The following is a 114,295-nucleotide window of genomic DNA, read 5'->3' as shown; positions in this document are numbered from 1 at the left end:
ATTTTCATTTCCTTCCCCCGCTGCTTAGAGCGCGTCATCATTGGTTTCGCCGGTGCGCACGCGCAGGGCTTGGGATACGTCCAGCACAAAGATTTTGCCGTCGCCGATTTTTCCGGTTTTAGCGGTCGTGGCGATGGTTTCCACGGCGGCATCGGCAAGACTGTCGGGCACCACAATTTCAAGCCGCATTTTCGGCACGAAATTCACGGCATATTCTGCGCCGCGATAGATTTCGGTATGGCCGGACTGTGACCCGAAGCCTTTGATTTCAGTGACCATCATTCCGCGAACGCCCAAGGTGGTCAGCGCCTCGCGGACCTCCTCAAGTTTGAATGGTTTTATTGCTGCGATAATCAGTTTCACGACTTTCCCCTTTTGATTGCCTCATCCGGGACGAGGCCCGACCGTATGGGGATAGAAGGGGTTTGTTTGCAGGTGCAGCACAAGTTCGGATGGGGGCAGATGTGGGTGAAAACCGGAAAATTGCACAATTTTTGCACTTATTAGGCTATTCGATTAAAAATTAATCATATATCCCCCGGAGCGACGCTGCGTTAAGGCTCTACAATCGGAACAAGCCGCGCTATTCTGCGCGCAATAAAACGTGAAAACACGGGACCAGTAACGAATGAGCAGATCAGGCAACAGACCCCCACCTTTGGTGGCGGATCGCCGCTATAAAACGCCTGCGACGGCGAAGAAGGCCGCGCCCCCCCCAAAGCGCAAGCCGCAGAAAAAGCGGGCGCCGCGCAGGCGTGGGATTTCGGGGTGGATTGCGGCGTTCGTGGGGCTGATCTGGCGGGTTGTCTGGGGATTTACCTGGCGGATCGGGGCGGTGTTTGGCCTGATTTTGGCGGCGGTGACGTTTTACTTTTACGCGCAGCTGCCACCCGTGGACGATATGCTGGATGCGCGGGCGCGGGGGTCGGTGACGTTGCTGGACCGCGAGGAAAAGGTGTTTGCGTGGCGCGGCGAGACGTTTGGCGGGCAAAGCACGGCGGAAACCGTGTCGAAATACCTGCATGACGCTGTGGTTGCGACCGAGGACAAGCGTTTCTATTGGCACTACGGGATTTCACCGCGTGGCATCGCGAGCGCCGTGCGGATCAACATGCGCGAAGGGCGCGGGCCATTGTCGGGGAACGGCGGGTCGACGATTACGCAGCAGGTGGCGAAATTGCTGTGTCTGGGCGTGCCCTATGACGCGGCCACATGGAAATCCGAAGCGGATTATGAGGCCGACTGCCGCCAAGGCGGTTTGGTGCGCAAAATTCGCGAAGTGCCGTTCGCGCTGGCGCTGGAGACGAAATACACCAAGGAAGAAATCCTGACGATTTACTTTAACCGTGCCTATTTGGGTGCGGGCGCGCGAGGGTTTGAAGCGGCGTCACAACGCTATTTCGGCAAGTCTGCACGCAATGTGGACGCAGCAGAGGCGGCGATGTTGGCGGGGTTGCTGAAGGCACCGTCGACCTTTGCGCCGACCAACAACCTGAAACGCGCGCAGGACCGCGCGGCAGTGGTGTTGGGCCTGATGCAGGAACAAGGCTACATTACGTTGGCCGAGCATGAGGCCGCGCTGCGCAACCCTGCCACGCTGTCCAAGGCGGCCGAGGCGCGCGCGGGTGGCTATTTCGCCGATTGGGTGATGGGCGAAGGCCCAAGCTTCCTGACCAAAGACACGACCGAAGACGTGATAATGCGAACCACGCTGGACCAGCGTCTGCAAAAGGCAGCGGAATCGGCGTTAGCGGCGGTGCTGGATGCCAAGCTGCGCGCGGGGTCGAAAACCGAGGCCGCAGTGATTGTCATGTCAGCGGATGGGGCGGTGCGGGCGATGGTTGGCGGGCGGCATGCAGCCCCCCCCGGCAGTTTTAACCGCGCTACAATGGCGAAACGGCAAACTGGGTCAGCGTTCAAGCCGTTCGTCTATGCGGCAGCGATGGATTTGGGCTATACCCCTGCGGATTATGTTGAAGACACGCCGCTGACGATCAATGTGCGCGGATCGGGGCCGTATTCGCCGCGTAATTATACCAACAAATATCTGGGCTTGATTACCCTGACCAAGGCGCTGGAGGAATCGGTAAACACCGCCGCTGTGCGCATATCCGAGGCAGTGGGCCGTGATGTCGTGCGCAAAGTGGCCGAAGATTTCGGCATCCGCAGCGATTTGGCAGCGGGGCCTGCGCTGGCGCTGGGGGCATCGGAATCGAGCCTGTTGGAAATGACCGGCGCCTATGCAGGGATTTTGAACGGCGGGTCATCGGTGCGGCCTTATGGGCTGATCGACCTGCGGCTGAAGGGCGACAATACGCCGTTGCTGGGCCAAGATGGCGGGATCGGTGAGCGGGTGATCTCACAGCAAGCGGCCGAATACCTGACCTATATGATGTATATGGTGGTGCAGGAAGGGACTGGCGCGCGTGCCAAGCTGGGCCAGCGGCAGGCGGCAGGGAAAACCGGCACGACATCGGCGGCGCGGGATGCGTGGTTCATTGGGTTTACGGCTGATTATGTGGCCGGTGTCTGGATGGGCTATGATGACAACACGCCGCTGTCGGGTGTGACAGGAGGCGGATTACCTGCCGAGATTTGGAATGAGGTGATGGTTCGCGTGCATGAAGGCATGCCCGAGCGGCCCTTGCCTATGCTGATACCAGAGCAGCGCCTGCCGCCAACCGCCAAGAACCAGCAGTATGAACAGGCGCCACAGCCGCAGTATCAGCCACAGACCCAGCAAGCGCCAGCACCGCAAGACACCCTTGCAGACCAGATTTTGAAAGAGGTGCTGGGGATTTTGGGCGGAAACTAGGCTGATTTGCGGCGTTTGATTACGGGGTCTTAAGGTTTTGACGCGATGCTGGGGCCAACCCTGCATTGGACTGCCAAACCCATGACACACGAAACATCTGCCGGAGCGAGAGAGTTATCCGATGCGCGCCGCAGCGGGCGGGCGCTGTATAGTGTGCTGTTTGTGTTCAGCTTTTTCGTGAATTTGCTGATGCTGACAGGGCCTTTGTATATGTTGCAGGTTTATGACCGCGTGCTTGGCAGCCGGTCAGAGGCGACGTTGATGGCGCTGTCTTTGCTGATGCTTGCGATGTTTGTGGCAATGGGTGTTTTGGACCATGCGCGTAACCAGATCGTCGCGCGGGTTGGCGCACGGTTTCAGGATGCGCTGGACAAACGGGTTTTTCAGGCGGCGGTGCGGCGGTTGACGGTGGCCCCGCAGGATGCAAGTGCGATGGTGGCCCAGCGTGATCTGGACTCGGTGCAGCGGTATCTGTCATCGCCCGTGCATCTGGCAGTGTTCGATTTGCCGTGGACACCGCTGTTTTTCGCGGCAATTTTTGTTTTTCATTCCGCCTTGGGTTGGTTGGCAATTGGCGGCGCTGTGTGCCTGATTGGCCTGACCGTTTTGAACCGCCGGCTGACGCACGCACCCTTGATGCAGGCCAATCGCACCGCGGGTTTTGCGGATCGGTTGGGCGAGAACCTGAAAGCGGAAAGCGAAACCGTGCAGGCGCTGGGGATGGCGGGGGCGGGGTTTGCACGCTGGCAGGCTGCACGTGACGCGGCACTGACGGCCGCTATTGGGGCGACGGATGTGGGCGGCGCGTTCACCGTGGCATCGAAAACTTTTCGGCTGTTTTTACAATCGGCGATGCTGGGGGTTGGGGCCTATCTGGTGTTGCAAGGACAGCTGAGCGGAGGGGCGATGATCGCGGGGTCCATCCTTTTGGGACGCGCCCTTGCCCCGATAGAGGTGCTTGTGGCGCAATGGGCGCTGGTACAGCGGGCGCAAGAGACGCGGGTGCGGTTAGCAGTGGTGTTGACGCTGCAACCGCCCGAGCGCGCGCAGACGGCATTGCCACGCCCGCGTGCGGTGCTGGATGTGGCGGGTTTAACGGTGGTCCCCCCAAGTGCGGGGCAAGCTGTGCTGCGGATGGTATCCTTCGCCCTGCAACCGGGGCAGGCGCTTGGCGTTATTGGTGCATCGGGATCCGGCAAATCCAGCCTTGCCCGCGCGTTGGCGGGAGTTTGGCAGCCTGCCAGTGGCAAGATCCGGCTGGGAGGGGCATCCTTGGGCCAATATGACCCCGATGTTTTGGGGGCATTGATCGGCTATTTGCCGCAGCGGGTGGCGCTGTTTGATGGCACGATTGCGGAGAATATCGCACGGTTAGCGCTGGTGCCCGATGCGGCACAGGTTGTCGATGCGGCCCGACGCGCGGCGGCACATGAGATGATTTTAAGCCTACCCAATGGTTATGACACGCAAGTATCTGCTATCGGCGCGCGGTTGTCGGGTGGGCAAATCCAGCGGATCGGTTTGGCGCGAGCGCTGTTTGGTGATCCTGTTTTGCTGGTGTTGGACGAGCCGAATTCCAACCTTGATAGTGACGGGTCGAACGCGCTGAACCACGCAATCAAGGCCATGAAAGCGGCAGGGAATGCGGTGCTGATCATGGCCCACAGGCCTGCGGCGATTCAGGAATGCGATCTGCTTTTGGTGTTGGAAGACGGGGTGCGCCGCGCCTTTGGTCCGCGTGATCAGGTGCTGCGCGAGATGGTGCGAAACCATACCGACATTGCGCATAGCGCTGCGTGGGACGGTGCCGCGTGATCGATTTGAACCACCGTTTGCAGGTTGATTGGTCGGTTGGCAGGCCCGTTCTGGTTGGGTGTGTCACGCTGTTCCTACTGGTCGGGTGCTTCGGGTCTTGGGCCGTGATGTCACGAATTGCCGGCGCGGTTGTGGCCTCTGGCCGGATTGAAGTGGCCCAGAGCCGGCAAGTTGTGCAGCATCCGGACGGCGGGCTTGTCGCATCGATCCATGTGATTGAGGGGCAAGCGGTTGCGGCGGGAGCCCTGCTTTTGCGGCTTGACGGGGCGGCGGTGAAATCTGAATTGGCGATTGTGGAGGGACAGTTTTACGAGCTGCTGACCCGTCAAGGGCGGCTGGAGGCAGAGCGCGATGATTTGGCCGAAATCCGGATTCTGCCCGAAGTGACCGACGCGGCACGGCATAAGGCCGATATCGCGGGTTTGATTGAGGGGCAGCGCAGATTGTTTCTGGCCCGCAAGGACAGCATGGCCCAGCAAGTAGCACAGCTGGCAAAACGCCGTGGGCAAATTGACAGCCAAGTTATCGGTATTGCCGCACAATTGCAGGCGCTCACGGCGCAGCTTGGGCTGATCGAACTGGAACTGACAGTCCAACAGGGTTTGCTGGCCAAAGGCTTGGCGCAATCCAGCCGCGTGCTTGCCCTTCAGCGCGAAATGGCGCGACTTGAGGGGCAAGTTGGCGAATTGTCCGCAAGCCGTGCGCAGTCGGAAGGGCGTATCACCGAAATCGAGATTGAAGTGCTGAAGCTTGCCGCCGCCCAGCACGAGGAGGCGAATCTGCACTTGCGCGACATCGGTTACCGCATTCTGGAACTGGCCGAACGCCGCCGTGCTTTGTCCGAACGGGTCGCAAGGCTGGACATTTTAGCCCCTGTGTCGGGCATTATTCTGGGGTTGCAAGTCACCACACCCCGCGCGGTTGCACAGCCCGCAGAGCCGCTTATGTACCTTATTCCACAAGATCGCCCGTTGGTTATTTCCGTACAAGTGCAACCATTCCATGTGGATCAAATCAAGGTGGGGCAGACGGTAAAGTTGGTGTTTTCGGCCTTTCCCGCGCGAACCACACCAGACCTTAGCGGGCATATAACCGTTATTTCCGCCGATGCGCTGATGGATCCACAGAGCCAAATGCCCTATTATCGCGCCGAAATTATGCCCGATGCAGGAGAGGTTGAAAAGCTGGAGGGTTTGACGTTGATCCCCGGCATGCCGGTTGAGGCATTTATCGGCACCGGCGAACGCAGCCCCCTAGCCTTTCTTATCAAACCGTTCACTGATTATTTTGCACGCGCGTTTCGGGAAACCTAAGCCAATTTCGTTGGGCAGCGACAAGATAGGCCATAACCGTTCCCCGCCGGCTTTGGTCCATACTGCACCCTATCGCCCCAACCGCTTTGGTCGCAGGCGTTCAAAACAGGGGCGTTTGCATTTTGCATTTCAAACTGTGCCTAAAACCGGATAGGTTCGCGAAAACACCCGAAAGGACCAGTCATGACCATTGCATCCCGCCTTGCCGAACGCGGCATCACGCTGCCCAATGCCCCTGCCCCGGCCGCCAATTATGTGCCATTTGTGCAGGACGGCAGCACACTTTACGTTTCGGGGCAAATCAGCCAAGGCCCTGATGGCCTGATCAAGGGCCGCCTTGGCGACACGATGAGCGTGGAAGACGGCGCCGCGGCGGCGCTGCGCTGTGCAATCTCGCTTCTGGCGCAAGTCAACGCGGCCTGTGGCGGAGATCTGTCGCGGCTGAAACGGGTGATCAAGCTGACCGGATTTGTGAATTCCACCGCCGATTTTGTTGACCAGCCAAAGGTCATCAATGGCGCATCGGATTTCTTGGTGGACATCTTGGGTGACGCAGGCCGTCATGCGCGTTCAGCGGTTTCGGCTGCGTCCTTGCCATTGGGCGTTGCGGTGGAAATCGAAGGTATCTTTGAAATCGCCCCGTAACGCGCCCGCCCCATAACCTGCTTTCATCTATTCATATCCCTCGGGGAAAATCGGTTTTGGCAGCGCCAAAGCCGGATCGGGGGGCAAAAAGCCCCCCTCCCCTACCAGCAGAAAAGCGAAACAACGTGGCCACAGACCTGCACCCCGATTTTCTGACCAAGCCCATCGCACATCGCGCCTTGCATGATGTCACAGATGGCCGCCCCGAAAATTCGCGCGCGGCGATCCGTGCGGCGATCAAAGCAGGCTATGCGATTGAAATTGATCTGCAATTGTCGCGCGATGGCAAGGCGATGGTGTTCCATGACGAAACGCTGGACCGGCTGACAATGGAAACCGGCCCCGTCAACCAACGCTCGGCCACCGAACTGTCGCATATCCCTTTGCGCGGCGGGCGCGAAAACATCCCCAGCCTGAAACAGGTGCTGAAACTGGTGGCGGGCCGCGTGCCTTTGTTGATCGAATTGAAAGACCAACAAGGCGGGCTGGGCCCTACCGATGGCAAGTTGGAGGCGGCAACCGCACAAGCGCTGGCAGATTATGAAGGGCCCGTGGCTGTGATGTCGTTTAATCCCTATTCGGTGATTGTGATGGCGCGGCTGTTGCCGAATGTGCCGCGCGGCATCACCACCTCATCCTTTGACCCTGCCGATTGGCAACCGATTGCGCCTGCAATCTGTGACCGGTTGCGCGAAATTCCTGATTATGACCATGCCAAGGCTTGCTTTATCTCGCATGAGGCAAGTGATCTTGACCGCGCCCGCGTGACCGAGTTGCGCCATGCTGGGGCGGTGGTTTTCTGTTGGACCATCACGTCGCCCGAGGGCGAAGCAACGGCGCGCAAGGTGGCGCATAATGTTACCTTTGAACGCTATCTTGCGCCTATTCCGGCTTGACCTTGCACCATGCGGCCCCAGCTTGGCAGGACAGTGTTGCCTTACAAAGAATGTCCGATGGCCGAAATTGAAATCACGCTGCACAGCAGCTTTGCCGATATTTCGGCGCAAGATTGGGACAGTTTGGCCTGCCCCGAGGCGGCAGATGGCCGCCCCGTTGATCCATTCACGACGCATCGGTTTTTGCTGGCGCTAGAGCGGTCGGGGTCGATCGGCGGGCGCAGCGGTTGGCAAACCCGCCCGATGGTCGCGCACAGGGCGGGCGTGGCGATTGCCGCCATGCCGATGTTTGCCAAAAGCCACAGTCAGGGGGAGTATATCTTTGACCACAACTGGGCGCAGGCGTTTGAAAACGCGGGTGGGCGCTATTACCCCAAGCTGCAAGTCGCTGTGCCCTTTACACCTGCCACGGGCCGCCGCTTTCTGACCCTGCCAGATGAGGAGGCCGAGGGCACCGCCGCCTTGATAGCGGGCGCCACGCAGGTCGCAAACCAACATGGTCTGTCATCCCTACACATCACCTTTTGCACCGAAGATGAGGCGGCGCGCGGGGCGGCGCTTGGGTTGATGCAGCGTATCACCCAGCAGTATCATTGGCATAATGATGGTTATACCGATTTTGACGCGTTCCTTGCGCAGCTCTCGTCTCGCAAACGCAAGGCCATCCGCAAAGAACGCCAAACCGCCAATAGCGCGGGCTTGGACATTCGGTCGCTGACGGGCGATGCCATCGAACCCACCCATTGGGATGCGTTTTGGCAGTTTTACCAAGATACCGGCGCGCGCAAATGGGGCACGCCTTATCTGACCCGCGCGGCGTTCGATGAATTTCATGCCACGATGCGCGATGACATTTTGTTGGTTCTGGCCTTTGACGGCGACCGCGCGGTTGCAGGTGCGCTTAACTTTATCGGGCGTGATACATTGTATGGCCGCTATTGGGGCTGCACCGAAGACTACCCCTGCCTGCATTTTGAACTGTGCTATTACCGCGCGATTGATTGGGCGATCGCGCATGGCTTGCAGCGGGTCGAGGCGGGCGCGCAAGGGGACCACAAACTTGCACGCGGCTATCTGCCCGTGCCGGTGTATTCCTTGCACTGGATCGCGAATGACGGTTTTGCCAGCGCCGTTGCCGATTATCTTGATGCCGAACGCAATGCCGTGACCGAGGATATTGAGGTCACCACCGCCTTTGGCCCATTTCGCCGCATCGCCTCGGATGACCCCGACCAAACCTGACCGCACAAGGATCCCATGATGAAAGCCGAACCTTTGACAGACCGCACAGCCCTTGCCCCCTTGCTGGCCAACGGCTGGGCGATGGACCCCGCCCGCGATGCGATGACCAAAACCTTTGTCTTTCGCAATTTCATCGAGGCCTTCGGCTTTATGACCCGCACAGCCCTTTGGGCCGAAAAATGGGATCATCACCCCGAATGGTCAAATGTCTATAAAACCGTGACCGTTACCCTGATCACCCATGACACCAACGGGCTAACCGAGCGTGACATCAAACTGGCCACAAAAATGGACAGCCTTGCCAAGGCCTGAACCGCCCTGCCATTTCATCTTTGCAAAAATACTCATTCAGCCCGTGGGTTACAGGCGAATAACCTTGATACTGCTCCCTTTGGCCGACAGCGCGATTTCGCCGCGGCACAGGCGCAAGGCATCTTCGCCAAACGCCTCATTGCGCCAGCCCGACAAAGCCGCAATTTTGCGTTGCCCGCCCGCGATCAGGTCAAGGTCCGACGCCGAGGCGATCAGTTTGGCGGCAACGCCCAACTCTTCGGACTTGGCTTTTAGCAGCACACGCAGCAGGTCGGCCAATGCAGGATTGACTTGCACCTGATCTTTGGACGTGTCGGCTTTGGGCTGGTCCTCAGGCTTGGCCTCGTTCCCTGCCTTCACCGCTGCCAGCAGGCCATCCGCGATATCCCCGCGCCGCGCCTCGCGCAGCAGCAGGCGCGAGCGACCCAATTCTTCGACATTGGTCGGTTTGGTCGAGGCGAGTTCCAGCAACGCGTCATCCTTGATCACGCGGCTGCGCGGCACATTGTTGCCTTGGGCATATTCTTCGCGAAACTTTGCCAGTTCTTTGACGATTGCCAGGAAACGGCCCGAATTGGTGCGGGTTTTGATCCGCAGCCACGCCTCATGCGGGCGCACGGTATAGGTTTCGGGGTCGGTCAACACGGCCAACTCCTCCTCAACCCATTTTTGGCGGCCACTTTCGGCGATTTGTTTGGCCAGCGCCTCATAAATCACGCGCAGGTGGGTCACATCGGCCAAAGCATAGGTTTTTTGCGCGTCACTGAGCGGGCGGCGCGACCAATCGGTAAAGCGGCTGGTTTTATCCAAGGGTTCGTGGGCGATTTTGCGCACAAGGGTTTCATAGCCCACCTGTTCGCCAAACCCGCAGACCATCGCCGCGACTTGGGTATCGAACAGCGGCTTTGGAAAGGAATTGCCTTCGACAAAGAAAATCTCAAGATCCTGACGGGCGGCGTGGAACACTTTGACCGTCGCCTCATGGCGAAACAGATCATACAGGGGTTCCAGCGACATATCGGCGCCGTCGATCGGGTCAACCAGAACGGCATCCCCTTTGGCCCCCGGCAGGGCCATCTGGATCAGGCACAGCTTGGACCAATAGGTCCGTTCGCGCAGGAATTCGGTGTCGATGGTGACATAGGCCTCGCGCTTGGCAGCGTCACAAAAGGCGGCAAGGTCTTCGGTCGTGGTAATTGTACGCATCGTATTCCTGCAAAAGCTGATCGCACGGGGTCATCCCGCAGGTTCCCTATAGGGATGCAATACGGCAAAAGAAAGCCCTGCTACGCGACGTAGCAGGGCCTTTTGTTCAGCATTCAGTTGTTTTGCAGTCAGATCGCAGCCAGCAACGCCTCACCACCCGAAATTTCGCAGGTGCCTGGGCTTTCCTCTTCGTGCAGCACGGTGACGACACCGTTTTCGGCCAGCAGCGCGTAACGCTTGGACCGCGCCATCAGGCCAACCGGGGGCGCATCGAACGTCATGCCCATCGCGGCGGTAAAGGCGCTGGTGCCATCTGCCAAAAGGCTGATACCTGCGTCGGCAGCACCCGTAGCCTCACCCCATGCTTTCATCACAAAGGGATCGTTGACCGACACGCAGACGATTTCGTCCACGCCCTTGGCGGTAAAGGCATCTTTGGTGCGCATAAAGCTGGGCACATGGGCGGAATGGCAGGTGGGGGTAAAGGCACCCGGCACGGCAAAGATCACCACTTTGCGGCCTTTGGTCAGGTCCGAAACGCTGACTTGCTCGGGGCCGCCTTCGCCCAAACGGACCAGATTTGCCTCGGGCAGTGTGTCGCCTACAGAAATTGTCATATCATTCATCCCAGTGCGTTGCGTTTCCATTGCAGCCAGATATAGGCTGCGGGCGGGTCCCCTGCCAGTCACGATTTGACAAAAACCTGTCGCGGGGGCGGTTAAAGGGGCCAAGGATGAAGCATACAGTTGTTATCGGGGCTGGGCAGGCCGGGGCATCGCTTGTCGCCAAATTGCGGGCTTTGGGCGATACGGGGGCGATTACCCTGATCGGGGCCGAGGCCGTGCCGCCCTATCAGCGCCCGCCCCTGTCCAAAGCGTATTTGATGGGCGATCTGCCTGCCGAGCGGTTGTTTTTGCGGCCCGAAGCCTATTACGCCGAGCAAAACATTGACCTGCGCTTGGGGCAGGTTGTGACGGCGATTGATGTGGCCGCGCAGACCGTGACGGTGGGCGGTGACGTGTTGGCCTATGATGATTTGGTGCTGACCACGGGGTCGGTGCCGCGCCGGTTGCCCAGCGCCATTGGGGGTGATTTGGGCGGGGTGTTTACCTTGCGCGATTTGGCCGATGTGGATGCGATGCAGCCGTATTTTACGGCGGGCAAACGGGTGGCGATTGTTGGCGGCGGCTATATTGGCCTTGAAGGCGCGGCGGTGGCGGCCAAACTGGGGCTGGATGTGACGGTGGTGGAAATGGCGCCACGGATTTTGCAGCGGGTGGCCGCGCCGGAAACGTCTGATTTTTTCCGTGATTTGCATGGGGCGCATGGGGTTAAAATTATCGAGGCCACGGGGTTGGAACGCTTGATCGGTGACGGCCATGTGACGGCCGCACGGCTTACCGACGGGCGCGAGATTGCGGCGGATTTTGTGATGGTTGGCGTGGGGATCATGCCTGCAACGGCGCTGGCCGAAGCGGCGGGGATTGCGCTGGACAACGGGATTGCGACCGATGCTTTGGGGCGGACGAACGTGCCGCATGTTTGGGCGGCGGGCGATTGTGCCAGCTTTCCCACGGCTGCGGGCCGGATGCGGTTGGAATCGGTGCCCAATGCGATTGACCAAGCCGAATGCGTGGCCGCCAATATCTTGGGCGCGGACAAGCCCTATGTGGCCGAGCCTTGGTTTTGGTCGGATCAATATGACATAAAGCTGCAAATCGCGGGGCTGAATACGGGCTATGACCATATCGTCACGCGGCGCGGTGAGGACGCTGTGTCGTTTTGGTATTATCGCGGCACGCAGCTGTTGGCCGTGGATGCGATGAACGATCCGCGCGCGTTTATGGTAGCCAAGCGGTTGTTGGCGGCGGGGAAATCGCCTGATGCGGCGCTGGCCAGCGACCCCGCGACCGACCTGAAAGCGTTGTTGAAATAATGCGGATTATTGGTGGCACCAACCGTGGCACGCATTTGGCCGATATTGGCAAAGGCGATGCGGCGGCACATTTACGCCCTACGTCTGATCGCGTGCGCGAGGCTGTGTTTAACCTGCTTATCAACGGGCGGTTGGACGGTGGCCCGAACCCTGTGGCAGGCGCGCGGGTGTTGGATTTGTTTGCAGGCACGGGCGCGCTGGCGCTGGAGGCGTTGAGCCGTGGGGCGGCGGCGGCCACGCTGGTGGATGATGGCAAGGTGGCGCTGGCGTTGATTAAGCGCAACCTTGAGATTACGCGGCTGGCGGCAGTGGTTTTGCGCCAGAACGCGGCGCAGTTGCCGCCGAATACCGCCGCGCCGTTTGATCTGATTTTTATGGACCCGCCCTATGGCAAGGGTTTGGGCGAAGCGGCGCTGGCATCGGCCATCAAGGGCGGCTGGGTTGCGCCAAGTGCTGTGGTGGTCTGGGAGGAAAGCGTGGCTGTGTCCCCGCCTGTCGGGTTCACCAAGCTGGACGCCCGCAAATACGGCGACACATTCATTACAATTTTAAGGGCACCTGCATGATACCCACCATGACCCCAAGGGCGATTTTGTTTGATTGTGACGGCGTGCTGGTGGACAGCGAGGCGATTGCCTTTGACCTGCTGGCCGAGGATTTGGCGGCGCATGGGTTGCACCTGACGCGCGCTGAAATGGAGCTGCGGTTTTTGGGCGGCACGATTGGCGGGCTGTTTACCACGGCGCGGGGCCTTGGGGCCAATTTGCCCGATGACTGGGTCGATGTGTTTTACGCCCGCATGTATGCGCGATTGGCGCAAGGGACAGGGCTGATTGACGGGGTGATGGACGTTCTGGATGCGTTGGACCGCGCGGGCATTGTCTATGGCGTGGGGTCCAACGGGTCGGACCAAAAGATGCAGATTACCTTGGGCCAGCACCCTGCCGTTATGGCGCGATTGGGCGGGCATTTGTATTCGGGGCAAACCTTGGGCTGCCCGAAACCCGAACCGGGGTTGTGGCTGCATGCGGCGCGCGCCTTGGGCGTGGACCCCGCCGACTGTGTGGTGATTGATGACAGTCCCACGGGTTGCATCGGGGCCGCGCGGGCGGGGATGCGCTGTTTGGGGTTGGCCGAACATGACGATGGCGCGCGGCTGGCGGCCACGGGGGCCGAGGTGATTGCATCGTTGCGCGACATTCCGGGCAAGATCGGGTTATAGGGCCAGCGCGCGCACGGCTGCCATCGCGGCGGTTACGTCGTGGGCGCGGGTGCGGTGGTTGGTGATTGCGGCGCGCAGGCAGGTTATGCCATTGATATTTGTGGTGGAAAATACGGCCACCCCTTGCAGTTGCAGCGTTTGCGCGATGCGGGTGTTAAGATCACTTTGCGCCTGTGGCGACAGACCCGCGTTGGCGGTAAAGACGCAGAGGTTTGACACAACGGGGGCCATCAGGCGCATCGGCGCTTGGCCTGCAAGGTCGCCCATCAGCGCGGCCATGCGGCAATTATCGCTGATCGCGGCGCCCAGCCGCGCGGTGCCATAGGTTTCTATCGCGGACCAGACCTTGAGCGCGCGATTGCCGCGCGAGAGGTCGGTGCCATAGTCGCAAAACCACGGCTCGCCCCCGCCAAGCCCTGCGGTTTGCGCGGCAAGATAGGCAGGGCGCGAGGCAAAGGCGGCGCGGTGTTCGGCCTGATCGCGGATCAGGACCATGCCGCAATCATAGGGCACATACATCCATTTGTGGAAATCACAAGCAAGCGAATCTGCGCGACCGATACCATCCGTTAGCGCGCGCCACGGGGCATCGGCCAGACGGGTCCATGCGCCGAATGCGCCGTCGACATGCAGCCAAAGCGATTGGGCGGCGGCCAGATCGGCCAGCGCGCCCAAGTCATCAAACCGGCCCAGATCGACCGAACCTGCGGTGCCGATGATGGCAAAGGGGGTGGCCCCTGCGGCGCGGTCAGCGGCAATCGCATGGGTCAAAAGGGACAGGTCGATGCCATGTGCGGCATCGGGGATAAGGCGCAGGTTATCGGACCCGAGGCCAAGCAATTCCAAGGCCTTGCGCGCGGCATTATGAACGCCTGCACCCGCATAGGCAGTCAGGTGAACGCCGCCATTCCCTTGGGCACGAACCTTTGGTCCAAAGACGCGAACACGGGCGGCGGCAAGGGCGATGATGGTGGCCTGCGAGGTGCCCGTCACCAGCAGGCCGCTGGCGGCTGGCGGGAAGTCAAAGACGCCTTTGGCCCAGTCAATCACCGCGCGTTCCAGATAGATCGCACCATGGTCACGCCCGCCCGTGTTGGCGTTGATCGTGGCTGCCGCCATTTCCGACAGGATGCCACTGGCCAACCCCGTGCCATGCACCCAGCCGAAAAAGCCGGGATGGGTGTTGCCGGTGCCGTAAGGCAAAATATCGCGGGCTATGCGGGTGGCGAGCGCGCTTTCACCGCTACCCGTGCCTGTCAGGGTGTAAGCTGCCTGCACCGCATCGGGCACGGGTTGCCACGGATGGTTGCGGGCTGTGGCAAGCTGGTCGATGCATTGGTCCAGCAGGCGGTGGGCGGTGGGCGGCGGCGCGGTAGGCATCCCAATCTGCGGGGTCGAGGCCGTTGTTTTCCACCTGCCGCCCCCTTTGGTTTTACCTAAGCCTCAAACGCCGATTTATAGAGGCCAGCGGGCGAGAGTGTGAAAATCTCGGCCCCTTTGGCCGTTACCCCGATAGAATGTTCGTATTGCGCAGAAAGTTTGCGGTCACGGGTGACGGCGGTCCAGTCATCGGCCAACACTTCGGATTCGGGGCGGCCCAAGTTTACCATCGGCTCAATGGTAAAGAACATGCCTTCTTCCAGCACGGCTGTGCGATCCTCGACCGTGCGTCGCATGTTTGCAGTTTTGTTACCTTGGGCATCTTTGCGGAAATTGGCATAATGCAGCACGTTGGGCGGGGAATGAAAGACGCGGCCAAGCCCGTGACCGCAGAAATCACGCACAACGGACAGGCCTTGTTTTTCAACGTAGGTCTGGATCGCATAGCCGATGTCGCCAAAGGTATTGCCAGGCTTTACCGCCTCAATCCCCTTCATCAAAGCATCATGCGTGACCTTGATCAGCCCCTTGGCCCGATCGTGCAGCTTGCCTGCAACATACATGCGGCTGGTGTCGCCGAACCAACCATCAACGACGACCGTTACGTCGATATTCAGGATATCGCCGTCCAGCAGCACATCATCCTTGCGCCGTTTTTCCAAGTCTTTTGAAATGGTTTCCGACTTTTGCATCGGGATCGGGGACCCAGGGATGCCGTGGCAGACCACATGATTGACCGAGATACAGGACGCATGTTTATAGCCGCGATAGCCGATGGTGGCGGAGGTCACGCCACGGCGGTTCACCTCGGCTGTGATGAAATCATCCAAGGCACCTGTCGTCACGCCCGGCACAACCAAAGGGCCGACCAGATCCAAAATCTCGGCTGCGACGCGGCCTGCGGCGTGCATGCCTGCGAAATCGGCAGCGTCATAAATGCGAATGCCGTCGCGTGTAATCCGTCCGCGTGTATCGTCCAAACCCTTGGCCTCGCTTGTTTGCCTTTGTTCTTAAATAATCCTCTTGCGGCAAAATGGCCAGACCTTGCAGTAATCTGGGTTTGAAACCCTGCGGGCGCGGCCCTATACCCATAAAGACCCTAAGGATATGGAGGCCGCGATGCCAAACCCCACCGCCGCGATGCTGGTTATCGGAGACGAGATTTTGTCGGGGCGCACCCGTGACAGCAATATGCATTTTCTGGCGGGCGAGCTGACCAAGCATGGCATTTCGTTGATGGAAGTGCGGGTTGTGTCGGATGATCGCACGGCGATTATCGCGAGCGTGGTCGCGCTGGACGCAGCCTATGACCATGTGTTCACATCCGGCGGGATTGGGCCAACCCATGATGATATTACCGCCGAGGCAATTGCAGCGGCCTTTGGTGTGCCGATCAGCCAGCGGGCCGATGCGATGGCACTGCTGGCCGCGCATTACGAACGGTCGGGGATGCCGTTCAACGAGGCGCGGCAACGGATGGCACGGATACCGGATGGGGCGGCGTTGATTGACAACCCGATTTCCACCGCGCCGGGGTTTTCGCTTGGGTCGGTGCATGTGATGGCGGGGGTGCCGAATGTGTTTCAGGCGATGGTGGCCAGTGTGTTGCCAACGCTGACTGGCGGCGCGCCTTTGTTAAGCCAATCCTTGCGCGTAGATCGGGGCGAGGGTGAGGTGGCCGAACCGTTTGGCGCATTGGCGGCGGAATTTCCCGACCTGTCGATGGGGTCGTATCCGTTTACGCGCAATGGGGCGCATGGCACGAATTTGGTTATTCGTGGCACCGATGCCGCCCAGATTGACGCGGCGATGACACGGCTTGCCGCGATGTTTCCCGCATGACGCCTGACCTGATTTACGAGGTGTTGGAACAGACATGGCCCGCCGCCAGTTATGCGGATGTTGTGCCGTGGCTGATCCGCGCGGGGGCAGGTGGCGGGCAACGGGTTTCGGCGGCAACGGTTGAGGGCGCGTTTGAAGACGCGGATATTCCACAAGCCGAGGCGGCGATGGCGGCGTTGGGGCAATCACCCTTGTTCATGATCCGCCACAGTGATGGGCGCTTGGATGATATGCTGGCCGCGCGCGGGTATGCGCGGCACGACCCCGTGGTGGTTTACGCGGCGGCGGTTGCGGATTTGGCCACGCCCGAACCTTCGGCTATGTCGGCCTTTCCCACTTGGCCGCCCCTAAGCATCGCGGTGCAATTGTGGGACGAGGCGGGGATTGGGCCGGGGCGCTTGGCGGTGATGGACCGTGTGACGGGGCCAAAGACAAGCATTTTGGGGCGGGTGAATGACCGCGCATCGGGTGTTGCCTTTGTGGCCTGTCATGGCCGCACGGCGATGGTGCATGGGTTAGAGGTGTCGCCCACACAACGCAGGCAGGGGTCGGGGCAAAACATTATGCGGATGGCCGCGGTTTGGGCCGGCGCCCAAGGGGCCGACACGGTTTGTCTGGCTGTGACCGAGGCGAATGTGGCGGCGCGGGCCTTGTATCAGGCGTTGGGGATGACAGTTGTAGGAGCGTATCATTATCGTAAAAAATAGCCCCTCTTTGGTTGGTTTGGTGCTGGCGTGCTGGTGTTTCGGCACGACCGTAAACGCCCTGACGCTGGAGTTTCCCGGCCCCGCCACACCCACGGCCAGCCCTGCGATGGCGCGGGGCAGTTATGCCTTGCCCAATGCCGCTTGGGCCAATGGCGCGCTTTCGGTGACGGTGATTGACGGCATGGTCGAACGCAGTGCGTGGCAGGTCGATGCACCGGGGCTAAGCAGTCTGGATTTGATGCAACCCTTGCGCGCGCAGCTGCTGGCGATGGGTTTCGAGGTGGTGTTTGACTGCGAGACAAAGGGGTGCGGTGGGTTTGATTTCCGCTTTGCGGTGGATGTGCTGCCGGAACCGCAAATGCATGTAGACCTTGGGGATTTCCGGTTTCTGTCAGTAGAGCGCAAAGTGGGTGCTGGGCGCGAAGTGGTGGGGCTGATGGTCAGCCGGTCGGCCAGCAAAGGGTTCGTGCAGATGACGCGCGCGGTGGCCGATGCGGGGCCTGCGCTGTTTGCGGCGACAAACAAGGCATCTGGCGGGATTGAACAGATTGCGGGGGCTGAGGGCACGGCGCTTGTCGCACCCAACGCGGCTGCGATCAATTCCGATATGGGGCGTTTGGTGACAGGCGGCGCTGTGGTGCTGGAGGGGTTGGATTTTGGCACGGGGGCGGCCGATTTGACCGAAGGGCGCTATGCGTCACTGGCGGCCTTGGCCGAGTGGTTGAAGCAAAACCCCGATAAAACCGTGGCGCTGGTGGGCCATACCGATGCGTCGGGGGGGCTGGAAGGCAATATCGTGATTTCCAAACGGCGGGCCGCATCTGTTCGGGCGCGGTTGATTGACGCTTATGGCGTGCCAACGGCACAGATTGAGGCGCAAGGCGTGGGTTATCTGTCCCCGATTGCGTCGAATTTGACCGAAGAGGGGCGGCAGAAAAACCGAAGGGTCGAGGCCATTTTGACCTCGACCCAGTAGTCTTGGGGGACTTTTCGGAGGGATTACCAGATATCCGGCCCTTTTTCGGCATAACGCCGCGCCAGAAAGTCGATAAAGGCGCGCACTTTGGGCTGTGTAAACCGGCCTGGTGGATACACGGCATAGACGCCAAGGGTCTCAACGGGAAGGCCTGGGATCGCCTCCTCCACTTGCCCGTTTTTCAACGCATCGGCGTAGAGGAACGAAGGTAGATAAGCGATACCAAGGCCCGAAATCGCGGCGTTCAGCAGGGACTGCCCGTCATTCACGGTCAGCCAACCTGCGGTGCGCACTTGGCGTTTTTCACCCGACGGGGCCGGAATTTTCCACACGTTGCCATTGGCTTGGTTGGAATAATGCAGCAGTTTATGATCATTCAGATCGTCGATCTTCATCGGGCGTCCGAACTTTTGGAAATAGCTGGGCGACGCGATCATCCGTTTGGATGTTTCGGTCAATTTGCGGGCGCGCAGGCTGCTATCCTCTAGGTCACCGATACGGACAGCCATATCAAAGCCTTCGGAAATCAGTTCAACATAGCGGTTGTTCAGCACCATATTGACGGTGATATCGGGATATTCCAACAGGAAGTCGCCCAGAATTGGCGAGAGCAGGTTGACCCCGAAATCCGTCGCCACCGAAATCCGCAACAGGCCTGACGGCGCGGATTGCATGGAGGTGACAAGCGCATCCGCTTCACCCGCATCATTCAGAACGCGGCGGGCACGGTCGTAATAGGCAAGGCCTATTTCCGTCGGGCTGACGCGGCGTGTGGTGCGGTTCAAAAGGCGTGCGCCCAAACGGGCCTCAAGTGCCGAGACATGCTTGGAGACAGCGGATTTGGAAATCCCCATCTTTTTGGCTGCATCGGTAAAGCCCCCTTGATCCACCACAGTGGCGAAAGCTTCCATTTCGGTTAGTCGATCCATTGTTTTCCCCATGCGGTAAGTGCAGGTCTATGCCCCCTTACTGTTCCCCAAATCAGGCAAGATCGGGGCGCTGGCGCGGCCAGTCCGAGGTATTTGCAAGGATCGTTAATGGCATGGAAACAACGGGGCATCGGCAAAAGGGCGCGGATCCGGTGATTGCGGCGGGCGGGAAAAGGAGCATCCGTCAGCGGTTGGCGGAAAAATGTTCCTCTATTTCATCCAAACAGGCGCCGATATGTCGGGGGTTTCCGCCTATGCGTGTAGGTTATGGAAAACAATTTCGAGGCGGCCTAGGTCTGCTGGCAAGCGGCGGCATGGTGCCCCCGCGGACAACCCTGAAAAGGAAACGATATGAACCGTTTTATGATTGCCCTTGGCCTGATCGCTGGCCTGACGACTGTTCCCGCCTTGGCCCAAGACGCCCCCGTTGATGCGGATGGCAACGGCACATGGTCGATGGAAGAGCTGAAAGCCACCTACCCAAACCTGAGCGAAGAAACCTTTGCCGCGATGGATACCTCGGCCGACGGTCAGATTGATGCGGCGGAATACGAGGTCGCGATGGGGGCCAATCTGCTGATGCAGTAAGGCACCCTTGGCCGGGGCACTCCCCACCCTGGCGCAGGCTTTGCAGCATAGTCTCCGCCGCTGCAAGGCCTGCAATTCTTTATGCTTCAGAAAGCCGCTGCCAAACGGGCACCTTGGTCGATGGCACGTTTGGCGTCCAGCTCTGCCGCGACGTCGGCACCGCCAATGACATGGTGCACGATCCCCGCCGCATCCAGCGCATCGGCCAGCGCACGGTTCGGCACCTGGCCCGCGCACATCACGATCGTATCCACGGCCAGCAGTTCGGGGCCATCAGCGGTGCTGATCTGCATCCCGTCTGGCACGACCGCATCATAGGAAATACCGCCCCGCATCTGCACGTTTTTCATCTGAAGCGCGGCACGGTGAATCCAGCCTGTGGTTTTGCCCAAACGGCGTCCCGGCTTTTCCGCCTTGCGTTGCAGCAGCGTGACCGCGCGGGCCGGCGCATGGGGCTGCGGGCCAGCAGCGGCCAAACCGCCCGCCACATCTGCCGGATCACCGACACCCCATTCGCGTTTCCACAGCGCCAGATCCTCGGTGGGTGAGGTGCCCTGATGCACCAGATATTCGGCGACATCAAACCCGATGCCCCCCGCGCCGACAATCGCCACGCGCTTGCCCACAGGTGCGCCAGTCAAAACCGCCTCATACCCCAAAACAATCGCACCATCTTGGCCCGCAATCTCCGGATCGCGCGGGGTCACACCCGTGGCCACGACCACCTCATCAAACCCGACCAAGTCTTCGGCGGTAGCGCGCGTGTTCAAATGCAGGCGCACGCCCGCCTCAAACAGCATGGTGTCGAACCAATCGACCAAACCGCGAAATTCTTCTTTCCCCGGTATCACTTTGGCAAGGTTAAGCAGGCCGCCCACATGGCCAGAGGCCTCGAACAGATCAACCTGGTGGCCGCGTTGGCTGGCGACGATGGCGCACATCATCCCCGCCGCACCTGCCCCCACAATCGCCACGCGTTTCGGGCTGGTGGTGGGAGCATAGGTCAATTCCGTTTCCGCACAGGCGCGCGGGTTGACCAAACAAGAGGTCAGCTTGCCGCTGAACGTGTGGTCAAGGCAGGCCTGATTGCAGGCGATACACGGCGCGATCTGCGCCGCCCGTCCCGAGGCGGCTTTGGCCACAAAATCGGGATCGGCAAGGAAGGGCCGCGCCATTGATACCATATCGGCTTGGCCACCTGCCAAAATGCCTTCGGCCACATCGGGGGTATTGATGCGGTTCGACGTGATGACAGGAATGGACACTTCGGGCCGCAAACGGGCCGTCAGCCACGCAAAGGCCGCGCGGGGCACCGATGTGGCGATTGTGGGCACGCGCGCCTCATGCCAGCCGATGCCGGTGTTCAGCATCGTGGCACCTGCAGCCTCAACCGCTTTCGCCAGCAGCACCACCTCATCCCACGTGGACCCATCGGGGATCAGGTCAATCAGGCTGATCCGATAGATCAGAATGAAATTCGGGCCAACGGCGTCGCGCACCCTCCGCACCACCTCAACCGGAAGGCGCATGCGGTTGGCATAGTCGCCGCCCCAACGATCGGTGCGCTTGTTCACGTGGCGGGCCAGAAACTGGTTCAGGAAATACCCCTCGGACCCCATGATCTCTACACCGTCATAGCCCGCTTCTTGCGCGCGGGTGGCAGCGATCACGATGTCACCGATTTGCTTTTCAATCCCCGCCTCGTCCAATTCGGCGGGCGCAAAGGGCGAGATCGGCGATTTCACCGCACTCGCTGACACGCAATCCTTGCTATAGGCATAGCGGCCGGCGTGCAGGATTTGCATGGCGATCCGGCCACCTGCGGTATGGACCGCATCTGTCACGCCGCGATGGTTGGTAATATCCTTGTCCGAAAACAATCCTGCCGCCCCCGGAAACACGCCCCCTTCGGCATTGGGCGCCATGCCGCCTGTCACGATCAACGCCACACCGCCCCGCGCGCGCGTGGCATAAAACGCGGCCACGCGGCCCCAATCGCCTGTCTCCTCTAACCCTGTGTGCATCGATCCCATCAAAACCCTGTTGGGCAAAGTGATGTGGCCAAGGTCCAAAGGGGCAAGAAGATGGGGATAGAACGACATGGGAAAACCTTTCGGAAACTGCTCGGCCCACCATGCCGCGAAGCCGTTAGCCTGTCACCCCCAACGCGGCGTCACCCCGCAGCTCCAACGATTTCATCTTTGCAAAAATACTCAAACAAAAAATGGTGCAAAGAAAGCCGGTCAAGGCTTAATGGAAAACCCGTGCTGTAGATCCCGCATGACCGCCGCCGGGGGGAATGGCCTTAAGGCCAGGGGGGCAGCGCCCCCGCCACCGTTTCCCGTTAGCCCATCGTTTCCAGACAGTGCCGCCGGAAGGCGCGTTTCAGCATGTCCAACTCGGCGCGCAGCAGGTCCAACTCGCCACGGATATCGTCTTCCATCGCCACGCCGGTAATTATGGTGAAATGCCCCAGCTTGTCGCCTGACACTGCGTCGCGGATCAAAAAGGTCTGCACCCCTTCTGACAGCGCCTCAACCGGAATCGGAACCCGCACGGCCCAATCTCCGGGGCGATCGGGGATTTCTGTGACGCTGGTGCCCGGCACCTGCGCTTCAAGGTGCATCACCTCTAGCAGCGGTTGGCCCGACGCTCCGCTCAACACACCTTCCCAAACACCCGACCGCAGCCGCGTTTTGACCAGCTTGGCTTCAGCCATAGTGTCGCCCCATCCTTGTTTGCATCACAGTTCCGCCCTTGGTCTGCGAGAAAAGGTCACATCTCGCAGGGTGATCTGGTTCATTTCCGGCCCTTCAAAGATCAGATCAACCCAAATCCGTTCAACCCGCTTTTCATTCAGCTTGGTATAGGCAAGGTCAAATTCCACCTTCACCTCTTCCTCGTTCAAGGGCATTTCACGCACCACTTGCTCGACGTTGGGGCCGTGCTTGATGTTCAGCCGCGCAAAAATCTCCAGCGGTTTTTCCATCTCTACAATGGCGTCCAGACGGATCAGGTGGCTCAGTTTCAAATCTTCAACTGCCTCGGGTGGCAATTCCAGCACCAAGGACAGGAACGACCCGTCAAAGCGAAACACGTCCATGCGCACGCCAAAAGGCGCCAAATCGGATTCGCGGGTGTTGCGAACCTGACGAACGGTCAATTCGCTGCGACGGCAATCATGAAACACGGTCGTCCCGTCACAGATCATCGCTTTGTTCAAAACCGACGAAAACCCCGGCACCGGAATAGGGCCTTTCCACATCATCGGCCGCCATGCCCAATCGGTGCCAGGCTGTTTGCGGATCGCGTTCGATCCGATCACAGGCAGCGCCAATTGATGTTCAGCCAAATGGATCACACGGTCCAGGTTGCGCCGCAAGGCCAGCGCCTGCCCGCGGTAGCGCCGCAAGCTGTCAAGATCGAGCCCGCCTGCAAAATCGGCAAGCCTGCGCCAGCGCCGCAGAACACTGCGGTGCATCAACTTGTCAATCAGATGGTCGCGTTGTTTTGCCATGCCCTGCCCGTATCTTGCCCCGCACCCGCCCGTGGCGCCTAAGTTCCGAGTCGATTGTTGACCATATGGAAACGATTCTCTTATTTACGCAAAAGCGTTAAGACTCCACCCTCTCCTGCAGCAACGGAAAAAAAATTAACTGTTACGCTGGAAAAGGGTCACGCCCTGTTCGCCCCCTGAATTGCATCGACAAAGTGCGTGATCAGGCGCTTTCCATCCCGCACGGGGACAGTCTGTCCTTGGCGCGGACGCACTGTCAGCGTCACCAACTGCCCATCCATCTGCATCAGCGCCCGCCACGACTCGATCGCTTTCCCTTCTGCAATGCGGGTCAGCTGCAAGATCACTGCGCCTTTGTAATCGGCAACATCATGCACGCTTATATCATCCTTGCGCCCTGCCCCACGCAGCGCGATCAGGCCCTCTTCGGTTCTGAAATAGGGTCCCAGAATTTCGCTTTTGATCGTTAGACCTGCCGCGCTGTTTTCGCCCCCGACGGTTGCCGCCAAAATAGCGCCGGCGTCACCGCTGCACGGCGCCAAGGCAACAAATTCTGCGCCAGCCAGACGTTGCTGTGTGGCCTGTAGCGGGCAAAACCCTGCCGGCCCCGCCAGCTTTAACCCTCCTACCCGCAGGGTTTCGCGCAAATCGCTTTGCGCGCCGTTGCTGGACTGTGACACCCCTGCGGTGGCATCGGGCAAAACGCAGCCCGATGCCAACACAGAGACGACGACAGGAAATATCAGAGCTTTACTGATCCATGTAGACATGGCGTTCGGCCTGTGCGCCGGGGTGGGTGACCGCGCCAAGCCGTGCGCCGCCCACAAGCTGCGCATATTTCCAAAGCGCACCGCTGTCATATTCGGTTTGGCGCGGGCCTTTCCAATTGGCTTTGCGGGTCGCAAGCTCTGCGTCGGTCAGTGCAACCGAGAGTTCGCCCGTGATCGCGTTCAGTGTAATCATGTCACCGTTTTGCAGCAAAGCAATCGGGCCGCCATGCGCCGCCTCTGGGCCCACATGCCCCACGCAGAACCCACGGGTCGCACCCGAAAAACGGCCATCGGTGATCAGTGCGACTTTCTTGCCCATGCCTTGGCCAGACAGCGCCGCCGTGGTCGACAGCATTTCGCGCATACCCGGGCCGCCTGCGGGGCCTTCGTTGCGGATGACGATCACTTCGCCTTCTTTATAGCCACGGGCCTTGACCGCCTCGAACGCGTCTTCTTCGCATTCAAACACGCGGGCGGGGCCGGTAAAGACCTGCTCGGCCACGCTCATCCCCGCCACTTTGACAATCGCGCCTTCGGGGGCAAGGTTGCCACTTAGGCCCACAACGCCGCCAGTTTTGGTGATCGGGGTCGCAACAGCGTGGATCACGCGGCCATCAGCCTCGCCCTGAATACGGTCCAACTCTTCGCCCATGGAACGGCCCGAGGCGGTCATGCAATCTTCGTGCATCAGGCCCGCTTTGCGCAGTTCCTTCATCACGACAGGCACGCCACCGGCCTCGTACAGATCTTTGGACACAAACTGGCCACCTGGCTTCAGGTCAACAAAATACGGCGTGTCGCGGAAAATTTCGGCCACGTCGAACAGGTCGAACTTGATCCCAGCCTCATGCGCGATGGCGGGCAGGTGCAGGGCGGCGTTGGTGGAACCACCTGTACAGGCCACAATCCGCGCGGCGTTTTGCAAGGATTTCAGCGTCACGATATCGCGGGCACGGATGTTCTTTTCAATCAGGTTCATCACGGCGACGCCCGAAGCCTCACCATACATGTCGCGGCTCTCATATGGTGCTGGCGCACCAGAGGAGTTCATCAGCGCCAAACCGATTGCTTCAGACACACAGGCCATTGTGTTGGCGGTGAACTGGCCACCGCAGGCCCCTGCCGATGGGCAAGCGATACGTTCCAGAATTTCCAGCTCTGCGTCCGACATGTTGCCGGCTTGGTGCTGGCCCACGGCCTCGAACACGTCTTGCACGGTTACATCTTTGCCGTTCAACCGGCCCGGTAGGATCGACCCGCCATAGATAAACACGGACGGCGTGTTCAACCGAACCATCGCCATCATCATACCGGGCAGGGATTTGTCGCAACCTGCAAGGCCCACAATCGCGTCATAGCAATGGCCGCGCATGGTCAGTTCCACGGTGTCGGCAATCGCATCACGGCTGGCAAGAGACGAGCGCATGCCTTCGTGGCCCATCGCAATACCATCGGTCACGGTGATGGTGGTAAATTCGCGCGGGGTGCCGCCGCCCTTTTTCACGCCGCCTTTAACAGCCTGCGCCTGACGGTTCAGCGAGATGTTGCAAGGTGCCGCTTCGTTCCAGCAGGTCGCCACGCCAACCCATGGCTGGTGAATCTCTTCCTCGGAAATGCCCATCGAATAGAAGTACGACCGATGCGGCGCGCGCGATGGCCCCTCGGTGACATGGCGCGAAGGAAGTTTGGATTTATCAAAACGACTGTTGGTCATGGCTGATCCTTTGGCAAAACGCTTGGGCAAAGAGATAAAGCGGCCGTGCCCAAGGGGCAAGACGTGATTGCAAGGTCGGGGGCCAGCACTTAGGGTTTGCGGGCAGAAAGGGGCGCTATGCGGGCTGTGACATCGTTGGATTTGCTGGAACGGCTGGGAAAGACGCGGTTGTCGCGGCATTTCTTCGCACGTGACTTTTTCTATTCCGAAATCGGCAGCTTTCACGCGATTCCGAACCTGCCCGTTGACGTGGATTTGTTTTTGGCGTCGGGGCGGGCGTTTTGTACCGCGCTGCTGGACCCGTTGGTCGAAACCTTTGGCCCTGTGGCGGTGCGGTCGGCGTATCGCAGCCCTGCGGTCAATAAGTTCGGCAATGACCATGACCTGAAATGCGCACGCAACGCGGCCAATTATGCAGGCCATATTTGGGATATGCGTGATGGTGCGGGGCGAATGGGGGCGTGTGTTTCTATCGTGGTGCCGTGGTTTGCGGATCAGTATAATGCGGGGCGTGATTGGCGCGATCTGGCCTACTGGGTGCATGACCATTTACCGTATCACGAGATGTGGTTTTTCCCCACCAATGCTGCGTTTAACCTGACATGGCGCGAAGCGCCTGCGCGGGTGATTTCATCCTATGTTGCCCCGCGCGGTAAACTGCTTGCAGCGGGGGCGGAACCAGAGGAGGATTTGGCCAAGCGCAGTGCCCGCTATGCCGATTTTCCGGCCTTTCGGGGCATCGCCTATCCTGCAATTCCCGCCAAATGGGCCGCTTCAAAGGACTGAACCATGACCGACTACCCCGCTATCGCTGCAACCCTGACGGACCAACCAGACCTCTATGCCGCGCTGTATCTTGCCGCAGGCAAGGGGCCGCTGGACCTGCCTGCCTTGCTTGCAGCCTGTGATGCGGACGTGGCGGCGCGACTGGCTTCGGTTGATCAAGGTTTGCTGCGGGCGATCTTGCGGGTCGGCGCAGGGCAAGAGGCGGTTGCGGGGGCGGGCGATATTCTGACGCATCTGCATGCCGCCACCCCTGCCCCGCTGTTTTTGCCGGAAATCGGCGCAGGTCCCAGCATCGCCTTGCCAACCGCAGGCCAGCGCGCGGGTATGCCCGCGTTTTCGGACCGCGCCTTTGATGCGTGGTTTGCGTCGCAAGCGGTGCCGTATGGCATGGGACTTTATGGCGAAAACCGCACAGTTTACGCGACTGACCAATTCGCCGATCGCGCCAGCCATGAACGCCGCACGGTGCATCTGGGGATAGATGTATTCGCCCCCGCAGGCACGCCCGTTTATGCGCCTTTTGCGGCCAAGGTGCGGCATGTGACCTATAACGCTGACCCGCTGGATTACGGCAATACGTTGATTTTGGAACATGCGGGGCCGGTGCCGTTTTACACTTTGCTTGGCCATTTGGGTGGCAGCTTGCCCCAGCTTTTGCAGGTGGGTGACAGCGTTGATGCAGGCCAACTGATTGCGCATCTGGGGGATTGGCACGAAAACGGCGGTTGGGCGCCGCATCTTCATTTTCAGATCATGACTTCGATGCTGGAACAAACCGGCGGCAATTTCTTTGGCGTGGGTCATGCAGGGCTGTGGAATGTTTGGTCACAGATCTGCCCCGACCCGAACCTGATTATACGGCTGGACCCCGCGCGGTTTGTGGTGTGAGCCTGAATCCCAATTGATTAGCGTTGCACCCGTTGCAAAGGACAGGTTTTAGGTATTTGGGCCAAGATGAAATGGCAACAACCCGCTAATCCATCACCTCGACACACAAAACTGTTGGCAAATGCCAAGCGATTTCATCCCATGTTTTGCCTGCATCCTCGGTGGCAAAAACGCCCGCCGCCGAAATACCCACCCACATTTTGGCGGGATCAGCACGGTCGGCAACAATCGGGTGCAAGGTCAGCCCCGCGCCACCCGGTTGCCAACTGTCGCCCGAGGGGTGATCGCTTAGCCCTTGGACCCGCGCCCACGTGTCGCCACGGTCATGCCTGGCAAACAAGGCCGCCGGTTTGGCCCCTGCAAACAGCGTGCCGCCCACAAGGCACAAGGACCACAGCGCATCTATCTGCCCCTTGAACGGCGCATCAGGGACGGGGCCGTCGCCAACATAGGCCGCCATTTCCGGGTCGTTCGCCAACATCTCGTCAAACTTGCCATTGGCCAGCAAGGCCAGCGCCCAGTTTTCCCCGTTGTCATCCGACCGCCACACCCCTGCCCCCCGGAAAATCGCCACCACCAGCGGCCCAAAGCGTGCCCGTCGCCGGATCGCCAACACTATGATTAATCGGCCAACCGTCACAAAACGGCCCTGCGATCTACCACGTGGTACGACCAGCATTTTGGCGCAGCAAAAACGCACCCTTTGTGGTGGCAACGAGAAGCTTGGGGGTCATGGTTATCCTCCGTTAGACGGCAGAGTATCCTATTTCACCCAAGCAGCGCTAACAATTTTCAGGGCAATAGCGGGCCAAAAACATCGCCACGGCCCCGTTGATAACACGATCTTTTTCGGCTTGTGTCGGTTTGGCGGCTATCCCGAGCAGCATTTTGGTGAACATATCTGCACGACACATTTCAGCAAAAAAGTCGGCCGCGAGCAGCTTGTCTTCAATCTTGATCGCGCCTCTCTCCTCGGCCTCGATCAAGTACCTGACCATTCGGTAACGCCCTTGCAACGGGCCTGTTTCATAAAACTGGCGGCCAAGTTCGGGGAAGCGTTCGCTCTCGGCCACTACAAGGCGGTACATTCGCACATAGAAATCAGAGGTGTAGACGTCGACCAGCGTTACTGCGGCAATCCGCAAGGCATCTTTAAGTTTGACTTGCGGCGAGATTTTGCTTTCGGCGCCTTGCAGCTGTAGGTTGCATTCGACCCGTATCACCTCAAGAAACATCAGGCGTTTATCGGGGAAATAACTGTAAAGCGTGGCTTTGGAGACGCCAGCCTTGCGGGCAATGTCATCGACGCTTGCACCGTCAAAGCCTTGGGTCAAAAACACCTCACGCGCGCCGGCCAGCACGTCGTCATATTTGCGACCCTTGCGGGCGGCCTGCGGTGCCGTGTCCATCTGGTTGCCCTCCAAAGCGAAGACAATCATAGCCCAGACCGTTCGGGGCAAGCAACCGCTGCGTTATTGGCCCGCGCAGGTGGTTGTTGCTGTTTGAGTGGGATCGTTGCAGCCTTGGCTTGTTGGGGCGGCGGTTTCCGTTGGCCACGTCAGGCGCGGCAAGTCAATGCTTTGCGCAAAGGTAGGGGTGGCAAGAAGACCAAGGATCAAGGCAATGTGGTGGATTTTCATTTCGGACTCCATATATAAACTGAACCGTTCAGTTCAGATATATTTGCGTCGATTCGCACGGCAATTCAAGAATAAACTAAACAGTTTAGTTTATTTCTTTTTGCACGATGGGATTGCACTCTTCCCAAGGCAGGTCTAAATTAGAACTATTCTAAAATGGAGCATCACATGATCCCCGGTTTTTCCAATCGCCGCCGCTTTTCCGATCTGACCGAGCAAGAGATTTTGGCGCTCGCCATTTCATCCGAGGAAGATGATGCGCGCATCTATCGCAGTTATGCGGAACGGTTGCGCGCCGATTTCCCCGCTTCTGCCGCGGTGTTTGATGGCATGGCCGAGGAAGAAGACGGCCACCGCCAGCGCCTGATTGATTTGCATGTGGTGCGGTTCGGCAAGGTTATCCCCTTGATCCGGCGTGAACATGTGGCAGGGTTTTACGCCCGCCGACCTGTGTGGTTGACCGAGAATTTGGGGATCGAGAAAATTCGTGGTGAAGCGGCGACGATGGAAAAGGACGCGCATGATTTTTATCTGCGCGCTGCGGCCAAAACCACCGACGCGGCTACCCGCAAATTGTTGGGCGATCTGGCTGCTGCCGAGGCCGCGCATGAAACCCGCGCCGAAGGGTTGGAGGCCGAGCATTTGGGCGATGATGCCCGCAATGAGGAAGACCGCACCGCGCACCGCCAGTTTGTGCTGACATGGGTGCAGCCGGGGTTAGCGGGATTGATGGATGGGTCTGTGTCCACCCTTGCGCCGATTTTTGCCGTGGCCTTTGCCACGCAAAACACCCACACGACCTTGCTGGTGGGTTTGGCGGCCGCGATCGGCGCGGGGATCTCTATGGGCTTTACCGAGGCGGCATCGGATGACGGGCAATTGTCGGGGCGCGGGTCGCCTTGGAAGCGCGGGATTGCGGCGGGGGTGATGACCACGTTGGGCGGCCTTGGCCACGCCCTGCCCTATCTGATCCCTGATTTCTGGACCGCGACAGCGATTGCGATTGCAGTGGTGTTTGTGGAATTGTGGGCGATTGTCTGGATCCAGAACCGCTATATGGAAACGCCGTTTTTGCGGGCGACATTTCAGGTGGTTCTGGGTGGCGGGCTGGTTTTGGCCGCGGGCATGTTAATCGGCGCTGGTTAGGGGGCACGGCAGGCGCCAACCCCGTCTACCATTGACCTGAACCACCGGCAGAGCGGGGGCCAGCCCCCGCACCCCCGGGATATTTGGACCGAAAAGAAAGCGATCAGTCGGTTTTTGGCCAGCCGTCGATAACGGCAATCGCCTCTTCTGCGGTTTCAACGAAATGGATCAGATCAAGGTCTTCGGCGGCGATGGTGCCTGCGTCGGCCAGTGCTTCCCAGTTGATGATCTTTTCCCAGAACGCACGGCCAAACAGCAGGAACGGCACACGTTTCATGCGGCCTGTCTGAATTAACGTCAGGCTTTCAAACATCTCATCCAGTGTGCCGAACCCGCCCGGAAAAACACAGATCGCGGCGGCGCGCATCAGAAAGTGCATTTTGCGGATCGCGAAATAGTGGAAGTTGAAGCACAGATCAGGCGTGACATATTCGTTCGGGGCCTGTTCATGTGGGAGCACGATGTTCAGGCCGATGCTTTGGCCGCCCGCCTCATGCGCCCCACGATTGCCGGCCTCCATGACACCGGGGCCGCCGCCTGTGACGATCACGTTTTCACGGCCATAGGTGGCCATCGACCGTTCGGTCATGATGAAAGCGAATTTCTGCGCCTCGGCGTAATAGACGCTGAGATCGGCGAGGGTTTTGGTGCGGGCCGTGTCTTTTTTTGCAGGCTCGGGGATGCGGGCGCCACCGAACAGGACAATCGTGCTTTCGATTCCGCGTTCATCCATCACCAGCTGAGGTTTAAGCAGTTCCAGTTGCAGGCGGACGGGGCGCAATTCCTCGCGGCACATGAAATCATTGTCATTAAAGGCAAGGCGGTAGGCGGGCGCGCGGGTTTGCGGGGTATCGGGAATATCACGGGCGGCGCGGACGTCTTGCTGGCTGTCGCGAAACGGGTGTTTGCGGGCGTCGTCTTTCATCGGAATTCCTTGGTCTGCAATTGCGTGACTTCCCCTCAACGTCTATAGGCTTGGGGCAAGCGTGACCACCGGAAAGGAATACACCATGAGCAATGCCGCCCTTGAGACAGCTATTGAGACCGCATGGGAGGCCCGTGACAGCATCACGACCGCCACCAAAGGCGAGGCCCGCGATGCGATTGAAGCGACCCTGACCGCGCTGGACAGCGGGTCCTTGCGGGTTGCGGAAAAGCGGGGGGCGGATTGGCATGTCAATCAGTGGGCCAAAAAGGCCGTGCTGCTGTCGTTCCGGCTGACGGATATGTATGAGATTTCTGGGTCCAATGGCGGCACGAATTGGTGGGACAAGGTACCGTCCAAGTTTCAAGGCTGGAGTGAGGCCGATTGGCGCGAGGCGGGCTTTCGGGCCGTGCCGGGGTCGATTGTACGGCGGTCGGCCTATATCGCCAAGGGCGTGGTTTTGATGCCGTCCTTCGTGAATATCGGCGCCTATGTGGATGAAGGGTCGATGGTCGATGGTTGGGCCACGGTGGGGTCTTGTGCCCAGATTGGCAAGAATGTGCATCTTTCGGGCGGCGTGGGGATTGGCGGCGTTTTAGAACCGATGCAGGCGGGGCCGACGATTATCGAGGATAACTGCTTTATCGGCGCGCGGTCCGAGGTGGTTGAGGGCTGTATCATCCGCGAAGGTTCGGTTTTGGGGATGGGTGTTTTCATCGGCCAATCCACCAAAATTGTGGACCGTGAAACCGGAGCCGTGATGTATGGCGAGGTGCCTGCGGGGTCGGTTGTGGTGGCGGGGTCGATGCCATCCAAGAATGGAATCAACCTGTATTGCGCGGTGATTGTGAAAAAAGTAGACGCGAAAACGCGGTCCAAAACCTCGATCAACGAGCTGCTGCGGGATTAAGATTAGGGTGTCCGCGTGCGAGAATGACCGCGCGCGGACATTTTTATAAACCGTTGATTTTGCTTGGTTTTCGGGTTTTTGTTAACTGAATTTTAATGCGTACACAGGGTGTTACGGACGGGTGCTGGTTTTGGGTGAGGTTTGATCTTGGAGATTGTTTTCCTTGTTGTCGTCGGGATTGGCATTGTCATTTTTCTGCTGCTGTACGGCAGCAAAGGTGACGAGAAGGCCCAGCGCCAAAAGCGTGCAAACCGGTTTGAGCCCTTTGACGCAAAAACAGCGCAACCGCTGCCCGAACAGACCGTCATTTTCGGCGCACCCTATGTGGTGGATGGCGACAGCCTTGTTATCAAGAAAACACAAATCCGGCTGTTTGGCGTCGATGCGCCGGAAATGAACCACCCTTACGGCATTCGGGCGAAACAGAAACTTTGGGCCTTGTGTAAAAACCACAGCCTGCGCGCCGAAGTTGTGGCGATTGATGCGCATGGCCGAACGGTTGCCAAGGTTTATTTGCCTGACGGGCGCGACCTTTCGGCGGAAATGGTCAAGGCAGGATTGGCGATTGACTGGGCCAAGTTTTCGGGCGGGATTTACCGCGATTTGGAAGTGCCGGATGCCCGCCGCAAGATGTGGCTGGCCGATGCCCGCCAAAAGGGGCACATGCATGTTTGGGCGGAGTTTGACGCCAAGCAAAATGCGGTGCGCACGGGGGAATAAGCAGCCTGTTACCCGTCACCAAGGTTTCGATACGGCATTATCATCGGCGGTGATTGGGGGTAGCTGGCGCCGTGTTCAAGCGCGGCAAGCGCTGTGACCCAATCGGGTTTTGCTGGATAATCGCTATGCACATTGTCCAGCGCCGCGCGGATTTGGGCGATCATCGCATCGGGGCGGTTGCCCTTTTCCCAGTCAATGCAGGCATAGGCGAACAACAATTCAATATCATTCATGAAAAACCCAACCGAACCGCGCAGGGTCTTGCGCTGTTTTTCCATCGCATCGGGCGTGGATTTCGCCAAGTGTTCCGGCAATGGCACGGCATGAAACCTGCGCATGGGTTCAGTGCAGGCCCAATGTGACAAAATCGCGTCCAGCCGCACATCCAACACCTTGGCCGATTGGGTGAGTTTGAAATTCCACCCGCCAAAGGCATCATAAAGCGCATCGGCCTGCAACGCATCGTCATGGATCAGGTGAATATAGTTCAAGCGGAAATGCGTGGCCGCGATTTGGTCGGGGGTGGTTGTGCCTTGCCATGCCAGTAGCGCGCCAGACTGGACACGGACCTCGCAGGACAGAAAGTTAATATTGGCGTTGTGTTCGATCACAAAGAACAGGCGATAGCCGGTAGGCGCAGGGGCCAGAGCGGTGGTCGCAAAGACAAACCTGCGGTAGTGGCGTTTGTGTTCCATCCCCAGATAGACAAGATCGGTGCGCGCCTGCACCCGTTCGGGCAGGGTGAACAGGGGCAGATCTGCCAAGGCGGCGATTTGGGCCATTTCTTTGGCATGGGCGGCCAGCAGGGTTTCGGGCGTGGTTTTTGGGTCGCTGAAAAACCGCAGGATCAGCCGCAGGTCCAGCGTTTCGGCATCCAAGGCGCTGTATCCGTTTTTCAGCCAGGCCCAGGTTTGCAACTGCATCAGCGCAGCGCGGGGGCGTTTTTTCAAGGTATCGCAACGGTCGGCCACAGCGCGGATTTGAGGGCCAGACCCACCGGCCAGCATTGCGTCAAAGGTAGGCGGCATGTCGGGGCCAAGGCCAAAACTGTCCAGCGCGTCGACCGTCAGGGCCAGCCAGTCATAGACAAGGTCGGGCCTGCTGGCCGTTTCGGCAACCTGCATCACCTGTGCTGCCAGTGGCAACAATGCGGGACTTGGCCGAGGCGGGGCAGTGAAATAGCCCAGTTCCTGCAATTCGGCCTGAAGGCGGCCCGTGGTTTCCGAGGTGTCGAACCATGACTGAAGCGCGTATAAGTCACCGATCCAAGCGCATTTTTCAGCGCGGCTTTGATCTGTGGTCAAGATGAGGCGGGCGGTTTCCTCGATCAGGTCTTCGATTTCATGCTGTGACATGGGGGGTCTTTACGCTTTGGGTGGAGGGGGGTCCTGTTCCCCGCCCCGTTCCCCACCCCGTTCCCACTGCGCGGTCATTTTGCGGTTGAGCCAAGCAAGGCCGACCAGCGACAGGCCGAGGCCCATGAAGGACATCACGCGGATCAGGCCGGAGAGGCCGGACATATCGACCAAGAAGACCTTGGCCACGGTCAGGGCCACGCCAGCCATGGCCACCTTGCGCAAGATATCCGAGCGGCGGGAGAAGGCGAACATCAGCAAGCCGACCGAGGCGATAAGCATGGCAAGGGTGTAGGTGTAAAGTTCAGGGTCGGAAAAACCGGACACGGCAAGGTTGGTGCCACGCCAGAGCCGCCGGATTTCCATGCCGATGTAGAGGGTGGCAAAGAAGGTTGAGGCGAGGATGAAGCCGATTTGCACCTTGCGGCCGAAATGCCTGATCTTCCATGCGGCCACGGCAAACACGGCGGCCAGCGGCAGGAAGGCGAGGGCGAGGCTGTCGAAAACGGGTGGGCCGACCACACGCTCGCTGTAGGTCAGGAGCGGGTTGGACATCGTCATCAGCAAGCCAAGGGTGCCGAGCGCGGTGAGGCCATAGGCGGCGGCGACCAGCGTGCGGACGATGGTCATGAACTTGCCGCCCGCTTGCATGCGGTAGATTTGGTTCAGAGCCAGCGCGATCCAGATGGTTGACATCAGGCCCAGCACCCAATGGCTTGCCGCGTCCTCACGCGGGGCCATGCGCAGCAGGGTCACGGCAAGGAACACGCCAAGGATGGTCCAGCAGGCGCTTTCCAGCACCAGCGCGGTTTTGGTGCGGCGGTCGCGGGACAGCCACCATGCAGCAGCCAGCAGGCCAAGGGTGGCGAGGAAGGCGAAGGCAAGTTCGAAATACCCGATGCCATAGGTGTTGTTGGCGTAATCCCAGCCCAGCGCCCAGTCGAACCCCGGCCAGACGACAAGGCGGAAGGTGATGATGGCAACGGCGATTTGGATGAAATAGGTGAGCGGCGGTAGCGCGTGGCGGCGATCCAGGGCTGCGGTGCCAAGGACCATGACCGCCAGCGCAACGGTCAGCGCCGATTTGGTCAGGATCAGGAACACGGCGAGGGTGATCAGCGTCAGCGCGCCCACGGCAAACAGGCCGGTGCGCAGGGGGGTGTCATCGTCGGTTGCCTTGGCGGTCAGGGTGGCGAGGGCTGTCATGAGGGCTGCCATGACGATGGCGACCAGTGCCCAAGGATAGGGGCCAAGCACCGTACCAGGGGCCCATAGGAATTCGAGGATAAGCAAGGTGGCGGGGGCGAAAACGGTGGCGGAAAAGGCCCAGAAGGTCGGGGCGATTTTGGGGCCATCCTCACGCAGCGCCCATTGCATGCGGGCGAACATCAAGATGGTGCCCAGCGCGCCCAAGGCTGACAGCACCCAGACCGTGGCGGGGATCGGGGTTTCGATGGGCGTTGCCTCGCCCACGGGAACGGGGATGCTGGCATCCCAAAAGGCGTTGGCCAGTGGGCCGAAGCGCGTGGCCTCGAGTGCTATGGTGATCAGCAGGGCTGCGCCGGGGATCAGGGCGTGGTCGTATAATGCGGGGGCGTCGCGGGTCCAAAGCGTGGTGGCGAGCAGGAGGATGGTAAGAGCGTAGAGGCCGAGCCAGACGGTATCACCGGTGTTGGCATTCAGCGCCACGGCCATTGCGGCAAGGGTGGCCACGATTGTCATGGCGAAGGTCAGGCGGGTGGGGAATTCGGGCAGGCGTTTGCCGCGGGTGAGGGCTGCGTCAAGAAAGGCCGCGCCGGATTGGCGGGGGAACAGGCCGCGTTCGGGGATGGCAAAGGCGGCAAAGGTGGTGATCAGCACGCCGCCAAGAAAATGCAGATCGGCGCCTTTGACAAACCACAGCAGGGTAGAGCCTGCCAGCGTGGCGATCAGGCCAAGCGCCGAAATCCATGCCCAGCGTTTAACCGTGTCGATGCCAAGGGCGACCACGGCGACCATCGCGAGGTAGTAATGCACCATCCAGGAATTATCGGAATTGCTGCCGGTGATGAACGGGGCAAGGGACGCGCCAAGAATGCCGACGGCGGCAAGGACGGGGCCGTAAAACCAGCCCAAGACCAGCGCGATGGTGGACACAAGGCCAAGGCCCAAGAACGTGGTCATCGGGCCGATCAGCCCATAAAGCGAACGCGCCCCAAAGACCGCGACATAGAGCACAACGATGCCCGCGCCTGACAGGATTGAGGGTAAAAACTCGGTGGCGCCTGCCCCGTCTTGGGACCCGTCATCGCTTGTTTTGCGGCGAATAAACTCGCCTCCGGCAATAAGTGCTGCGCCAAATGTCAGCGCCCCCATAACGCGCCAGAACGGGGTCAGAAGCCCGTTTTCGATGCCGTATTGGACCATGAAAACGCCCGCCAGCGCCAGAGATGCGGCAGCAATGGCCAGCACCCAGTTATCACGCAACCAGCCTGTGAGGTTGTCGATCAGGTCGGGTTTGAACACAAAAGCTGTGGGCGTTTGACTGTCGTCAGCAGCGAGGCTGAAGGCGGTTTTGGCGGGTGGCTCGACTGGATTTGTAGGGGCTGCGGGCCATGGGTTGGGTTCAGAGACTTGCGCATCGGGTAAAGTTGCGGCGGCTTTCGCTGTTGTTTTTGGCACCGTTCTGGGCGCGGCTTCTGGTTCGCCCCCCTGTTTTGCCAATCGGGTCAGATCGCTTTGCAACCGGCGTACAAGCGCGTCGAGGTCACGGACTTTGGATTTCAGGCCAAGATGCGAGAAAAAGAGGTAGGGGACGAGGACCACGATCAACAAAAACGCAATGATCGCCAGACCAGCCATCAAGAAAAATTCGTCCATACCATGCCCCACCTTATACCACGCCGCCCAATGCTAACGCGGCTGGCCCCGTCGGGCAATCACCCTTAACCGATTAGCGGCGCGGTCGTCAATCTCATCAATCGTGTCGCCGATGCTGTCCAGCGCGGGGTCGATGGTGCGTTCACGAAACTGCGCCCACATGCGCCACAAAAGGCCAAGCACCCCCGCCAGAACGACAAAGAAAATCAGATTGAACCATGGAAAAAATGACACGTCCGGCCCAGCGACGGGACGCATGCTGATAGCGTTCGGGAAAATTGTGAAAAATTCATTCCGCCATCCATAATGCGTGACCCCCACCCAGTTGGGGTTTTCCGCGCTGGAAATCAGACTTTGCGCCTGCGCTTGCAAATTGGACCCGTCCAGCTTGAAATATGGCGGCCAACCCCAGCCGGTGTCTTCGTTGCGGTAAACCATAGGCTTGCCGTTGACACGGATGGTCTGGATGAAAAACACATCGCGGTTCTTATCCACCGCCGTGCCCACATCAGGGCTGGCCCAAAAGAACGAGTTTTCGCCGAAATCAATGCGGCGGTTTTCGGTGCCTACCACGCGCACGATGTCATGCTGCGGCAGCGTGTAGTGAAAGAACGAAAACAGCAGCACAGCGATGATCGTGAAAAAGGTCCATTTTACAATGCGCATTGGCGTTCCCTCTCAGGCGAAATTCAACAGATACACGGCTGCTATCACGGCCAGCGTCGGGATAACATAGACCAGCCAGATCAGTTTCTTGCGCAGACCTTTTTCATAGACGGCCATGCCTGCCGTGATGAAATCTTCGCGGTCGCCGGGTCCCTGTGCCGCATCCCATTCCTTTTCCAATTCCTCGCGCTGGGTGGACCGCGAATAGATGCTGACCAGAAAATACATAATGGTCAGGCCAATGAACCCAAAGACAGCAAGGCGGATCATACCAATCATCGGCGGGCCTTTCGGACAGAGCCCCAAGGACCGACAAGGTCGGTCATGGAGCGCGCGGGTTTCGGCGCAGGTCTTGGGTCGGGGCGTTCCACCGCGTCCATGCCCGGCTCGGGGCCAAACAGGGCGGCGCGGGCACCTGCCTTATCCACTTGATACTCGCGTTCCAGAAAATCGGCAACATAACCGCGTTTGCGGTCGGACCAGCGGGCATAGTTTGTATAGAACAATTCCTTATGCGTGATGAACATCTGGCGCACATCCAAGGGGGCAAGTTGGGCCAAAAGCATGTTCACCAAATCGCGATCGGCATGGGGCCGCGCGCGCAAGGTATAGAAATAGGCAGGGTGTTCGGATGTGATACGCGGCCAGTCGCCGCCGCCTTCGACCCAAGCAAGCAGACGGGCAAGGCCACGGAATTCTTCGGGCAGGTCAGCGCCCAGACGCTGGGCGATTTTGCGCAGGTCGTTGCGGGTGGCGTTGCCTAAATCTAGGTTCAGCGCATCGGCGGCATCGACCAGAATGAAATCCATTTTCTGGCGCAGCACGGCGGCGCAATCCATGCCGCGCGCCTTGACGATAGGTTCGACCAGCCCGTTTTTTTCCAGCCAATCGGCGATTTGATTGCGGTTGGTGATGTCCATCACCTGCCCGATTGGCACATCACCCAGCGATTCCTTGGGCAGCACGGAAATCACTGCAGGCACTTTGTTATCGCGAAACACATACAGCCCGCCGAAATGCGCGGTCCAGAAATTTGCCTGTTCAAACGCCATTTTCGGCAAAGCAATCGGCACGCGGGTTACATCGCCTGTGCGTTTGGCCAGCCCGATCATTTCGGCAATCAGCACATCATCGCGCCAGCCATTCGGCTGGGTGCGGAAACGGTCAATCATTTGGCCCAGTTTAGCCGCATCGGCAACATGGCCACCAATCGTATCCGCCTCAATCGTGATGCGGCGAATATCCAGCAAGCGGGCGGGGTTGGACACCTCATAAACGCTATTGGCAAGTTCCCCCGCCACGGCATCGCGGGCCGTCAGGGCGAACAATTGCGCCTCATTCGCGTCGATAAACTGCCGCAGAACGCCACGCGAGGTGGAGAAGGTGACGTTGAGCAAAGGTGCGGTTTTCTGCGCCGTGGTCAGCAGGATAAACTGACGGTTGCAGCCATTGGGGTTGAGGTAACGATCATCACCCAACTCATCCCCGATTTCGGGAGAATAGCCGGAGATATCGATGTGAAAATCGGTAAGCTTGGTTTGCTTACCGCACAGATGGTCCAACGCGCGGTTATAGCGTTCGATCAGGGCGGGCGAAGACACCTCGACCAAGTTCCCGAACATCAGACCTTTTTCTATGAGGCGCTTCATGATGGATCCCTCGGGGTGGTGGCTTTGACAATTTTGGCGCGGCGGGTGAAGGCGTAAAGATACCACGGAAGCCAGAATATGGCGGAAAATCCGGCAAGGGCCGTGGCCTCCCACGCGCGGGGTTTCAGGTCGGTGAGATGGTCGGGGTTTAGCAAGAAAAGCACAATAATCGCCGTGATGGCACAGATGAGGATGCCCATGATGCGGGCATGTGCGGGGCCTTTGTCAAACAGCATGGCGGGGCGGGTGACGAAGGGGACCACGAGGAAGGTGATGAAGGCGAAGGCGGCGAGGGTTAGGGTGGTGAGGATTAGAATCTCCATGACTCTCTCCCCAAACCCCAAACGCTTTCTTTTCGGCCCAAATATCCTCGGGGGGTCCGGGGGGCAGACAGCCCCTCGGCGCTTGCCAAAGTGACCATCCTACCCCTTCCCCTCCAAGTACCGCCGCTTGGCCTCTTCCTGTCGCCCGAAATCGCGGACCATGTTCGAAATCGCCACCTCATCCGACTTATCGGCATAGCGGAATTCTGAATCGGCGTAGCGGTTGATTTCCTGCACCACCATATCGACGGTAATCTTTTGGGTCATGCCACGGATCATCGCTAGTTTCTCATCATAGCCTTTGAACAGGAACAGGTCCGGCTGTTCCATCCACGCATCCGGCAATTCAAAATCCATCGCGCGGACCTTGACGGCGTCGGTGATGTTTTTGATCGCGCGGCCGGTAAAGCGGGGGTCGGCCTCTTGGATGGCTTTCAGGTAGGCGCCCAGCTTGGCGATGGTATCCAAGCGACCGATATCACGCCCGACCTGATCCCAGACGCGCAGCAACCCGTCTTCATGCGGGCGGGCGTGACCTTCAAAGCTGGCGGCGACGGCGCGTTTCATTTCTTGGGCGGCGAACAGGTCATGCTGGCCCACGGGGATGTCGTGGTTTTTGCCCATCAGCAGGGCAAGGATGTCGATGTAATCATCGCGGGTTTGCGGGCCGTCGACGAGGAAGCGGGCACCAGCCCGTTGGCGCAGGGCATCATCGACGTTTTCAGGATAATTCGAAAACATCCCAAAGGTACAGTTACCGCGCACGACCGTATTGGCACCGGCAAAGGCCTCCATGAACACGGCTGTCACCTCTTGCTGACCCGCGCTCGATTGCTTGTCGCCGCGTTTGCCTGCGATTTGGTCGATGTCATCAATGGTGCCAAAACCGATCACGGCGGGGTCCAAAACATTGGTGATAAAGGCCTTGGCGTTTTGGCCGGATTTGCCTTGATAGCTGTCGATTTGGTCGATGGAAAAATTCTGATAGCGGAAGGGGTAACCCGCCGCCTTGCAGTAATCATTCAGCAATCCCGCCATCATCTGGATCAGCGTGGTTTTACCCGTACCCGGCGCGCCATCACCCATGAAGGTGAAAATAAACCCGCCCATTTCGGCAAAGGGGTTCAGTTTGCGGTCAAAATCATAGGCCATCAGCATTTTCGCCAGCCGCAAGGATTGGTATTTGGCGATGTGGTTGCCGACCACCTCGTTCGGTTTTTTGAACGTCATCGTCAGGGCGGTGCCACGGGCGGCCAGCGCGGGTTTGAACCCTGCGATGGTCAGCTTGTCCGCCTCCACCCGCCAACTGGCTGCGGTAAATCCGGCAATACGCGGGGCATCCTGACCGCGCAGGGCGACCTTTGCCATCAGCTGTTCGGCATAGGCCAACACGGTAGCAACCAGCGAAGCGTCATCACTGGCATGGGCGGCGATGGCCTGATCCAATTCCCACAGCGCGCCATGCAGCGCGAGGGGGGCGTTGTCGGTAAGCACCTCAACCACGGGGTCAATCTCGGCTGTGCGTTCGCTTGCTTGGGATGCCAGCAAAAAGGCAGTGGCGTTGCCGAAGGTATAGAGGACGGCCAAGGCCTCAGCCGCCAGAAGTTCGGTAAATTCGGGCTTTCGGTCAACGGGCAAGCGCCCTTCGAGGTTGGCTTTTTTCAACTCCACAAGTGGCGTCTGGCGGGCATATTCCTGCCCCACGGCCAAGGCGATAGACAGCGCGCGGCGCAACCCTTGGGCCACCGTGGCCTGAATGGGCGAGGTGAGGGGATCATCATCATCCTTTTCGGCGATCCGGTCCAGCAGGCGCACCCCTGTCGCTTGCGCGGTGCTGCGCGTCACCAAACCGGGCGTGGTGGACCGGAACCTGCGCGTCATCGAGGCCACCCCTGGCGAGGCTTCGGGTGCTATCACTGAAAAGCGCGCCGTTCCAATGCGGGGGGTATGGTCAACCCCCATCAGCATTTCGGTCGCCGCAAGGTAATGCGACGTGATATCGTCTTCGCGCAATTCCATCGTGTCACGGGTGGTCATAACAAATCCTTAATTTTAACGCTGCGGAATGACGCGGCCACCCGCGCCCACCACAAATTTACGAACATCGGCAAAGCCTGCGGGGCGCTTTTCGGCCAAGGCCTGAAACGGGCGTTCGGGCATAATCAGCATCCGGTCCATGCTGGTGGCGCCAATATCGGCCAGCGTCTTGCCCGCAAAAGGGCTAGAGGCGAAAATCTGGCGCTCGGACGAGGAAAACCAGCCAGTTTTCACGGTTTCTTCGCGCTCGGCCAGCAAATCCTCGACTGTCCAGACCAGCGCCCAATCCTGCCCCGGCTCGGGCTTGGCATCGGCCAAAACATCCGAAATCGGTCCCGATTGCAGGGTGAAGCTGCTGGAATACATCGGGCCAAGGTGGATGCGGCGCAGGCGTTTGGGGTGAAGATCGTCGAAATCTGTATCAAACCCCTTGGCGATTGTGACCAGTTTCAGCCCGTCAAAACTTTGCGCCATCAGATGCGCCTGCACCTGCGGCCAGCGCCTGTCATCGCGGGGCAATGGGGTTTTGCCGCTGTCCTCAAGGTTCATCAGATAGATCACGGGCAGGTTGGTTTGGGTGTCATAAACAGCCCAATGCACCAGCCAGGATCGCCGATCCTTGGTTTCGCCCAGCCATTGCACATCGGCATCATTGCGCGCCCAAAATTGCAAGCCCGATCGCAGGCTTTCATAATACAGGCGCTGTGACATGGTGAATTGCAGGCGGGTGGGAATGGCCAGTTCACCGACGATTTGCCGGATCATCGCATCCTTGATCTCGGATTCAGATGGCAATTGCGCGAGGTGTTTTTCGGCCTGCTGCGCGTCATTTGCCATGACCAGCAGTTCCTGCGCGATGGGGAAACCGGATTCGTGGCGATCAAAGGTCAGCTTGCCCGGTAACGGCCCATCAATCCGGCCTGTCATCAGGTATTTATAGCCCAAAGATTGGAACGTCAGGTTCAGCCGCTGTATATAAGCTCCGATCACCCGCGCATCGAGCTTGGTCAACGCGCCTTCGCCCTCCAATTCAGCAGCGACACGGCCCAGATGGCCGGTGATTTTGTCAAACTTGTCGAAATAGCGCCGGACGATGGCGGTATCGTAAAGCTCTGCGTGATCGTCGGTCAGCGTGTTCACGGCTCATCTTTCCTGTTGCGGCGAATATAGACACCGATGGCGCTGATGGCGACAAACACCACCAGAAACCCGACTTGGCCCATATTGGGGGGCACGGCAAAACCATCCGTGACCGCCCCAAGGTACAAAGCGCCCAAGCAGGCCATGACCACGGCCCAAACCGACCAGCGGTCGCCTTCGCCAAAGAACATGATGTAAAACACGTTCAGCGCGCGCAATGTCGCCCGCCACAGCCGCATCTCAGCCGCCGTATTGGTTTTTGTCGTGCTTTTCGACAATGCTGGCAAATCGGCGGGCAAAGCGTTCATCGGCCTTGGCCTTTTGCTCCAATATCTTGCGGGCAAAGACCATGTGATCCTCGTGCGCCTCCATCATATCGGCCATGCGGTTGTTGGTGGCGGTGCCGATGGCAGCCATCGCGGCCTGCGCTTCTTGGTCGGTTTTCACACCGATTTCATTGATGCGGTGGGCCACATCCTGCTGTTGCGCGGTTTTCAAGGATGACGTCAGGGCGTCATACAAAACCACCCGCTGCTTGGTATCGGTTTGCAGCTTGTTGATCAGGACCATTTGGGTGGCGGCTTGGTTTTGCAAGCTGTCCATCCAGGTTTTGCCCTTTTCGATATAGCGTTCAAGGGTTTGCGACTTGGCCAGATCGACCTGTTCTTGCTGCACAAGCGCGTTGTAGCGGGTGTTCAACCCCGCCAATTCGCTTTCCAGCTTGGTACGCTTGGCAGCATCTTGTTCAACGCTGATTTTGTTTTCCAGCTCGATGATCTTGGGGTCCATGCCCGAGATTTCAGCGCGCACACCCTCAAGGCTGCCCACGGTCGCTTCGCGTTCATCCAAGGTTGCGGTCAGATTGGTTTCCACACTGGTTTTCTGCGTGTTCAGCATGTCCAGCTGGCCCTGAAGCAGTTTGACGATGATGTCGGATTTGCCAATCAAATCCTGCAACTTGTCGTCAATCGACGCGCTGCGCATCCGTTCCTGGCGCAAGGATTCGGCTTTGGCGTTGGAAAAAATGCCGATGAAACTTTCCATGCCCGTCTTATTGCGCATCTCATCAAAATCGCGCGAAAATCCGGCGGTCACATCATCCAAGCCCATAATCAGGTCTGCGATATTGGCGTTCATCAGATCGGTATGCTGATGCACATCATCCAGCGTGGCATTTTCCACGTCGATCGCGGCCTCGCCTGCCTCAATTTTGGCGCGGGCCACTTCGATCCGGCTGGTAATTTCGGAAATCTTGGTCTGGGCCTTAGCCACCTGATCCTGACTTTCGCGGATCTTGCTGTCGAAATCTGCCATGCTGGCCTCCGATGTAAATACACATAACATATGGGGAGCACTTAGGATCATTCCATCCCTCACTCCGGAAAAATATCTCCGCAGGGCGCTCCCCCCCCGTCGATTGCAGGTAAATTGCGACACAGGCGCGAGAAATGCAATTTCTAACTGCCCAACACGCCTGATTTCATCTTTGCAAAAAATACTCCGGGGGGTGAATGGCCCCAAAGGGCCAGAGGGGGGCAGCGCCCCCCTGCCACCCTCACACTGCTATATTGTCGATCATCCGCACGCCATCTATCCGCGCCGCCGCCAACATCCGCGCAGGTGCGTCCAGCGTGGACACACGCTCCAGCATCGCGGCTGATCGCAGCTCGATATATTCCACCTCTTCAAACCCCGCCACCAAAAGCTCGGCCCGCGCGGCTTTCATCGCCTTGGAAACAACCATCCCGCCCCGAATGGCCGCCGCCGCCGCTTGCATCGCGGCATAAAGCGCCGGCGCTTTGGCCCGCCCGTCTGCCGTCAGCCGCACATTGCGCGATGACATGGCCAACCCGTCCGCCTCGCGGATCGTCTCGCACCCGACAACCGTGACGGCCAAATTCAGATCGGCGGCCATGCGGCGCACAACCTGCAACTGCTGCCAGTCCTTTTGCCCGAAATAGCCGCGGTCGGCTTGGGTAATCCCGAATAATTTTGCCACGACGGTTGCCACCCCGTCAAAATGGCCGGGGCGGTGCGCGCCCTCTAACGGGCCGGACACACCTTTGACCGAAACTTTGGTCGCAAACCCGTCGGGGTACATTTCGGTCGGGGGCGGCACAAAGACCACATCCACACCCAAAGGCGCCAGCAATGCAGTATCGGCCATTTCGGTGCGGGGGTATTTCGCCAGATCCTCAAGGTTGTTAAACTGCTTGGGGTTCACAAAAATCGTGACAATCACCCGTTGGCATTCCACTTGCGCGGCCCGCACAAGGCTGAGATGCCCGTCATGCAGCGCGCCCATGGTTGGGACCACACCCACCACATCGCCAGCCTTTTTCCAGCTTGCCACCTGCGCGCGCAACTCTGCGATGTCGCGCAAAACCAGCGGCGTCACGCTTTGCCACCTTTGGGCGGCAGTTCGTCGGGGAACGTGTGTTCGGGGGCCGGAAAGCTGCGGGCGCGCACCTCAGATGCGTAATCTGCAATGGCGTCCGATGCCGCCTGCCCCAGCGTGGCATAGCGTTTCACAAATTTGGGGCGGAAATCGGTGAACAGGCCCAGCATATCATCAATCACCAAAATCTGCCCATCACAGCCGACGCCAGCGCCAATCCCGATGGTTGGGATGGTCAGCGCTTGGGTAATCCGGCGCGACAAGCCTTCGGGGGTTTTTTCCAGCACCACCGAAAACGCCCCCGCCGCTTGCACAGCTTCTGCATCCGCCATCACGCGCGCGGCCTCATCCGCGCGTCCCACCACCTTATAGCCGCCCAGCGTGTTCACCGATTGCGGCGTCAGCCCGATATGCGCCATCACGGGAATGCCCCGCGCAGTCAGAAAGGCAATGGTTTCCGCCATATGCTGCCCGCCTTCCAGCTTTACCGCAGGCATTCCGGTTTCCATCATCAAGCGGCTGGCATTACGGAATGCCTGCTGCGGGCTTTCCTCGTAACTGCCAAAGGGCATGTCAATCACCGGCATCGCCTTGGTGATCCCGCGCATCACGGCTTTGCCATGCAGGATCATCATCTCCATCGTCACGCCGATGGTCGAAAGCAACCCGTGCAGTACCATGCCCAAACTGTCGCCCACCAAAACCACATCGCAATGCGGGTCGGCCAGCCGCGCCACAGGCGTGGTATAGGCGGTCAGGCACACCAGCGGCGCGCCCCCTTTGCGGGCCAGAATGTCAACCGGAAGGGTTGGGCGAACGGGGCTCGATGCGCTCATGTCTCTCTTGCTCTCCTTCAAGAGGAATAGTTTGCCCCCTTATATCGCCGCACCCCCCACCGTACCAGCAAGAATGTTGCGCGGCGGTGCGGCATGTCTGCTTTGCGCTTGACCTATGCCCCCGCGCGCGGTGACATCGGGCAAAGTGAACCAAGGATGGACCCCGATGATGCCCCTGCTTTTGCCCCTGCTTTTGCCCCTGTCGCGCGATGCCGTACCCCCCGAAATTGAACGCCCCGATGCGGATAAGCTGTTGGCAGGCGATCCAGTGCATACCACATGGAACCATGAGGATGCAGAGGGGCTTTATTGCGGGATCTGGCAATCCACGCCGGGCAAATGGAAAGTATCTTACAGTGAATGGGAATATATCCGCATGCTGGAAGGGGTATCCGTGCTGACCGATGCACAAGGCGTAGCCACGACATTGCGCAAAGGCGATAGCTGGATCATCCGGCCAGGGTTTGAAGGCACTTGGGAAGTGCTGGAAACCACGGTCAAGGACTATGTGATCCGGTTGTAAGTTGAGGGCAGTGGGATTTATGAGGCTGACCGATCTAAACGCAATTACAGGCGGCTTGGCCGCGCTTTGCCTCGGCGCGGGCGCGGCCCTGTCCGACCCCGCAACCCTGACCGCAGCAGACCCCCAAGCCATTGCTGTTGCCATGCTTAAACTTGGCTATCGCGCCGAATTGACCAAAGACAACACTGGCGACCCGATGATCCGTTCGGGTGCAAGCGGTTAGAAATACGGCATCTATTTCTATGGCTGCGAGGATGGCGCGAATTGCACGTCGATCCAGTTCTATATGGGGATAGAGCTGGACCACACCGTCAGCCTTGAACGGATAAATGATTGGAACCGCGACAAACGCTTTGGCACAGCGGTGTTTGATACCGATGGCTATCCCTATCTCAAGATGGACCTTAACCTTGATTTCGGCGGCATCACAGCCCCCGCGTTTGAGGACAATCTTGACCTGTGGGAACGCCTTGTTGCCGAATTTTCAGACTATGTTACAGCCGACAAAACCGATGCCCCGCAAATGGAAACGGCCCCGAAACCGGGACCACTACAAGAGCTTTGACAGCCGCGCAGCCTTACAGCGGCACGTTGCCCGATGAGTCGACCGCGTCGAAATCGGGCAGCGGATCATTGGCAATTGCCTCATCGCTGTAAATCGTTGCCGGATCGGTGCGGTGCGCCGGAAGTTCGATGCCGCGGTTAAAGTTTTCGGGGTCAACGCGCTGCGATTCTGCCTCGGACCGGACATGCACGCGGGTGCCAATCGGCACCATTTCATACAGCGCGATAATGTCGTGGTTGAACATGCGAATACAGCCCGCCGAACCGGAATTACCGATGGAATCCAGCGCGTTGGTGCCGTGGATGCGGTAATATGTGTCGCGCCCGCCACGGTACAGATACAAGGCGCGCGCGCCCAAGGGGCTGCGCAACCCGCCACGGATACCGCGCGCAAAGGGGCCGTAAACCTCGGGCTCGGTGCGCAGCATGTTTTTTGTGGGCGTCCAACCCGGCCATTTCTTTTTGACCTGAATCGTACCACCGCCCGAAAAGCTGCGGCCTGCGCGGCCTGCACCAATGGGGAAACGCACCGAATTGGCCCCTTCGCGCACGAAATACAGAAATTTAGCATAGGGATCGACATCGACCGTGCCCACAGGCTGTTCGCCCAGATAGGTGCCGGTGATGCGGCGGTTCACGCCTTGCAGATATTCGACCGGCACACCGGGCAAGGTATAGCCACTGTCAAACAACGGGCCGTACCCTTCGATAAACCCTACATTCGGGTTCGGGGCGTTGGGCGGTGTGGCGCAACCTGCAAGCAGGGCAGAACCGGACAGCGACATAAAGGTACGGCGGTTAAGGGATGCTTTGATCACGGGGGCGCTCGCTTGGTTAAAATGACGTATCGCAGAAGCGCCATTAATGCGGCCCAAGGTCAAGAGTTTCAACGATCACAAAAGAGAAAAGCCCCCAAGCGTTGCACTTGGGGGCCAGTTTAAAGCGGTTTTGGCAAGGCTTTGCCGATGGAAGGGCGCGCGTCAGCCCACCACGTTGAAATCGGGGCCATAGGGATAGGCGGTGATGTTTTCATTGCCGTCTTCGGTAATGACCAGAATGTCATGCTCGCGGTAGCCGCCCGCGCCCGGCTTGCCATCGGCCAGCGTCAGCATCGGTTCCATCGAAATCACCATGCCGGGTTCCAATACGGTGTCGATATCCTCGCGCAGCTCCAACCCTGCCTCGCGCCCATAGAAATGCGACAGGATGCCAAAGCTATGCCCATAGCCAAAGGTACGGTATTGCAGCAAGTCACGTTCTGCCAAAAAGTCGTTGATCTGCGCAGTCACGCCCGAACAGGTCGCCCCCGGTTGTAGCAAGGTCATGCCGTATTCATGGGCGGCCACGTTCGCCTCCCAGATTTTCAGGGATGCATCATCGACCGACCCCAAAAACATCGTGCGTTCCAGCGCGGTGTAATAGCCCGAAATCATCGGGAAACAGTTCAGGCTCAGGATATCACCCTGCTGCAAAACGCGGCCCGTCACAGGGTTATGCGCGCCATCGGTGTTCAGCCCCGATTGGAACCAAACCCAAGTATCGCGGTATTCGGCATCGGGGAACCGCTTGGCAATCTCCATCTCCATCGCGTCACGGCCCGCCATCGCCACGTCAATCTCGCGCAGGGTCTTGCCCTTACCCGCGATCAAACAATCACGAATGGCATAGCCGCCCACATCAGCCACATTCGCCCCGTGGCGGATCAAGGCAATCTCGGCCTCCGATTTCATCATCCGCTGCGCCATTGTCGCGGGGGCAATGTCCATCCCACGGGTAGGCTTCAGGAAATGGTTCAGCTTTTCCGATTGCACCAGCGTCAGGTGATCGCCTTCACAGCCAACGGCCTTGCCATTCCCGACAACGCCCGCCACCACGCGCCAAAAGTTGTCGCGCTGCCAGTCGGTATAAGTGATGTTGTCGCCAATGCTGCGCCGCCACGGCTGGCCCGCATCAATCCCTGCGCTGACCGTCACGCATTGGTTGGCCGTCACCACACAGGCATAAGGCCGCCCAAAGGAACAGTACAAAAACCCCGAATAATAGGCGACATTGTGCATCGAGGTCAGGACAATCGCGTCCAACCCGTGCAGTTCCATAATATCGCGCAAACCTTCCAGCCGCGCCTCATATTCGGCATCGGCAAAGGGCAGCGCCCCCTTGGTGCCATTGTGAAAGCGGTAGTTTTCAGGACGGGCCAGCAAAGTTGGGGCAAGCGTCATGGTCAGACCTCATATATCAAGGGGGTGGCGTGCAGCCAGAACCCCGAAAGGCCCCGGCGTACAGGACGGAACTTCGGGCCCGCGCAAACCGCCGCCCCGCAACGACGCCATCGCTGCTGCCTTGTGTTTTGCCGCGTTTGGGGCCACGGCGCAAGCCGCCTGATTTCATCTTTGCAAAAATACTCACTCCGCCGCCTGCCGCACAAACAGCCCTAGGGGTTCGTATCCTTCACCACGCGGCCCTCTTCCAGCGTGATAATCCGGTCGGCAAGGTCCATGATCCGGTTGTCATGGGTTACCATCACGGTCGTCGTGCCACGGGTTTGGCCCAGCGTTTTCAACATGTCCACCACCACACGGCCCGACTCCTTATCCAACGCCGCCGTGGGTTCATCGGCAAAGATCACCTCGGGGTTCGATACCAGCGCGCGAGCCACGGCGACCCGCTGCTTTTGCCCGCCAGACAGGTTGGCGGGCAAATAGTCCATTCGGTCTGCCAACCCCAAAAGCCCCAGCATATGCGCCGCAGCGTGGCGTTGTTTGACCGCATCACCCGCCCCGTGCACCTGCAAACCCATCAACACATTTTGTGCGGCGGTCAGGCTTTCATGCAGGTTATGCGCCTGAAAGATGAACCCCAAGCGGCGGCGCAACTGCACCAACTCCGCCTCGGTCGCCCCGCGCAACGGATGGCCCAGCAGGTCAACGCGCCCCTCTTGCACATCGCGCAAACAGCCCATCAAGGTCAGCACCGTAGTTTTGCCCGACCCCGACGGCCCCATCAAAATCGTCAGCGTCCCGCGCTTAATGGTCAGATTCAGATCCCAGATCGCCTGTTTGCGCGCCTCGCCCAGCCCGAAATAATGGTTTAGGCCTTGGGCGACAATCGGGGCCGCGCCGCCCATCAAAACAGATCCGCCGGGTCAGCGGCCGCAAGACGGCGGGTCGCAATCGCACCCGATGCCGAACAGGCCGCAAGCGTGCCAACAAACACCAATGCCGCGCGCGCGCTGTCCATCACCACAGGCAAGCCGGTCACAACGTTCAACCCCGCATACAGCCCCATCGACACAATCAACCCCGGAATAAACCCGAACACCGCCAGAATAAGCGCCTCTTCAAACACAATCCCAAGGAAAAACGGCTGGTCATAGCCCATCGCCTTGAACGTCGCATATTCGCGCAAATGGTCGGCGACATCGGTCGACAGCACCTGATAGACAATCACCAACCCCACCAAAATCCCCATAAACACCCCAAAGCCAAAGATGATCCCCGTGGGTCGTTCCGTTGCCATAAAGGCAAGATCGGCGGCGCGGGCCTCTGGCATCGTCTGCACCTTTACAATACCTGCCGGCAATTCCGCGCGCAGGCGGTCCACCACCGTAGCGGAGGATACCCCGTCCACCACGCGCAACAAAATATGATCTGGCGCGCCAGACCTGCGCGAGCCGAAAAACCGCAAAAAGGTTTGGTCCGATGTCACCATCATGCCATCGGCCAGAAAGCCGCCACCCACAGCCATTGACCCGACCGCCGTTAGGGTCTTGCCATTCGCCTCAAAGGTAAAGCTGCTGCCTGTGGCCAAACTGGCCAATGCCTCGGCAGGCATGCTGCGGGTGTCTTTGTCCAACAGCACGGTATTTTCCAGCGCCAACCCAGCCAGCGCGGGGGCGATCACGGGGGCCACAAACTGCGTTTGGGAAATATCCACACCAAAGCTGAGCAATGAGATAGAGCTGCCATCCGCCAGCGTTAGGGGCAGGTTCCCGATATACAAAGGTATGCCCGATGCCACCCCCGCAACCCCCAGCGCCTGAAACATATAGGCCCGCGCGATATTGCCGCTGTCCGTTAGGGTGTTGCCTTCGGATGACGACAAGATGATATCGCCATCAATCAACGCATAGGGGGCCACGGTGGAATTGTTCAGCGCCCCCATGATGCCAAGCTGCATGAACACCAACAGATTGGCAAAGGCCACGCCCGCCACCGCCGCAATCAGGCGCGTGCGGCTGTGCGACAGTTGCAACCAACCAATCGGCAAGCGCCCGAACAGCCATGTCAGCAAACGGTTCATTCGACACGGCCCGCATCTATCCGCACGATGGTATCCAGATTGGTGAACCCGCGCGCCAGTTCGGATGACGCTGAATCCAGCGTCACAATCACATCCACCACCCGCGCATCGGTGTTGGCGGCAGGGTCGTCGGATGTGATGGACTGGCGGCCAATTTCAAGCCCAATCGCGGTGACGGTGCCCGTCAAATCCAGCGCCAAAGCCTCGGCCGAAACGGTCACAGGGTCGCCGATGGTCACACGCCCGATCAGGGTTTGATAAACCTCGGCCTCAACCGTCATCTGGCTGGTATCGCCCAGATCAATGATCCCTGCGGTGCCAGACCGTTCGCCCGCCCGCGCGTTGATGTCCAGCACGGTCCCTGCACTTGGAGCGCGCACATAGGCTGCATCCAGGTTCTGCTCGGCGCGGGTCAGATCGACACGGGCGGCGGCAAGGTTGGCCTCGGCCACGGCAATATCGGCTTGGGTCGCGTCAACGGCCTGATAGCGCGACAAGGTGGCAATGGCGCGTTCGACATCGCGCCCCGCCTCGGCTGCGCGAGCAATGGCCTTGTCCAGCTCGGCACGGGTGGTGACACCGCGTTCAAACAGCGATGTCACCCGCTCCATATCCGACTGCGCATTCTTGGCAGTGGCCTGCGCGCGGTCCAGTGCCGCCTGCGCCTCATCCCGACTGGCGCGGATGGTGGCGGTGGTTTGCGCCAAGGTGGCCTGCCGCACGGCAATCGTGGCCCGCGCCGTGGCCACGCCGTTTTCCAGCGTCGGCAGATTGTCCAGCACGGCCAGCACGGCACCCGCCGCCACCGTATCGCCCAAAGCGACCCGCACCTCGGCTATCCGCGCATCGCCGGCACCAGATGGCGTGGCAACACTCACCACATCTCCACGCGGAATAATGCGGCCCAGTGCTACAACATCACCTTCGCTCACCACGGCCACCGCCTCTTGCGCTTTGACCTTTTGGATCGCCACGGCGATGGGCGTGTTTGTCCCCGCGCCCGGTTGCAGGCCGGTGATCCCGAAAAACGCGCGCAGGCCGGGGGGCTGAAAATACAGCCCCGCCACGCCACCACTGAAAAAGATCAGCATCACCAGTGGCACAAACCGCAGCTTTGACCACAGGTTTGATCGCGGCTTGTTGGCAGGCGTGGGCGTTTTCTTGGCCAAGCCATTGTCCACCAAGGGCAGATCTGTTTGCGGATCTTCGGGCATCGGGCTTCCTTGCGCCATAGACATTTACTGACATATATGTCATTAATATAGAAAAACACAAGAGACGATTATGCCAGACACCAAACACCAACGCCGCAAAGACGCCCGCCCTGATGAAATTATCAGCGCAGCGCTGGCCGAATTTGGCGACAAGGGCTTTGCCAGCACCAGCATGGGCAGCATCGCGGCGCGTGCGGGTATCGCGCGGCCCACGGTCTACCTGTATTACCCCACCAAAGACGCGATATTTGAGGCGGCCGTGACAGACCGTATGGGCGGCATGGTGTCACGCGCACAGGATATTCTGGCGGTGGACGCGCGGTTTGACCTGATGCTGGAACAGGTTTTGCGCAGTTATTACGACCGGATTGTTGGCACCGATGCCTCGGCCCTGATCCGTGTGCTGATCGCCGAAGGCGGGCGGTTTCCAGCGCTGACCAGCTTTTTCCGCACCACCATGCTTGGCACGATGGAAGGGCTGCTGTCCGCCCTTGTCGCCAAAGGCATCGCGCAGGGCGAGCTGCGCGCCGCAGTGCAGGACATGGACCTAAAGGTCATCATTGCCCCTGCCGTATTCACGTTGGTGTTCGGCCTGATATTCGGCCCGATGGACGATACGGCAAAAGAGCGGTTTATCCGCTCTCACCTCTCGATCATCCTGAACGGGCTGCGCGCCTAACCCAGCCGCCGCCGCGCAATCACCTCGGCACCCGTGCTTTCGCGAATACGCGCAATCGCCTCATCCACTGGCTCTATCACGGTGGCCATGAACGCGCCTGTGGCATGGATCATCAGCGTGTCATCGACCATCATCGCGACATGGCCTTTCCAAAACAACAAATCGCCCCGCTGCAACGGCGTACCGTCTGGCACCTCATAGCCCAGTGCCTGTTGCAAATCACTGTCACCAGGGCAGCGCTGCCCGCAGGCCAGCAGTGACAATTGCACCAAACCCGAACAATCCACCCCCGCATGCCCGTTGCCGCCCCACAAATAGGGCACGCCCAAAAATAGCCCCGCCACCTCAACCGGATCACCGTACCAATAGCCCAGTTTTTGCAAATGCCCCGTGGGCACAAACCCGTGCGGGGTTTCGGAAAACGCGCCATCCTCGCCCAGCACCGACAAGCGGCTGCCAAAGCTGATGCCAACCGATTGCGGGGCCTGCGCGCGCGGTTCGGAATAGAGATGGCTTGCGGGCGCGGCCAGCCAATGCGTTGGCTTGGTGGGTTCGCACAGCGCGTTTTCGGGCAAATACCCGCAATAGCCATCCTTGACGCTGCGACCAAAGGCGAAACCGTCCAGCACCTCGATCACGTCAAACCCGTCGCCCAGCAGCAGTTGGCGTTCGCGTTTGCCGTTGGGCGCGTTCAGCAAATCGGCAACCGGCACCGCAATTTCAAACGGGGTGGCATCGGCAAAGGTCGGCGCATCGACCACCCCTTGCAGTGAAATATGCGCGACACGGGCGTTGGCAAAGGTCAGGCGGCGGTCGGTGTGTGCGGTGGCTGCAGGAATATCGTTCATAGCTTTGCCCCCAACATCTGCGGCAAGGCCGCCAGAATGGCGCGCGCGCCTTGGCCAACGCCGCCTTTGGGCCGCGCAGGGGCCGATGCGGGTTGGTGGCCGTAAATGTCAAAATGTACATAGGCGGGGTTGGCGACAAAGCGGCGCAAGAACAGCGCGGCGGTGGTAGACCCCGCAAACCCGCCCGATGGCGCATTGTCCAGATCGGCAATGCCAGGTTCGATCATCGCCTCATATCCCGGCCATAAGGGCAAGCGCCACACGGGGTCGCGCACCTGCATGCCCGCCTGCGACAGCGCGGTCGCAAACCCTTCGTCATCGGTGAAAAACGGCGCAAGATCGGGGCCAACAGCCACCCGCGCGGCCCCCGTCAGCGTCGCCATCGAAATCACCAGATCGGCCTTATCCGCGCCTGTCCCTTCATCCGCCAGCGCCAGCGCATCGGCCAGTACCAACCGCCCTTCGGCATCGGTATTGTTCACCTCGACCGTCAACCCCTTGCGCGATGTCAAAATATCGCGCGGTCGCATCGCATTACCGGAAATGGCGTTTTCCACGGCAGGCACCAGCACCCGCAACCGCAGCTTTAGCCGCAGCGCCATAATCATATGCGCAAGGCCAAGCACAGTCGCCGCCCCGCCCATATCCTTTTTCATAAGCAACATTCCGGCGGATGGTTTTATATCCAGCCCGCCTGTGTCAAAGCAAACGCCCTTGCCCACCAACACCAGCTGCGGGCCTTCGGTCCCCCAGCGCATATCCAACAAGCGCGGCGCACGGGTCGACGCGCGGCCAACGGCATGGATCATCGGGAAATTCTGGGTCAGCAAATCATCGCCGCGCACAGCCGAGACGCTTGCGCCATGCCGATCGGCCAGTTTCCGAAAAGCCATTTCCAATTCGTCCGGCCCCATATCGGATGCAGGGGTGTTGATCAGATCACGGGTCAAACACTCGCCTTCGACCATCGCCAAAACCCGCGCTGTATCAACTCCTTTGGGGGCCTTAAGGCGCGGCAACGCAGTGGCGGACTTGCTGGGGCGATAGGTGTCAAACCGGTACTGGCCCAAAAACCACGCCAGCACGGCCTCATCCAACGCCTCACCCGTCAAATCGGTTTCAAAATGCCAATCGCCAGCGGGCAAGGCTGTCGCCGCAGGGGCCAAGCCAAAGCGGTTGCGGACACGGGCGGTAGGCGTGCCATAACCCACAATCGCCGCCGTAATCTGCCCCGCCGCATCGGGCAAAGGCAACACCGCCCCCAGCCCCGCCGTAAACCCGTTCGCCGCCACCCAAGCTGCAACAGGGGCAGGTTGCGTGCCAAGCCACGCCTGCAAATCCGCCTCGGCCAGAATATACAACGGCTTGGACGGGCTGGCAGCAGGTACAAATTCGGGCATAGCGCTCACTCCACTAAATCGCGTTTCCTCAGACCCTAAGCCGTTTTGCGCCGTGGCTTAATCCCCTAAATCACGCGCAGCACAGGAATTTTCATCCACACCCCCCTTATCAACGCCCCTCACCCTAGATCTGCTGGTCCAATGCACCAATTTCTGTGGCCAACGACACCTCGGCCACACGCACCAACCGCGCCCAAACAGCCGAAAATGCCGTGAAATCGCCGCTGTCCAAACAGGCCTGCGCGTCACTGGCCACGCCGCCAAGGCTGACCAACCCCAATTGCACCGCCATCCGGTCCAGCCTGCGCAACTGGCGCGCAAGGTCGGACATATTGCGCGCCTTTACCAGCTGCGCGATGCCCGACATGGTCAGCGCCAATTCACCCAGCGCGCGGTTCACCACCTCTTCGGCGGCATGCGTCCCCATCGAGCGGTAAATCAACGCAATCGGTTCCGCATCCTGCTGGATCCTGTCTTTTGGCCTAAAGGCCATTATCATAGCTGTCATGTCACCCTCACCTTCCATTCACACCCACGGCCAGAATGGCCCTAGGTGCTAAAGAAAAGGTTGCCGCCCAAACAGGAAACCCCTCGAATTTTCCGAAAACACTGGCTACTAGGCAAGGACGCCATGCAGGAGCATACCGATGGACCACGCCAAATTGCTGCCCTCTTACCTGATCCAGCGCTATCACGGCTGGAAGGCCACGGCCTACGCCGAAAACCGCGCATGGTATCGGCGCTTGGCAGAATCGGGTCAGCACCCCCGCGCGATGATCATTTCCTGCTGTGACAGCCGCGTACATGTAACGTCGATTTTCGGCGCGGATGAGGGCGAATTTTTCATCCACCGCAATATCGCCAACCTTGTGCCGCCCTATACGCCCGATGGCAAGAATCACGGCACCTCGGCGGCGGTCGAATATGCCGTGACCGCGCTCAAGGTCGCGCATGTGGTGGTGCTGGGCCATTCCAACTGCGGCGGCGTGCAGGGCTGTCATGATATGTGTTCCGGCCACGCGCCGGAATTGTTGGAGGCGTCAAGCTTTGTGGGCCGCTGGATGGATATCCTGCGCCCGGGCTATGAACGCGTGGCGCATATCGAGGAAAGCCTGCGCGCGCGGGCGTTGGAAAAAGAGGCGGTTGTGGTCAGCCTTGAAAACCTGATGACGTTTCCGTTTGTGCGCGCAGCTGTGGAAGACGACCGCCTGACCCTGCACGGATTGTGGACCGATGTCGGCGAAGGTGGCTTGGAACAATATGATCCGGTCAAAGGTGGGTTTGTGGGCGTCTAACGGCGGGTTCAAACGGTGGGTGATAACCCACCCTACGACATGAGGGTAGGGTGGGTGATAACCCACCACCCGTCAAAACTGCCGCAGGTCCCCGGTGCGCCAAAGCACAGCCAACGCAGGCCATCCGCAGAGTGCGGTTTTACCCCACCATCATCAATCCTTTCAATACCGCCCGCCATTCAGCTCTTTCCCGTCCGGCCAGCTTTCGCGGGTAGTCAGGGTGATCGTTTGCGTCTTGCCCGCTGGCACTGAAACATCCCACGCCAGCACGCCGCGCTGCCCGTCTACATCTGTCTCGGTCACTGGCAGATCGGCGGTATAGGTGATGACCAGGTCCTCTTGCTCGGAATAGGGGATCCCCTCCATCACACGCACATCCCACGCCTGGTCGGTCAGGTTTTCCACCGACAAAACAGCCGTCTCCTCGATCTGGTTGGATTTGCTGAAAATCCCGCGGTCGCCTTCGGCCCGCGCGGGCACAATCCGCTTGAGCCGCAGCCCTTCGATCGCACCAAAGCCCATCACCGCCGTTGCCCCAGGCGCGATGGATGCCAGTTGCGTCTGCCCCATCAACGCCCCGTCACGGGTAAGGGTGGCGGGCCCGGGCAGCAGGATCTGGCCGCTGTCATTGGTAAATTCGGCCATCATGAACGCCGTCGCATCGGCGCGCGGAACGGCGCGGGCCTGCGCCGATGCGGGCAAGCTGACACGGTCCAGCACCAGCCGCAAATTCTGCGCCCCGTCCACAATGTCCACGGGCTGCGGATAGGCATAGCTTACAATATCACCTTGAAACGCCACGCCGACCGCCACATCTGCCAAGGTTTCCATCATCGCGCCCATTTCTGCCTCGTTTATCGGGGCTGGGGCGGCCGCTCGGCTTTCCAGCTTGGCCATCTCCATCGGATCATCAATCCGGTGCAACTGCGGCCAGATGCGTGACGGGTCAGGCGAATTTCCTGGCTGCGCAGTCGACAGGGTCAGCGCAATACCGGTCCAATCCTCGCCCGTCGCTTGCGATACCAACAGCGACCGGTCCAGCACCACCTGCCCCGCCGCGCGGTCCAGCGCCATGTCATAGATCGGCGCCCAAGTGGCATTGTCCATAAATTGCGTCACCTCGACCAAACTTGGCCCCACCTGCGTCACCGAAACAGCCAGCGACAGCGCCGCATAGTCTTTGGTAGGCTTGCTGAGCGCATCCAACGCCGCCTGTGCCTTGACCTGCGCTTCTACCGCCGCCTCATACACTTTTTGCACCGCAGGCAAATCCGCCCGCGCTGCCAACGCCGCCTGCGACGCGGCCAAAACCTCGGCACCGATCATCCGCGCGGTGGCTTGCAGGGTTTCCGTATCGGCCTTGGCATCGGTTGCGCCCAAACGTCCCAAATAGGCAATCTGCGCCTGCGCCGCCTCAATCCGCGCAGCCACACCATCCACCGCCAGTTGCGCCGTCGTCACGCCACCCTTCGCCGCCTCCAACGCCGCCTCGGCCGCCACTTGCGCTTCCGGCTTTACCGGATCAACCACCGGCAAACGCCCCGTGCGCAAGGAATAGGCCCCAATCTCTACCCCCTCCGATGGTTTCAGGCGCAAGGACTGCGGGTCGGTGTCTTGCGGCAAATCGGTGATCAGAACGTCATGCAGCCCCGGCTGCGCCTCAAACGCCACCACCCGCGTCAGCATCGCCCCTTGCGGATAGACCGTCACCGCGGTGATCTTGCTGCTGGCCAGAATGGTTTCGGCCTGCAACGGCGTGGCGAGCAATAGCGAGGACAGTAAAATAACGCGGCGCATGGAAAAACCCCTTTAATATGACACCCCCAACTTAGCGGGCACCACGTGGCACACAAGCCACCCAATCACGCGGCGGCGGGACTTGGCCCATAAATGCAAAACGCCCCGCCCGTTTTGGGGGCGAGGCGTTGAGATCCTCTTGCAACATACGTGCCATGCGGCGCGGTGCAGTGGCTCCGCGCGTTCGGCGCTCAAAACGGTCCACCAGACCGTTTTGCGGGCGCGCCTCACCCTTTTTTCAAACAGCGCACGCCCAGCACTTCGGCGATCTGCACCGCATTCAGCGCAGCCCCCTTGCGCAGGTTGTCCGACACGCACCACAGGTTAATCCCGTTATCAATCGTGCTGTCTTGGCGGATGCGGCTAATGAACGTCGCGTAATCGCCTACGCATTCCACCGGCGTCACATAGCCACCGTTTTCGCGCTTATCGATCACCATGATCCCGGGGCTTTCGCGCAAAATATCCCGCGCTTCATGCTCGTCCAAGAACTCTTCAAACTCGATGTTGATCGACTCTGAGTGCCCGACAAACACCGGCACGCGCACGCAGGTCGCCGTAACCTTGATGTTCTTATCCAAAATCTTCTTCGTCTCGGCCACCATCTTCCACTCTTCTTTGGTGGAACCGTCATCCAAAAACACATCAATATGCGGGATCACGTTGAACGCGATCTGCTTGGTGAACTTTTTTGGCGGCTTGTTGTCGGTCGGGTTATAGATGCTTTTGGTCTGGTCCCACAGCTCATCAATGCCCTCTTTGCCGGCACCCGACACGGATTGATAGGTCGAAACCACGACCCGCTTGATGCGCGCACGGTCATGCAACGGCTTCAACGCCACAACCATCTGCGCGGTCGAACAGTTCGGGTTCGCGATGATCATCTTTTTGGTATAGCCATAAATCGCGTCGGCGTTCACCTCCGGCACGATCAACGGCACATCGGCGTCATAGCGGTACAGGCTGGAATTGTCGATCACCACGCAGCCTTGGCTGGCCGCTTTGGGCGCATAAACCTTGGTCGCATCGGACCCCACGGCGAACAGCGCAATGTCCCAGCCGGTGAAATCAAACGTGTCGAGATCCTTGCATTTCAAGGTCGCATCGCCAAAGCTGATTTCCGTGCCCATGGATTTGCGCGACGCCAGCGCCACAATCTCATCCACCGGAAACTCGCGCTCGGCAAGGATATTCAGCATCTCACGGCCCACGTTGCCCGTGGCCCCAACGACAGCGACTCTATAGCCCATTTTGGCCTCCATTAATGCGGTCCCCGCGCCTTAGCGCATAGGCGCGGCGGGGGGAAGGGGGCCAGCGCGGGGGGCCTGAAAAAGTGCCCATTTTGGCGCAATGTGTAGGGTGGGTGAAACCTGTAAGGCCCGACGGCTTTGGCCTTTGCATCCCCGTATCGGTGCTAAATCAGGAAAACGCCAAAGCAGACTTTTATGCGAGATTCAGAGAATGGCAGCCAAGAGCCCAAACTGTTCAATGCTGCGCTGCGCATCAACGGCGGCTTTCAGGAATGCATCGAGAGGAAAGCCGCATAGTCTTCAATCCAACGCTTCTCACACCACACCTGTTCTCCATGTTTAGTAATTTGGGACAACTCATTGTCCTCTGTTATTGTGCTAACCCAAGGTAGTATTCGTGTTTTGACTAATTTCCTCATCTTTCGAAGACGCTTTTTCACAGCTTCACGAGGTTGATCCCCGTAGGTTAAGTCACTTGTTGACCAGCGACCGGTGTGTTCAGGGCGATACTTCAGACTAGGTTTCAGCAAGCTATCGAAGTCCTCAAAGGTTAGTTTTCTCGGGAAGTCATCTACGACTAGTTTTTTGCTGTCGGGGTCATCGCTGCTCACAGGCCTTAGAAAAGAGTGACGAAAACAAATGACCGTCCGGGCTACCCCGGGGTGCGGCCACTTTCCACTAATTCGCATAATCCAAAGGTCGCGGGTGCCGCTCATATATCGGAGAGACTTCGTTTTTCGCACAAAAGCGAAACCCATTTCGATCAATGGATGGGCGAGTTCTTGATCAAACAACTCGTTAAATTCTATATGGTCCAAGTGATTACCGCTCTGTGCCTCACGTTCTATAGAGCTTAGCAGACATTCATGAACTGGCAACGAACGGCAGCAAAGTCCGCAAAGCAACCTTTGCAAAGACTGCGGTTCAGGTCCGACTTGGGTCAGAAATGCTCGGCGTTTACGTCAGTATTGCATGAGATTGTCATGCCCATCTTAAAGCGCCCGTAGGGTGGGGTTCCACCCCACCAATCCGTCCCGCGCACACACCGCGTCCGCATTAAAATTCAGTTAACAAAAATCACAATATCATTCAAAATCAAATACTTACAGAAATGTCCGCGCGCGAACATCTGGCCCTAATCGGTCCGATCCTGCGAAAACAGATAGATCACCAACCCCAAAGCCATCGCCACCGCAAAGAACCCGAAAATCGCGACATACCCCGCCTCAAGGCTCTCGGCGCCGCCTTTCAGATGCCCCGTATAAACCTGCGCCAGCCCCGTGGCCCCGATCCCGAAAAGGTTCATCAAAGTCACCCCCCGACCGACCAGATGGGGCGGGAAAAACGCCCGCCCGTGGGCCATAACCATCGGAAACGACGCCCCGAAAAACCCGATCACAACCAGCATCAAAACCGCAAAAAACACGCCTTCGGCAGGCAAGACCCACAGCGCCACAAGAGCCGCACAAACCACGGCATTGCCCCCGAAAATCAACCATTTCCGCGTGCCAAAAACGCGGTCCAGTGGGCCATAGGCAAAGTTTCCCAAAACCATCGCCACCCCCATCGCCAGGGTGACGCGCCCAATTCCGCCCGCATCCATTCCATAGATATCGGCAAAATACGGCCCCGCCCACAGCCCCCTCAGCCCCGCCGCAGGCAGGTAATTCACCGCCATGATCGGCAAAATGAGCCACAGCGCCCGAATGCGTAGAATATCCCAAATCGACCCGCGCGGGCCCGGCGGCAAGGCCTGCGGATCACGGACCAACACGGCAATTGCCCCCGCCACAGACAGGCTGACCCCAGCCAAAACCCACAAACTGCCGCGCCAGCCGAACAGATCCAACGCCACCGCCAAAGGCAAGGAACTCGCAATATTCCCCAGCGATCCAACCCCGATCACCACACCTGCCAGCGTCCCAAAAACCCGCGCCGAAAACACCCGCGCAAAGATATAATAGTTGGCCATCAAGACGGGCGAGCATCCAACCCCGATCAATGCCATCGCGGCCTTGACCTCAAACGCTGATCCAGCCACAGCAAACAAGGCTGCCCCGCCAGCCCCGCCAATGCCAAACAAAACCGCCGCCGTCAGGCGCGGCCCGACCCTATCCAGCGCTACGCCAACCGGAATTTGCATCGCGGCAAAGGCCAGAAACCACATCCCCGACGCATCGGCCAAATCCCCCGCTGACACGCCTAGATCGGCAATCAAGACGGGACTCATTACGGCCAAAAAGGCACGGTAAAACTGGCTCAGCACATAGGCCAACACCAAACTGACAATTCCGGCCCTCATTACCGCCTCCATTTCATCTTGGATTAAATACCTAAATCCCGCACCCGATGACCACCGGCCCAAGGCGCACCGCGTTAGCGCCGTTCAAGGGGGTTCGATGCCCCCTTGAACGGCTCCCGGCTTCAAGCCGCCACCAGTTCCACACGCCGCTCTTTAATCGGCAGGTGCACCAGTGCCGAAAAAGCACCAATCCCCACGCCGATCCACCAGACCAGCGTGTAATCCCCCGTCAGATCATACATCTTGCCGCCCAGCCACACGCCAAGGAAAGACCCCAATTGATGGCTGAAAAACACAAACCCATAAAGTGTACCCATATAGCGCAGCCCGTACAAATGCGCGACCAAACCGCTGGTCAGCGGCACCGTGGCCAACCACAAAGACCCCATGACGAGTGAGAAAACCAACACCGTCGCAGGCGTCATCGGCAGCAGAATAAACGCCGCCGCCGCAACCGTGCGGCCGGCATAAATTGCCGCCAGCAGGTATTTCTTGGAATATCGTTTGCCCAGCCAGCCCGCATAGATCGCGCCCGCAATATTCGCCATCCCGATCACCGAAATCGCCACCGCGCCTAGAATAGAGGTGCTGGAAATGCCGATCCCCGCCAGATAGCCTGCAGGGTCAATCGGGCCGCACATCTCGGTTATGAACGCTGGGAAATGTGCGGTGATGAATCCCAGTTGATAGCCGCAGGAAAAGAACCCCACGAAAATCATGATGTAACTGGGGTCACGAAACGCGCGGTTCAGCACGGACCCAAGGCTTTCTTGCAACTCCACCTTGGTCGCGGTGATAGGCGCGCGCAGGAACGGCAGCGCAAACAGCACCATCAAAATCACCACAGCAAAGATGCAAAACACCGTTTGCCAGCTGTAGGATTGCAGCAAAAATTCAGCAGTGGGTGCGCCGAACACTTGGCCCGCAGACCCAGCGGCGGTGGCGATGCCCAGCGCAAGGCTGCGGTTTTCATCCGATGTCGCCCGGCCCACAATCGCCAAGATCACGCCAAAGCCAGTGCCTGCAATGCCAAACCCCACCAGAATTTCCAGCAGCCAATGCTGGCCCGGCGTCACGGCCATCGACGACAGCACCAGACCCGCAGAATACAAAATCGCCCCAGCAATAATCGCGCGACGGTCGCCAAAGCGTTCGGCCAGCGCGCCAAAAATCGGCTGGCCTACGCCCCATGCCAAATTCTGAATCGCAATCGCCATGGAAAAATCGGCGCGCAGCCAGCCGAATTCGGTCGCGATGGGGATTTGGAACACGCCAAAGCTGGCGCGAATGGCAAAGTTCACCACCAAAATGGCGCACCCCGCGATCAGAACGGGGGTGAACAGGGCTGATTTGGTCATTGCAACGCTCCGGTCTATCAGGCCGGAACCTTTGCTGTTTGCGGCCCGCAGGGTCAATCGTGGAATTGTGCGGGGTGCAATTCCAATACGTGATGGGTCAGTCCCACACCACACCTGCGGGCGGCACGGTGCGGCCAGCATGGGTCACGGGTTCGGCGCCGTAATTGAACCAGAACCGATGTGCGCCCGACTGGCGACAGCGCAAACCGTTGGGCAAGGGCGCGGCCTCAATCCCCTGATCCGCACACAGACGCGTCAAAATACGGGCCAGCGCAGCCTCATCCGGCAGGCCTGCCAGATAGTGCAACCCGCCCGATGCCATAAGCGCGGGCCAGCCATCCGTTGTGGCCTCGACCACCTTTGCGCCACCTTCCAGCTTTTCGCGCCACAGGGTGAAATTGCCACCTTGGGCCAGCGGCACGGGCAAGTCGGGCGGAAGGGTTTCGACCCGTGCGACCGTGCAATCAAGGCCCGGCAGGTTGGGCGGCAAGGGGGTGGGGATACTGAAATCGGGCGTTTTGGAATTGCTGCGCGGGCCAATCAATGCCGCCCCTTTATGCGCCGCAATCGCCGACAGAAGCGCAGGCGGCAGCGTGGCAATCGCGGGGGAGAGGATCAGTTTATAGGCGCTAAGGTCGGCCGTGTCGGGGGGCAAAATGTCGACCGACAGACCAAGGCGGCGCAGGCCTTTGTAAAACCCGAAAACCACGTTGAAATAGTCAAACCCGCGCCCTTGGGGTTGCGTGGCCCATGCCCAAGCGGAGGCGTAATCAAAGATCAGCGCGACGGGGGCGGCGGTGGTTTCGACTTCTGGCATCGCGGCCAGTTCGCGCGCCACCTCTGCCGCCGCGTGATAGGCGGGAGCGGGCTGGCTGTCGGGGCGCAGCATGCCTGCGTGCATTTGCTCCTGAGCGAACGGTGCCTGGCGCCAGCGGAAATAGCACACGGCCTCGGCCCCATGTGCAAACGCCTCCCACGCCCAAAGCCGCGCCATGCCGGGCAGCGGGTCGGGGTTGTAGGGGGCCCAGTTCACTGGGCCGGGCTGTTGTTCCATGATCCACCAGCGGCCCCCGGACGCGGAGCGTCCAGACCTCATGGCGCCCACGGCGCGATACAAGTCGTGGTGAAAGGCTTGGAAATCTGGGTCGCCTTGGCGGGCGAAGGTGCGTTTATGGTCCGCGCTGGCCGCGATCCGGTCGGACAGAAAGCCAAGGGGGTAGCTGTCCCATGTGGCGATATCGAGGTCGGCCCCCGTGGCGAAATGATCGAAATCCACCACCGCGCCCATGTAATTGTGGCTGATGGGTGCAGGGGAATGGCGGCGGATGATGTCGGTTTGGACGCGGTTAAAGCCTGCGACCTGATCCGAGGAGAAACGGCGAAAATCCATCGCGTGGGCGGGGTTCGCCTCTGTCACGGTCAGGTTGGGCAGGCCTATATCGGCGAAATCGGTGTATTCCATCGACCAGAATACATTGCCCCAAGCACGGTTCAACGCATCGGGCGATTGGTATTTCTGCGCCAGCCAATCGCGAAAGGCATGCAAGGCAGCGGCCGAATAGCTGACCGTGGTATCGTGGCAGCCGTATTCATTGTCGGTCTGCCACGCGGCGACCTTGTGGCCGTAGCGTTTCGCCAGTTCGGTGGTGATGCGGGCGCTTTCCGCACGAAAGCCCGCATGGCTGAAGCAATAGTGACGTCGCGAGCCGAAGCCGCGCGTGTGGCCCTGTGCATCAAGGGCCAGCATGTCGGGATGGCGGTCCAGCATCCAACGTGGTGGGGTGGCGGTGGGGGTGCCGAGGACGACTTTCAGGCCATGTTCGGTGAGCGTCTCAATCGCGCGGTCGAGCCAGCCCCAGTCATATGTGCCGGGGGTGGGTTCCATCCGGCTCCACGCGAATTCACCGATGCGGACCCATGTCAGCCCGATTTCCGCCATACGGGCGGCATCGGAGGCCCATTGGGATTCCGGCCAATGTTCGGGGTAATAGCAGGTGCCAAGCGTGCGTTTCATAAAATGACCTGTGGTTCGGGGCGGCCCATCCCTGCATTCGGAATGGCAAAGGTTTTGCCTGCATCAGGGTGCAGGGCAAGGGCAGCTGCATCCATGCCTTGGGTGGCCGAAGTGGCGTAAAGCGTTGTGCCCGCAAAGGCGGGGCAGGTGATGTGCGGGGCGGGCAAGGACACGGCATGTTGGGGGTTGCCTTGCGGATCAAACACCGCAATCCGGCCAGCGCCCCAAAGGGCGATCCAGATATTGCCCGCCGCATCGGTGACAGCACCGTCGGGGTTCAAATCTTTGGCGCGAAAATCGATGAAGGGTTCGGGGGCGGCATTGGGCCAGCCCTGCGCGTTCAGCGCCACACGGTTCACGATTTGGGTCGTGGTATCGGTAAAATAGGCAGTGCGGCCATCTGGGGCGAAACAGATGGCGTTGGGGATAGTAATTTGCGGGAACAATAGGCGCAATTCGCCTTTATAGAGCCTGTAAATGCCACCTGCATCCGGTTCGGCATTCTTGCCCATCGTGCCAATCCAGAACCCGCCCATCGGGTCGGCGCGGCCATCGTTGGAGCGGGTGATGGGGTTGTCAAGTTCCAGCAGCGTGACCGTTTCGCAGGCATGGGTGGTCAGGTTAAAGGTAGACAGCGCAGTCTCGGACGCGATCAGCAATGTGTCGCGGTCAACCCAACCTGCGGCCGAAACCATCTCGTCAAAGTCCCAATCCTGCCCATCGGTCGACAGCATCCGCTTGCCCAGAATATCAAACCAGTACAGTTGTTCGCGCAGCGGGTGCCACAAGGCCCCTTCGCCCAAGGCGCAAATACGCGCGTCGAACACCGTCATAGCGCATCCCAAGCGGCGACCAACGCGCGGGCTCGGGTTTTGACGTCTGCAACCGACATGCCAGGGACGTAAAGTGCGGAACCGATGCCAAACCCGTTTGCGCCCGCGTCGCGCCATTGCGCGAGGTTCGACAGGCCAGCGCCGCCCACAGCATAAACCTTGGTCTGCGGTGGCAAAACCGCCCGCATCGCTTTGACACCCGAAGGGCCGATTATGGAGGCAGGGAAAATCTTTAGGCCCGTGGCGCCAGCGGCTAGGGCCGCGAAACATTCGGTCGGGGTCAGCGCACCCGGCCAGCTTTGCATACCCGCGGCGATTGTGGCGCGGATCACCGACACGTCTGTGTTGGGTGATACCACCAGTTTACCACCCGCACTTGCCACTTGGGCCACCTGATCCACAGTCAGCACGGTGCCTGCACCGATCAAGGCGCGCCCCCCAGATCCGGCCCCAAATTCGCGCGCCATTGCGCTAATCGAGGCATAGGGATCGGGAGAGTTCAGCGGCACTTCGATGCTGGTGATCCCTGCTTCAATCAAGGCTGCCGTGATGGGCAATGCCTCATCCGGTGTAATGCCGCGCAGAATGGCGATCAGAGGGCGGGTCATAGCGCACCTTTCAGTTTGGAGAGGCCAGCCAGCGTGCAGTCGGCGGCCGATAGGGTGGCGGGGGTCAGACCTTGGGCCTTTAGCGCGTGGGCGTAATGGCTGCACAGGGTTTCTGCCCCGATCAAAGTGACGGGCTGGCCCAGCCAATAGGGTTTGGCGGCGGCCAGTTCGACCCCGATCAGCAAGCCCGACAGACGGCTGCGGGCAGAGGTGGGGCTGGCATCGGTAAGCAAGCCTTCGGCCCGCAGGGTGAACAGGCGGGCGGCGATGCGTTCGGGGCATGACAGGGCATCGGACAGGCCTGTGTCAAAGGCTGCCGAGTCGAACCCATCGGCGGCAATGGAATGGCGGAGGACGGATTGGGTGGACAGGAGGGCGAAGAGTTCGCCTGTCATGAAAGTTTGGAAACTGACCACCTCGCCCGCGCTGACATGGACCCATTTGGAATGGGTGCCGGGCAGGCACATCACGCCGTCAAACCCGGGCATAAGGGCCAGTGCCCCTGCGATTTGCGTTTCTTCGCCGCGCATGACATCGGCGGGGATGTTTTGCCGAAGGCCCGGGGCGATGTGGACGGTGATGCGCGGGTCGGTTGTGGCCACGCGGGTCAGGGTATCGGGGGCCACGGGGGTGCAAGGGACCGCGCGATATTTCGCCTCGGCCCAACCTTGGCGCGACCCGACCATACCGCAGGCAATGACGGGGGTGGTTTGGTTTGGCGACAGCCACGGACCGATGAGGCGCAGCAGGGCGGCTTCGAACTCAGCGGGTTTCAAAGTGCCCATGCCATCGTCGCTGCTGGCCGTCGCCATGGGGCCAACTGCGCCCATGGCGGTGGCGCGCAGATGGGTTGTGCCCCAATCCGCGGCGACCCAATCAGGCAGTTTGGGCAAGGGTTCGGCAGGTTGGGTCATCCTGTCACCGCCACGCCGCCATCAATGACCATCGCCTGACCTGTCATCATCTTGGAACTGTTCGAGGCAAGGAACAACACGCCGCCCACGATATCCTCGGGGGCAAGCGTGTCTTTGAGGCATTGGCGGTCAAGATGCGCGGCCAACCCTTCGGGCGTGACCCACAGGTCTTTTTGCTTTTGCGTCAGCACCCAGCCGGGGGCCAGCGCGTTGACGCGGATACGGTCGGGGCCAAATTCACGGGCAAGGCTGCGCGACAAGCCGTTGATCGCGGAATTGGCGGCGGTGTAAAGCGGATAGCCGGCGTTACCCATCATGTAGCTGATGGACGAAAAGTTGATGATCGACCCGCCGCCGGCTGCTTTCATGCCCGCCACAACGGCTTGGGCGGTAAAGAAGTAAGCCTTTAGGTTGATGTCCATCATCCAGGTATAGAAATCTTCGGTCACGTCCGCCGTGGCATGGCGTTTGTCATTGGCGGCATTGTTGACCAGCGTGGTGATGGGGCCATGGGCAGCGGCGGCCTGTTTGATCGCGGCTTGCAGTACGGGAACATCGGTGATGTCGCACTGGATGAACAAAGGGCGGTTTCCGGTGGTTTCTGCCATCTCATCGACAAAGGCGCTGGCGTCGGAACGCTGAACAAAGGCGACCCTTGCCCCTTGGCGCAAGAAACCTTCGGTCAAGGCGGCACCAATGCCAGAGCCACCGCCGGTGATAAACACGGAAGCGCCGTTCAGATCAGGATAGGTTGCGGTCATGGCGGGCTCCGTTAAGGTCATTTACGAGTGCCTTCTAGCACCCACATCGTTTCGGGGAAATGCCACGGCAAGGTGACACCGTGATGCATCAGATAGGCGCCCGACAGAGTTAGCGGGCCGGATTTCAACGCAGGATTTCCGCGCGAAAGGCCAGGGGTGTGATCTCGATTTATCACATTTATACAATAGGTTGCTGCTGGATCAAGCCCCGTCAGGCGCATAGGCCGTGGCTGGATCTGGGCCGATGTTGCGGCCTTGCCGGCAAAGACCACAAACCGGCTGCCACACTGGGCCAATTGCTGTTCGGCAATCACCGCCGGATCGGCACTGTCCAGTCGCAAGATGTCGGCCCGCATCATCCAGTCGCGGTTGGCTTTCCACCACGCGGTCACGTCGGTTAGCACCTTTGCCTCGTGGTCCGTCAACTCGCGTGGGTCCATTTCAAAGCCCATATGGCGTTGGGCGGCGACCCATGCGCGCATGGAAATATCAATCGTACGACCAGAGGTGTGGCAATGGCGCGGGCCGACGTGGGAGCCGGTGACAGAGGCAGGCAAGAACAGCGCGGCGTCATGCTGAATGCGTAGCCGTTCCAGCGCGTCGTTGCTGTCGGACAGCCAAACCCGCTGGGTGTGTTTCAGGATGCCAAAGTCAATACGGCCACCGCCCGAGGCGCAGGTTTCAATTTCCACCTGCGGGAAATCGGCGCGCAGACGGTCCAGCAGGGCATAGGTGCCATGGGTTTGGGCGGCATCGGGGGCGGGCAGCAGACGGTTATGATCCCATTTGATATAGCCAATGTCATAGGCCGACAGGATCGCGGCAATCCGGTCATAAAGATAGTCGCGCACATCAGCGCTGGCCATGTTCAGCACCAGTTGCTGACGGCCGCGTATTTGGTCCATTGGCCCCAATACCCAATCAGGGTGGGCACGGTACAGGGCGGAACTTTCATTGACCATTTCGGGTTCAAACCACAGACCAAAGGACATGCCAAGGCTGTGGATATGGTCGATCAGCGGGGTCAGGCCGTGTGGGTATTTGCGCGCATCGACAGTCCAGTCGCCAAGGCTGGATGTGTCATCATCGCGCAGGCCGAACCAGCCATCATCCAGCACAAAGCGTTCCGCGCCCAGCGCCGCCGCGCGGGTGGCAATATCTTGCAATTCCGGTAGCTTATGGTCGAAATATACCGCCTCCCAGCAGTTGTAATGCACGGGGCGGACGGGGTGGGCATCGGTCACGATACGGTCACGGACATGGCGTTGAAAGGCCACGGCGCACCCATTCAGGCCGGTGTTGGAATAGGTGATATAGAGCGGTGCCGTTTGAAATTGCGTGCCTGCCGCTTGGGTGTTTGTGGCATGGCCGAACTGCACCTGGCGGCGACCATCGGGCAGTTCCTCGGCCAGCATACGGTGGCCGCCGGACCAGCCATAGTGAAAGGCGTAAGCCTCGCCTTGGCAATTGGTCGTGCCACGATTGGGGACGATCAGCCCCGGGAAATGTTCATGCCCGCTGCGGCCTGTGCGGGCCTCTCGCATGCGCAAACCTGCTGACCACGGGGTGCGGATCAGTTGAAATTCACCACACCAGCGGCCCGACACATCAATCATCTCATCCGACAATTGCGGTGCGGGCAGGACGGGGGCCGCAAGCCAATCGACCTGCACGGGGCGGTCGGTATTCAGGGTGGTTTGGCAGGTGATGACATGGGTTTGCGGATCGGTGGTAAAGCTGAATGTCAGGTCAATGCCCGCCGCCGCATCGCGGTAGGACAGGCGCAGATCGGGGCCGTTTTGCTGTGCATCCACAAAGCACAAGCCGTACAGCATCCGTATTTCATCCGTACAGCGCAGCACCAGCCCCGGCTGGCCCGGAAAGCTGCGCGCGGATTGCGGGCAGAGCGACAGGTCAGGGTTTTCATCGAGCATCCCACCCGTCACATCCAGCGCATAGGCGGCATGCAGGGCGACCAAATCCTCGGTCACCGGCAGGGGCGCACCCCAATACACGCATTCGGGCAAGCGCCCAGATCGTGCGGCCAGCACCAGCGTTTGCTGGCCATCATCAAGACGCCACTGCTGGTTCACTTTACCGCCCCCAGTGTCAGCCCCGCGATGAAGTGCTTTTGCATCAGGAAAAACATTAACACAGGCGGAAGGGCAGCAAGGATAGATCCGGCCGAAACCAAGTGCCAAGCGGCGACCCATTGGCCGTTCAGCGAGGACAGGCCTGCGGTAATGGGCTGGGTTTCTTTGGTGGTGGTCAGCACGGTGGCCCAGAAAAAGTCATTCCAGATGAAGGTAAAGATGAGGACCGACAAGGCGGCAATCGCAGGCTTCATCAAGGGCAGGACGATGTACCAGAAAATGCGGATTTCAGACACGCCTTCAACGCGCGCCGCCTCGATCAATTCAAACGGCAGGGCCTTGATGAAATTGCGCATGAACAAGGTGCAAAAACCGGTTTGAAAGGCGATGTGGAACATCGCAAGGCCGGTCCATGAATTGTACATGCCAAGATCCAGCGTCAGGTCGCGCACGGGGACCATGAGGATTTGGAACGGCACAAAATTGCCTGCGACGAACAGGAAAAACACCAACAAGTTTGAGCGGAATTTATAAATCCCAAGCGCAAAGCCCGTCATGCAGGACAGAACCACAGCGCCAATGACGGTGGGGATCGTCACCTTGAGCGAATTGACCATATAGCGGCCCAAATCACTGTCACGAAACACCGAGATATAGTTTTCAAAGGCGATATAGCTGGGCATGCCAAAGTAATTGCCTTGGGCAAGGTCCGACGCAGGGCGCACCGATGTGACGGCCACCCCCAGCAGCGGCAACAGCCACAAGATCAGGGCGATGGGCAGCGCGATGGTGTACAGGCGCTGGGTCAGCGGGCTGGTTTGGTCTATTGGGCGTGGAAACATGGCTTAACGCTCCGTCTCGTCGCGCCACATCTTCCAGATGAAGCCCGAAATGAAAACCATCATGATGGCGAACAACACCACGGCGATTGCCGCACCGTAGCCCATGCGGAACCCGTATTCCGACAAGGCCTGTTCGTACATGTAAAACGACAACACGCGGCTGGAGCCATATGGGCCGCCATCGGTCATAATCGACACAAGGTCAAAGCTGCGCAACGCGCCGATCACGGTAACCACCACCGCAATAAACGTGGCGGGGCGCAGTTGTGGCAAGATCACATACCACAGCATTTTGAGGCCTTTGGCCCCGTCAAGGCGCGCTGCCTCGACCTGATCGGGAGCGATGTTGTTCAGGCCGGTGATATACAGGATCATCACATAGGCAATCTGCGGCCAGAGGCCCGCGACGATGATACCGTAGGTGACGTAATCTTCCTCGGCCAGAATGGCGATGCCGTTGCCGGTGACGAGTTCGATCAGCTTATACAGCAGGCCGAAATTGGGGGCGTAGAACCATGAAAACATCAGGCCCACGACGACCTGCGACACGACAAACGGGAAAAAGAACAGGGATTTATAGATGCGGATGCCGCGCACGGTTTGGTTCAGGAAAATCGCGAGGAACAGGCCCAGCGGCACGGCCAGCAAATACAGCAACAACCAGATCACGTTATTTTTCAACGAGGTGTAAAAGGCATCATCGTCAATCAGTTCGACATAGTTTTCGGTGCCGATATAGACCGCCTCGCCCAATCCATCCCAATCGTAGAACGAAATCGAAAGGGATTGGAAAATCGGGATGATGACATAGACCAGAAACATGGCCGCACCGGGGGCCAAAAACAGCCACGGGGCGATGCGCAATTGGTTTCGTTTCCAGTAGCTGGACATGGCGGGTGGCCCCCTAGGTGCGGTCAGATCAGAGAGAATTGGCCCCGCGTTTGCACACGGGGCCGATCAGCGGTTTATTTGTAGATATTGCCGCGTGCTTTTTCCAGACGCTCAAGGATCGCGTCCAGACGGTCAGGTTTTACCATGAACTCCTGGAACCCTTCCATGCCGGCCTTTGCCATTTCGGCAGGCGCGTCACGGTCAAAGAACTGTGCAAGCGCATAGGCCCCCGACAGCGATTCAAACCCTGCCGAGATGAACGGATCGGCCGCATCCACGGTCGCGCCTTTGTTGGTGGGCAGTTGTCCCAAGGCTGCGTTCAGCTTGGTCTGCACATCGGCGCGGGCGACAAATGCGAGGAACTTTTTCGCATCATCCACGTTCTTGGCACCAGCCGGAATGTGGATGGTGTCGGTCGGTGCCTCTTCGGCGCGGGGCAGGCCAGCGGTGATTTCCGGGAATACCATGAAACCAAGGGAGTCGTTCGTCATGCCGCCTTCTTTGAAGGTCGCCACGGCAAAGTTACCCATGACATAGTTGGCCGCTTTGCCCTGCACCAGCAGCGCTGCTGCATCTTGCCAGTCAATCGCTGCGTGGTTTTCGGTGGTGTAAGGCACCACTTTTGCCCATTCCGCAAAGGTCGCTTTTACCTTGTCATCTGTCCATGCCACTTTGCCAGCGGTCAGGTCCATGTGGAATTCATACCCGTTGGTGCGCATGTTCAGATAGTCAAAGATACCTGCAATTGGCCACAGCGCCTTGGACCCTGTGGTCAAGCAATCAATGCCTGCCGCCTGAAACTTGGCGCAGTTTTCGATAAAACCATCCCAAGTGGTCGGTACTTCAACGCCCGCCGCTTTGTACACGTCTTTGTTGTAGTAAATGCCCCACTGGTAATAAGTATAGGGCACGCCCCACTGCTTGCCATCAATGGTCATCGAGGCTTTGGCTGATGCGAGCTGATCGCCCAAACCATTATCGGTCCACACGTCCGACACATCCAGAAATTGGCCCGAGTTGACAAACGGGGCCATACGGTTGCCCGCATACCAGTTGGCCAGATCAGGGCTGTCGGCCGTCAGAAAGTTGCGGATCGCGGTTTTGTAACCTTCGTGGTCAAAGTTGTTCAGCGTGACTTTGATGTCTGGATTTTCAGCCTCAAAATCCGCGATCAGCGCTTGGAACGCCGCCAGCGGTGTCGGGTCAAAGTCGGCGTTGTAGCTCAGCGCGCGGGTTTGCGCGAAAGCCGAGCCGGACATAAGCAAGGCCGCCGCGAACGCAAGCGCGCCCGTTTTCAGATGAGTCATTGGTTTCCTCCCTTTGGAATCAGATCGTCGCTTCTCAATCTCACTATTTTCATTATTTGAAACTTAGTTTTGAATATTGAAAGTATGGTGGGAATCGTTTAGCGTGTCAATAACAGCGTTGGGCGTGATGCCACCACGGAAAGGATCCCATGTGACCAAAGCATTTACAGACGGCCCGTCAAACGGCGATGGAACTGTTGGCAAGGCGCTGGATGTTTTGGACATGGTTGCCAATGCGGATGGGCCCGTGCGCTTTACCGACTTGCTTGCCGGTTCGCCCTATCCCAAGGCCACCTTGTACAGGTTTTTACAAACCCTGACCCATCAGAACATGCTGTCCTATGATGCGGACCGCCAAACCTATGCTTTGGGGATGCGGCTGGTGCGGCTGGCCCATACGGCTTGGGCGCAGTCCAGCCTTGCGCCTTTGGCCCGCCCACATCTGGACCGGCTGTCGGCGGCTTTGGGCGAAACCATCCACCTTGCGCAGTTGGATCAGGGGCAAGTGCTGTATGTCGATAAACGCAACGCGGCGCAGCCTGTGGATATGTTCTCCTCGGCGGGCAAAGTAGGCCCCGCCTATTGCACAGGCGTGGGCAAGGCGATGATGGCCTATCTGCCTGCCGATGCGCTGGAACAGGCGTTGCACCGGCAAAGTTTTTACCAGTTCACCCCGCATACCTATGCCAACCGTGATGAATTGCTGGCCGAATTGGCCGCGATTAGAGCGCGGGGCTATGCCTTTGACCGTGAAGAGCATGAACCCAATATCATCTGCGTTGCAGCGCCGATCTTATCGGAACGCGGGCGGGCAATTGGCGCAATCTCGGTCACATCGACCAAGCTGCGCACGTCTTTAGAACAGCTAGAAGACTTGGCACCGCAGATTTTGGCGACCGCAGCAGACATCGCAACCGAGGCCCGCAACTGGCGGTTTCCAGAATAAATACCTTGAGGGAGGGGCACGTTATGACGGGCGTAAATTTACAGGCGGTGACCAAGAAATTTGGTGATGTTCAGGTTATCCACGGCGTTGACCTACAGGTCGAGGATGGAGAGTTTTGTGTGTTTGTCGGCCCGTCGGGCTGTGGCAAATCCACCTTGCTGCGCATGATTGCGGGGTTGGAAAAAACCACCGCAGGCCATATTTCCATCGGCGACCGCGATGTGACCGACGCCGACCCAGCTGATCGCGGCGTGGCAATGGTGTTTCAAACCTATGCATTGTACCCGCATATGACAGTGGCCGAGAACATGGGTTTTGGGTTAAAAATGACTGGCCACCCCAAGGCCGAAGTTGCGGAAAAGGTGGCCGAGGCCAGCCGCATCCTGAAGCTGGACGATTACCTTGCCCGCAAACCCAAGGCGCTTTCGGGCGGGCAGCGCCAGCGCGTTGCCATTGGCCGAGCCATTGTGCGCGGGCCCGAAGTATTCTTGTTCGATGAACCGCTGTCAAACCTTGATGCCGAATTGCGCGTGGAAATGCGGGTCGAAATCGCCCGCCTGCACCGCGAAATCGGGGCCACGATGATTTATGTGACCCATGATCAGGTCGAGGCGATGACGCTGGCCGATAAAATCGTGGTGCTGCGCAAAGGGGTGATTGAACAAGTCGGCGCGCCGCTGGAATTGTACCACAACCCCGATAACCGCTTTGTCGCGGGCTTTATCGGGTCGCCTGCGATGAACTTTGTGGCGGGTGTGGTGGAAAAAGCGGGTGTGGTTTTGACGACGGGGCTTGTCGGCGCGGTGACGACCGATGTTGCCTTGCCCGGGGCTGGTGCCAGTGTCGTTGTGGGCCTGCGCCCGCAGCATCTGCGCATTGTGGCAGGCGATACGCATAGGGTTGAAATGACCGAGGCCTTGGGCGGCGTGACCTATATTCACCTGTCGGCGGAAACGGGTGAAAAGCTGGTGATCGAGGCGCATGATGATACGCGGTTGAAGCTGGGGGATAAGGTCGGGTTGGCATTTGACGCAGATCAGGCGCTGTTTTTCCAAGACGACGAACGCGGGTTGCGCATCCGCTAACCCAAGTATGCCGCCAATTCCGGTGGCGGGTTGGCCAGCAAATCGGCGGTGGGTTGCGGGGCATGGGCTGCGCCGCCCGCCACAAGGCAGGTCAGCGGCGCAAAGGCCAGCGCATCCTTTGGGTCATGCGTGACCATCAACACGGTCGCGCCGCTGTCGTGCGACAACTCCGCCACCAGCCCCAGCATTTCGGCCTTTAACGCGGGGCCAAGGGCGGCAAAGGGTTCATCCAGCACTAAAACCGGCTTATCCCGCAACAAGGCCCGCGCCAGCGCGGCACGGCTTTGCTGGCCACCCGAAAGCTGTGCGGGTTTGCGCGGGCCAAAACCTGCAAGGCCCGTGCGGTCCAATGCCGTTTCAATGCGCGCATGGTCGTTTGCGGTCAGCCGAAGGTTCGGGGAAATCCCAAGGCCAAGGTTTTGCGCAATGGTCAGATGCGGGAACAGGTTTTGATCTTGGAACACCGTAGTAATGGGCCGGGCGCCCGGTTCCAGCCCGGTTATATCGGCGCCCTGCCACAGAACCCGCCCCGATTGCGGTGCGAAAAACCCGCCTATCACCGAAAGCAGGGTGGACTTGCCCGCCCCCGATGGGCCAATCACCGCGATCCGCGCGCCTGCCTTTGCTTGCCAATCGGCGGTTAACCGGAAACCGCCTTGGGTGATGGTCAGGTTTTCAAGCGTCAGCATAGCGGCGGCCCCAGTGGTCAAAGGCCCAGAACAGGGCAAAGGAAATCAGCACCAACAGCAGCGCCGCACTTGCCGCGGCCTCTAACCGATAGGCACCCATCAGGCGTTGCACGAGCAGCGGCAAGGTGGCCTGCCCTTCGCCCGCGAACAGCGCGATGACGCCAAGATCGCCCATCGAAAGGGCGGCGACAAGCCCTGCGGCAAACCCCATGGGGCGGGCAAGACGAGGGATCACCACCCAGCGCAACCACGCGCGGCCCGTCATGCCCAAAGATGCGCCAAGCCTGTGGTAATCGGCGTAGATCGTGCGGGTTTCCGGCAGGAGGATACGAAACGCAAAGGGCAAGGCCAGCAGCGCGTTGATGGTCATGGTTACTGGCAGCGCAAGGTCGGCAGGGCGGAACAAGGGCTGCAAGATCAGGAACAGGCCTGTGCCCAGAACAAGGCTTGATGCCGCGAGGGGCAATGTCGCGGCCAGTGCTGGCCAGCCCTTGCCACGTGCGGCGGCCAGTGCGAACACCAGTGCTGCGGACAGGGCAAGGGCGGTTGACGCAAGAGCGATGAGGGTTGAACGCACCGCTGCGGCCAGAACCGCATCCCAAACCGACGCGGGCAAATGCCGCAATCCGGGCACACCGTTCAGCACAACGGCCAGCAAGGGCAGCGCCAAAAACAGAGCCGCTGCGGTGATGAAAACTGCATCCAGCCCGCGCCGCCAACCGTTTGGCGCGGGCGGGCCACCCGTGCGCCCCTGCCCCGCGCCGAAACCCAATGGCAGGCTGATCCGTGTTGCCACGGCATAGGCGGCGGCGCAGAGCGCAAACTGCAACAGCGCCAAACGCGCTGCGGCACCAAGGTCGAAATCAAACCGCAAGGCTTGATAAATCGCCAGTTCCACAGTGGTGGCGCGGGGCCCGCCCCCCAGCGTCAGCGCCACGGCGAAACTGGTCAGGCAGATTACAAAAATCACCAAGGCAGCGCCGGGCAGCACCGCGCGCAGCATGGGGCCTTCGATATGGCGCAAGGTGGCTGCGGGCGTAAAGCCGAGGCTGGCGGCAAGACGGAACCGTTCGGCGGGAATGGCTTGCCAGCCATGCAGGATCATCCGCACCGCCAGCGGCATGTTGAAAAACACATGGGCCAGCACCACGCCTTGCAGCCCGTAAATTGAAAACGCAGGCAGGCCCAGCAAGGCCAAGCCATTGTTGACCCACCCCGCGCGACCAAACACAGCCAACAGACCCAGAACGGCCACGATCACCGGCAAGATGAACGGCGCACCAAGGGTGGCCACCAGCACATCACGCCCGAAAAACCGCCTGCGCGCCAAGGCGCGGGCCACGGGCACGGCCAGCATAACCGAAAGGCCTGCGGACAAGGCGGCTTGCATCAAGGTAAAGCGCAAAGCGGCAAGCTCGGCCTCGCTAAGGGCCAAGCTGCGGGTCGAAAGACCCAAGGCGGCCAGCGGGGCCAGCAACAGCAGCAATACCGCCGCTGCCAGCCCTGCGGCGATCAGCGTGACAGCGCGGTCAGCCATTCGTCCAACGCTTGTGTACGGGCGGATTGAGCCTCATCTGCCGTCATCAACAGGGACTTGGCAGGGGTAATCATTTGGTCAAACCCATCAGGCAAACCTGTTGCAGGTGTGTGGGCAGGATACATCCAGTTGGTCGTTGGAATGACGGATTGGAACGCATCTGTGCCCATAAACGTCAAGAATTGATCGGCCAATTCAGGCTGTGGCGCGTTGGCCAGTTTGCCAGCCACTTCGACCTGCATGTAATGCCCTTCGGTGAACGGGGCGGCGGCTTTGGTCGCGTCATCTTCGGCAATCAGGTGATAGGCGGGTGAGGTGGTGTAGGACAGGACCATATCCGCCTCGCCTGCCGTGAACATGCCGTAGGATTCAGACCAGCCGGGGGTGACGGTGATGATATTGTCGGCCAAAGCGGCCCAGATTTCGGTGGCGCTGTCGCCATATGCCGCCTTGACCCACAGCAAAAGGCCCAGACCCGGGGTAGAAGATCGTGGGTCTTGGATCACGACTTTCAGGTCGGACGCGGCCAGTTCCTGAAAGCTGGTGGGTGGGGTGGCCAACTTGGTTTTGTCATAAACAAAGGCGAAATAGCCCCAGTCATAGGGCAGGAAATTCGGGTCGGCGAAAGGCACGGGCAGGTCATTGCCCGCCGTTTGGCCATGCGGGGCAAACAGACCCGTGGCGGTGGCTTGGGCTGTAAGGTTGGTATCAAGGCCCAAAACCACAGACGCGTCAGACCGCGCGCCTTCCAGCTGCAAACGGGCCAGCAGTTCGGCACCATCGCCCACGGCGGAGAACACCAGATCGCAGGCACAAACCGCCTCAAACGCGGCCTCTACCGCAGGACCGGGGCCCCATTCGGAGGTAAAGCTGTCATAGGTCAGCACGTTCAACACAGGCGTTTGGGCAGTGGCAACTGAGGCCACGGACGAAAATGCCAACGCAAAGGGTATAAGTCTCATCTCATCTCTCCATATGCGACGGGCGGTATAGGGGATGGATCAGACCAGCACCTTCCCTCCGCCGGTTCTAACCGGTTCAGGTTCAACGGGTCTTTGGCTTTTGCCAAATCTCAGCCCTGTACAAGGGCACCCCGAGGTACTGTGCAACTTAGCGGGAATTGCCGTCGGGGCAAGGGGTTATCGGTTGGCGGCGATGCGATAGGTGGAGGAGACGAGGCCAGAGGGGAAACTGCGGCTGCCGATCAGGTTAAGGTGCATATCGGCGGCGACAGAGCCAAACAGCGGCCGCCCTGACCCCAACAGTACGGGAACACGGGTGATGGTCATCTGGTCCAAAAGCCCCGCGTTGAGAAAGGACTGGATCACCTGGCCCCCGTCGACATAGGCGTTTTGCCAGCCTTCCTCGGCCAAGGCGGCGACCAGCTCAGTCGGGTCCATATCGGTGATGGCAACATGATCGGCCAAGCTGTCGGGAATATCATCGACTGTCAGGCTGTGGCTTAGGACAATCACGGGGCGGGTATAAGGCCACTGGCCAAAGCCCAGCACGGTTTCATAGGTGCCGCGCCCCATAATGATGCCGTCCTTATCCGCGATAAAGGCGTCATAGCCGTGATCTTCATCCGCTGCATTGAACGGTTCCAGCCAATCGATGCTGCCATCGGGGCGGGCGATGAACCCGTCAAGACTGGCGGCGATAAAGGCGTGGCAAGACAGTGGCATGGGGGGCCTTTGGGGATATCGTGGCCAAGAAGACCAAGGGGGATATGAAAAAGCCCCACCGTTTCAGATGGGGCTTTTTCGGTCGCGTCTGATTACATCAGACGTGCTTTTTCTTTGGGCCTTTGACAGCCGACCAAATCCGCTTGTTGGTCAGATAGAGCAACACGGACAGGATCGTCAAAAAGATCACCGCGGTAAAGCCTGCCTGCTTGCGCGCCATCATCTTGGGTTCGGCGGTCCACATCAGGAAAGCAGCGGTATCTTCGGACAAATGATGGATGCTGTTGTCGTGACCATCTTGGTATTCAACACTACCATCTTCCAAAGGCGGGGCCATTGCGATCCAGCCACCGGGGAAAGCGGTGTTTGCATAAAAGGTCGTGCCAGCTTCCTCTTTCTCTTCTCCGGTATAACCGGTGAGAAGCGACACTATGTATTCCGGCCCGCCAATCCCTTTGACCAACTGGTTGATCCCCGTGCCCGCAGGCCCGTGGAAACCGGAGCGCGCCTTTGCCATCAGGCTAAGATCCGGTGCGTTGGACAGGCCCGATTTCGGAAAATGGTCCGTCGGCTTGCGTGGGCGCGTATCGTCCAATTCGGCATCAAAGATGTCGAACTGGGCGGCATAGGCGCGCACTTGGTCTTCGGGCAAATGCGGCCCGCCTTCATCCGACAAGCTGCGGATCGGCACGAATTTCAGCCCGTGGCAAGCCGAACACACCTCGGTGTAAACCTGAAGGCCACGCTGGAGCTGGTGTTCATCAAACTTGCCAAACGGCCCTTCAAAGCTGAACGCCACATCTTCAACATGACCTTCGGCCCCAGCGGCCATTGCCGCGCCTGTACCCAAAACGAGGGCAGAAACGGCGCTGATTGCGATTTTACGAAACATAATCATCAGTTCCTTTTCTTTCACTCGGCCGGATCGGCGTAGTGCGATTTAAAGTCTTCCTCGATCGTCGCTGGCGGGGCCAACGGCTTTTCGATCACACCAAGCAGCGGCAGGATCACAAGGAAATAGGCGAACCAGTAGGCCGACGCGATCAGCGAGATCCAGTCATACGGGAACTCGGCAGGGCGCGCGCCAACCCACATCAACACCATGAAATCGATGCACAGCAGCAAGAACCACATCTTGAACATCGGGCGGTAGCGGCCCGAACGGACAGACGATGTGTCCAGCCAAGGAGCCAGCGCCATAACAGCAATCGCACCAAACATCGCCAGCACACCGAAGAACTTGGCGTCAACGATACCAAAGGTCACAAAGCTGGTCAGCTGCACAACCCAAACATCGGCGGTGAACGCACGCAAAATGGCGTAGAACGGCAGGAAGTACCATTCCGGCACGATATGCGCAGGGGTCGCCAGCGGGTTTGCCTCGATATAGTTATCGGGGTGGCCAAGGTAGTTTGGCATAAAGCCGACCACCGCAAAGAACACGACCATAATCACGGCCAGCGCGAACAGGTCTTTCATTACGAAGTAAGGCCAGAAGGGCAATGTGTCTTTCTCGGCTTCGGCCTTGGACGTGCGGCGCACTTCAACACCCGTCGGGTTGTTGTTGCCTGTCGAATGGAAGGCCCAAATGTGGATCGCGACCAAGGCGGCAATCACAAATGGCAGCAGATAGTGCAAGCTGAAGAAACGGTTCAGCGTGGCGTTGTCAACGGCAGGGCCGCCCAACAACCAAGTCTGAATCGACTCGCCAATGCCGGGAATAGCGCCGAACAGGCCAGTGATAACCGTCGCACCCCAAAAGGACATCTGGCCCCATGGTAGAACATAGCCCATAAACGCTGTGCCCATCATGCACAGGTAAATGATCATCCCGATGATCCACGTAACCTCACGCGGGGCTTTATACGACCCGTAGTAAAGACCGCGGAAAATGTGCAGATAGACGGCGATAAAGAACAACGACGCGCCGTTTGCGTGCAAATAGCGCAGCATGTGCCCGCCGTTCACGTTGCGCGTGATGTGTTCAACGCTGGCAAAGGCCAAATCTACATGCGGGGTGTAGTGCATTGCCAAAACAATGCCGGTGGCGATTTGCATCACCAGACAGAATGTCAAAACGATGCCCCAGATCCACATCCAGTTCAGGTTCTTGGGTGTCGGCAACATCAGCGTGTCATAGGCGAGCGCAACAATCGGCAGGCGCTTGTGAAGCCACTTTTCGGTGCCCGTTGTGGGCTCGTAATGGTCGTGTGGAATTCCGGACATGATCTATCCTTACCCGAGCTTGAGGGTTGATTCGTCGGTGAATTCAGCCACCGGGATGTGCAGGTTTTGCGGGGCGGGGCCTTTGCGGATACGGCCCGCAGTGTCATAGTGCGACCCGTGGCATGGGCAAAACCAGCCGCCAAATTCACCTGCACCATCACCAATCGGCACGCAACCCAGATGGGTGCAAACGCCAATCATCACCAGCCACTCGCCCGCTTCATCCATCGTGCGGTTCGCATCAGATGCGTCCGTTGACGGTTTGTTGGGGTTTTGCGACATTTTGTCGATAGGCAAATCAGCCGCAGGCACTGCGCGTCCGGCATCAATTTCTTCTTGGGTGCGGCGGCGAATGAACACCGGCTTGCCCAAATATTTGACCGTCAGCTGTGTGCCCGGTTCAACCGCTGAAATATCAACGAAAATAGAGGACAGCGCCTGTACATCCGCCGATGGGTTCATCTGGTTGACGAGCGGCCAAACGGCAGCCCCCGTGGCTATGGCACCAGCGCCGGCTGTGGCGTAATACAGGAAATCCCTGCGGGTGCCTGCGTGATCGTCTGCGTGGGACACGAGAATTCTCCCTTCCGAAGGCCATAATGAACGGCCCATGTCATGACAGTGCCACGGAACATACGCGGCCTTACAGAGGTGGTATTTAGCGGCGGAAACGGGCCACGTCCAGCGGACAAAGCGGCGCACTTGGGGATCAGGGTACAAAAATACAAGCATGGTGCCAAATTATTGCCACCATAACGCTTGAATCATGCGGCCAGCATCAGAATCAGGGGACAAATTCCACCAGCAAAAGCCGCAGGGCAAACGCCGAAAACAACACGCCCGCAATGCCCGACATGACCCAGCCGTAGCGCAGATAAAACCGTGCCGCAGCCCCCGTCGAAAACACAAGTGCATAGCCAACATGCATGCCGCCGGCCACAGTGCTGGCCCCTGCCCACAACAGCGCCACATCCCAAACGCCCGCGCGCGCCACCGGAAAGATGGTCAAGACCAACAACCATGTGGTCAGCGCCTTGGGATTCAACCAGTTAATCATTAATGATCGCCAGAACGCGGACCCGAAACTGTCTTGGCGGGGCAGGTTTGGCAAACCGCGCCGTGCGCCGCGCCAACCGGCAAGGCCTGCACGCAAATAACGAAATGCGAACCACGTCAGCAAACCAATCGCAACAAAGGACAGGTTGTGCTGCAACCCCGGCACCAATGTGACCATGGCGGCGATGCCAAGCGTGGTCGCAAGGCACCAGCCGCCCACGCCCACGCCAACACCCGCCGCAGCGCCAACCCCAGCCACGCGCCCTGCTGCCATTGCCGTTACAATGGTGTTGATAACATTGGGGCCGGGCGTCAGCACATTCAGCGTCACGATTGCCCAAACGACCAAGAATTCATGCAGCGGCAACATATCCGTATCAGGCCGGCGGGACCGAATTCTTCATACTGTCACGCGCCGCAAACGCGGCCTCCCAAGCCGCAAGCAAGGGCCGCCCCTTGCGCCAATCACGCGCCCCATGACGAAAATCGACATAGCCCAGCGCACAGCCCACAGCGATTTGCCCGATGTCCAACGGGCCATGCAAATGGCTCATCCAGCGACTTTCCAAAGCGTCCAGCGCGCGGTCAATCTTGGCCCACTGCCCTTCGACCCAAGGTTCGAACCGCTTGTCTTCGGGGCGCACCCGCGTCTCGTAAACCATCAAGATCGCGGCATCCAAAATCCCGTCCGCCGTGGCCTCTAACGTCAGGCTTTCCCACAGACGCGAGCCTTGCGGGTACAGCCCCGCCTTGAAATGATCATCCAGATAGCGTGTGATTACCCGACTGTCATACAGCGCAGGCCCGCTGTCACGTTCCAGCGCCGGGATCTTGCCCAATGGGTTTTGCGCCAGCGGCGCACTGCCCGTGTCAATCGGCGTGCCGCTGCCCGTAACCAGCTCCACGGCCGCCGATTGGCCCGCCTCGGCCAACAAAACAACGATCTTGCGCGCATAGGGCGAGGTCGGGGAATAGAAAAGACGCATGTAATTTCCTTTATGTCTGGCGCGGGCTTACCGCTTCATCTTTGCAAAAATACTCATCCGAACCAAGGCCGAAAAGCCCGGCATCCAACGCTACTCCGCAGCACGCATCATCGCGGCAATCCGGCTTGCTTCCATCCCGATGGGTCTGTCCGCAATGCCGGCGGCCGCCCCTGCCCGCTGTGTATCCGTCTTGTTCTGGTTCAACTTCACAGTGCTGTCGACTCCTTCAATGATCATCCGGAACGGCGCAATCATCCGCATCATGCGCGCCACGGCCTCATCACTCATCTTGTCCATCAACCACGCGGACTTGGGCGTCAATTGCGCCTCCATATGCGCGCTCATCCGCTCCAGATGTGGGCGCAGCGCCGCGTCGGGTAATCGTTCCAGCACCCCGCGCAAATGCACGGCGACATAATTCCACGTCGGCACCTGATCCACCACGCCATACCAATCGGGCGAGACGTAGGCATCCGGTCCCGACACAATAAGCACGGCAGGCGCAGGTAAATCCGCCCGCGCAATCGCGTTGGAGCGCGCCAGATGCAAAAACACTTCACCTTGCCCTAAATCAAAGGGGATGTGCGCAGCCAACGGGCCCGCCTTGCCATTCACCGATAAAATCCCAAAACTGCGCGCGCGGGCCATCGCCAGCGCATCAGACTTTGTGCCACCGCGAAAAACGGGGTTCGGATGCATCACGCCCTCCCAAGACTTGCGGCATGCTGACCAATCGCCCAGAAAGGTACAAGCCACCAAAAGGATGTTTATTGTGACCGATACAACTGCGCTGAACCTGCCGCCCGCCAACCCGATGGATGCCGATATCGCGGCCTATTTTGCGAAATGCACCGAAAAGCTGGGGCTGATCCCGAATGTGCTGCAAGCCTATAGCTTTGATCAGGCGAAACTGCGGGCGTTTATGGATATGTACAACGACCTGATGCTCGCCCCGTCGGGTCTGTCGAAAATGGAACGCGAGATGATCGCGGTGGCCGTGTCCGCCGAAAACCGCTGCGTATATTGCCTAACCGCCCACGGTGCGGCCTTGCGCCAACTGTCCGGCGATCCGGCATTGGCCGAAGTGGTCGCGCAAAACTGGCGGGCGGCACCTTTGGACGCGCGGCAAAAGGCAATGCTGGGGTTTGCAGTCAAGCTGACCAATACGCCAAAGGATATGGAGGAAAGCGACCGCCAAGCCCTGCGTATGGCGGGGTTCACCGATCGCGATATTTGGGATATTTCGGCGGTGACATCGTTTTACAACATGTCAAACCGCCTTGCCGCAGCAACGGACATGCAACCCAACCCCGAATATCACGGCGCGGCCCGATAGTTGCGGGTAGGGTGGGTGTAACCCACCGCTCACCCAATCCTGCCCGCAATGGAAGGTGGGTTTTCACCCACCCTACCCCTTATGTGGCCAGATAGCGCGCATGGGTGCTGCGGAACGACAACAGCTTTTTCTGGCTTTCATCCCACAGGTGCAACCGCGCGCAGGCAATGCTTTCCCGCACGGTCATCCGCTGGCATTCCGCCAAAACCGGATGGTCCTTGATCACCTCGGTCAACCGGTAAAACGGGATGCGGCTGTAAAGGTGGTGCACATGGTGAATACCGATATTGGCCGACAACCATTGCAACGGCTTGGGCAGCACGTAATGCGACGACCCTTCAAGGGCGGCCTCATGCAGCTGCCACTCTTCGGCTTTGCGCCAGTGGGTGTCTTCAAACTGATGCTGCACGTAAAACAGCCAAACGCCGGTTGATGCGGCCACGATCCATGTTGGCAACACCACCAAGAACAGCGGTGACCAGCCCCCGAAATATACCAAGGTTGCAACGCCCGCAAACAAGGCTGCATTGGTTCCCATCGCCGAAATCCAGAACGACACGCCAGATTTCATCAAACCGTAAGGAACGCGGTTCTGCACCAAAAAGATATAGGCAGGGCCAACCAGAAACAGCGTCACCGGGCTACGGTAAATCCGGTACATGAACCGCCCGAAGGCAGACCGTGCCAGATATTCGTCAACGGTCAGCGTCGTCACATCACCAATCCCGCGCAGATCAAGATTGCCCGATGCCGAGTGGTGAATGGCATGCTGCCTGCGCCACACATGATACGGTGTCAGCGTCAGCACCCCAAGGCAACGACCGACCCAATCGCTGACTTTGCGATTGCTGTAAAACGAGGCGTGACCGCAGTCGTGCTGAATGCAAAACAACCGCACCAAAAACAGACCGTTCACCGCTGCCAAAACCAAGGCCGCGACCCAGCTGTAGGGCAAAACCCAAATCGCAGCAGCACAAATCGCCACAAACGGAATGACCGTCACCAACAGCTCGAACGTGCTGCGGGTTGGATCAGGATCACGGTATTTGGCAAGGATCAAAAGCCAGTCCCGCGCAGACCGATTCTGTTCCGTCACGGCGCTAAGAGCGGGATCGCTCAGGTTCTGAATATTCATGCGGCGGGTTTCTTCCCTGAAGTGGTGGCCATTGTTAACAAGGATAGCGCGGCCATTGTTACCCTATTTGGCGCTACGGATAAGTTAATCCAGACTCTGATGCAATATTCCGCAATCAGTGCGGGTCTTTGTGTCGCAGCCTTTGCCGCAGCCTACACCGAAAAACAGGTCGCAGCACCACCTGTAACCCCCTGCTCCAGATATTAAAAAACCGCCGGAGTTTCCTCTCAGCGGTCTTTAGATCCGTGGCATAAACCATGCCTAGACAGCGATATCAGCCCTGACGAGCCTTGAAACGCTTTTGTGTCTTGTTGATAACATAGACACGACCTTTGCGGCGCACGACCTGGCAGTCGCGGTGACGCAACTTCAGCGAGCGGAGCGAGTTTTTGACCTTCATTGGTCTTCTCCTTATCGCGGCGCGCGTGCGCCGATTAAAACTTTGAGCCCCCACATAGCGTGGACGCGGTGAACCTGCAACCCGTTAGGCGGCAAGAATGGTGGGCGGTACTGGGATCGAACCAGTGGCCACTACGATGTCAACGTAGTGCTCTACCGCTGAGCTAACCGCCCACGAGCCCGCAGCGTTTCCGCCATGTCTTTGCCCTTGGACCCAAGTCACCAAAGAAAAGGACGCGGGCGGAACCGCGTCGGTTGGCAGGGCTATAAAAGGAGTCGCCCGCCTGTTCAAGGGTTTATATGCGGTTTTTGTTTGCTGTTTTTAGAATGGCTTTTTGCGGATGCGCCGCACGCCTTGGCAAACGAGGTAAGGATTGATTAAAGCGCGCACGCTCTAATGATTTGGCAAAGCGCAAATGCGCAGTATAGTTTGCCCCCAAGGAGACTGCATGTGACTGACGCCTTTGACCTTTTTCTGCCCAATCTGCAAACCGTGCCGTTTGTCTTTTCGTCGCCGCACAGCGGGCGCGATTATGACAGCACGTTTTTGGGCCAAAGCCGGTTGGATACGCTGACCCTGAGATCCTCGGAAGATGCTTTTGTGGACAGGCTTTTTGCCGATGCCCCTGCTTACGGCGCGCCGCTTTTGGTCGCCCGCGCGCCCCGTGCGTTTGTGGATATGAACCGCGCCGAAGATGAGCTGGACCCCGCAGTGATAGAAGGCGTTGGCCATACGCCGCACAACCCTCGCATCGCGTCCGGGCTTGGCGTGGTGCCGCGCGTCGTGGCGGGAGGCCGGGCGATATACCACGGCCGCATCACGCGCGCCGATGCCGAAACACGCATGACACGGTTTTGGCACCCCTATCACCAACGTCTGCGCAAACTGATGTTTGATACGACCGAATCCTTTGGCAAGGCTGTGCTGATCGATTGTCACTCGATGCCGCATGAGGCTATCGAATCACATCACCGCGGCAATGTCTCGCACCCCGAGGTGGTCTTGGGCGACCGTTTCGGTGCCGCTGCGGGCGGCGAGGTTATTGAACGGCTTGAAGCCGCGTTCAAGGATGCAGGCCTGCGCGTGGCCCGCAACACCCCGTTTGCCGGCGCCTATATTACCCAAGCTTATGGCAGGCCCACCCGTGGCCAGCATGTCGTGCAGGTGGAAATCGACCGCGCGCTCTATCTGGATGAAGCGCGGGTTGAGCCGCGCCCCGACTTTGCCGCGTTTCAGGCGCTGATATCGGGGGTGATCGCACAGATCACCGCAACGGATCAAAATATGCCACTGGCGGCGGAATAGATGGGTCGGTGTTGAAAGGGTGACATGCTGACGCAAGGCCCTTGAACCCATGCCGCACAAGCCGAATATCCTTTCCATAAGGAGAAACGTCATGCTGAATGCAGAAAATGACCACACGTCGGCCATTTTAAACAAGATTGACCTGACCACCCACCGCGCCCCCCAAGATCGTCGCGACAGAGTCGCTCTTGGGGTCGTTAAATTCATGCGCATCTTTGCCGATGCCTTCTTTTCCTCGCGATATGGCCACCGCGCCGTTGTGCTGGAAACCGTGGCCGCCGTGCCGGGCATGGTGGGCGGCATGTTGCAGCATCTGCGCGCCCTGCGTCAGATCCGAGACGATCAAGGTTGGATCCGCGAGTTGCTGGACGAGGCGGAAAATGAACGGATGCATCTTATGACCTTTATCAAAATCGCCGAACCCAACCGGTTAGAGCGGTTTTTGATCCTGATCGCACAAGGCGTGTTCTTTAACCTGTATTTCCTACTCTACCTCTTTGCCCCTCGCGTGGCGCATCGGGTGGTGGGGTATCTGGAGGAAGAAGCTGTGATCAGCTACACCCAGTATCTTGATAAGGTCGATGCAGGGCTGATCGAAAACGTTGCCGCCCCACAGATCGCGATTGACTACTGGCACCTTGGGGCCGATGCCCGCCTGCGCGAGGTGATTATCGCCGTTCGTGCCGATGAGGCTGGGCATCGCGATAAAAACCATGAATTTGCGGATGCTTTAAAGGCTGGCTAATGGTTCAGGGCAGGGCTTTAGCCCTGCCCTGAACCCTTTAATGCACCGCCGCCACCGCTGGCTTTTCGCGCTGTGACGCGCTGATACGGTCGCCGATCAGCAACCCGTCGGCACTGGCCGACACGGCAATCGTGGTGCCGTCCAGCACATCGCCCGCAAGGATCATCTCGGCCAGCGGGTCTTGCAGGCTGCGTTGGATCACCCGCTTCAAAGGCCGCGCGCCAAACACAGGGTCATAGCCTTCATCGGCCAGCCATTGCAGCGCGTCCTTGTCTAGTTCCAGCGTGATCTTGCGGCTTGCAAGGCGCTTTTCCAGCCGTTTTAGCTGAATGGTCACAATGCCTGCCATGTCGTCACGTGCCAGACGGTCAAAGATGATCGTCTCGTCCAGACGGTTCAGGAACTCAGGGCGGAAATGGGCGCGTACGGCGTCCATCACTTGCGCCCTCGCAGGGGCTGGGTCTGCGCCATCGGGCATCTGGCTAAGCGCAACAGCGCCAAGGTTTGATGTCAGGATAATCAGCGTTTGCTTGAAATCCACGGTGCGGCCCTGACCATCGGTCAAAACCCCATCGTCCAGCACTTGCAACAGCACGTTGAACACATCGGGATGCGCTTTTTCCACCTCATCGAACAGCACCACCTGATAGGGGCGGCGGCGCACGGCTTCGGTCAAAACCCCGCCTTCGTCATAGCCGACATAGCCGGGAGGCGCACCGATGAGGCGGGACACGGCATGTTTCTCCATGAATTCACTCATGTCGATCCGCACCATAGCCTGATCGTCGTCGAACAGGTATTCGGCCACAGCTTTGGTCAGCTCGGTTTTACCCACGCCCGTTGGCCCAAGGAACAGGAACGACCCCAAAGGCCTATTCTCGTCATTCAACCCAGCGCGCGCACGCCGCACCGCATTGGCCACGGCTTTCAGCGCTTGGCGTTGGCCGATGACGCGTTTGCCCAGCTCATCCTCCATGCGCAGCAGCTTGTCGCGCTCACCTTCCAGCATCTTGGTGGTGGGGATGCCGGTCCAACGTTCGACCACTTCGGCGATTTGTTCGGGGCGCACAGCCTCGGATACCAGCGCATCCGATTCCAGACCTTCGCTCTCGGTCAGCTTCTTTTCCAACTGCGGGATGATGCCATAAGACAGTTCCCCCGCCTTGGCGAGGTTGCCTTCGCGTTTGGCGGTGTCCAGTTCGGCCCGCGCGCGGTCCAGCTGTTCTTTCAGGTTACGGCCCGCTTCCATCTGGTCGCGTTCGGCTTGCCACTTGGCGGTCATGCTGTCGGACCCTTCCATCAGATCGGCCAGTTCCTTTTCCAGCTTTTCCAACCGGTCCTTGGACGCGGTGTCGTCTTCCTTCTTCAACGCCTCGGCCTCGATCTGCAATTGCAGGATCTGGCGGTCCAATTGGTCCAATTCCTCGGGCTTGCTGTCCACTTCCATACGCAAGCGGCTGGCGGCCTCGTCCATCAAATCAATCGCTTTATCCGGCAAGAATCGATCCGTGATATAGCGGTGGCTTAACGTGGCCGCCGCGACCAAGGCAGAGTCGGAAATGCGTACACCGTGGTGCATTTCATACTTGTCCTTGATCCCGCGCAGAATGGAAATCGTATCCTCCACCGTTGGTTCTTCGACCATCACAGGCTGGAACCGCCGCGCAAGGGCTGCGTCTTTTTCCACATACTTGCGGTATTCATCCAATGTTGTCGCACCAATACAGTGCAATTCCCCCCGCGCCAGTGCGGGCTTAATCAGGTTGGCGGCATCCATCGCGCCATCGCCTTTGCCCGCGCCGACCAGCGTGTGCATCTCGTCGATGAACAGAATAATCTCACCCGATGCCGCCTCGATTTCCTTCAGGATTGCTTTCAAACGCTCTTCAAACTCACCCCGATATTTCGCGCCCGCAATCAGCGCGCCCATATCCAGCGCCATCAGCTTTTTGTTGCGCAGGGACTCGGGCACATCGCCATCAATGATGCGAAGGGCCAAACCTTCGGCAATCGCGGTTTTGCCCACGCCGGGTTCGCCGATCAGGACGGGGTTATTCTTGGTCCGGCGGCTCAATACCTGCATGGCGCGGCGAATTTCCTCGTCGCGGCCGATGATCGGGTCAATCTTGCCTTGGCTCGCCGCCTCGGTCAGGTCGCGCGCATATTTCGACAAGGCCTCGAACGTATCCTCGGCGCTGGCACTGTCTGCCGTGCGGCCTTTACGGATGTCATTGATCGCGGCGTTCAGGCTTTGCGCGTTCACGTCACCCGCCACCAGCGCATCCTTGGCGTTGGTGTTGGTCATCGCAAGCGCGACCAGAATCCGTTCAACCGGCACAAAACTGTCGCCCGCTTTCTTGGCGACCTTCTCAGCCTCGTCCAGCACCCGTGCGGTGGCGGGGTCCATATAGGGCTGCGCATCGCCCGTCACTTTGGACATTTTGCCCATGCTCAGGTCCAGCGCCTGCACCACAAGCGTGGGGTCGCCCCCTGCGCGGCGGATCAGGTTGGCCGACATGCCCTGATCATCATCCATCAAGGCCTTTAGCAAATGTTCGGGGGCAAGCCGCTGATGACTTTCGCGGGCCGCAATCGTCTGGGCCGCTTGCAAAAAGCCGCGCGACCGCTCCGTGAACTTTTCAATGTTCATCGGTATTCTCCTTTTTCATAAAGCACCCGACCTTTGAAATGCCCTGTTGCGGCACATCCCATCCTCGGGCCTCAGACTAAATTTGGGGGCGCGGCCCCGATGATTCAAGCAGTTGTGAACGACCAACCCCTAAAAATTCGGAAACTAAATCTTCATTTATACGTTGTTACCCTAAGCAGGCCGGTTATTCGGCTGCTGGCTTGAAAGGATACGACCAATGGCTATAACCGCCACCAGAATTGCCGATGTGGTCTATGATGCCGCCCGCCGCCATTATTATGCGGCGGTGGAATTTTTCGCCCCCGGTCTGCCTGTGCCCTTGCGGGTTGGTGTCACCCTACCCGCTGCACCAACAATTTCGCACACGCATCTGGTGCGCGGCTTGGTGCATGCCGCCGAACGCCAAATCCTGCGGCCTTAGCCGCCGAACTTAACCCTTCTCCTTGGCCTTCAACAGCTTGGCAGGCCGCATCGCCTCAGCCGCTTTGAACAGGCTGAACGTCTGGTTCACATAGTTCACGGCCCCCGAAACCTTTTCCATATAGGCCTCCAGCGCCTCGGTCCGTTCCGCTTCGACCATTTGCACGGGCCGGTCGGGGCCGTTCGCCTCAAACTGGCAATAAAACAGCGGCTCGCCACGGCGCAAAATCAGGTCCTTGGTCGGGTCATGCCATTCAAACGCCCACATCAAGGGGCGCGGCCACAGGTTGATCGGGAATCGCCCGCCAAAAATTGTGCCGGGCAGCGGGTCAGGGCGGTAATGCGCGAATGTGCCCAGCTGCGTCATATATACCGTCTCATCCGAGATAAAGCAGTAGGGCAGCATCAACTGCACTGTGGGCCGGTCGGGAAAGCGCCATTCGGCCTCATTCACCAACACCATGACCTCGGAAATCTTGTTCGACCGGATAGGCGACGCCGCCCCTGCCCGATTTATCAAATGCGCCTTGCCCTTGTCATCGCGGCCAAAGCCGATGTGCAAATCAAACGGACATTTCACCACGAAATAGCGGCTTTCCATCTGAATGACCGCAGGGCAGCGGCTGGCCGATTTGGCATGGGTCTTGCTGGTTTGCCGCACGATCAATCGTTCCGGCGGGTCGTATAAAACCGCGCCTTTGTCCTTGGCCAAAAACCAACCCACCGTGACGGGGCCAGACATTGGGCCATCCTCGGGCCTTTCAAACTCTAGGTTAATCTTCATGCTCGGCCTCATTTTTACTTTTGTAGCGATTGAATCCTTCCCAGTGCCCCAAGTCAATGTGCCGTGCTTGACAGGCCCGCGAAATGCGCCCATCACGCAGCGGTTTCACGCAAGTTAGGGGATGGATATGGCCGATGACCGTTTGATCGTGGCGCTGGATGTGCCGAATATCGTGCAGGGGCAGGCCTTGACCGACCGTATCGGTGACGCGGTGTCCTTTTACAAAATCGGTCTGGGCATGCTGACGGGCGGCGGTTTGGCCCTTGCGATCGACCTGAAACAAGAACACGGCAAGCGCATTTTTCTGGATATGAAATTCTTTGACATTGGCGCCACGATCGAGGCTGCCGTGCGCGGTATTGCCCAATATGATCTTGATTTCCTAACCGTCCACGGCGACCCGCAAGTCGTTCGCGCGGCCAAACAAGGGGCCGCTGGCACCAACCTTAAAATCCTTGGCGTTACCGTCCTGACATCACTGGACCGCGCCGATCTGGATGCCAACCTGATAAAACCGGGCGATCTTGCCCAAATCACCCTTGAACGCGCCAACAACGCGCTCGAGGCGGGGGCCGATGGTGTCATCGCCAGCCCGCATGAGGCCGCATTGATCCGCGCGTTGCCTATCGCGAATGGCCGCCTGATCGTTACCCCCGGCGTGCGCCCCACAGGCTCGCCCTCCGATGACCAAAAACGCATCGCCACCCCCGCCAACGCCATTGCCGCAGGGGCCGACCATATAGTCGTGGGCCGCCCGATCTGGCAACATGCCGACCCGCGCGCGGCCGCGCAAATGCTGGTGTCGGAACTGCCACAACGTCAAGGAGCCTGACATGCCCCAAATCGACAGCCTGTTCGTCACCCGCTTCTACCGCGCTGCCCTGTCCGAACTGGGCCGCGCCCCCACGCCCGAAACGCTGGAGGACACCTGCCTTGCCATCGCCGAAGATGACACCGCAGGGCAGGATTGGTGCGAGGAAAACCAGTTTCCGGGCTATACCTCCTACGCCTCGCTCGCCGATCTGGCATGGCGCGACCCCACGTTCAAAGACCTTGTCAAAGTCATCGACAAACATGTCATGGCCTTTGCCGCCGATCTTGCCTTTGACCTTGATGGCAAAAAGCTGAAACTCGATTCCATCTGGATCAACATCCTGCCCCAAGGCGGCACGCATTCCTCGCATATCCATCCGCACAGCGTCATTTCCGGCACCACTTACGTCTCGGTTCCCACCGGCGCAGGTGCCCTGAAACTGGAAGATCCGCGCTTGGCCATGATGATGGCCGCCCCTGCCCGCAAAAAGGACGCCCCCGAAAACTTGCGCACGTTCATCTATGCCAAACCTGCGCCGGGCGACATTTTGCTGTGGGAAAGCTGGTTGCGCCACGAGGTGCCGATGAACATGGCCGAGGATGACCGCATCAGCATCAGCTTTAATTACGGTTGGGAATAACCGCCCAACGCGGTGAAAACCAACCGTTCCCTAACAAACCCGTCGCAATTTCCGGCAATTGAGATGAAAAACCAAGGTCACAGGTGCTTGCAGGGGTCCAATGTGGCCCCTATATACGCTCGGTAGCCGGAAAAGGCGGCCGTGCCTAGCCGTCTACAACTGGGATCGGGGATCAGGGGCCATAACGGGCCTGATCGCCATAACATCGCCGCATATGAAGAGGTATTTATCATGGCCAAAGTCATCGGGATCGACCTCGGGACGACCAACTCCTGCGTAGCTATCATGGATGGTTCGCAACCCCGAGTCATTGAAAACGCAGAAGGCGCGCGCACAACGCCGTCTATCGTTGGTTTCACAGAAACAGAACGTCTGGTCGGCCAGCCCGCCAAACGTCAGGCTGTGACCAACCCATCGAACACCGTCTTTGCGGTAAAGCGTTTGATCGGCCGTCCGATCAACGACAGCCACATTGCCAAAGACAAGAAAAACCTGCCCTACGAATTGGTAGACGGCGGCAATGGCGATGCGTGGGTGAAAGTCCGCGGAGAAAAATATTCGCCCAGCCAGATCTCTGCCTTTATTCTGGGCAAAATGAAAGAAACCGCCGAGAGCTATCTTGGCGAAGAAGTGACCCAAGCGGTTATCACCGTTCCGGCCTACTTTAACGACGCCCAGCGTCAGGCCACCAAAGACGCCGGCAAAATTGCCGGTCTTGAAGTGCTGCGTATCATCAACGAACCAACGGCTGCGGCATTGGCCTATGGTTTGGATAAAAAAGAGGCTCGCACGATTGCGGTCTATGACCTTGGTGGCGGTACGTTCGACGTGACCATTCTGGAAATCGACGATGGTCTGTTCGAGGTGAAATCCACCAACGGCGACACCTTCCTTGGTGGCGAAGACTTCGACATGCGGATCGTGAACTACCTCGCGGATGAGTTCAAGAAAGAGCATGGCGTTGACCTGACCCAAGACAAAATGGCGTTGCAGCGTTTGAAAGAAGCCGCTGAAAAGGCCAAGATCGAACTGTCGTCCAGCCAACAGACCGAAATCAACCAGCCGTTCATCTCGATGGGCACATCTGGCACACCGCTGCACATGGTTATGAAACTGACCCGCGCAAAATTGGAATCGCTGGTTGGCGATCTGATCAAAGCGTCGATCAAGCCATGCCAAGCCGCGTTGAAAGATGCGGGCCTGTCCACATCCGACATCGACGAAGTGGTGCTGGTTGGCGGTATGACCCGCATGCCGCGCGTTGTGGAAGAAGTGACCAAATTCTTTGGCAAAGAGCCCCACAAGGGTGTGAACCCTGATGAGGTTGTGGCGCTTGGTGCCGCCATTCAGGCCGGCGTTTTGCAAGGCGACGTTAAGGACGTTGTTCTGCTGGACGTGACCCCGCTGTCCTTGGGTATTGAAACCCTTGGCGGCGTGTTCACCCGCCTGATCGACCGCAACACCACGATCCCGACCAAAAAGTCCCAAGTCTTTTCGACCGCCGAAGATAACCAGAACGCCGTGACGATCCGCGTGTTCCAAGGCGAACGTGAAATGGCAGCGGATAACAAGGTTCTGGGTCAGTTCAACCTTGAAGACATTCCGCCCGCGCCACGCGGTATGCCGCAAATCGAAGTGACCTTTGACATTGACGCAAACGGTATCGTGTCCGTAGGCGCCCGCGACAAAGGCACTGGCAAAGCGCAGAACATCACCATCCAAGCCTCGGGCGGGTTGTCCGACGAGGATATCCAGAAGATGGTGAAAGACGCCGAGGAAAATGCCGAGGCCGACAAAGAGCGCCGCGCGCTGGTGGAAACCCGCAATCAGGCCGAAAGCCTGCTGCATTCCACCCGCAAATCGTTGGACGAACATGGCGACAAGGTGGACCCATCCACCGTAGAGGCCATCGAATTCGCGATGCAGCCGTTGGAAGAGGCGCTGAAAGGCGACGATTCCAGCAAGATCAAAGGCGCGATCCAGAACCTGACCGAAGCCGCGATGAAGCTGGGCGAAGCGATCTACAAGGCCAGCCAAGAGGCCGAGTCGGGCGAAGAGCCTGATGAGGCGCGGTCGGTTGACGATGATATCGTTGATGCCGACTTTGAAGATCTGGGCGAGAAAAAGCGGAAGTAACACCGCGGGAACGACAGACGGGGCGGCCTTGAGTATCGGGCCGCCCCTCTGCCGTTCAAAGAGCAGAGGTTTGCCATGGCAAAACGTGATTATTACGAGCTGCTCGGGGCCGCACGCGGCGCTTCGGCGGAAGAGCTGAAAAAAGCGTACCGCACCAAAGCCAAAGAGCTGCACCCCGACCGCAATTCGGACAACCCCAAGGCCGAAGAGCAGTTCAAAGAGATTAATGAGGCCTATGACGTCTTGAAGGACGCCGATAAAAAGGCGGCCTATGACCGTTACGGCCACGCCGCCTTTGAAGGTGGCATGGGCGGGCCGCGTGGTGGTCAGGGTGGTGGCGGACAAGGCGATTTTGCGTCGGCCTTTTCCGATGTGTTCGAGGATTTGTTCGGCGACTTTATGGGTGGCCAACGCGGTGGCGGCGGCCGTTCGCGCGCGCAACGCGGGTCTGACCTGCGTTATAACCTGCGCGTGTCGCTGGAAGAGGCCTATTCGGGCATCCAGAAAACCATCAACGTGCCAGCATCCGTGGCATGCGAACCCTGCCGCGGGTCTGGTGCCGAAGGCGGCGCCGAACCTGTGACCTGCCCGACCTGTTCAGGCATGGGTAAGGTACGGGCGCAGCAGGGTTTCTTTACCGTCGAACGCACCTGCCCTACCTGTAACGGCATGGGCCAGACGATCAAGAACCCTTGTAAGAAATGCGGTGGCGCGGGGCGTGTGGAACAAGAACGGGCGCTGTCGGTCAACATTCCGGCGGGCGTCGAAACGGGCACCCGTATCCGGCTGGCCAGCGAAGGCGAGGCGGGCTTGCGCGGCGGGCCATCGGGCGATTTGTACATCTTTATCGAGGTGCGCGAACACGCGATTTTCCAACGCGAAGGCGCGCATCTGTTTTGCCGCGTGCCGGTGACGATGGCGACCGCCGCCCTTGGTGGTGAGGTCGAAGTCCCGACGATTGACGGTGGCAAAAGCCGCGTGAAAGTGCCTGGTGGCAGCCAAACCGGCAAACAAATGCGTCTGCGGTCCAAGGGCATGCCCGCGCTGCGCGGGGGCGGGGTTGGCGATATGCTGATCGAACTGGCGGTGGAAACGCCGGTGAACCTGACCACCAAGCAAAAAGAGTTGCTGCGCGAGTTTGAAAAGCTGTCCGAGGACAACAACCCCGAAGGGCACAGTTTCTTTTCCAAGGTGAAAACTTTTTGGGACGGGATGAAGGGCTAAGGGGCTGCCACAGCTGGGGGCATCGAACCCCCGCCTGTGGCCCTGACGGGTCTTTTGCTTGTGATGCCTTGCACCGGGCAGCAGCGTTTGAGTATTTTTCCAAAGATGAAGCCCCAGGTCAGGTTTGATTAACGCTTCCTTTACCAAGGCTGTGTCAGCTTGTTGGTATGAGCCAAAGCAACGCCTTTCATGAAGCTGCCATGCCGCTGTTTGCCGAGATGGATGAGGTTGTGCCTGTGGCGGGGCCGTCGGGCAAACTGCCATCCTATATCGCCGATCATCGCAAGCGGTTGCGGGCACGGTTTATGGAGGGCGGGGCGGCGGCGATGCCGGATTACGAGCTGTTGGAGCTGGTCTTGTTTCGCGCCATCCCGCGGCAGGATGTAAAGCCCCTTGCGCGGAGGTTGCTGGATACCTTTGGTGACTTTAACCGCGTTGTGACGGCCCCCCCTGCGCGGTTGGTATCGGTGCAGGGCGTGGGTGATGCCGTGGTGCAGGAATTGAAGATTGTCGAGGCCTCGGCCCAGCGCATGATGCGGGCGCGTGTGATGAACCGCGCGGTTTTGTCATCCTGGGATGCGCTGCTGGATTATTGCCATACGGCCATGGCGCATGGTGAAACGGAACAGTTTCGCATTCTGTTTCTGGACCGCAAGAATGTGCTGATCGCCGATGAACAGCAGGCGCGCGGCACGGTAGACCATGTGCCGGTGTATCCGCGCGAGGTGGTCAAACGGGCGTTGGAGCTGAATGCCAGTGCGTTGATTTTGGTCCATAACCATCCGTCAGGCGACCCGACCCCGTCGGAAGCAGACATCACGATGACCGGCCAGATACAGGATGCGGCACAGGTATTGGGGATCACCTTGCATGACCATCTGATCATTGGAAAAGAGCGGGAGCTGAGTTTTCGCGCAGAAGGTTATCTTTAGGGTTCCGCATCCCGCGCGGGGTGGGACCAAAGTTCAACACGTCGGTTGATTTGGCGGCCTATGGCGGTGGTGTCGCAGGCCATCGGCAGCGCCTCGCCGAACGCCTCGACCGCTGGCATTTGCGCCGCTGTTAAATCTGGAGCCGCATTGCGCAGTGCGCTGCGCACCGCTTCGGCGCGGCTTTTGGACAAGGCGAAATTCACCGCCGCCACCCCCGTGCCATCGGAAAAGCCTGCAAGCATCAGATTTTCACCATCAAACCGCCCCGCCGCAATTTGGCGGGCAAGATCGGCAAGGTTGTCGCGGGAATGCGCGTCCAGCTGCGCCGACCCGTCTTGGAACCGGAACGTCAGCGACAGGCGTTGCCCGCCCGTCATCGCCGCCGCAAGCCGTTGCAAATCGGCCAGCGGCACCTCGGGTCCTGCGTTTCGAATTGCCCCCAGCAGCCGCGCGCCATCCTCGGTCAGTGGCGCTGCGCCCAAGCGACGATCAATAAAGCCCGCAGCGGCGACGACCGCTTGGGCCGTATCGGTTGCAAGATATTCCAGAAATTCGCGGATCAGCAGGGGTTGGCGGTGGCGCGCTGTGGCCAAAAACAAGGGCGCGGTCAGGGGGTAATCCTCGGCCTTGACCGCAAGCGGTGTGGCCTGCAAAGGAAAGCCGCAAGCATCGGTCAAGGGCAAGGCCCGTGCGGCCCCGTGTTCGGATTGCCCAATCAGCGCAATCGCCCAAGGATCGCGCGCCACGGCGGCGGCAAGGGCCTTGGGCGTGGGGTGGCGCGGACCGGCCGCCAGCCCCCCCACCCGTGCGCGAATGGCGGGGGCCAGCGCTGCATCTTCGGTCAACCCGTGCACAACGATCGGCATATCGGGGCCGCCGATCGCCTGCCAATTTGTGACTGCACCGGTCAAAGCCGCCGATAAATCGGAGCTGGAAATCGCCGGAAAGCGGTTCTCGGCCGCAACTATCGGGATCAGCACCTCAAGCGCCAAGGCGCGGCTGCGCAACCCCGCAGGGGCCGAAAACCCGATTGTGAGGGCGGCTCTACGTGCCAGAACCGCTGTCATCGCGGCATCTGCATCCATCGGCTGAAACGATATCCGCGCCAAGGGTTGGCCCGGGTCGGGTGCCAAAATCTCGGCCACATCGCCCGCAACATACACAAGCCCCCGCGACGCCGCGAACCCTGCAAACAGCGCAGGCAAGACCCGCTCGGCTGGCCCCGAGGGCCCGACAACCGTGATCATCGCCAAGGGTGCGGTCAGGTCGGGGCAGGCCGGACCCTCACAAATCACCCCTTCCGCATCCACCGTCAGCCCGCCATAGCCCGTTTCAATGCGATAAAATTCACCGTCATAGCTGATCAATTGGCCGTTCAGCGCCAGCCCCCCATCACGGGCGGTCAGCGTGACATCTTGTGCCACCCCTTGCTGTGCAAGAAAGAGCGCCGCGAAAATCGCAGCGCCCCTGTAAATCAGCCGCATAAAACCCCGCGTGCGATATCAGTTCGCTGCGGCCAGTTTCATGTCAGGAAGCGGATTGTTCAACACCAGAACGTCACCAATCGCATCACAAGTTGGCGTCGCCATGGTTAAATCGGTTTTTACCACTGTTCCGCCCTCACTCAGCAACACTTCGCCCAGCAATTCGCGGTCGCAGGTGGCATCGGTCACGCTGGCCTCAATGGTCAAGTCTACCTTGGCAGTCTGTTCCATCGGAAAGGTATATACCTCGGCCAACATCGGCAGGGGTGCCGTCCGGTCGCCAAGCAGGGTCATGTAGCCGCCCTTGGTCGGAATATTGGGCAAACGGCGTTGCGGGTTGGCGGCATAGACATGGCCTTCGTCACCGTAAGCCGCGCCATCTTCGAATGCGTTGATCTGAAAGGCGTCGTCGGCCATCCATTGCACCGCAAACCGCCGATACATCGGCATATCCGCCATCGCTTCGGCAGCGTTCAGCTCCACTCCATCCGCGAACAAGGCCGAAACCTCGCCGCTCGCCTCCAGTCCGGGCAGGCTCAGGAACAGCATTCCGCTGGCCGAGGTCATACCCGTCACGGCCAATCCGGCATGGCGCAGAACCACCCGTTCCGACGCACGGCATGGGGCAATCAAGGTCAGGTCAAGCGTGGCGCGGTCACTTGCGATCACGTCCAGCGTGGCAGGGCATGCTGCCTCGGCTGTTTGCGCGGTTGTATCTGGCAAGGCCGACGTCTCCGGCAAGGCCAGCGTGTCTGGCAAAACGACCGGCGCATTGGTTTGTTCCATCGGTTGTTCCAACGGCGTCGGCGCAAAGGCCACATCTGGCAGAATAGGGGCCGCGGGTTCATTCGTGGCCAAGAGTGCGCTGGTCACAGGTGCCGTTGACGTGCCCAATCCGGCAGCCAACGGCGTAATCGATTTGGGTTTTTCAAGAGCTGCCGGTGCCGCCACATCTGCACTTGCCACGCGGCCTTGCTTCACATTCAGGCCATTTTGCATCACATGGCCTGCGCCAAGCGCTACGGCCACGGTTGCGGCGACCATCGCCAATTTGCGTTTCAATTCCATCACGTGCCTCCTATGGGGCTTGGCTATCCGCTAACGCTTAGGCGGCAAGCAAGGCGCGGCGATGGCAAGACTAAGGAATGTTTCCAGCAAATCGGGCAGGCCTGCCTTAGACTCGCCGCAAACAAGGGCAAAGCGGGCTACAAAACAAAAACGGGGGCCGCTTCAAGCCCCCGCTTTCAAGTCTGTAGTCACGTCAGAAAAATCAGGCGATTCGTCCGTGGCAATGTTTGAACTTGTTGCCCGACCCGCAGGGGCAAGGTTCATTGCGTCCCGTAGAATCCCAGCTTGCAGGGTTGTTCTCGTCAAATCCGCCTGTTGCTGCTGCTTCAGCTTCCGGCTCGGCAGCGGCAACCTGTACCTCACCGCTCGCCGCGCGTTGTTGGGCCAGATACTGCTCCATCGCCGTTTTTTGTTCTGCTTCGGTCAGCGGACGCACCTGCGACAGACGCAAGGTCACGTCTTGACGCAACGAGTTCAAAAGCGATTCAAACAGCCCGAACCCCTCGGTCTTGTATTCCGACAGCGGGTCACGTTGTGCATAACCGCGGAACCCCACGACCGACCGCAGATGTTCCAGCGTCAGCAAATGCTCGCGCCATTTGGCATCAATCGTCTGCAACAAAACCTGCTTTTCGATGTTGCGCATGGTCTCGGGGCCAAAGGCTTCCAGCTTTTCGGCCATCTTGGTGTCAGACGCTTCACAAATCCGCTCGCGCATTACCTCGTGGTCAACGCCTTCTTCCTTGGCCCAAGCTCCAATCGGCAGGTCCATCGCCAGCTTTTCAACCACAGCGGCGTGCAAGCCATCGGTGTCCCACTGGTCCGCATAGGATTTTACGGGCAGATAGAAATCGACCAAATCCTCGACCACCTGATGGCGCATATCCTCGGCAATCTCGGCCACATCCTCGGACTGCATAATTTCCAACCGCTGGCTGAAAATCGCTTTGCGCTGGTCGTTCATCACATCGTCAAATTTCAGCAATTGCTTGCGGATGTCAAAGTTGCGGCCTTCGACCTTGGCCTGCGCTTTTTCCAACGACTTGTTGACCCAAGGGTGAACAATCGCCTCGCCTTCTTTCATGCCCAGCTTGGACAGCACCGAATCCAACCGTTCGGACCCGAAAATCCGCATCAGGTCATCTTCCAGCGACAAAAAGAACGAAGACCGCCCCGGATCGCCCTGCCGCCCAGACCGGCCGCGCAGCTGGTTATCAATCCGGCGACTTTCATGCCGCTCGGTGCCCAGAACGAACAGACCGCCAGCGGCAATCACGCGCGCCTTCTCATCGGCATGCTCGGCTTCAATCTTGGCGCGCACGGCATCAGGATCGACTTCGGGGTCGGCTGCCAGCGCCTCAAGCACCTTCATCTCGACGTTGCCGCCCAGCTGAATATCAGTCCCACGGCCCGCCATGTTGGTCGCAATTGTCACGGCGCCAAACTTGCCCGCATCGGCCACAATCTGCGCTTCCTGCTCGTGCTGGCGCGCATTCAGCACATTGTGCGGCACACCGTCGGCCTTCAACATCTCTGACAGCGCCTCGGATTTCTCAATCGAGGTCGTGCCCACAAGAATAGGCTGACCCTTTTCATGCGCTTCTTTGATCGACACAACCACGCCTGCAAACTTGTCCTTTGCGGTGCGGTAAACCTGATCGTGTTCATCAATACGCGCGATCGGGCGGTTGGTTGGCACTTCGACCACGCCCAGCCCGTAAATTTCCATGAACTCTTCGGCCTCGGTTTTCGCCGTGCCGGTCATGCCGCCCAATTTATTATACAGGCGGAAATAGTTCTGGAACGTGACCGATGCCAGCGTGATGTTCTCGGGCTGGATAGCCACGCCTTCCTTGGCCTCAATCGCCTGATGCAACCCGTCCGACAGGCGGCGGCCCCGCATCATACGGCCGGTAAATTCGTCAATCAGCATCACCTCGCCGTCGCGCACCATATACTGCTGGTCGCGGTGAAACAGCTTATGCGCCTTCAAGGCTTGGGTGACGTGATGCACCAAGGTGCTGCTTTCGGGATCATACAGGTTTTGCCCGTCGGGCAGCAAACCCGCCGTGCGCAAACGCTGCTCGATAAACTCGTTGCCGTCATCGGTATAGGTTACGTTGCGGGTTTTTTCGTCCAGCTTGAAATGCTCGGGCAGAATTTCGGGGATCAGCGCATCGACCGACGTATACAACTCGCTCCGGTCCGTCGACGGGCCGGAAATGATCAATGGCGTCCGCGCCTCGTCGATCAGAATGCTGTCCACCTCATCCACAATCGCATAGAAATGGCCGCGCTGCGACATATCCTCGATGCTCGACTTCATATTGTCACGCAAATAGTCGAAACCCAACTCGTTGTTGGTCGCATAGGTAATATCGGCGCGGTACGCCTCGCGCTTTTCATCATCGGGCTGATAGGGGTACACAACCCCCGTCGTCATCCCCAAAGCACCGTAAACCTTGCTCATCCATTCGGCATCGCGTTTGGCCAGATAATCGTTGACCGTCACGATATGCACGCCCTTGCGGGCCAGCGCGTTCAGATAGGCCGGAAAAGTCGCCATCAGCGTCTTGCCCTCACCCGTCTTCATTTCCGCGATGTTGCCTTGGTGCAGGAAAATCCCGCCCTTCAGCTGCACATCAAACGCCCGCAACCCCAGCGCACGGCGCGCGGCCTCTCGGCAATTGGCAAACGCTTCGGGCAACAGCGCATCCAGGTTCTCGCCCGCTTGCGCGCGCACCGACAAAGTCTCGGTCTTGGCCTTGATCTCGTCATCCGTCAGTGCCTTGAATTCTGGCTCCAGCGCGTTGATCTGTGCGACCAGCGGGCGAACCGATTTCACCTTGCGGTCGTTTGGCGTTCCAAAGACCTTTTTGGCAAGTGTTCCAATACCCAGCATGTTTTCTCCGTGGCGCGTTCCTGCCATATCAGGGTTTCCTGATAGGGTCGTGCAAGCGTCCTCCCTTGCCCGCGCCCCGATCGTTCCTTAGATAGGGGGCAAGCCATGTGGTCAGTCTTACGCGACCTTCGCGATGTAAGCGGCACAGCAAGCCAAGTCAACGTTGCGCAAGCGCGCAGCTTCAGCCTAAGGACAATAAAGATGGGTAATTCGGTTAGTTTCGCGGCGATCCTCGCCTTTACGGCAACCCTTGGGGCGACCCCCCTTATGGCGCAGGAAACGGCACCCGCCGCCGCCGCGCCCGAAACCACAGCAGAAAAACCTGCCCCCACCATCCCCGAAGGTGGCGCGGATGCCGTTGTCGCAACCGTGAATGGTCAGGTCATCACGCTGGGTCACTTGATCGTGCTGCGCGCCAACCTGCCCGCACAATACCAAAATCTGCCCGATGATGTGCTGTACAAAGGCATCCTGAACCAGCTTATCCAACAAGCCGCCCTGTCGCAAAGTGTCGAAGGAACGATCGCCAAGCGTGACACATTGGCGATGGAAAATGACCGCCGTGGATACCTGTCCGGCGTAGCGCTGCAAAGCGTGGCCACAGGTGCTGTCACCGATGCCGCGCTCCAAGCGGCCTATGACGCCAAATTTGCCGCAGCCCCCGAAACCAAAGAATACAATGCCGCCCATATCCTTGTAAAAACCGAGGAAGAGGCCAAAACCATCAAAGCCGAGATCGACGGCGGCGCTGATTTTGCCGATATGGCCAAACAGCATTCCTCGGATGGCGCGGCAGCAGGCGGCGGCGATCTGGGTTGGTTTTCCCAAGGTATGATGGTCAAACCGTTCGAGGATGCCGTTGTGGCAATGGAGGTCAGCAAAGTGTCGGACCCGGTTGAAACACAATTCGGCTGGCACCTGATCAAACTGGCCGAAACCCGCATCAAAGCCGCCCCAAGCCTTGACGACATGCGCGAGGAACTGGCAGGCGAAATCGAACAAGCGGCTGTAGAAGCCCATATCCAAGCCATCACAGATGCGGCAAAGATAGAGCGTCCGGGCGAAGCCTTTGATCCGGCGCTGATGCGCGAAACCACATTGCTTGATAAGTAATCACGTCTCATAGGGGGGCACAAAATGGCCAAAACTGACTGGAAAGCCGCCGCAAAAAAGCTGAAAAAACGGCTCAAGGCGCTGAAATCCGAAGTTGAATTGCGGGTGCAAGACGCCAGCGCCAGCATTGCGGCCACGATGACCAATGTCCAAGACGCAGCGGTCGCACAAATCAACACCGTCAAGGCTGCCAAAAATGTGTCCCCCCTCGCCCCCAAAGGCGGCTTTCCAACCCTCCCCACCATCGCCGGTGCCGAATTTTCGGCGGTCGAGGCGGGAATAAAATATAAAAACCGCAAGGATGTCATGCTGGTCCGCCTCGCGCCCGGCACCTCGATTGCGGGTGTGTTCACCAAATCCACCACCCGCGCGGCCTGCGTGCTCGATTGTCAGGCCAAACTGGCCATGCGCGTGCCCGCAGGCGCTGGTGCCGCCATCATCGTGAACTCCGGCAATTCCAACGCCTTCACCGGCAAACTGGGCCAACAATCGGTCGATGCGGTTACCGGTGGCGTGGCCTCCGCGCTCGGCCTCCCGGCCTCCCGTGTGTTTTCCTCGTCAACCGGCGTGATCGGTGAACCCCTGCCGCATGACAAAATCACCGCCGTGATCGGCGATCTGGTCGCAGGCCTGAAAACCGATGCCGTCGATATGGCGGCGCAGGCCATCATGACAACCGACACCTTCGCCAAAGGCGCATCCGCCACGATCAAAGGTGACGGCGGCGATATCCACATCTCGGGCATCGCCAAAGGCTCGGGCATGATCGCCCCGGATATGGCCACCATGCTGGTCTACATCTTCACCGATGCCAAAATCACGCCTGCCGCCTTGCAAAAAATGCTCTCGCGCAACGTGGACAGCACCTTCAACGCCATCACCGTCGACAGCGACACCTCCACCTCCGACGCACTTCTCCTTTGCGCCACCGGCCAATCCGCAGCCGCCCCCGTCAAAGGCGACACTGCCAAAGCGTTTGAAGAGGCGCTGCATGGCGTCATGCTCGATCTCGCCAAACAGGTCACCCGTGACGGCGAAGGCGCCACCAAACTGGTCGAAATCCAAATCACAGGTGCCGCCACCGACCGCGATGCCCATCTGGCCGCCATGGCCATCGCCAACTCCCCTCTCGTCAAAACCGCCGTTGCTGGCGAAGATGCCAATTGGGGCCGCGTTGTCATGGCCATCGGTAAATCGGGCGCCAAGGCCGACCGCGACAAACTCTCCATCCGTTTTGGCGACATCCTTGTCGCTGAAAAAGGCTGGCGCAGCCCGAAATATTCCGAAGAGGCCACCTCCGCCTATATGAAAAACGATGAACTTGTGATCGCCGTCCATATGGGCATGGGCCGCGCGAAAAAGACGGTCTGGACCTGCGACCTGACCCACGGCTATATCGACATCAACGCAGATTACCGTTCCTAACCCTCGCTTTCTTTTCGGCTCAAATATCCTCGGGGGGTCCGGGGGGCAGACAGCCCCCCCGGCGCTGGCCCAAAAGGCACTTCATGAAAATAATCCTCGTCTCCGCCGTGGCCCTGATCGACGCCGATGGCCGCGTCCTCCTCGCCCAACGCCCCGAAGGCAAATCCCTGGCAGGCCTGTGGGAATTTCCTGGCGGCAAGGTCGAACCCAATGAGTCCCCCGAAACCGCCCTGATCCGAGAGCTGCAAGAGGAACTCGGGATCGACACATGGGCGTCCTGCTTGGCCCCGCTCACCTTTGCCAGCCACGCCTATCCCGACTTTCACCTGCTCATGCCGCTGTTCGCCTGCCGCAAATGGCAGGGAATCGTTTCCGGCCGCGAAGGGCAATCGCTTGCCTGGGTCCGCCCCGAGAACATGTCCAACTACCCCATGCCCCCCGCTGATCTGCCCCTAATCCCGATCCTGCGCGACTGGCTTTGAAAATCGCACGGTTTTGCTTCAAAAACGCCATAAAATTGCCTTAATTCACAAAATAGCTGCTGGATTTCGATCAGATTCAACTTAATATAAAGATGTAGTTAATTTGGGGATTAGCATGTTGCGAACTATCACTTTGGGCAGCTGTGTTTCGGTGCAAGGCCTGCAGGTTGGTCAATTGCCGAACGGAAATATCATCGTCCGCGTTGATGAAAAGAATTTTGTTGGCAAACCCGTCATGCCAACGCGGAAAACCTAAAACGCGAAAAACAGCGACATATCAAAAAGGCCGGGCAAATTGCCCGGCCTTTTTGATTGCCTCGCGATCACACCCTAACACGAAGGGCCTGCATGTTTTAGTTTGCAATTAATCTGGTACAGATCGATTGCAAACCACTTCAGCCTCACGCCAAACGGCGCTCCACCTCTTCGCGCTCAAAGATCTCGATCACATCGCCCTGACGAATGTCTTCATAGCGTTCAAATGCCATGCCACATTCCTGCCCGGACTGGACCTCTTTCACTTCGTCCTTATAGCGCTTCAGCGTCTTCAGCGTGCCTTCATGGATCACCACATCGTCACGCAGCAAGCGCACGCCAGCCGACCGGCGCGCAACGCCTTCGGTAACGATACAACCCGCAACTTGGCCGATGCCAGTCACCTTGAACACCTCTTTGATCTGCGCATAACCGATAAAGGTTTCGCGCACTTCGGCTTTCAACAGGCCAGATGCCGCATCCTTAATGTCATCCACCAGATCATAGATGATCGAGTAATAACGGATCTCAACACCTTTTTGGTTCGCCGACTGACGGGCAGACGCATTGGCCCGCACGTTAAACCCGATGATCGGCACGTTTGATGCCTCGGCAAGCCCAACATCCGAATCAGTGATAGCACCTACGCCGTAATGCAGCACGCGCACGCGCACTTCATCATTACCAATTTTCTCCATCGCCTGAACGATGGCTTCGGCAGACCCCTGCACATCGGCCTTCACGATAATCGGCAGCTCGGACACGTCCTTGTCAGCCTTGGCTTTCGCCATCAGCTGTTCCAGCGTCGTTGCAGCCCCAATCGCGGCGCGCTTGTCTTTGGCGGCTTTTTCACGATAGGTCGCGATTTCGCGCGCCTGCGCTTCGGTTTCCACCACGTTCAGCACGTCACCCGCAGCCGGCGTACCCGACAGGCCCAGCACTTCGACCGGGGTTGACGGGCCAGCCTCTTCCACACGCTCGCCTTGATCGTTGATCAGCGCACGCACCTTGCCCCACTGCTCGCCGACAACAAAGATATCGCCACGGCGCAATGTACCGTTGCTGACCAACACGGTCGCAACAGGGCCACGGCCCACGTCCAGTTTGGCCTCAATCACAGCAGCAGCGGCGGCCCGGTTCGGGTTCGCCTTCAGCTCCAAAATCTCGGCCTGCAAGGCAATGGCTTCCAGCAATTTATCAATGCCCATGCCGGTTTTCGCGGACAGTTCAACGTCTTGCACATCGCCCGACATCGCCTCGACCACCACTTCGTGCTGCAACAGATCAGTGCGCACTTTTGTAGCGTTGGCGTCATGCTTGTCCATCTTGTTGATGGCCACAATCATCGGCACCTTGGCAGCCTGCGCATGCTTGATCGCTTCAATCGTCTGCGGCATCACGGCATCATCTGCCGCAACAACCAGCACCACAATATCGGTCACTTGCGCCCCACGGGCCCGCATCGACGTAAATGCCGCGTGGCCGGGGGTATCAAGGAAGGTCAGCAACGCGCCACTATCGGTTGTCACCTGATAAGCGCCGATATGCTGCGTGATCCCGCCCGCTTCGCCCGACACAACCTTGGCACTGCGAATCGCATCCAAAAGGCTGGTCTTGCCGTGGTCAACGTGACCCATGATCGTCACAATCGGCGGGCGTGGCAGCAAATCGCTCGCGGCGTCAGCAACCTGTTCGATAACCTGCTCGACGTCGGCATCCGAAACCCGCACCATCTTGTGGCCGAACTCTTCGATCACCAATTCCGCAGTATCCGCGTCAATCGGCTCGTTCATTGTGACCATCAAGCCCATTTTCATCAGGCTTTTCACAACATCGGCGGCACGTTCGGCCATACGGTTTGCCAGTTCCGAAACCACGATGGTTTCCGGCACTTTCACATCGCGCACTTGCTTTTCAGGGCGGGCTTGCTGGCCCAGCGCCTTTTGACGCGCCTTTTCCTGCTTGCGCTTCATCGCGGCCATCGAGCGGGTCCGCCCACCTTCGCCGGCCAGCGCATCGTTCAACGACAAACGGCCTGTGCGGCGGCTATCTTCGGCGGCCTTGGCTTTGCCACGCGCCCCATCATCGGCGCGGCTATCGCGGTCGCGGTCAGTTTTGCTGCGTGCTGGCGCAAGTCCGGGCTTGGCACCCATCGGGCCACGCTCGTCAACCGCTGTGGTAGCGGGCGCTGCTGCCGAAGGTTTGGGCCGTGGGGCTGCTTTGGCGGCCTCAATACGCTTGGCATCGGCCTCCGCCTCGGCCTTGACGCGGGCTTCTTCATCGGCACGGGCCTTCAGCGCGTCTTCGCGCTCGCGGTCTTCGCGCTCTTTGACTTCAATCTCTTCACGCTTGCGCGCACGCTCTCCTTCGCGCTGCAACTCATCGGCGGCGCGGCGCTCGTTGTCTTCAACCTCACGGGCTTTGGCGGCGCGCAAGGCCGCAAGGCGGCGCTCCATCTCTGCATCCGAAATGCCTGCAGGGCGCTTGGACGGATCGCCCAAATGCGTTTTGCCACCGGCAGCGGGGGCTGCACCGGGCGCACCCGGCTTTGCGGGTACGACAACGCGTTTGCGCTTCGTCTCCACGACAACACTTTTCGTGCGGCCATGACTAAAACTTTGCTTCACCTGACCCGAACGGGGGGTGCCACCAAGGCCGAGGGGTTTTTTACCGTCTGTATCGCTCATGCGTCTTGTCTATCCTCATCGGCGGGATTCCCGCCTGCTTGTTCACGGAAACCCGCGAGCCTTGCCGCTTCCTCTACAACACGAAGACCGAGTCCACCAGCGGCAAGCGCCGCGTGTATCGCATGTTCGCGCCCGAATGCCAAACCCATTTCCTGAGACGACAAACAGCCGATAAACCCGTTCTTGCGTTCGGGCGGCCGCAGCTTTGATTTACCGCGTTCCGACCCGTCGCTGGCTTGCACCAAGGCAATCGCTTGCCCCTTCACCAACCAGTCCTTAACTTTCTCATAGCCCGTCACGGCCTGCCCTGCTTTGCGTGCAAGGCTTAACAATTCAATGACACGCCGCGCCAAAAGGGCCTCTACCATTTCGGCCAGCCCGTCGGGTGCCTTAACCACCTGCTTGGCCGCGCGAGAAAACAACCCCTTGGCCGCGGCTTTGGCAATCGCATCACGGTCAGCCGCGACATAAATCCCCCGCCCGGGCAAGCGGCCCAAAATATCCGGCACCACCTGCGCGTCCGGCCCCACCACAAAGCGGATCAACCCCGCTTTGGGTTGGTTCTCGCCCGTAACGATGCACCGGCGCTCCGGCCCATCCTCACGGTCTTTATCCCGACCCCCGCGCGCCATATCGGTCAGAGGCCCTTAGGCCTCTTCCTCCTCGGCGTCAGCCTCGTCATCGGCATCGTCTGCGCCTTCCAACTCGGTCGGGTCAACCCAACCCAGCATGACCCGCGCGGTCATAACCAGATTTTGCGCCTCTTCCAGACTTACGTCAAACTTTTCCAGCACACCTTCATCCTTGACGCGCACACCTTTTTCTGTGGTCCAGCCACCGGCCAGTTCCCAGTCGGCGCAGGTCGCGAAATCTTCCAGCGTCTTGATGCCATCATTCGCCAAGGCTTCCAGCATTTGCGGGGTAAGCCCTTCAAAGTTAATCAGACTTTCCTCAACGCCAAGGGCCTTTGCAGCCTCCATCGCTTTGGTATTGGCGGCTTCAAGGTATTCCCGCGCACGTGTCTGCAACTCGCCCGCCGTCCCTTCATCAAACCCGTCAATCGACAGCAATTCGTCGGTCTCAACATAGGCCACCTCTTCCAAGGTGACAAAGCCTTCGGCGACCAGCAGTTGCGCCATCATTTCGTCGATGTCCAAAGTTTCCATGAACAGGCCGGTCCGCTCGGCAAACTCTGCTTGGCGGCGGGCCGATTCGTCGGTCTCGGTCACGATATCAATGTCCAAACCGGTCAACTGGCTGGCCAACCGCACGTTCTGACCACGACGACCAATTGCCAGCGACAACTGCTCATCCGGCACAACCACTTCGATCTTGCCGGCCTCTTCGTCGATCACAACTTTACTGACTTCGGCTGGCTGCAACGCGTTCACAAGGAACGTCGCCTGATCTTCATTCCACGGAATGATGTCGATCTTTTCGCCCTGCAATTCGTTCACAACGGCCTGCACACGGCTGCCGCGCATACCAACGCAAGCCCCCACAGGGTCGATGGAGTTGTCATAGGAAATCACTGCAATCTTGGCACGCGACCCCGGATCACGGGCAACGGCCTTGATCTCGATGATATTGTCGTAAATCTCTGGCACTTCCATCTTGAACAATTCGGCCATGAACTGCGGATCGGTGCGCGACAGGAACACCTGCGGGCCACGGGCCTCACGGCGCACATCCTTGATGTAGCAACGGATACGGTCGTTCGGGCGATAGGATTCGCGGCCGATCTTTTCGTTCCGGCGCAGAATCGCTTCGCCACGGCCAATATCCACGATGATATTGCCATATTCCTCACGCTTGACCTGACCGTTGATGATCGTGCCCTTGCGGTCTTTGAATTCTTCATACTGGCGGTCACGCTCAGCCTCACGTACCTTTTGCAAGATAACCTGCTTGGCCGATTGCGCCGCGATCCGGCCCAGATCAACAGGCGGAACCTCATCCACAATCAGATCACCGATCTGCGGGTCCGCCAAATGCGCCTTGGCATCCTTGACGTTCATCTGGGACTGATAGTTTTCAACCTCGTCATCCGCCACAACCGTGCGCACCCGCGTAAACGTCGCGCGGCCCGTGCGGCGGTCAATCGCCACGCGAATATCCAACTCGGCCCCGTAACGGGACTTTGCGGCACGGGCGAGCGATTCTTCCATCGCCTGAATGACCAGATCAGGGTCAATCATCTTCTCGCGCGCAACGGCTTCGGCCGTTTGCAACAGTTCAAGCTGGTTTGCAGAGGTAATCGCCATAGTCTCTCTCCCGAAGGTCGGCTGTTGCCGTCAGTGTTTCGTTACAGGGGTCTCATCGGCCACATCAGCCTCGTCCCCTTCGGATTCTTCAATCTCGTCAAAATCATTCGCGTCATAATTGCCGCTCGCCTTTTTCTGGCGCAGCATTTCCGCGATCAGATCATCGGTCAAAACCAGCTTGGCATCCGAAAGCCATTCAAACTCCAACCCGATGGTCACAGGCTCTTTGCCATCATCAAGCTCGATCAACACCTCATTGCCCTCGATCCCGCGCAAAATGCCTTTGAAACGGCGGCGGCCATCAATCAACTCGGTCGTCTCGATCCGCGCCTCATAATCGGCCCACATGTCGAAATCCTTCAACCGCGTCAGCGGGCGGTCAATCCCGGGGCTGGACACCTCAAGCGTATAGTTATCCTCAATCGGGTCCTCGACATCCAAAATCGCCGACACGGCTGTCGAAATTGTCGCGCAATCCTCAACGATAATCCCGCCTTCGGGGCGGTCCGCCATGATCTGCAAAATCTTCAACTTGCCGCTCATCAACCGGATACGCACCAATTCAAACCCCAAATCCTCAATGGCTGGGGTCACAATCTCGGCAAGGCGACGGTCAATCGCGGTTTTGGCAATCAGGTCAGACATCGGGCGCATCCATTCGCAAAAGGTATCCCAAAACAAAAAACGGGCCAACAGGCCCGCGTCAGGTTCCGGTAGCTTCAGGTTTGGACCCTGAAACAGCTGTTATTGGTGATATAGCCCTCCCCCCCGCTAATTGCAAGCGCAACCTCAGGCCCGCCGCACGCTCACCTCAATGCGCACAGGCTGCACCGGCTGCTCGGCCTCCATGAATGCCACATCCCCCGCATCGCGCCCGACCCCGATAATCACCAACCCATCGGCATGGCTCATCCGCGTCGCATCAATCAGGTGCCACGCGCCGCCCAGCCACACCTGCACCACGGCATGAAAATCGGGCGGGTTCACCTCCGCCCCATACACCGACACATACCGCGCCGGAATCCCCGCCGCCCGCGCCAGACTACACACCAAATGCGCAAAATCGCGGCACACACCCTGCCCCGCGTTAAACGTATCAATCGCCGTAGTGGTCGACGATGAACTGCCCCCGACATAGGCGATCCCATAGGCGACCCAATCCAAAATCGCCGCAACCTTGGCCCCGCCCGCCAAATGCCCGAACTGCACCGCCACAAATTCGGTGAACAGGTCCGATTGGCAATAGCGTGACGGGCGCAGATAGGTCAAAACCTCGGGCGGCAGCCCATGCATCGGGTCCGCGGCCAACAGGTTCAGGTCCACCTCCGCGCGCGCCACATCCACCGTGGCCCCATACCGCAGCACAAACCGCTCGCCCGTCACAAAGGCCCAAACCCGCGCGCCAACCCCGCCCTCGCCCGCCATCCGCTGCAAACGGGCATGGTCAATCTCCAGCAAGCTATCCACAACCACCTGCCCCTCGGTCTGCGCCGCCTCCAGCGTCAGCAAGATCGGCTGATCGGCTGTGATCTGATACTCAATATCAACACGGATCGAAACACGCATGGGCTTGCCTTTTCTGGGGGTGAAACGGCAACGCATATCGCGCAAGGCCAAACGCCGCAGTATCGGACAAGCGCCACAGATGTAAGACGCAATCGCCCCCCCGCGTAGCGTCCGTTTGCGAATGGTTGCCATCTTAGGTTCAGGACTCATAACCAGAATATGACGGTTGCAGCGAGTGCAATTGCTGACAGGAATACCTTTGGACAGCGGTCATAGCGGGTTGCGACGCGTCGCCAATCTTTGAGCCTGCCAAACATTCTTTCGATGCGGTTGCGGCGTTTGTAACGGCGCTTGTCGTATCGAATGGTCTTGTTGCGTGATTTGCGACCTAGGATACAGGGCCTTGTACCCCTTTCTGACAAGGCTTCGCGGAACCAGTCGGCATCATAGCCTCGATCTGCAAGCAGCCATTCTGCATTTGGC

At 59.2% G+C, this 114,295-nt stretch carries 110 protein-coding genes, 1 tRNA gene and 1 riboswitch (1 of these 112 cut by a window edge); of the genes, 38 read left to right on the top strand and 73 right to left on the bottom strand.

Annotation, left to right across the window (positions count from 1 at the left end):
* Together amt and G560_RS0110760 are read right to left on the bottom strand one after the other, a co-directional pair.
* A protein-coding gene (gene amt, locus G560_RS0110765; RefSeq protein ID WP_028913988.1) for an ammonium transporter crosses the window boundary here: on the bottom strand, positions 1-2 show a 2-nt sliver of it. 1,312 nt of this gene lie to the left of the window's left edge; a 2-nt sliver of its 1,314-nt coding sequence is all that appears in the window; its start codon straddles the left edge of the window (only 2 of its three bases are visible, at positions 1-2); its stop codon lies off the left edge, out of view.
* 22 nt (positions 3-24) lie between these two features.
* Positions 25-363 carry a P-II family nitrogen regulator gene (locus G560_RS0110760; protein ID WP_022704316.1) on the bottom strand — a complete coding sequence of 113 codons (339 nt, stop codon included), beginning with the start codon at positions 361-363 and terminating at the stop codon, positions 25-27.
* 265 nt (positions 364-628) lie between these two features.
* Here G560_RS0110760 and G560_RS0110755 point away from each other — a divergent pair, with 265 nt between their 5' ends.
* The 7 genes from G560_RS0110755 to G560_RS0110725 all read left to right on the top strand — a co-directional run bounded on the left by G560_RS0110755 (position 629) and on the right by G560_RS0110725 (position 9,038).
* Positions 629-2,815, top strand: coding sequence for a transglycosylase domain-containing protein (locus G560_RS0110755; RefSeq protein WP_028913987.1), 2,187 nt, complete (start codon positions 629-631; stop codon positions 2,813-2,815).
* A gap of 81 nt (positions 2,816-2,896) precedes the next feature.
* Positions 2,897-4,630: a type I secretion system permease/ATPase gene (locus G560_RS0110750; RefSeq protein ID WP_022704314.1), complete on the top strand. Its 1,734-nt coding sequence runs from the start codon at positions 2,897-2,899 to the stop codon at positions 4,628-4,630.
* The gene (locus G560_RS0110745) at positions 4,627-5,943 is read left to right on the top strand and encodes an HlyD family type I secretion periplasmic adaptor subunit (protein ID WP_022704313.1); all 1,317 of its coding nucleotides are present in this window, start codon (positions 4,627-4,629) and stop codon (positions 5,941-5,943) included. Before G560_RS0110750 ends, G560_RS0110745 begins: the two co-directional genes overlap by 4 nt.
* 183 nt (positions 5,944-6,126) lie before the next feature.
* Complete coding sequence (locus tag G560_RS0110740) at positions 6,127-6,588, top strand: RidA family protein (RefSeq protein ID WP_022704312.1); 462 nt, start codon at positions 6,127-6,129, stop codon at positions 6,586-6,588.
* Between the two features lie 125 nt (positions 6,589-6,713).
* A complete protein-coding gene (locus G560_RS0110735; RefSeq protein WP_022704311.1) occupies positions 6,714-7,484 on the top strand; it encodes a glycerophosphodiester phosphodiesterase family protein in 771 nt (256 codons plus the stop codon).
* Positions 7,485-7,541: 57 nt separating this feature from the next.
* On the top strand, positions 7,542-8,726 hold the full coding sequence (locus G560_RS0110730; protein ID WP_022704310.1) for a GNAT family N-acetyltransferase: 1,185 nt from the start codon (positions 7,542-7,544) through the stop codon (positions 8,724-8,726).
* An 18-nt stretch (positions 8,727-8,744) separates the two neighbouring features.
* Positions 8,745-9,038: a 4a-hydroxytetrahydrobiopterin dehydratase gene (locus G560_RS0110725; protein ID WP_028913984.1), complete on the top strand. Its 294-nt coding sequence runs from the start codon at positions 8,745-8,747 to the stop codon at positions 9,036-9,038.
* A 48-nt stretch (positions 9,039-9,086) separates the two neighbouring features.
* Here the strand turns inward: G560_RS0110725 and rnd are convergent, their stop codons facing one another.
* Complete coding sequence (gene rnd / locus G560_RS0110720; protein ID WP_022704308.1) at positions 9,087-10,244, bottom strand: ribonuclease D; 1,158 nt, start codon at positions 10,242-10,244, stop codon at positions 9,087-9,089.
* Between the two features lie 128 nt (positions 10,245-10,372).
* Complete coding sequence (locus G560_RS0110715) at positions 10,373-10,861, bottom strand: peroxiredoxin (RefSeq protein WP_028913983.1); 489 nt, start codon at positions 10,859-10,861, stop codon at positions 10,373-10,375.
* Between the two features lie 116 nt (positions 10,862-10,977).
* On the opposite strand from G560_RS0110715, the gene G560_RS0110710 reads away from it, so the two are divergent.
* The 3 genes from G560_RS0110710 to G560_RS0110700 are packed head-to-tail and all read left to right on the top strand — an operon-like array spanning position 10,978 to position 13,402.
* Entirely contained in the window at positions 10,978-12,180 is a 1,203-nt protein-coding gene (locus G560_RS0110710) for an NAD(P)/FAD-dependent oxidoreductase (protein WP_022704306.1), read from the top strand.
* Complete coding sequence (locus tag G560_RS0110705; protein ID WP_022704305.1) at positions 12,180-12,746, top strand: RsmD family RNA methyltransferase; 567 nt, start codon at positions 12,180-12,182, stop codon at positions 12,744-12,746. Before G560_RS0110710 ends, G560_RS0110705 begins: the two co-directional genes overlap by 1 nt.
* Positions 12,743-13,402: an HAD family hydrolase gene (locus G560_RS0110700; RefSeq protein WP_033419358.1), complete on the top strand. Its 660-nt coding sequence runs from the start codon at positions 12,743-12,745 to the stop codon at positions 13,400-13,402. Before G560_RS0110705 ends, G560_RS0110700 begins: the two co-directional genes overlap by 4 nt.
* Here the strand turns inward: G560_RS0110700 and G560_RS19970 are convergent.
* Positions 13,397-14,782 carry a pyridoxal phosphate-dependent decarboxylase family protein gene (locus G560_RS19970; protein WP_231575915.1) on the bottom strand — a complete coding sequence of 462 codons (1,386 nt, stop codon included), beginning with the start codon at positions 14,780-14,782 and terminating at the stop codon, positions 13,397-13,399. The two genes, G560_RS0110700 and G560_RS19970, sit on opposite strands and share 6 nt — an antisense overlap.
* Positions 14,783-14,838: 56 nt before the next feature.
* Positions 14,839-15,762: a type I methionyl aminopeptidase gene (gene map, locus G560_RS0110690; RefSeq protein ID WP_022704303.1), complete on the bottom strand. Its 924-nt coding sequence runs from the start codon at positions 15,760-15,762 to the stop codon at positions 14,839-14,841.
* 139 nt (positions 15,763-15,901) lie between these two features.
* Here map and G560_RS0110685 point away from each other — a divergent pair, with 139 nt between their 5' ends.
* From G560_RS0110685 to G560_RS0110675, 3 genes are read left to right on the top strand one after another with little or no spacing between them, the layout of a single operon-like run.
* On the top strand, positions 15,902-16,624 hold the full coding sequence (locus G560_RS0110685) for a competence/damage-inducible protein A (RefSeq protein WP_028913982.1): 723 nt from the start codon (positions 15,902-15,904) through the stop codon (positions 16,622-16,624).
* Complete coding sequence (locus tag G560_RS0110680) at positions 16,621-17,331, top strand: GNAT family N-acetyltransferase (RefSeq protein WP_022704301.1); 711 nt, start codon at positions 16,621-16,623, stop codon at positions 17,329-17,331. Before G560_RS0110685 ends, G560_RS0110680 begins: the two co-directional genes overlap by 4 nt.
* A 7-nt stretch (positions 17,332-17,338) precedes the next feature.
* Positions 17,339-18,307, top strand: coding sequence for an OmpA family protein (locus tag G560_RS0110675; RefSeq protein WP_022704300.1), 969 nt, complete (start codon positions 17,339-17,341; stop codon positions 18,305-18,307).
* Positions 18,308-18,330: 23 nt separating this feature from the next.
* Here the strand turns inward: G560_RS0110675 and G560_RS0110670 are convergent, their stop codons facing one another.
* Positions 18,331-19,236 carry a LysR family transcriptional regulator gene (locus G560_RS0110670; RefSeq protein WP_022704299.1) on the bottom strand — a complete coding sequence of 302 codons (906 nt, stop codon included), beginning with the start codon at positions 19,234-19,236 and terminating at the stop codon, positions 18,331-18,333.
* A gap of 351 nt (positions 19,237-19,587) precedes the next feature.
* Here G560_RS0110670 and G560_RS0110665 point away from each other — a divergent pair, with 351 nt between their 5' ends.
* Positions 19,588-19,824, top strand: coding sequence for an EF-hand domain-containing protein (locus tag G560_RS0110665; RefSeq protein ID WP_022704298.1), 237 nt, complete (start codon positions 19,588-19,590; stop codon positions 19,822-19,824).
* Between the two features lie 86 nt (positions 19,825-19,910).
* Here G560_RS0110665 and G560_RS0110660 read toward each other — a convergent pair whose 3' ends face one another.
* The 5 genes from G560_RS0110660 to ilvD form a co-directional block, all read right to left on the bottom strand.
* Positions 19,911-21,926 carry an NADPH-dependent 2,4-dienoyl-CoA reductase gene (locus tag G560_RS0110660; RefSeq protein WP_022704297.1) on the bottom strand — a complete coding sequence of 672 codons (2,016 nt, stop codon included), beginning with the start codon at positions 21,924-21,926 and terminating at the stop codon, positions 19,911-19,913.
* 242 nt (positions 21,927-22,168) lie between these two features.
* Positions 22,169-22,543: a hypothetical protein gene (locus tag G560_RS0110655; RefSeq protein ID WP_022704296.1), complete on the bottom strand. Its 375-nt coding sequence runs from the start codon at positions 22,541-22,543 to the stop codon at positions 22,169-22,171.
* 24 nt (positions 22,544-22,567) lie between these two features.
* Complete coding sequence (locus G560_RS0110650) at positions 22,568-23,341, bottom strand: DUF6478 family protein (protein WP_022704295.1); 774 nt, start codon at positions 23,339-23,341, stop codon at positions 22,568-22,570.
* Positions 23,342-23,499: 158 nt separating this feature from the next.
* A complete protein-coding gene (locus G560_RS0110645) occupies positions 23,500-24,111 on the bottom strand; it encodes a hypothetical protein (protein ID WP_155947230.1) in 612 nt (203 codons plus the stop codon).
* Entirely contained in the window at positions 24,092-25,825 is a 1,734-nt protein-coding gene (ilvD, locus tag G560_RS0110640) for a dihydroxy-acid dehydratase (protein WP_028913980.1), read from the bottom strand. Before ilvD ends, G560_RS0110645 begins: the two co-directional genes overlap by 20 nt.
* A 117-nt stretch (positions 25,826-25,942) precedes the next feature.
* On the opposite strand from ilvD, the gene G560_RS0110635 reads away from it, so the two are divergent.
* Together G560_RS0110635 and G560_RS0110630 are read left to right on the top strand one after the other, a co-directional pair.
* Positions 25,943-26,611: a hypothetical protein gene (locus tag G560_RS0110635; protein WP_022704292.1), complete on the top strand. Its 669-nt coding sequence runs from the start codon at positions 25,943-25,945 to the stop codon at positions 26,609-26,611.
* Positions 26,612-26,614: 3 nt separating this feature from the next.
* A complete protein-coding gene (locus G560_RS0110630) occupies positions 26,615-27,499 on the top strand; it encodes a peptidoglycan DD-metalloendopeptidase family protein (RefSeq protein ID WP_022704291.1) in 885 nt (294 codons plus the stop codon).
* Positions 27,500-27,584: 85 nt separating this feature from the next.
* On the opposite strand, the gene G560_RS0110625 is transcribed toward G560_RS0110630, so the two are convergent.
* Both G560_RS0110625 and G560_RS0110620 read right to left on the bottom strand, forming a co-directional pair.
* Positions 27,585-28,178, bottom strand: a complete 594-nt coding sequence (locus tag G560_RS0110625) for a WD40/YVTN/BNR-like repeat-containing protein (RefSeq protein WP_028913979.1) — start codon at positions 28,176-28,178, stop codon at positions 27,585-27,587.
* A gap of 103 nt (positions 28,179-28,281) precedes the next feature.
* On the bottom strand, positions 28,282-28,938 hold the full coding sequence (locus G560_RS0110620) for a TetR/AcrR family transcriptional regulator (RefSeq protein WP_022704290.1): 657 nt from the start codon (positions 28,936-28,938) through the stop codon (positions 28,282-28,284).
* Positions 28,939-29,307: 369 nt separating this feature from the next.
* Here G560_RS0110620 and mbfA point away from each other — a divergent pair, with 369 nt between their 5' ends.
* Complete coding sequence (gene mbfA / locus G560_RS0110610; protein ID WP_028913977.1) at positions 29,308-30,285, top strand: iron exporter MbfA; 978 nt, start codon at positions 29,308-29,310, stop codon at positions 30,283-30,285.
* A 103-nt stretch (positions 30,286-30,388) separates the two neighbouring features.
* Here mbfA and G560_RS0110605 read toward each other — a convergent pair whose 3' ends face one another.
* Positions 30,389-31,210, bottom strand: a complete 822-nt coding sequence (locus G560_RS0110605) for an LOG family protein (protein WP_022704287.1) — start codon at positions 31,208-31,210, stop codon at positions 30,389-30,391.
* Between the two features lie 85 nt (positions 31,211-31,295).
* Between G560_RS0110605 and dapD the strand changes: the two genes are divergently transcribed.
* Both dapD and G560_RS20645 read left to right on the top strand, forming a co-directional pair.
* Entirely contained in the window at positions 31,296-32,120 is an 825-nt protein-coding gene (gene dapD, locus G560_RS0110600) for a 2,3,4,5-tetrahydropyridine-2,6-dicarboxylate N-succinyltransferase (protein ID WP_022704286.1), read from the top strand.
* Between the two features lie 147 nt (positions 32,121-32,267).
* Positions 32,268-32,840: a thermonuclease family protein gene (locus tag G560_RS20645; protein WP_231575914.1), complete on the top strand. Its 573-nt coding sequence runs from the start codon at positions 32,268-32,270 to the stop codon at positions 32,838-32,840.
* Positions 32,841-32,848: 8 nt separating this feature from the next.
* Here the strand turns inward: G560_RS20645 and G560_RS0110590 are convergent, their stop codons facing one another.
* The 12 genes from G560_RS0110590 to panB all read right to left on the bottom strand — a co-directional run bounded on the left by G560_RS0110590 (position 32,849) and on the right by panB (position 46,103).
* A complete protein-coding gene (locus tag G560_RS0110590) occupies positions 32,849-34,195 on the bottom strand; it encodes a hypothetical protein (protein WP_022704284.1) in 1,347 nt (448 codons plus the stop codon).
* Positions 34,196-34,204: 9 nt separating this feature from the next.
* A complete protein-coding gene (locus tag G560_RS19040; protein ID WP_022704283.1) occupies positions 34,205-37,054 on the bottom strand; it encodes a DUF2339 domain-containing protein in 2,850 nt (949 codons plus the stop codon).
* Between the two features lie 33 nt (positions 37,055-37,087).
* Positions 37,088-37,720, bottom strand: a complete 633-nt coding sequence (locus G560_RS19035; RefSeq protein ID WP_022704282.1) for a DUF1523 family protein — start codon at positions 37,718-37,720, stop codon at positions 37,088-37,090.
* Positions 37,721-37,732: 12 nt separating this feature from the next.
* Positions 37,733-37,999 carry a hypothetical protein gene (locus G560_RS0110575; protein ID WP_022704281.1) on the bottom strand — a complete coding sequence of 89 codons (267 nt, stop codon included), beginning with the start codon at positions 37,997-37,999 and terminating at the stop codon, positions 37,733-37,735.
* Positions 37,996-39,369, bottom strand: a complete 1,374-nt coding sequence (locus G560_RS0110570; protein ID WP_022704280.1) for a DUF6638 family protein — start codon at positions 39,367-39,369, stop codon at positions 37,996-37,998. Before G560_RS0110570 ends, G560_RS0110575 begins: the two co-directional genes overlap by 4 nt.
* Positions 39,366-39,692, bottom strand: a complete 327-nt coding sequence (locus G560_RS0110565) for a hypothetical protein (protein WP_022704279.1) — start codon at positions 39,690-39,692, stop codon at positions 39,366-39,368. The genes G560_RS0110570 and G560_RS0110565 overlap by 4 nt, the downstream gene beginning before the upstream one ends.
* A gap of 99 nt (positions 39,693-39,791) precedes the next feature.
* Positions 39,792-41,729, bottom strand: coding sequence for an AAA family ATPase (locus tag G560_RS0110560; protein ID WP_022704278.1), 1,938 nt, complete (start codon positions 41,727-41,729; stop codon positions 39,792-39,794).
* Positions 41,730-41,744: 15 nt separating this feature from the next.
* Positions 41,745-42,860 (bottom strand): hypothetical protein, encoded by a 1,116-nt coding sequence (locus G560_RS0110555; RefSeq protein WP_028913975.1) that lies wholly within the window; start codon positions 42,858-42,860, stop codon positions 41,745-41,747.
* A gap of 5 nt (positions 42,861-42,865) precedes the next feature.
* The gene (locus G560_RS0110550; RefSeq protein WP_022704276.1) at positions 42,866-43,108 is read right to left on the bottom strand and encodes a hypothetical protein; all 243 of its coding nucleotides are present in this window, start codon (positions 43,106-43,108) and stop codon (positions 42,866-42,868) included.
* Position 43,109: 1 nt separating this feature from the next.
* Positions 43,110-44,183, bottom strand: a complete 1,074-nt coding sequence (locus G560_RS0110545) for a coiled-coil domain-containing protein (RefSeq protein ID WP_028913974.1) — start codon at positions 44,181-44,183, stop codon at positions 43,110-43,112.
* 241 nt (positions 44,184-44,424) lie between these two features.
* Positions 44,425-45,267, bottom strand: coding sequence for a pantoate--beta-alanine ligase (gene panC, locus G560_RS0110540; protein WP_022704274.1), 843 nt, complete (start codon positions 45,265-45,267; stop codon positions 44,425-44,427).
* A complete protein-coding gene (gene panB, locus G560_RS0110535) occupies positions 45,264-46,103 on the bottom strand; it encodes a 3-methyl-2-oxobutanoate hydroxymethyltransferase (RefSeq protein WP_022704273.1) in 840 nt (279 codons plus the stop codon). The genes panC and panB overlap by 4 nt, the downstream gene beginning before the upstream one ends.
* Positions 46,104-46,269: 166 nt before the next feature.
* Between panB and G560_RS0110530 the strand changes: the two genes are divergently transcribed.
* The 3 genes from G560_RS0110530 to G560_RS20315 are packed head-to-tail and all read left to right on the top strand — an operon-like array spanning position 46,270 to position 47,191.
* Entirely contained in the window at positions 46,270-46,626 is a 357-nt protein-coding gene (locus G560_RS0110530; protein ID WP_022704272.1) for a cupin domain-containing protein, read from the top strand.
* A gap of 19 nt (positions 46,627-46,645) precedes the next feature.
* Positions 46,646-46,849 carry a hypothetical protein gene (locus G560_RS20320; RefSeq protein ID WP_155947227.1) on the top strand — a complete coding sequence of 68 codons (204 nt, stop codon included), beginning with the start codon at positions 46,646-46,648 and terminating at the stop codon, positions 46,847-46,849.
* A gap of 9 nt (positions 46,850-46,858) precedes the next feature.
* Positions 46,859-47,191: a YbjN domain-containing protein gene (locus G560_RS20315; RefSeq protein WP_081647642.1), complete on the top strand. Its 333-nt coding sequence runs from the start codon at positions 46,859-46,861 to the stop codon at positions 47,189-47,191.
* Between the two features lie 13 nt (positions 47,192-47,204).
* Here G560_RS20315 and G560_RS19025 read toward each other — a convergent pair whose 3' ends face one another.
* The 5 genes from G560_RS19025 to G560_RS0110495 all read right to left on the bottom strand — a co-directional run bounded on the left by G560_RS19025 (position 47,205) and on the right by G560_RS0110495 (position 52,703).
* On the bottom strand, positions 47,205-48,008 hold the full coding sequence (locus tag G560_RS19025) for a L,D-transpeptidase (RefSeq protein ID WP_231575913.1): 804 nt from the start codon (positions 48,006-48,008) through the stop codon (positions 47,205-47,207).
* A gap of 162 nt (positions 48,009-48,170) precedes the next feature.
* The gene (locus G560_RS0110515) at positions 48,171-49,409 is read right to left on the bottom strand and encodes an aminopeptidase P family protein (RefSeq protein WP_022704270.1); all 1,239 of its coding nucleotides are present in this window, start codon (positions 49,407-49,409) and stop codon (positions 48,171-48,173) included.
* A 212-nt stretch (positions 49,410-49,621) separates the two neighbouring features.
* Entirely contained in the window at positions 49,622-50,314 is a 693-nt protein-coding gene (locus tag G560_RS0110505; RefSeq protein WP_022704268.1) for an ATP-binding cassette domain-containing protein, read from the bottom strand.
* Positions 50,314-51,489 (bottom strand): ABC transporter permease DevC, encoded by a 1,176-nt coding sequence (devC, locus tag G560_RS0110500; protein WP_022704267.1) that lies wholly within the window; start codon positions 51,487-51,489, stop codon positions 50,314-50,316. The genes G560_RS0110505 and devC overlap by 1 nt, the downstream gene beginning before the upstream one ends.
* Positions 51,486-52,703, bottom strand: coding sequence for an HlyD family efflux transporter periplasmic adaptor subunit (locus G560_RS0110495; protein WP_022704266.1), 1,218 nt, complete (start codon positions 52,701-52,703; stop codon positions 51,486-51,488). The genes devC and G560_RS0110495 overlap by 4 nt, the downstream gene beginning before the upstream one ends.
* Positions 52,704-52,773: 70 nt before the next feature.
* Here G560_RS0110495 and G560_RS0110490 point away from each other — a divergent pair, with 70 nt between their 5' ends.
* Positions 52,774-53,382, top strand: coding sequence for a TetR/AcrR family transcriptional regulator (locus G560_RS0110490; protein WP_022704265.1), 609 nt, complete (start codon positions 52,774-52,776; stop codon positions 53,380-53,382).
* Here the strand turns inward: G560_RS0110490 and G560_RS0110485 are convergent.
* The 3 genes from G560_RS0110485 to G560_RS0110475 all read right to left on the bottom strand — a co-directional run bounded on the left by G560_RS0110485 (position 53,379) and on the right by G560_RS0110475 (position 56,138).
* Complete coding sequence (locus G560_RS0110485; RefSeq protein WP_022704264.1) at positions 53,379-54,230, bottom strand: C40 family peptidase; 852 nt, start codon at positions 54,228-54,230, stop codon at positions 53,379-53,381. The genes G560_RS0110490 and G560_RS0110485 overlap by 4 nt on opposite strands.
* Complete coding sequence (locus tag G560_RS0110480; protein ID WP_022704263.1) at positions 54,227-55,630, bottom strand: leucyl aminopeptidase family protein; 1,404 nt, start codon at positions 55,628-55,630, stop codon at positions 54,227-54,229. Before G560_RS0110480 ends, G560_RS0110485 begins: the two co-directional genes overlap by 4 nt.
* A 124-nt stretch (positions 55,631-55,754) precedes the next feature.
* On the bottom strand, positions 55,755-56,138 hold the full coding sequence (locus tag G560_RS0110475) for a hypothetical protein (protein WP_028913969.1): 384 nt from the start codon (positions 56,136-56,138) through the stop codon (positions 55,755-55,757).
* Between the two features lie 139 nt (positions 56,139-56,277).
* Here G560_RS0110475 and G560_RS0110470 point away from each other — a divergent pair, with 139 nt between their 5' ends.
* Positions 56,278-56,925, top strand: a complete 648-nt coding sequence (locus G560_RS0110470; RefSeq protein ID WP_022704261.1) for a carbonic anhydrase — start codon at positions 56,278-56,280, stop codon at positions 56,923-56,925.
* A 162-nt stretch (positions 56,926-57,087) separates the two neighbouring features.
* Here G560_RS0110470 and G560_RS0110460 read toward each other — a convergent pair whose 3' ends face one another.
* The 14 genes from G560_RS0110460 to G560_RS0110385 all read right to left on the bottom strand — a co-directional run bounded on the left by G560_RS0110460 (position 57,088) and on the right by G560_RS0110385 (position 73,895).
* A complete protein-coding gene (locus G560_RS0110460; RefSeq protein WP_022704259.1) occupies positions 57,088-58,722 on the bottom strand; it encodes a DUF4139 domain-containing protein in 1,635 nt (544 codons plus the stop codon).
* A gap of 31 nt (positions 58,723-58,753) precedes the next feature.
* Positions 58,754-58,879: a hypothetical protein gene (locus G560_RS21620; protein WP_280513717.1), complete on the bottom strand. Its 126-nt coding sequence runs from the start codon at positions 58,877-58,879 to the stop codon at positions 58,754-58,756.
* A gap of 70 nt (positions 58,880-58,949) precedes the next feature.
* On the bottom strand, positions 58,950-59,972 hold the full coding sequence (locus tag G560_RS0110450) for an aspartate-semialdehyde dehydrogenase (protein WP_028913968.1): 1,023 nt from the start codon (positions 59,970-59,972) through the stop codon (positions 58,950-58,952).
* 1,135 nt (positions 59,973-61,107) lie between these two features.
* Complete coding sequence (locus tag G560_RS0110435; RefSeq protein WP_022704255.1) at positions 61,108-62,274, bottom strand: MFS transporter; 1,167 nt, start codon at positions 62,272-62,274, stop codon at positions 61,108-61,110.
* A 122-nt stretch (positions 62,275-62,396) separates the two neighbouring features.
* Entirely contained in the window at positions 62,397-63,632 is a 1,236-nt protein-coding gene (locus G560_RS0110430) for an MFS transporter (protein ID WP_022704254.1), read from the bottom strand.
* A gap of 97 nt (positions 63,633-63,729) precedes the next feature.
* Complete coding sequence (locus tag G560_RS0110425) at positions 63,730-65,646, bottom strand: beta-galactosidase (protein ID WP_022704253.1); 1,917 nt, start codon at positions 65,644-65,646, stop codon at positions 63,730-63,732.
* Positions 65,643-66,479, bottom strand: a complete 837-nt coding sequence (locus G560_RS0110420) for an SMP-30/gluconolactonase/LRE family protein (RefSeq protein ID WP_022704252.1) — start codon at positions 66,477-66,479, stop codon at positions 65,643-65,645. Before G560_RS0110420 ends, G560_RS0110425 begins: the two co-directional genes overlap by 4 nt.
* Positions 66,476-67,087, bottom strand: coding sequence for a 2-dehydro-3-deoxy-6-phosphogalactonate aldolase (locus G560_RS0110415; RefSeq protein ID WP_022704251.1), 612 nt, complete (start codon positions 67,085-67,087; stop codon positions 66,476-66,478). The genes G560_RS0110420 and G560_RS0110415 overlap by 4 nt, the downstream gene beginning before the upstream one ends.
* Positions 67,084-68,001 carry a 2-dehydro-3-deoxygalactonokinase gene (locus tag G560_RS0110410; RefSeq protein ID WP_022704250.1) on the bottom strand — a complete coding sequence of 306 codons (918 nt, stop codon included), beginning with the start codon at positions 67,999-68,001 and terminating at the stop codon, positions 67,084-67,086. The genes G560_RS0110415 and G560_RS0110410 overlap by 4 nt, the downstream gene beginning before the upstream one ends.
* Positions 67,998-68,783, bottom strand: coding sequence for an SDR family NAD(P)-dependent oxidoreductase (locus tag G560_RS0110405; protein WP_022704249.1), 786 nt, complete (start codon positions 68,781-68,783; stop codon positions 67,998-68,000). The genes G560_RS0110410 and G560_RS0110405 overlap by 4 nt, the downstream gene beginning before the upstream one ends.
* Positions 68,780-70,855: an alpha-galactosidase gene (locus tag G560_RS0110400; RefSeq protein ID WP_022704248.1), complete on the bottom strand. Its 2,076-nt coding sequence runs from the start codon at positions 70,853-70,855 to the stop codon at positions 68,780-68,782. Before G560_RS0110400 ends, G560_RS0110405 begins: the two co-directional genes overlap by 4 nt.
* Positions 70,852-71,697: a carbohydrate ABC transporter permease gene (locus G560_RS0110395; protein WP_022704247.1), complete on the bottom strand. Its 846-nt coding sequence runs from the start codon at positions 71,695-71,697 to the stop codon at positions 70,852-70,854. Before G560_RS0110395 ends, G560_RS0110400 begins: the two co-directional genes overlap by 4 nt.
* 3 nt (positions 71,698-71,700) lie before the next feature.
* On the bottom strand, positions 71,701-72,588 hold the full coding sequence (locus G560_RS0110390) for a carbohydrate ABC transporter permease (protein ID WP_022704246.1): 888 nt from the start codon (positions 72,586-72,588) through the stop codon (positions 71,701-71,703).
* A 74-nt stretch (positions 72,589-72,662) separates the two neighbouring features.
* A complete protein-coding gene (locus G560_RS0110385; protein WP_022704245.1) occupies positions 72,663-73,895 on the bottom strand; it encodes an ABC transporter substrate-binding protein in 1,233 nt (410 codons plus the stop codon).
* Between the two features lie 127 nt (positions 73,896-74,022).
* On the opposite strand from G560_RS0110385, the gene G560_RS0110380 reads away from it, so the two are divergent.
* Both G560_RS0110380 and G560_RS0110375 read left to right on the top strand, forming a co-directional pair.
* A complete protein-coding gene (locus tag G560_RS0110380) occupies positions 74,023-74,841 on the top strand; it encodes an IclR family transcriptional regulator (RefSeq protein WP_050525279.1) in 819 nt (272 codons plus the stop codon).
* A 23-nt stretch (positions 74,842-74,864) separates the two neighbouring features.
* Positions 74,865-75,926, top strand: coding sequence for an ABC transporter ATP-binding protein (locus G560_RS0110375; RefSeq protein WP_022704243.1), 1,062 nt, complete (start codon positions 74,865-74,867; stop codon positions 75,924-75,926).
* Here the strand turns inward: G560_RS0110375 and G560_RS0110370 are convergent.
* The 10 genes from G560_RS0110370 to G560_RS0110325 all read right to left on the bottom strand — a co-directional run bounded on the left by G560_RS0110370 (position 75,923) and on the right by G560_RS0110325 (position 84,804).
* Positions 75,923-76,615 carry a thiamine ABC transporter ATP-binding protein gene (locus G560_RS0110370; RefSeq protein ID WP_022704242.1) on the bottom strand — a complete coding sequence of 231 codons (693 nt, stop codon included), beginning with the start codon at positions 76,613-76,615 and terminating at the stop codon, positions 75,923-75,925. The genes G560_RS0110375 and G560_RS0110370 overlap by 4 nt on opposite strands.
* Positions 76,602-78,152 carry an ABC transporter permease family protein gene (locus G560_RS0110365; RefSeq protein WP_022704241.1) on the bottom strand — a complete coding sequence of 517 codons (1,551 nt, stop codon included), beginning with the start codon at positions 78,150-78,152 and terminating at the stop codon, positions 76,602-76,604. The genes G560_RS0110370 and G560_RS0110365 overlap by 14 nt, the downstream gene beginning before the upstream one ends.
* On the bottom strand, positions 78,128-79,114 hold the full coding sequence (gene thiB / locus G560_RS0110360; protein WP_022704240.1) for a thiamine ABC transporter substrate binding subunit: 987 nt from the start codon (positions 79,112-79,114) through the stop codon (positions 78,128-78,130). Before thiB ends, G560_RS0110365 begins: the two co-directional genes overlap by 25 nt.
* A 36-nt stretch (positions 79,115-79,150) precedes the next feature.
* Positions 79,151-79,258: riboswitch (TPP riboswitch) on the bottom strand.
* Positions 79,259-79,291: 33 nt separating this feature from the next.
* Positions 79,292-79,837, bottom strand: a complete 546-nt coding sequence (locus G560_RS0110355; RefSeq protein WP_022704239.1) for a dihydrofolate reductase family protein — start codon at positions 79,835-79,837, stop codon at positions 79,292-79,294.
* Between the two features lie 97 nt (positions 79,838-79,934).
* Positions 79,935-80,729 carry a cytochrome c1 gene (locus G560_RS0110350; protein WP_028913966.1) on the bottom strand — a complete coding sequence of 265 codons (795 nt, stop codon included), beginning with the start codon at positions 80,727-80,729 and terminating at the stop codon, positions 79,935-79,937.
* Between the two features lie 20 nt (positions 80,730-80,749).
* Positions 80,750-82,063, bottom strand: a complete 1,314-nt coding sequence (petB, locus tag G560_RS0110345) for a cytochrome b (RefSeq protein ID WP_022704237.1) — start codon at positions 82,061-82,063, stop codon at positions 80,750-80,752.
* Between the two features lie 9 nt (positions 82,064-82,072).
* A complete protein-coding gene (gene petA, locus G560_RS0110340; RefSeq protein WP_028913965.1) occupies positions 82,073-82,636 on the bottom strand; it encodes a ubiquinol-cytochrome c reductase iron-sulfur subunit in 564 nt (187 codons plus the stop codon).
* 211 nt (positions 82,637-82,847) lie between these two features.
* Entirely contained in the window at positions 82,848-83,489 is a 642-nt protein-coding gene (locus G560_RS0110335; RefSeq protein ID WP_022704235.1) for a LysE family translocator, read from the bottom strand.
* Positions 83,490-83,496: 7 nt separating this feature from the next.
* On the bottom strand, positions 83,497-84,105 hold the full coding sequence (locus G560_RS0110330) for a glutathione S-transferase (RefSeq protein WP_022704234.1): 609 nt from the start codon (positions 84,103-84,105) through the stop codon (positions 83,497-83,499).
* A gap of 90 nt (positions 84,106-84,195) precedes the next feature.
* On the bottom strand, positions 84,196-84,804 hold the full coding sequence (locus tag G560_RS0110325; protein ID WP_022704233.1) for an FMN-binding negative transcriptional regulator: 609 nt from the start codon (positions 84,802-84,804) through the stop codon (positions 84,196-84,198).
* 73 nt (positions 84,805-84,877) lie between these two features.
* Here G560_RS0110325 and G560_RS0110320 point away from each other — a divergent pair, with 73 nt between their 5' ends.
* Complete coding sequence (locus tag G560_RS0110320) at positions 84,878-85,441, top strand: peroxidase-related enzyme (protein ID WP_420835082.1); 564 nt, start codon at positions 84,878-84,880, stop codon at positions 85,439-85,441.
* A 79-nt stretch (positions 85,442-85,520) separates the two neighbouring features.
* Here the strand turns inward: G560_RS0110320 and G560_RS0110315 are convergent, their stop codons facing one another.
* From G560_RS0110315 to G560_RS0110305, 3 genes are all read right to left on the bottom strand, one after another.
* A complete protein-coding gene (locus G560_RS0110315) occupies positions 85,521-86,576 on the bottom strand; it encodes a fatty acid desaturase (RefSeq protein WP_022704231.1) in 1,056 nt (351 codons plus the stop codon).
* 274 nt (positions 86,577-86,850) lie between these two features.
* Entirely contained in the window at positions 86,851-86,976 is a 126-nt protein-coding gene (gene ykgO, locus G560_RS0110310) for a type B 50S ribosomal protein L36 (RefSeq protein ID WP_008027359.1), read from the bottom strand.
* A 98-nt stretch (positions 86,977-87,074) separates the two neighbouring features.
* Positions 87,075-87,149, bottom strand: a tRNA-Val gene (locus tag G560_RS0110305).
* 223 nt (positions 87,150-87,372) lie between these two features.
* On the opposite strand from G560_RS0110305, the gene G560_RS0110300 reads away from it, so the two are divergent.
* Together G560_RS0110300 and G560_RS0110295 are read left to right on the top strand one after the other, a co-directional pair.
* Positions 87,373-88,281, top strand: coding sequence for an N-formylglutamate amidohydrolase (locus G560_RS0110300; protein WP_081647640.1), 909 nt, complete (start codon positions 87,373-87,375; stop codon positions 88,279-88,281).
* 91 nt (positions 88,282-88,372) lie between these two features.
* Positions 88,373-89,026, top strand: a complete 654-nt coding sequence (locus tag G560_RS0110295; RefSeq protein ID WP_022704229.1) for an alternative oxidase — start codon at positions 88,373-88,375, stop codon at positions 89,024-89,026.
* A gap of 37 nt (positions 89,027-89,063) precedes the next feature.
* Here the strand turns inward: G560_RS0110295 and clpB are convergent, their stop codons facing one another.
* On the bottom strand, positions 89,064-91,676 hold the full coding sequence (gene clpB / locus G560_RS0110290; protein WP_022704228.1) for an ATP-dependent chaperone ClpB: 2,613 nt from the start codon (positions 91,674-91,676) through the stop codon (positions 89,064-89,066).
* 217 nt (positions 91,677-91,893) lie between these two features.
* On the opposite strand from clpB, the gene G560_RS0110285 reads away from it, so the two are divergent.
* Positions 91,894-92,097 (top strand): hypothetical protein, encoded by a 204-nt coding sequence (locus tag G560_RS0110285; RefSeq protein WP_022704227.1) that lies wholly within the window; start codon positions 91,894-91,896, stop codon positions 92,095-92,097.
* 9 nt (positions 92,098-92,106) lie between these two features.
* Here the strand turns inward: G560_RS0110285 and G560_RS0110280 are convergent, their stop codons facing one another.
* Positions 92,107-92,880 (bottom strand): hypothetical protein, encoded by a 774-nt coding sequence (locus G560_RS0110280; protein ID WP_022704226.1) that lies wholly within the window; start codon positions 92,878-92,880, stop codon positions 92,107-92,109.
* A gap of 127 nt (positions 92,881-93,007) precedes the next feature.
* On the opposite strand from G560_RS0110280, the gene pyrF reads away from it, so the two are divergent.
* The 5 genes from pyrF to radC all read left to right on the top strand — a co-directional run bounded on the left by pyrF (position 93,008) and on the right by radC (position 98,626).
* On the top strand, positions 93,008-93,712 hold the full coding sequence (gene pyrF / locus G560_RS0110275; RefSeq protein ID WP_028913962.1) for an orotidine-5'-phosphate decarboxylase: 705 nt from the start codon (positions 93,008-93,010) through the stop codon (positions 93,710-93,712).
* Between the two features lies 1 nt (position 93,713).
* The gene (locus G560_RS0110270) at positions 93,714-94,334 is read left to right on the top strand and encodes a TIGR02466 family protein (RefSeq protein ID WP_022704224.1); all 621 of its coding nucleotides are present in this window, start codon (positions 93,714-93,716) and stop codon (positions 94,332-94,334) included.
* A 231-nt stretch (positions 94,335-94,565) separates the two neighbouring features.
* Positions 94,566-96,470, top strand: a complete 1,905-nt coding sequence (gene dnaK / locus G560_RS0110265) for a molecular chaperone DnaK (RefSeq protein WP_022704223.1) — start codon at positions 94,566-94,568, stop codon at positions 96,468-96,470.
* Positions 96,471-96,545: 75 nt separating this feature from the next.
* Positions 96,546-97,694 (top strand): molecular chaperone DnaJ, encoded by a 1,149-nt coding sequence (dnaJ, locus tag G560_RS0110260; RefSeq protein ID WP_022704222.1) that lies wholly within the window; start codon positions 96,546-96,548, stop codon positions 97,692-97,694.
* 167 nt (positions 97,695-97,861) lie between these two features.
* Positions 97,862-98,626: a RadC family protein gene (gene radC, locus G560_RS0110255; protein WP_022704221.1), complete on the top strand. Its 765-nt coding sequence runs from the start codon at positions 97,862-97,864 to the stop codon at positions 98,624-98,626.
* On the opposite strand, the gene G560_RS0110250 is transcribed toward radC, so the two are convergent.
* The 3 genes from G560_RS0110250 to secA all read right to left on the bottom strand — a co-directional run bounded on the left by G560_RS0110250 (position 98,623) and on the right by secA (position 104,080).
* A complete protein-coding gene (locus tag G560_RS0110250; RefSeq protein WP_022704220.1) occupies positions 98,623-100,110 on the bottom strand; it encodes a phosphate ABC transporter substrate-binding/OmpA family protein in 1,488 nt (495 codons plus the stop codon). The two genes, radC and G560_RS0110250, sit on opposite strands and share 4 nt — an antisense overlap.
* Positions 100,111-100,128: 18 nt before the next feature.
* Positions 100,129-101,178: a hypothetical protein gene (locus G560_RS20310; RefSeq protein ID WP_022704219.1), complete on the bottom strand. Its 1,050-nt coding sequence runs from the start codon at positions 101,176-101,178 to the stop codon at positions 100,129-100,131.
* A 202-nt stretch (positions 101,179-101,380) separates the two neighbouring features.
* Entirely contained in the window at positions 101,381-104,080 is a 2,700-nt protein-coding gene (secA, locus tag G560_RS0110240; RefSeq protein ID WP_022704218.1) for a preprotein translocase subunit SecA, read from the bottom strand.
* A 201-nt stretch (positions 104,081-104,281) separates the two neighbouring features.
* On the opposite strand from secA, the gene G560_RS19015 reads away from it, so the two are divergent.
* The 3 genes from G560_RS19015 (at position 104,282) to G560_RS0110225 (ending at position 107,100) form a co-directional block, all read left to right on the top strand.
* Complete coding sequence (locus G560_RS19015; protein ID WP_022704217.1) at positions 104,282-105,193, top strand: peptidylprolyl isomerase; 912 nt, start codon at positions 104,282-104,284, stop codon at positions 105,191-105,193.
* Between the two features lie 138 nt (positions 105,194-105,331).
* Entirely contained in the window at positions 105,332-106,618 is a 1,287-nt protein-coding gene (argJ, locus tag G560_RS0110230) for a bifunctional glutamate N-acetyltransferase/amino-acid acetyltransferase ArgJ (RefSeq protein WP_050525284.1), read from the top strand.
* 83 nt (positions 106,619-106,701) lie between these two features.
* Positions 106,702-107,100 carry a (deoxy)nucleoside triphosphate pyrophosphohydrolase gene (locus G560_RS0110225; protein WP_022704215.1) on the top strand — a complete coding sequence of 133 codons (399 nt, stop codon included), beginning with the start codon at positions 106,702-106,704 and terminating at the stop codon, positions 107,098-107,100.
* Positions 107,101-107,501: 401 nt separating this feature from the next.
* Here G560_RS0110225 and infB read toward each other — a convergent pair whose 3' ends face one another.
* The 6 genes from infB to G560_RS20640 all read right to left on the bottom strand — a co-directional run.
* On the bottom strand, positions 107,502-110,042 hold the full coding sequence (gene infB / locus G560_RS0110215) for a translation initiation factor IF-2 (RefSeq protein WP_022704213.1): 2,541 nt from the start codon (positions 110,040-110,042) through the stop codon (positions 107,502-107,504).
* A complete protein-coding gene (locus G560_RS0110210; protein ID WP_022704212.1) occupies positions 110,039-110,674 on the bottom strand; it encodes an RNA-binding protein in 636 nt (211 codons plus the stop codon). The genes infB and G560_RS0110210 overlap by 4 nt, the downstream gene beginning before the upstream one ends.
* A 15-nt stretch (positions 110,675-110,689) precedes the next feature.
* Entirely contained in the window at positions 110,690-112,306 is a 1,617-nt protein-coding gene (gene nusA / locus G560_RS0110205) for a transcription termination factor NusA (protein ID WP_022704211.1), read from the bottom strand.
* A 30-nt stretch (positions 112,307-112,336) separates the two neighbouring features.
* The gene (rimP, locus tag G560_RS0110200) at positions 112,337-112,951 is read right to left on the bottom strand and encodes a ribosome maturation factor RimP (RefSeq protein ID WP_028913961.1); all 615 of its coding nucleotides are present in this window, start codon (positions 112,949-112,951) and stop codon (positions 112,337-112,339) included.
* 144 nt (positions 112,952-113,095) lie between these two features.
* Positions 113,096-113,872, bottom strand: coding sequence for a transglutaminase-like domain-containing protein (locus tag G560_RS0110195; RefSeq protein WP_022704209.1), 777 nt, complete (start codon positions 113,870-113,872; stop codon positions 113,096-113,098).
* 146 nt (positions 113,873-114,018) lie between these two features.
* A partial coding sequence (locus G560_RS20640) for a transposase (RefSeq protein ID WP_155947222.1) occupies positions 114,019-114,295 on the bottom strand: 277 nt, incomplete at its 5' end.

This window comes from Pseudorhodobacter ferrugineus DSM 5888, from assembly GCF_000420745.1.
Taxonomy (GTDB): Bacteria; Pseudomonadota; Alphaproteobacteria; order Rhodobacterales; family Rhodobacteraceae; genus Pseudorhodobacter; species Pseudorhodobacter ferrugineus.
Note: the sequence above shows the minus strand (reverse complement) of the source record. Positions and strands in the feature narration are given on the sequence as shown.

Bases quoted from the DNA above. Each gene is read 5' to 3' on its own strand.
- G560_RS0110700 (WP_033419358.1), top strand. From the start codon at position 12,743: ATGATACCCACCATGACCCCAAGGGCGATTTTGTTTGATTGTGACGGC.
- G560_RS0110750 (WP_022704314.1), top strand. From the start codon at position 2,897: ATGACACACGAAACATCTGCCGGAGCGAGAGAGTTATCCGATGCGCGC.
- nusA (WP_022704211.1), bottom strand. From the start codon at position 112,306: ATGGCGATTACCTCTGCAAACCAGCTTGAACTGTTGCAAACGGCCGAA.
- ilvD (WP_028913980.1), bottom strand. From the start codon at position 25,825: ATGACCAACAGTCGTTTTGATAAATCCAAACTTCCTTCGCGCCATGTC.
- G560_RS0110755 (WP_028913987.1), top strand. From the start codon at position 629: ATGAGCAGATCAGGCAACAGACCCCCACCTTTGGTGGCGGATCGCCGC.
- G560_RS0110710 (WP_022704306.1), top strand. From the start codon at position 10,978: ATGAAGCATACAGTTGTTATCGGGGCTGGGCAGGCCGGGGCATCGCTT.
- G560_RS0110350 (WP_028913966.1), bottom strand. From the start codon at position 80,729: ATGTTTCGTAAAATCGCAATCAGCGCCGTTTCTGCCCTCGTTTTGGGT.
- G560_RS0110385 (WP_022704245.1), bottom strand. From the start codon at position 73,895: ATGACTCATCTGAAAACGGGCGCGCTTGCGTTCGCGGCGGCCTTGCTT.
- G560_RS0110460 (WP_022704259.1), bottom strand. From the start codon at position 58,722: ATGCGCCGCGTTATTTTACTGTCCTCGCTATTGCTCGCCACGCCGTTG.
- G560_RS0110355 (WP_022704239.1), bottom strand. From the start codon at position 79,837: ATGCCACTGTCTTGCCACGCCTTTATCGCCGCCAGTCTTGACGGGTTC.
- G560_RS0110680 (WP_022704301.1), top strand. From the start codon at position 16,621: ATGACGCCTGACCTGATTTACGAGGTGTTGGAACAGACATGGCCCGCC.
- dnaJ (WP_022704222.1), top strand. From the start codon at position 96,546: ATGGCAAAACGTGATTATTACGAGCTGCTCGGGGCCGCACGCGGCGCT.
- G560_RS0110550 (WP_022704276.1), bottom strand. From the start codon at position 43,108: ATGCGGCTGTGGCGGGCGACATTGCGCGCGCTGAACGTGTTTTACATC.
- G560_RS0110325 (WP_022704233.1), bottom strand. From the start codon at position 84,804: ATGCATCCGAACCCCGTTTTTCGCGGTGGCACAAAGTCTGATGCGCTG.
- panB (WP_022704273.1), bottom strand. From the start codon at position 46,103: ATGAGCGCATCGAGCCCCGTTCGCCCAACCCTTCCGGTTGACATTCTG.
- G560_RS0110515 (WP_022704270.1), bottom strand. From the start codon at position 49,409: ATGACGCTTGCCCCAACTTTGCTGGCCCGTCCTGAAAACTACCGCTTT.
- G560_RS0110605 (WP_022704287.1), bottom strand. From the start codon at position 31,210: ATGAAAGACGACGCCCGCAAACACCCGTTTCGCGACAGCCAGCAAGAC.
- G560_RS0110330 (WP_022704234.1), bottom strand. From the start codon at position 84,105: ATGCGTCTTTTCTATTCCCCGACCTCGCCCTATGCGCGCAAGATCGTT.
- G560_RS0110420 (WP_022704252.1), bottom strand. From the start codon at position 66,479: ATGACGGTGTTCGACGCGCGTATTTGCGCCTTGGGCGAAGGGGCCTTG.
- G560_RS0110280 (WP_022704226.1), bottom strand. From the start codon at position 92,880: ATGAAGATTAACCTAGAGTTTGAAAGGCCCGAGGATGGCCCAATGTCT.
- G560_RS0110375 (WP_022704243.1), top strand. From the start codon at position 74,865: ATGACGGGCGTAAATTTACAGGCGGTGACCAAGAAATTTGGTGATGTT.
- G560_RS0110395 (WP_022704247.1), bottom strand. From the start codon at position 71,697: ATGTTTCCACGCCCAATAGACCAAACCAGCCCGCTGACCCAGCGCCTG.
- G560_RS0110685 (WP_028913982.1), top strand. From the start codon at position 15,902: ATGCCAAACCCCACCGCCGCGATGCTGGTTATCGGAGACGAGATTTTG.
- G560_RS20310 (WP_022704219.1), bottom strand. From the start codon at position 101,178: ATGGAATTGAAACGCAAATTGGCGATGGTCGCCGCAACCGTGGCCGTA.
- G560_RS0110485 (WP_022704264.1), bottom strand. From the start codon at position 54,230: ATGAACGATATTCCTGCAGCCACCGCACACACCGACCGCCGCCTGACC.
- G560_RS0110480 (WP_022704263.1), bottom strand. From the start codon at position 55,630: ATGCCCGAATTTGTACCTGCTGCCAGCCCGTCCAAGCCGTTGTATATT.
- G560_RS0110630 (WP_022704291.1), top strand. From the start codon at position 26,615: ATGACCGACTACCCCGCTATCGCTGCAACCCTGACGGACCAACCAGAC.
- G560_RS0110410 (WP_022704250.1), bottom strand. From the start codon at position 68,001: ATGACCCAACCTGCCGAACCCTTGCCCAAACTGCCTGATTGGGTCGCC.
- pyrF (WP_028913962.1), top strand. From the start codon at position 93,008: ATGGCCGATGACCGTTTGATCGTGGCGCTGGATGTGCCGAATATCGTG.
- G560_RS0110575 (WP_022704281.1), bottom strand. From the start codon at position 37,999: ATGATTGGTATGATCCGCCTTGCTGTCTTTGGGTTCATTGGCCTGACC.
- G560_RS0110740 (WP_022704312.1), top strand. From the start codon at position 6,127: ATGACCATTGCATCCCGCCTTGCCGAACGCGGCATCACGCTGCCCAAT.
- rnd (WP_022704308.1), bottom strand. From the start codon at position 10,244: ATGCGTACAATTACCACGACCGAAGACCTTGCCGCCTTTTGTGACGCT.
- G560_RS0110195 (WP_022704209.1), bottom strand. From the start codon at position 113,872: ATGCGTGTTTCGATCCGTGTTGATATTGAGTATCAGATCACAGCCGAT.
- argJ (WP_050525284.1), top strand. From the start codon at position 105,332: ATGACCAATGTCCAAGACGCAGCGGTCGCACAAATCAACACCGTCAAG.
- G560_RS0110655 (WP_022704296.1), bottom strand. From the start codon at position 22,543: ATGGCTGAAGCCAAGCTGGTCAAAACGCGGCTGCGGTCGGGTGTTTGG.
- secA (WP_022704218.1), bottom strand. From the start codon at position 104,080: ATGCTGGGTATTGGAACACTTGCCAAAAAGGTCTTTGGAACGCCAAAC.
- G560_RS19970 (WP_231575915.1), bottom strand. From the start codon at position 14,782: ATGCCTACCGCGCCGCCGCCCACCGCCCACCGCCTGCTGGACCAATGC.
- G560_RS0110570 (WP_022704280.1), bottom strand. From the start codon at position 39,369: ATGAAGCGCCTCATAGAAAAAGGTCTGATGTTCGGGAACTTGGTCGAG.
- thiB (WP_022704240.1), bottom strand. From the start codon at position 79,114: ATGAGACTTATACCCTTTGCGTTGGCATTTTCGTCCGTGGCCTCAGTT.
- G560_RS0110295 (WP_022704229.1), top strand. From the start codon at position 88,373: ATGCTGAATGCAGAAAATGACCACACGTCGGCCATTTTAAACAAGATT.
- G560_RS0110405 (WP_022704249.1), bottom strand. From the start codon at position 68,783: ATGACCTTAACGGAGCCCGCCATGACCGCAACCTATCCTGATCTGAAC.
- G560_RS0110715 (WP_028913983.1), bottom strand. From the start codon at position 10,861: ATGACAATTTCTGTAGGCGACACACTGCCCGAGGCAAATCTGGTCCGT.
- G560_RS0110730 (WP_022704310.1), top strand. From the start codon at position 7,542: ATGGCCGAAATTGAAATCACGCTGCACAGCAGCTTTGCCGATATTTCG.
- G560_RS0110635 (WP_022704292.1), top strand. From the start codon at position 25,943: ATGCGGGCTGTGACATCGTTGGATTTGCTGGAACGGCTGGGAAAGACG.
- G560_RS0110475 (WP_028913969.1), bottom strand. From the start codon at position 56,138: ATGACAGCTATGATAATGGCCTTTAGGCCAAAAGACAGGATCCAGCAG.
- G560_RS0110625 (WP_028913979.1), bottom strand. From the start codon at position 28,178: ATGCTGGTCGTACCACGTGGTAGATCGCAGGGCCGTTTTGTGACGGTT.
- G560_RS0110450 (WP_028913968.1), bottom strand. From the start codon at position 59,972: ATGGGCTATAGAGTCGCTGTCGTTGGGGCCACGGGCAACGTGGGCCGT.
- petB (WP_022704237.1), bottom strand. From the start codon at position 82,063: ATGTCCGGAATTCCACACGACCATTACGAGCCCACAACGGGCACCGAA.
- G560_RS0110285 (WP_022704227.1), top strand. From the start codon at position 91,894: ATGGCTATAACCGCCACCAGAATTGCCGATGTGGTCTATGATGCCGCC.
- G560_RS0110470 (WP_022704261.1), top strand. From the start codon at position 56,278: ATGGACCACGCCAAATTGCTGCCCTCTTACCTGATCCAGCGCTATCAC.
- G560_RS0110425 (WP_022704253.1), bottom strand. From the start codon at position 65,646: ATGAAACGCACGCTTGGCACCTGCTATTACCCCGAACATTGGCCGGAA.
- G560_RS0110670 (WP_022704299.1), bottom strand. From the start codon at position 19,236: ATGGATCGACTAACCGAAATGGAAGCTTTCGCCACTGTGGTGGATCAA.
- G560_RS0110645 (WP_155947230.1), bottom strand. From the start codon at position 24,111: ATGTCTACATGGATCAGTAAAGCTCTGATATTTCCTGTCGTCGTCTCT.
- G560_RS20320 (WP_155947227.1), top strand. From the start codon at position 46,646: ATGAGGCTGACCGATCTAAACGCAATTACAGGCGGCTTGGCCGCGCTT.
- G560_RS0110560 (WP_022704278.1), bottom strand. From the start codon at position 41,729: ATGACCACCCGTGACACGATGGAATTGCGCGAAGACGATATCACGTCG.
- clpB (WP_022704228.1), bottom strand. From the start codon at position 91,676: ATGAACATTGAAAAGTTCACGGAGCGGTCGCGCGGCTTTTTGCAAGCG.
- G560_RS0110415 (WP_022704251.1), bottom strand. From the start codon at position 67,087: ATGACCCGCCCTCTGATCGCCATTCTGCGCGGCATTACACCGGATGAG.
- G560_RS0110270 (WP_022704224.1), top strand. From the start codon at position 93,714: ATGCCCCAAATCGACAGCCTGTTCGTCACCCGCTTCTACCGCGCTGCC.
- G560_RS19040 (WP_022704283.1), bottom strand. From the start codon at position 37,054: ATGGACGAATTTTTCTTGATGGCTGGTCTGGCGATCATTGCGTTTTTG.
- G560_RS0110435 (WP_022704255.1), bottom strand. From the start codon at position 62,274: ATGAGGGCCGGAATTGTCAGTTTGGTGTTGGCCTATGTGCTGAGCCAG.
- G560_RS0110300 (WP_081647640.1), top strand. From the start codon at position 87,373: ATGATTTGGCAAAGCGCAAATGCGCAGTATAGTTTGCCCCCAAGGAGA.
- G560_RS0110530 (WP_022704272.1), top strand. From the start codon at position 46,270: ATGATGCCCCTGCTTTTGCCCCTGCTTTTGCCCCTGTCGCGCGATGCC.
- G560_RS0110490 (WP_022704265.1), top strand. From the start codon at position 52,774: ATGCCAGACACCAAACACCAACGCCGCAAAGACGCCCGCCCTGATGAA.
- G560_RS0110660 (WP_022704297.1), bottom strand. From the start codon at position 21,926: ATGTCGTTCTATCCCCATCTTCTTGCCCCTTTGGACCTTGGCCACATC.
- G560_RS0110620 (WP_022704290.1), bottom strand. From the start codon at position 28,938: ATGATTGTCTTCGCTTTGGAGGGCAACCAGATGGACACGGCACCGCAG.
- G560_RS0110380 (WP_050525279.1), top strand. From the start codon at position 74,023: ATGCCACCACGGAAAGGATCCCATGTGACCAAAGCATTTACAGACGGC.
- G560_RS0110315 (WP_022704231.1), bottom strand. From the start codon at position 86,576: ATGAATATTCAGAACCTGAGCGATCCCGCTCTTAGCGCCGTGACGGAA.
- dnaK (WP_022704223.1), top strand. From the start codon at position 94,566: ATGGCCAAAGTCATCGGGATCGACCTCGGGACGACCAACTCCTGCGTA.
- G560_RS0110210 (WP_022704212.1), bottom strand. From the start codon at position 110,674: ATGGCGCGCGGGGGTCGGGATAAAGACCGTGAGGATGGGCCGGAGCGC.
- G560_RS0110390 (WP_022704246.1), bottom strand. From the start codon at position 72,588: ATGTCCAGCTACTGGAAACGAAACCAATTGCGCATCGCCCCGTGGCTG.
- G560_RS0110505 (WP_022704268.1), bottom strand. From the start codon at position 50,314: ATGGGCGGCGCGGCCCCGATTGTCGCCCAAGGCCTAAACCATTATTTC.
- infB (WP_022704213.1), bottom strand. From the start codon at position 110,042: ATGAGCGATACAGACGGTAAAAAACCCCTCGGCCTTGGTGGCACCCCC.
- G560_RS0110225 (WP_022704215.1), top strand. From the start codon at position 106,702: ATGAAAATAATCCTCGTCTCCGCCGTGGCCCTGATCGACGCCGATGGC.
- radC (WP_022704221.1), top strand. From the start codon at position 97,862: ATGAGCCAAAGCAACGCCTTTCATGAAGCTGCCATGCCGCTGTTTGCC.
- G560_RS0110565 (WP_022704279.1), bottom strand. From the start codon at position 39,692: ATGGAGATTCTAATCCTCACCACCCTAACCCTCGCCGCCTTCGCCTTC.
- mbfA (WP_028913977.1), top strand. From the start codon at position 29,308: ATGATCCCCGGTTTTTCCAATCGCCGCCGCTTTTCCGATCTGACCGAG.
- G560_RS0110370 (WP_022704242.1), bottom strand. From the start codon at position 76,615: ATGCTGACGCTTGAAAACCTGACCATCACCCAAGGCGGTTTCCGGTTA.
- G560_RS0110650 (WP_022704295.1), bottom strand. From the start codon at position 23,341: ATGGCAAAACAACGCGACCATCTGATTGACAAGTTGATGCACCGCAGT.
- G560_RS19015 (WP_022704217.1), top strand. From the start codon at position 104,282: ATGGGTAATTCGGTTAGTTTCGCGGCGATCCTCGCCTTTACGGCAACC.
- G560_RS0110705 (WP_022704305.1), top strand. From the start codon at position 12,180: ATGCGGATTATTGGTGGCACCAACCGTGGCACGCATTTGGCCGATATT.
- G560_RS0110495 (WP_022704266.1), bottom strand. From the start codon at position 52,703: ATGCCCGAAGATCCGCAAACAGATCTGCCCTTGGTGGACAATGGCTTG.
- G560_RS0110335 (WP_022704235.1), bottom strand. From the start codon at position 83,489: ATGTTGCCGCTGCATGAATTCTTGGTCGTTTGGGCAATCGTGACGCTG.
- G560_RS19035 (WP_022704282.1), bottom strand. From the start codon at position 37,720: ATGCGCATTGTAAAATGGACCTTTTTCACGATCATCGCTGTGCTGCTG.
- G560_RS21620 (WP_280513717.1), bottom strand. From the start codon at position 58,879: ATGGCACGTATGTTGCAAGAGGATCTCAACGCCTCGCCCCCAAAACGG.
- G560_RS0110725 (WP_028913984.1), top strand. From the start codon at position 8,745: ATGAAAGCCGAACCTTTGACAGACCGCACAGCCCTTGCCCCCTTGCTG.
- rimP (WP_028913961.1), bottom strand. From the start codon at position 112,951: ATGTCTGACCTGATTGCCAAAACCGCGATTGACCGTCGCCTTGCCGAG.
- G560_RS0110250 (WP_022704220.1), bottom strand. From the start codon at position 100,110: ATGCGGCTGATTTACAGGGGCGCTGCGATTTTCGCGGCGCTCTTTCTT.
- G560_RS0110430 (WP_022704254.1), bottom strand. From the start codon at position 63,632: ATGACCAAATCAGCCCTGTTCACCCCCGTTCTGATCGCGGGGTGCGCC.
- dapD (WP_022704286.1), top strand. From the start codon at position 31,296: ATGAGCAATGCCGCCCTTGAGACAGCTATTGAGACCGCATGGGAGGCC.
- devC (WP_022704267.1), bottom strand. From the start codon at position 51,489: ATGAACCGTTTGCTGACATGGCTGTTCGGGCGCTTGCCGATTGGTTGG.
- ykgO (WP_008027359.1), bottom strand. From the start codon at position 86,976: ATGAAGGTCAAAAACTCGCTCCGCTCGCTGAAGTTGCGTCACCGCGAC.
- G560_RS0110545 (WP_028913974.1), bottom strand. From the start codon at position 44,183: ATGGCAGATTTCGACAGCAAGATCCGCGAAAGTCAGGATCAGGTGGCT.
- G560_RS0110590 (WP_022704284.1), bottom strand. From the start codon at position 34,195: ATGTCACAGCATGAAATCGAAGACCTGATCGAGGAAACCGCCCGCCTC.
- G560_RS0110365 (WP_022704241.1), bottom strand. From the start codon at position 78,152: ATGGCTGACCGCGCTGTCACGCTGATCGCCGCAGGGCTGGCAGCGGCG.
- G560_RS0110665 (WP_022704298.1), top strand. From the start codon at position 19,588: ATGAACCGTTTTATGATTGCCCTTGGCCTGATCGCTGGCCTGACGACT.